Source organism: Roseibium litorale (genome assembly GCF_014842915.1).
Classification (GTDB): domain Bacteria; phylum Pseudomonadota; class Alphaproteobacteria; order Rhizobiales; family Stappiaceae; genus Roseibium; species Roseibium litorale.
In genome coordinates this window covers 230,687-344,861 of the sequence record NZ_JACYXI010000003.1, presented here as the reverse complement: position 1 = coordinate 344,861, position 114,175 = coordinate 230,687, and the positions used below count along the sequence as shown (strand labels likewise).

Below are 114,175 nucleotides of genomic sequence, written 5' to 3'. Positions count from 1 at the left end.
CACCAGGAAGATGACCTGACCGATGCCGGCGGGAAAAATCCCAGTGTTTCAAAGCTTCTCCGACAGACCTTAAGGCAAGCTGAAGAATCTCTGTTCGTCTAATATAAGGTCAACAGAGTGTTAATCATAAGTTTCCTGAAAGCAATTTCCGTTGAAAGTTGTGGACGATACCGTCCCGCAGCAATGCCGCGAAGGGTCAGGGGGCGCAATAATTCAACCCCTGACCGAAGTCACCCACAGCGCAACCAAACCCCAAAGGCGCTTATTCGGCGGTTTTCGGCGCCGCCTTTGCCTTCGTGGCCGGTTTGCTTTCCAGCGCAGCAAGACGTGCTTCAAGCTCTTCAATCCTGTCTAGCGCACGCACAGCCATATCCTTCACAGCTTCGTGTTCTTCCCGGGAAACCAGATCCATATCCGAGAGAAACCGCTCGGCTTGAGCACGGAAAGCAGTCTCGACCTCACGCCGGGCTCCCTGGGCAACGCCGGCAGCATCGGTCATCAGCTTGGCGAAATCGTCGAACAGACGGTTGGGACCTTGGGACATGGCGAACTCCTGAGGTTCATACTAATCTGACCACACACCTAGGAGGCTTTGAGCGGGACTGCAAGCCATGATGCGTTCCCGCACCCAGACTTGACGCCGCAGGGGCGAATAGGTCAGCGTCTGGCCGCGCGCCTCAAGGCTGCCCATCTGTCAGGTCACAAGCGCAAGACACTCTGGAGACTCTAGGCCAATGCCGCTGTTTGTGCTGCCATTTCCGGCAATAGACCCGGTACTTATCGAAATCGGCCCCTTTGCTCTGCGCTGGTACGCCCTTGCCTATATTGCCGGGATCATCCTCGCCTGGCGCTATATGCGCAGGCTGGTCCTGGACGACAAGCTCTGGGGCGGTGCGTCGCGGCCGACACCGCTGGACCTGGATGACTTTGTGGTCTGGGGTACGCTCGGCATCATTCTCGGCGGGCGGATCGGCTACGTGCTGGTCTACAACCCCGCTCAATACCTCGCCCATCCTTTGGAAGCGCTGCAGGTGTGGACAGGCGGCATGTCGTTCCATGGCGGTTTCCTGGGCACGGTCGTGGCCATGTTCCTCTTTGCCCACCGGCGGGGCCTATCAATCCTGCAGCTTTTCGACCTGGCGGGCACAGCCGCACCGATCGGTCTGTTCTTTGGCCGCATTGCCAACTTCATCAATTCCGAACTCTGGGGCCGTCCGGCGGACGTACCCTGGGCCGTTGTCTTCCCCAATGCTGGCCCGGATCCGCGCCACCCGAGCCAGCTCTATGAAGCAGCACTTGAGGGGATCTTACTCTTCCTCGTGCTCCGGCTCCTCTCTCACAAATTCAAAATGCTGCAGCATCCGGGCTTCATCGCCGGGGCCTTTTCCTGCGGCTATGGCATTGCGCGCTGCATCGCAGAATTCTACCGGCTTCCCGATGCCCAGATCGGCTATCTCACCGGCGTGCTGACCATGGGCATGCTGCTGTCTGTCCCCATGATCGCTGCGGGCATTGCCCTGATGGTCTGGGCCGCCCGGCGCCCAGCCGCTGGGAGCGCTGCATGACAGCGGGTAAGCTGAAGGAACGGCTTATCCGCAGGATCGAGGCGCAGGGACCGATGACGGTCGCCGAATATATGACCGCCTGCCTCGCCGATCCCCAAGACGGCTACTACAAGACCCGGGAGCCTTTCGGCACAAAAGGTGATTTCATCACCGCGCCGGAAGTCAGCCAGATGTTCGGCGAACTGATCGGCGCCTTCTGCCTTACCGCCTATGAAAGGCTCGGCAGCCCATCGTCTTTCCGGCTGGTCGAAATCGGCCCTGGGCGAGGCACGCTGATGGCAGACCTTCTGCGCGCGGCTTCCCTGCGCCCGGAGTTTCTCAAGGCTGCAGATCTCTGGCTGGTCGAAACCAGTCCGCGGCTGAGGCAAATTCAAAAGCAAACGCTGAAGAGCTCCGGCCTCACCCCCTCCTTCGCCGACCGGATTGAAGACGTGCCGGAAGGGCCGACGCTGCTCGTCGCCAATGAGTTCTTCGACGCCCTGCCGATCCATCAGTTCATCAAAGCCCCGGAAGGCTGGCTGGAACGTCTGGTCGGCACCGGACCGGACGGCACGCTTCAATTTGGCGCCGGAACCGCAAGACTGGATAAGGCCGGTCTTCCTCCGCATCTCCAGAACGCAGAGCCCGGCACCATCCTGGAGACGCAGCCCGCATCAAATGCGATTGCGGAAACAATAGCGGCGCGGCTTGTCCGCCAAGGGGGAACTGCGCTGTTAATCGACTACGGTTATCTGAAGTCCGCCCATGGCGACACGCTGCAGGCCTTGCGCGATCACCGTTATGACGATGTCCTGTCCCATCCGGGAGAGGCGGATCTGACCGCGCATGTGAACTTCGAGGCTCTGGCGTCCGCGGCCCTGAAAGGCGGGGCAAAAGTCTTCCCTCCCCTCACCCAGGGCGAGTTCCTTTTGCGCCTCGGACTTCTGCAACGGGCAGGCGCACTTGGCGCGGGAAAACCGCACAAGGCACAGGAAGAGATCAGGGATGCGGTAGAGAGACTTGCAGCCCCGCAACAAATGGGCGAGCTTTTCAAGGTTCTGGCGATCAGCGGCAGCAGCGGATCACTCGTGCCTTTCGACGATTGAAAACGGTCCCCACTCAGGGAGTAGTCCTCATGATCGAGGCAAAAGAACTGCAGTTTCCCGGAATAGCACACGGCTTTTTCACCCGTCAGGGCGGCGTTTCGAGCGGAATTTATACCAGTCTCAACACAGGCCTTGGCTCGGATGACGACCGCGGGGATGTTCTGGAAAACCGCCGCCGCATTGCAGAGCAGTTGAAGATCGATCCATCAAAGCTGGTCACGCCCTACCAGATCCATTCACCGGATGTGATCCACCTGGATGCCCCCTGGCAGGAGGGTCAGGACCGCAAGGCCGACGCTCTGGTGACCAGGACCCCCGGTCTTGCCATTGGCGTGTCGACGGCAGATTGCGGCCCGGTTCTCTTCGCAGATCCGGAGGCCAAGGTGATCGGCGCCGCCCATTCGGGCTGGAAGGGCGCAGTCACCGGCGTTCTGGAAAACACGATTGCCGCCATGGAAGACCTCGGAGCCAGGCGCGAACGGATTACCGCCGTGCTGGGGCCGACGATTTCCCGCAAAGCCTATGAGGTCGGGCCTGAGTTCCATCAGCGTTTTCTGGACAGCGATGCGGAGAACGGGATCTATTTCGCCCCCTCCAACCGGGCGGACCACCACCTCTTCGACCTTCCGGCCTTCATCTTGAACCGGCTGACCAGGGCCGGGGTCGGACAATCCGTGAACCTTGACCTGTGCACCTACGCGGATGAGGAGCGCTTCTTCTCCTACCGCAGAACCACTCACCGCAAAGAACCCGACTATGGCCGCCTGCTTCATGTGATCGTTCTAACCGGAGATTGACCATGGCCCTGCACTTCAGTCCGGAAGAATTTACTGCGCGTTTCGAGCGGCTAAAGACGCGGATGGAAGAGGAGAAGCTGGACGCCATGCTGCTCTTTGCCCAGGAGAGCATGTACTGGCTGACCGGCTACGACACATTCGGCTTCTGCTTCTTCCAGTGTCTCGTCGTCACAAAAGAGGGCCGGATCGTACTTCTGACCCGGTCTGCCGACCAGCGGCAGGCACGCCACACCTCGAACATCAAGGAAATCCAGATCTGGATCGACCGTGGGGAAGCAAGTCCCGTCGGCCAGCTGAAAGATCTGCTTTTCGAAATGGATCTCCTCGGTGCCCGTCTTGGGGTGGAGTATGACACCCACGGCATGACGGGCCGCGTTGGAATTGAACTCCAGGAAATTCTGACCAGCTTTGCCGAATTGACCGACGCGTCACAGATTGTCCCGGCTTTGCGGTCGGTGAAAAGCGAAGAAGAAATCGTCTACATCCGGAAGGCCGCAGAACTAGCGGACCGGGCCTACGAGGCCGGGATCCGCGAGATCCGCCCTGGAGCAGACGAAGGCCGGATTCTGGCCGCCATGCAGGGCGCGGTTCTGGAGGGCGGCGGAGACTATCCAGGCAATGAGTTCGTGATCGGCTCAGGCCGTGACGCCCTGCTGGTCCGCCACAAGAGCGGACGGCGCATATTACAGGACAACGACCAGCTCACTCTCGAGTGGGCGGGTGTCTACCGGCACTATCACGCTGCCGCCATGCGCACCGTCATTGTCGGAAGTCCAACCCCACGGCATCATGAGCTTTACAGCGCTGCGCGCGAGGCCCTTGCGGCAGTCGAGGAACGCCTTCGCCCCGGTTCCACTTTCGGAGACCTCTTCGATATCCATGCGGACGTTCTGGACAGCCATGACATGATGCCCCACAGGCTCAACACCTGCGGCTATTCCCTTGGTGCCCGCTTCACGCCCAGCTGGATGGATCCGCCCATGGCCTACAAGGCCAATCCGGCACCGATCCTGCCCGGAATGGTGCTGTTTCAGCATATGGTTCTGATGGATTCCATAGCGGAAACCGCCATGGCACTCGGACAAACCTACCTGATAACCGAGGATGGGCCGCAGTCCCTGTCCTCCCTCCCTCTCGACCTGCCGGTCAAGTCAGGCTAAACCACTAGAAATTCGGCAGCCCTTGTGATTCCAGCAGGCATCGCGGACAGGCAGCCGGCAATGTTGCGAGCCGAAGCCAAGCGAGCCCGAAGCGCCCATGCCAAATGTTCTGTCATTCCGCCGTTTGCCAAATGCATCCGCAGCGGCCCCGTTTCTGTTCCGCGCCCTGGCGATTGGAGCAGCCCTGACCATTGCAGCCTGCCAATCCCAGCCGGAACCCCGTCCGCTATCGGGCAAGCCTTCTCCGGCACTTTCCACAAGGTCAGCAGCTCCGGCAGTGCCTGCAACCGAGGCAACCTTTGCCTTTGAACCCTTCACCGGCGCGCCGGGCAACATTGCAGACGAGCTCTCCAAGTCGATCGGAACCCAGGCCCGTGGCCAGGGCCTCACATTGGTCCGCCGTGTTGGAGCCGAGGCAACCTACCGGGTGAATGGTTATCTGTCCGTCACCGGGGGCGCCTCCGCAGTGACCCTTTTCTACGTTTTCGACATCGTCGACAGTACCGGTCTAAGGCTCAAGCGCATCTCTGGAACCGAGAATCTCTCGGGCACCACGGGCGACCCTTGGGAAGCCGTCGATTCGTCTGCACTTGAGCGCGTTGCTGTTCGCTCCACGGTCGAGATTTCCGCGTGGCTCAACCGAAAGTAACCTCCTTGCTGGCTAATCGCCTGAGGCGCGTTAATTAAAATCCGAAAAGCGCGAAAACAGCGCAAGGACGTGGTTGTCGGAAGCCAAACTGGTTGTTACAACGCCGCCGCCTGCTCCGCGCAGACAAGGGCGCGAAGAGACGCTCGGCTTTATCTTAACAGGGACCTCATCGGAGTGCTTAAAGTCTCGGTCTTAACCGGCAAGCACTCCGGACATTGACGTCACACCAGAAGGACTTGCGGCCTATGAAGATCGTCGCGGGCAATTCCAACCGGGCCCTCGCTGAAGAGATTTCCAAGTACCTGGATGTGCCCCTGGCAAAGTGCCAGGTCCGCCGTTTCGCCGACCAGGAAATCTTTGTCGAAATCCAGGAAAACGTGCGCGGCGAGGACGTCTTTATCGTCCAGTCGACAAGCTACCCGGCCAACGACCACTTGATGGAACTGCTCATCATCATCGATGCGCTTCGCCGTTCCTCAGCCCGCCGCATCACAGCGGTTCTCCCCTACTTCGGCTATGCCCGGCAGGACCGCCGCGCTTCCGGACGCACGCCGATCTCGGCAAAGCTGGTAGCCAACCTGATCACCAATGCCGGTGCGGACCGTGTTCTGACACTGGACCTGCACGCAGGCCAGATCCAGGGCTTCTTTGACATTCCGACGGACAACCTGTTCGCCGCACCCGTCATGACCCGTGACATCAAGGAGCGCTACGCTACCGACAATGTGATGGTCGTCTCTCCGGACGTTGGCGGCGTGGTTCGCGCTCGTGCATTGGCCAAGCGCATCGAAGCCCCCCTATCCATCGTTGACAAGCGCCGTGACAAGCCTGGGGAATCCGAGGTCATGAACATCATCGGTGATGTGAATGGCTTCGACTGCATTCTCGTTGACGACATCGTGGACAGTGGCGGCACGCTTTGCAACGCGGCAGAAGCTCTGCTCAGCAAGGGTGCCAAGTCGGTTACCGCCTATATCACCCATGGCGTTCTGTCTGGCGGCGCTGTTGCCCGTGTATCCTCCTCCAAGCTCAAGGAACTGGTCATCACCAATTCCATTGAACCGACGGCGGCAATTATGGCAGCGCCCAATATCCGGACAATCTCCATCGCACCGCTGATGGGGGAAGCGATCAACCGCACCGCTCTCGAAAAATCGGTTTCCAGCCTCTTCGTTTGAGACTGGAGCAACGAAACGGAAAAAGCCGGTGCCAAGCGCCGGCTTTTTTGTTCTCCTGCCCACACCAATGCCTTTCCAGCACCAAACACAAGGAGCGCGATAAATGCCACTTTCCCTTGAAGCCACCGTTCTGGGCGTTTTTGCAGGGAAACCGGAGCAACGATGGGAAGGCAAAGCCCCCAGCGCCATCGGAAAGCATCGTGTCGAAGGGCAGCAACGTCTGACCTTCACCGGCCTTGAGAACGATCAACAGGCGGATCTCAGCGTCCACGGCGGCCCGGGAAAAGCGCTGCATCATTATGCAGCCGATCACATGAGCCACTGGCAGGCCCTCTTCCCCGACAAGGCGGATCTTTTCCGTCCGGGCTGCTTTGGCGAGAACATCTCGACCCAGGGCCTGCACGAAGATAATCTCTGTCTTGGCGATGTTCTGACCATGGGCACGGCAACGGTGCAGGTCTGCCAGGGGCGTCAGCCGTGCTGGAAGCTCAACCTGCACACTGGCATTCCCGCAATGGCGCCTTCGTTTCAGAAATCCGGCAGAACCGGCTGGTACTACCGGGTGCTTGAAGAGGGGGAAGTCGCAACAGGCGGCAAGGTGAGGCTGATCCAGCGGAATTATCCCGATTGGCCGCTGGCGAAAGTTATTGCGGCCCGCTTCAATCCGGCTCTGCCTGTCGAAACAGCAGCGGAATTGGCAAGTATGGAGCCGCTTGCAGAAAGCTGGCGCACTGCATTCCAGCGCAAGACCGACCGGGACTATCTGGAGAATACGGACAAGCGGCTCAAGGGCGCCTGAAGAATAAGCCTTGATCAGGAGCCGCGGAGGCGCGGTGTCGGCTCGCGAACGACCGGCACCCGCTCAGCCTCAAGGATAGAGGTAGTACTTGTCCCACTGGCTTCTGGGCACCCGTTCGCCGACCTTCCAGTCAAAAGACACCACGGTGCGGTGGTCCTTTTCGGTCTGACAGTGATACTCCAGCCGGTACCACTCCTCATTCTTGCGGAACACTGCGCCGGGCGCATCGATGCGCTGAGAGGAATAGACAGGGTCCGCAAACGTATAGGCTATTACCTTGTCGGCATTCAGCTTGTTCATGGCTGCGACATCACAGCTTTGCTCCAGCTGCTCCGAAGGCGGCACCTCGTCAAAACCGTTTCCGGCCAGAGCCGCCTGCAGGTTCGAGAAAACCCCGGTCATGGCTATGGCTGCTGATACCAGAAACGCCCGGCACCATATTCCCGCCAGCTGTGTCCGGGATCTTGCAATCCGTTTGTTTTGCCCACTCTGCATCGTTAATCTGCCTTGTTTCCAAACAAACCGGAGGCTGCAAGTGCGGGGGAAAAGAGGCGTCAATGGGGCAAGCAGGTGGCCGCAGCACCCCTTCTCCGCATCTGTTTCCAAATGACGCAGGGGCTTTCTAGCCCCAGCTGGAGAGACATTTTCAATGTAAACCTTGCTCTTCTGCGAACCTTCGGCTATTAGCACCCCCGCGCGCCTGCACCCCTGGAGGAGGCGCAACTGGACCGATTCCGGAGCAAGGGCACTTCCGCCCGCGTTACGCCGGTCCATTTTCAAAAAATCCGAAGGAGTTTTGCCATGGCTGCTAGCTATGAGCTGAAGGCATCGGCACGTAACCTGGTGGGCAAGGGGGCCGCTCGGGCACTGCGTCGCGATGGCCTTATCCCTGCTGTTATCTACGGCGACAAGAAGCCGGCCCTGCCGATCACCATTCCGCTGAAGGAAACCACGCTTGCCCTGCACAAGGGCGGCTTCCTGACGCACGTCGCGACCATCGAAGTCGATGGCACCGCTCACAAGGTCATCGCCAAGGACTATCAGCTGCACCCGGTTCGTGACGAACTGATGCACGTCGACTTCCTGCGCGTTGGCAAGGGCACGACCCTGACGGTCGAAGTTCCGGTTCACTTCATCAACGAAGAAACCTGCCCGGGCATCAAGCGCGGCGGCATGCTGAACATCGTTCGTCACACCGTTGAAATGAACGTTCCGGCTGACGCCATCCCGGAAGCTCTGGTCTTCGACCTGGCCAAGGCTGATATCGGCGACACGCTGCACATTTCTGCAACGAAGATCCCGGCCAACTGCCATCCGACGATCACCGACCGCGACTTCACGGTTGCGACGATCGCTTCCCCGGGCGGTGCCCAAGAAGAAGCTGCGGCTGAAGGCGAAGAGTAATCTTCCCTATCACATCGGCGGGAGGCGACCCCTTCGTCTCCCGTTTGTTGAAAGGCGGCCTGTCCGCCTTTCTTGTTTTCCGGACACTCACTGGATCACCAGAAGCGGGGACATGCCATGCGATTGATCGTCGGCCTCGGAAATCCCGGCGCCAAATACGAGCGCAACCGGCATAACATCGGCTTCATGGCCGTGGATGAGATCCACCGCCGCCAATCCGGTTTTTCGCCCTGGCGGCCCCGTTTCCAGGGCCTCGTGTCAGAAGGCCGTCTTGGCAGCGAGAAGGTCTTGCTTCTTAAACCCACTACCTACATGAACGAATCCGGCCGCGCCGTTGGTGAGGCGATGCGTTTCTTCAAGTCCGAGCCCACGGATATCCTCGTGATCTATGACGAGCTGGACCTGCCTCCGGCAAAGTTCCGGATGAAGGCTGGCGGGGGTCATGGGGGCCACAATGGCCTGCGTTCCATTTCCGCGCATATCGGTGACACCTACCGCCGCCTGCGCCTCGGCATCGGCCATCCTGGTGACAAGAAACTCGTCTCCAATTATGTCCTGGGCGACTTCGCCAAGGTCGATGCAGACTGGCTTGAGCCGCTGCTCACCCAGATCGCCGACAATTCGGATATGCTGGCGGAAGGCAAGGATAGCCAGTTTGCCAACAAGCTGACCCTGGCCCTCGAACCGGAAAAAGCCCGCAAGAGCAGCCCGCGCCCGGCAGAGGCATCTTCTGCCTCAACGGCGCTCTCATCGCCAGCCGGTGTTGCGAAACCAAAGGGTCAGAGCCATATCCGTCAGGCCCGCACCCAGAAGCTGCCGCCATTGTCGAAGTCCGGCCCGATGGCAGACATGCTCAAGAAGCTCCTTGGCAAGTCAGAGGAAGACTGATCTCAGGGGGCTTCAAACGACCAAATCCATACCGGAAAAGGAAAGCAGACATGCAGAGGATCTTCGCCGCCGTTCTCGGAACCTTTCTGCTGCTCTCCCCGGCACAAGCCGCCGATGATCAGGTAAAATCCCCCGGCTCCGAACTTCTGATGGAGGCCTGGAACACAGGCGCTGCCGATGCTTCCGCATTCTCAACCGAGTTTCTGCGGGCCGTCCCCCATGACAAGCTGAAAGCCATCATCGAGAAGCTTGAGAAAACCTACGGCAAGGCTGAAGAGATTACCGGCGCGGGCGGTGAAGGCCGCTACCGGATCTCCACCAGCAGTTATACGATCGAGGTCCAGTTGGCCCTCAACACCGCGGGAAAGATCAACTCGCTCCAGGTCAAGCAGATCGCCTCGCGTGACTCGCTGGACGATCTGCTGAGAGACCTTCCGGACCTCGCGGAAAACGCCTCCTATGTGCTGCTGAAAAACGGGGAACAGGTCAGCAATTACCGGGAGGACCGGAAACTTGCGGTCGGTTCCGCGTTCAAACTGTTTGTCCTTCAGGCCCTGAAAGAAAGCATTGAAGCCGGCAAGCTCGACTGGAACACAGTTCTCACCCTGGAACCCGGCCAACTTTCCTTGCCCTCCGGTATCATGCAGGACTGGCCTGCCGGGCAGCAGGTAACCGTCCAGACCGCAGCCGTGCTCATGATGTCCCAGTCGGACAACACGGCCACTGATCTCCTGATGGATCACATTGCCCAGGACCGTCTTGAAGAGACGTCGGGGCAGGTTCCCTTCCTCACAACGCGGCAGTTCTTCCAGCTCAAGGCCTCCACGAGCCTTGCCAGCACCTATGTGACCGCGCCACTGGACAGAAAACGCGAGATCCTGAGTGGCCTTGCCGACCTGCCGCTTCCGGATGGCATACGCGTCATGCCCTCCTACCAGGAAGGTATCGAGTGGTACGCAAGCGCATCAAGCCTCTGCTCCACGATCGACAGAGTGAAAGACCTTCCAGCCATCCAGGTCAATCCAGGCAACCTGAACAAGCAGGACTGGAAGTCCATTGCCTTCAAGGGCGGTAACGAGCCGGGTGTTTTGAACCTTACTTATGCGCTGACGGCCCATGACGGCACCCAGTGGTGTTTCTCCTCCACCTGGAACAGCACCTCCGCCCTGGCACAGGACAAGATCCTGACCGCCGTCAACGGCATTCTCCAGAAGCTTCACGACGCTCAATAGGCCGGGGAACGGGAGGCTACCCTTGACCTTCCCGCTTCCATCCGGCACATAGCGGCAACGTTTCACGCCATTCGAATGAAAGCGATTACCCATGGGTTTCCAGTGCGGCATCGTCGGACTGCCCAATGTCGGCAAGTCCACGCTCTTTAACGCGCTCACCAAGACCGCAGCCGCGCAGGCCGCGAACTATCCGTTCTGCACCATCGAACCGAATACCGGCGAAGTGGCGGTTCCGGATCCGCGCTTGGAAGCCATCCGCAAGGTCGCCGGTTCCAAGGAAATCATTCCGACCCGCATCACCTTCGTGGACATCGCCGGTCTCGTGCGCGGCGCTTCCAAGGGCGAAGGCCTCGGCAACCAGTTCCTCGCCAATATCCGTGAAGTCGACGCCATCGTGCATGTGCTGCGCTGCTTCGAGGATGATGACATCACCCATGTCGAAGGCAAGATCGACCCGATCGCTGATGCCGAAACCGTTGAGACCGAACTCATGGTCTCTGACATGGAAAGCCTTGAACGCCGCATTCCGCCGCTGAAGAAGAAGGCAACCGGCGGCGACAAGGAAGCCAAGACCGTTCTGCCGATCATGGAAGCCGCTCTCGCCCTGCTACAGGACGGCAAGCCGGTGCGCAACCTGAAGCTGGACGATGCGGAAGAACGCAAGATCCTGGAAGGTCTGAACCTCCTGACGTCCAAGCCGGTTCTCTACGTCTGCAACGTGGAGGAAGCCTCCGCCGGCACCGGCAACAGCCTTTCTGAAAAGGTTGCCGCCATGGCCAAGGAACAGGGCGCGGGTGCCGTTGTCATCTCCGCCGCCATCGAAGCAGAGATCTCACAGCTGGACAAGGAAGAGCAGGCAGAGTTCCTGGAAACCATCGGACTGGAAGAGCCGGGCCTCGACCGACTGATCCGCGCGGGTTACGGCCTTCTCGGCCTGATCACCTATTTCACGGCCGGCCCGAAGGAAACCCGCGCCTGGACCATCACCTCTGGCACCAAGGCTCCTGGCGCTGCCGGTGTGATCCACTCGGACTTCGAGCGCGGCTTCATCCGCGCGCAGACCATCGCCTACAACGACTATGTCACCCTGGGCGGTGAAACCGCAGCCAAGGAAGCTGGCAAAGCACGGGACGAAGGCAAGGAATATGTGGTGAAGGACGGCGACGTCCTGCTGTTCAAGTTCAACACCTGAGACCGCATCATCACGGCATCTTGAGAAATATCTGAACGGACCTCAGCCGGGATCTTCCCGGCTGGTTTGATGACAAACCCAGGTCTCCAGGATTTTTCTCCGCGCCGTCCCGGCCTTGAGCCGGGACCTGCCTAAAAACCCTATTTCTTTCAATGGAATAAATAGATGATAGATCCCGGATCTTCGCTTCGCTACGTCCGGGAAAGCGCGGTGGTGGGGTTTGTCAGCAGTCTGAGCCGGGACCTTCCCGGCTGATTGCTTCTCAGCTCTGCATTGGTCTTAGAGACGGCTGAGCTGGAGCTTGATCGCGTCTGTTTGTTCGGTTTTCTTTTGAGCAACCGGCTTTTTCGCAGCATCCCGCTTGCCCATACCCCGCATGCCGTTCCAGTTGAGGATAAGCCCTGCGCTGGTTGGGTTCTTCCACATGACCTGCCCAACGACAGGTGCACCAAAGCTATCCACACAGAGCAGAACGTCCGGAGGCAGGTCCCTGAGGCCCTGGCCATCGACCCTGCATCCGCTCCGGCTCGCATTGGTGATCGTGCAAGGAAAGCTCTGCTTCCTGGAGAGATCCGTCAGGGTCGCCGGCACGGTGACCGGGTAGCGCTTTTCGCGCCGCTTGTCGCGGCTGCCATTCTCCTCCTGATCGAAAACAACCGTCGCATAGTCAGGCTTCCTCCCTGTGACCCTTCCCCTCACGAACTCTTCGTCATCTTCCAGGCGGATGCCAATATTCTTGTTCAGGATCCCCAATTCCGGCCCCAGAAGCTTACAGCCCCAGTCGCTGAAATTGACCGCGAGAGCCTGAACGCATTTGAGGCTCTCCAAATCAACGACAAGTACAGGCAGGGCATTCAGATCTGGCGCATCCCCCTCTTTGCGGGTCTCCACGTTCATTTCATGCTCGCAATCATCTCATCCCAATGGCCGAAGCCTAGCGATGTGAATGTGAACACTTCTTTACAATCAAAAGATATCTTCAGTGATTTCTCACTCTTTTGTTGCTTGACGCAGATAGCTTGACACATCTCGCCTAGATGGACATTGCTCGAAAGTTAGCTGATGGCGCAAATGTATCTGGCGTTCTGACTTACTGGAGTGAAAATGCCTTTCGTGTTTCCCGAGCCCGCCTGCCCAAGCCTTCCGGTAAAGGGGAGCGCCGACCGGTTCCCGGTCCGCCGTGTTTATTGCATCGGCCGGAACTATGCGGCCCATGCGGTCGAGATGGGACACGACCCGGACAGGGAACCGCCCTTCTTCTTCCAGAAAAATCCGGACAATCTGGACAGTTCCGGCACTTTTCCCTACCCGCCGGAAACTTCTGACGTGCACCATGAGGTAGAACTGGCGGTCGCGCTCAAGTCGGGCGGCATCAACATTTCTGAAGAAGATGCTCTTTCTCATATCTACGGCTACGCTGTTTCGCTGGACATGACCCGCCGCGACCTTCAGGCAGAGGCCAAGAAGCTAGGCCGCCCCTGGGACATTGCGAAGGCTTTCGAGAAATCGGCTCCAATCGGAGAGATTGTTCCGGCAAGCGCCATCGGTCACCCTCAGCAAGGCACGATCCGGCTTGTGGTCAACGGCGAGGAGCGCCAGAACGGCGACCTCAACCAGATGATCTGGAAAATTCCGGAGATGATCGCGCATCTATCGCGGTTCATCGAACTGGCTGCCGGTGACGTGATCCTCACCGGAACCCCGGCAGGCGTTGGCGCAGTGATACCCGGTGACCTTATGGAAGCGGAGATTGAAGGTTTCGACCCATTGAAGGTCAAGGTCCGTTAATCCCGTTCACTCCACGGCGAAGAGATCGACAACAACCGAGGACTTCTGCCTGCCGCCCGTTCCCACGAACAGCGTCCGGTTGATCCAGGCATAACGCGGATCGCCGGTCTCCAGCCTGGCCTGGGTGCGCATGTAGTAACTTGAAGGGTCTACGTCCTCACCACGGCCAACCGCGGCGATCACGTCCGCAGGGCCATGCCGGTAGCCGAAATTCTGAATCTCGATAACCGCCCCGTCATCGGTCTCGAAGGCGTATCGAGTGTCCAGTTCAGCAACGCCGTCAGCAAAAATGGTCTGCCAATCCGCCCCGACATTCAAAATCTTCCCGCGGATCTCCGGCCCCTCGACTGTTCCTCCGATGATGGGAATGATCCGGCGCTTGCCTGCCCGGCCCTGCCCCATCTCCCGGATCGGCCCGAGTTCAACAGTAAGCTTGCAGAAAAACGTCAGCTTTGGCTCAATCACGGCCCATCTCCCAATTCACTTTTCAATCCCGGCCAGCCGCTTCAGCATTCCAATCAAGGCCACGCGCTCGTCTTCCGTAAGAGCTTCCGCAAGGCGTGCTTCGCTCAAGGCAATCTTTGGCTTGATGCCCGCGTACCAATCCTGTCCGGCGGGCGATAGCTCATAAGCGAGTTTGCGCGCATCGCCGTTTACATCGCGGCGCCGGACCCTCTCATCCGCCAAAAGCGGCTTCAACGTTGTGGTCACGACAGAGGCCGACGTCTGCATGGCCTTGCAGATTTCCGAATGAGTGATTCCCCGGTTCTCATTGATCAGCTCGACGATCATGAACTGGAGCGGGGTCACTTCGTCCTGATCGAAGACCTCTTGAAACGCTCCGTGGCCGCGGTTCACCGCATAGCGCAGGAGATGCCCCAAAAGGTCATTGAGCTGTCCATAGTTGACGTTCGGCATAAGACGAGAGAGGCCTCGGCGTTTCCAAATTTTCGTTATTACCCGCACCTGACGCTGCGGGAATCTGAATTCTTGTTTCTGACAGGGCAGCAAAACCTTGCGGGAAAGGCAAGGCCGGTCCACCCTCATTCGCCAGGTCCGGACCGGCTGGCAGTTTCAGTCAAGCCATTGGTCTATGCCGGACAGAGAGAACGTTTACAAGATAAACAATATCAAGTATCAGGAAAAGCAGATTAGGACGCAAGGGAGGATAGAATGCGGCCTTTGACTATTGCAAGAAATCTCGCACTGGGCGCAGCTGCGCTCACGCTGGCCACAACGGCTTCGCTCGCTCAGGAGGTGACGCTCCGGCTGCACCAGTTCCTGCCGTCCGTCGCAGTGGTTCCTTCTAAAATTCTAAAACCATGGGCGGAGAACATCGAGAAGGCCTCCAATGGCCGGATCAAGGTCGAGCATTACGACGCTATGGCGCTGGGAGGGCGTCCCCCGGAGCTGTACGACCAGGCACGCGACGGTGTCGTTGACATCATCATGACCGTCACGGGATATACCCCGGGCCGTTTCCTGAAGTCGGAAGTTTTCGAGCTGCCCTTTATGATGCGCGGCTCCATTGCCACGTCCAAGGCATTCTGGGAATTTACTGAAACCGAACTTCAGAACGAAGAGTACAAGGACGTTAAGGTGCTTGGCGCGTGGGTTCATGGCCCTGGTGTCATCCATTCGATTGAGCCGGTCAACAAGCTGGAAGACATGGCAGGCAAGAAGGTGCGCGGCCCGACCCGCGTTATCAACGACCTGCTGAAAGAGGTGGGCGCAGTGCCGGTCGGCATGCCGCTTCCGGCCATTCCGGAATCTCTGTCCAAGGGCGTTATCGAAGGCACTGTCATCCCATGGGAAGTCACCCCCTCGATCAAGCTGGCCGAACTTGTGAAGAACCACACGGAATTCGCGGGGGACGAGGCGCTCTACACGGCCACCATCGTCACGGTGATGAACAAGGACCGCTACAACAGCCTGCCTGACGACCTTAGGGCAATCATCGACGCAGAGTCCGGCATGAAGCTGAGTGAAATGGCCGCCCGGGAAATGCTGGATGGTGACGCACCTGGCAGAGAAATCGCGGTCAAGGCCGGCAACAACATCATCACTCTGGATGAAGCCGAAGTCGCCCGCTGGAAGGAAGCTTCCAGGCCGGTGGTTGACCACTGGGTCGCGAGCGTGAAGGAACGCGGTATCGACGGAAATGCCGTCATCGAGAAGGCCAAGGCCCTCATCGACAAGTATCAGAGCCAGTAACTTCAGACTTTACAGGAGCGGGCCGCGTCAGCGGCCCGCAGCACACTATGACGGTATTAATAGCCGGCGGCGGCATTGCCGGGCTTGCCCTAGGCCTGACCTGCCATCAGATCGGTCTGCCTTTCCGGATCTACGAGACAGTTGGCGAGATCCGCCCACTTGGGGTGGGGATCAATCTACAGCCCAACGCTGTGCGCGAGCTATTTGCCCTCGGCCTGGAGCAGGGCTTGGCCGGCATCGGCGTCGAAACACAGGAATTTGGCCTTTTCTCCAAAAAGGGGCTGGAAATCTGGGCAGAACCCCGTGGCCGCTGGGCAGGGTATAATTGGCCGCAATATTCGGTCCACCGCGGCCATCTGCAGATGCTGCTCTACAGAGCCCTTATCGAAAGGGCAGGAGCAGATTGCATTGTGACAGGCCTGCGGGCCGAGAGATTTGAAAACACTTCAGACGGCGTGACGCTGCACCTGCGCTCCGCCTCCGGCAAGGCCAGCTCCGTTTCAGGCCGCCTGCTGATTGGAGCTGACGGCATTCATTCGGCCATCCGCTCCCATATAGTCCCCGGTGAAGGCGCGCCCAAGTGGGGTGGTGCCGTTTTGTGGCGGGGCACTGCACTTGCCAAACCCTTCCGGACCGGGGCGACCATGGTGATGATTGGCCACAAGACCCAACGCATCGTCGCCTATCCGATTTCGAAGCCCGATCCAGAAACGGGTCTCGCGGTCATCAACTGGATCGCCGAGCTAACCTATGATCCAGGCGCAGGCTGGAACAAGGAAGACTGGAACCGGATCGCGGACATCAACGACTTCATGCCGAAGTTTGAAGGATGGTCTTACGACTGGCTCGACTTCCCTGCACTCGTGCGAGGCGCTGAGCAAGTATTCGAATATCCGATGGTGGACCGGGACCCAATTGACCACTGGACCGAAGGCAATGTTTCGCTGATGGGGGACGCCGCCCACGCCGCCTACCCTGTCGGCTCAAACGGAGCAAGCCAAGCCATCGTCGACGCCCGGAAACTCGGCGCGGCCTTCCTGAAACATGGCGCGACAGCGTCGGCTCTTCACGCTTACGAAGCAGAAATGCGCCCTGCGACAAGCAAGATGGTCTTGACCAACCGTGGCTCCGGCCCTGACGCCGTGCTGCAGGTGGTGGAGGACAGATGCGGCGGCGCGTTCGAGCATATCAACGATGTCATCTCCCAGGAGGAGCTGACCACTCACGCGGACAAGTATAAGTCCATCGCCGGGTTCGCCATTCAGGCATTGAACAGCCAATCATCTCTTATTCCCGAAGGAGCACGCTCATGACGGCACAAAGTCTGCCCGGGCGTCTTGTCAAAGCACTCGCAGGCGGCACCGCATTGGCGGGAGGCGCGGTCCTGATCGCCATCGTGCTCATGACCTGCGCCAGCGTAACAGGCCGCGCCCTGAGCAGTTTCGGCCTTGGACCTATTGAAGGCGACTTCGAGATGGTTGAAATCGGCATCGGTTTCGCCGTTTTTGCATTCCTGCCATGGTGCCATCTTCAGCGTGGTCATGCGACGGTCGAGCTTCTCACAGGACGGTTCAGCACGCGCACCAACAAGTGGATCGATGTCGTCTCCGACCTCCTGTTTCTGCTGATGGCGGCCCTGATCGCCTGGCGGCTCTGGCTCGGCATGCTGGACAAGAAATCCTATTTTGAAACGACCTTCATTCTTCAGATCCAGGTCTGGCAAGCCTATGCCGCCTGTATGGTTGGCGCTGTCGTGCTGACCATCGTCAGCATTTACCAGCTGGCCAACAGCCTGAAACGCGCCGTGGAGTGACCCCCTGATGACCCGTTTGGAAATTGGCCTCTGGTCCTTCCCTGTGCTTCTCATCCTGATCTTCCTCAGGATCCCCATCGGGCTTGCCATGTTCGCCGTCGGCGTTGGCGGCAGCTACCTGATGAATGGCACGACGCTGATGACCTTCGCCCAACTCAAGCATCTGACCTACGGAACGTTCTCCAGCTACTCCCTGTCCATCATCCCCCTGTTCCTGCTGATGGGTCAATTCGCAACTATCGGCGGACTTTCGGCAAGTCTGTTCAAGGCATCGGAGGCCTGGCTCGGCCACAAGCGTGGCGGTGTCGCCATGTCCGCGGTTGCAGCCTGTGCAGGCTTCGGCGCCATCTGCGGGTCTTCTCTGGCAACAGCAGCGACCATGGGCCAGGTGGCGCTTCCAGAGCTGCGGAAATACGGCTACTCGGGCGCCCTTTCCACGGCGACGCTTGCAGCCGGGGGCACCCTAGGCATCCTGATCCCCCCTTCGGTTATTCTGGTGATCTATGCGATCCTGACGGAACAGAACATTGCCAAGCTGTTCACTGCCGCATTCATTCCCGGCCTTCTTGCTGCAGCGTCCTACATGCTCGCGATCTACGTCTACACCCGGATCACAGGAGATGGCGGCAACACGAGGGACCGCATACCCTACGGCGAAAGATTCAAGGTGCTTGTCAGCGTCTGGCCTGTGATCGCGATCTTTACGGCGGTCATCGGCGGCATCTATACTGGCATCTTCACACCGACAGAAGCCGCTGCAATCGGCGCTGCGGGCACCGGGCTGGTGGCAATCGTGAACGGGACTTTGACCGGCAATGCTCTGGTGAAGGCGATCCTCTCCACGGCCAACTCCACCGGCATGATCTTCATCATCGTCCTCGGTGCAGGGCTCTATAACTCCTTCCTGGCCGCGACCCAGTTACCACAGGAGCTATCGACCTTCGTCACCACCCAAGGATACAGCCCCTGGCTGGTGCTCACCATCGTTCTGCTGCTCTACCTCGTCTTCGGCTGCGTGATGGACAGTCTGTCCATGGTTCTGCTGACCGTGCCGATCTTCTTCCCCGTCATGAGCGGACTGGACTTCGGAATGGGGGTCGAGGATTTCGGCCTCTGGTTCGGCATTCTTGTCCTGATTGTGGTGGAGGTCGGGTTGATCACCCCGCCAGTCGGCATGAATCTTTTCATCATCAACGCGCTGGCGCCGCACGTCACCATCGGTGAAACGTTCAAGGGAGTTGTCCCCTTCGTTGCGGCGGACATGCTGCGCGTGATCATTCTGACACTGTTCCCCAGCATCACCCTGGGCGCTGTCTGGCTGCTTTACTGAAGCCTTATTTTCCGGCAGAGGTCTTTTGTGTCCTCTGCCGGAAATAGCGGATGCCTATCGAAGAAATCCGCCCTGATGAGACCGCAACCTCCGGCCTGGAAATCAGGAACTCTTTCAATCCTAAGATGTTTCAACTCTTCTTTTTAAGAATCCGGTTGATTGATTCTTTACCGGAAGAATAGATTGAGAGACCGCATTCCCGGACAGTGTCGCTCCGGAGCGGAGGAGAGCCTAATCAGATGCAGTCTTTTTTCACCGCCGCGGGAGCACTGCTCCTGGGGACCATTTCCATATGCGCCACGGCACAGGCGGAAGGAACTGGATACGAGGGCTATTTCCAGATCTACAACAACACTGACAGCAACACGGTGGTGGGTTTCTATACCAACGACGGTGAAGGCTGGAGCACCAACTGGCTGTCCCGGCGCCTCGCGCCCGGCGAGAATGCGAAGGCAGAGTTCCACGAGGGCAACCAAAACTGCGAGCAGACACTGCAGGTCGGCTGGCTGGGAACGGACGGCAGTGAAGTTCTCGACGAGCCGATCGACATCGATATCTGCGAAGCCAGCAATGTTTATCTGGACGACAACGAAGTCTATTTCGATTGACCTCACGGGCCTTTGCCGCGGCTAACTTTGAAAGCCGCCGCAAAGGCCCGTGAATGGTCACGCGTTGCCGATAAAGACGCCTGCAGCAAAGACGAGCGCTCCGCCAAGCACCACCTGGAACGCGGCCCGAAGGAAGGGCGTGTCCATGTAGCGGTTCTGAATCCACGCAATGGCCCAGAGTTCAACAAAAACAACCGCGGCTGCAACGCTCGTTGCCGTCCAGAATTCAGGGATCAGGTACGGCAGCGCATGCCCGAGACCTCCGATGGCCGTCATGATGCCGGAAGCCAGACCGCGCTTCATGGGTGAGCCGCGGCCAGACAGAACGCCGTCGTCGTGAGCAGCTTCCGTAAACCCCATGGAGATGCCCGCCCCCACAGAAGCAGACAGACCAACGAGGAAAGTCTGCCAGGTGTCCTGTGTCGCAAAGGCTGCCGCGAAGATGGGTGCCAGGGTTGAGACCGACCCGTCCATGAGGCCTGCGAGCCCAGGCTGAACATAGGTCAGAATGAACTGGCGCCGCTCGTCATGGCGCTCCTCATCCTGTATAGCCTCCGGCGTGTGCTCGACACCAAGCCGCCGGGCGAGGCTCTCGTGCCCTTTTTCCGCCTCGGCAAGATCGCCCAGAAGTCTGCGGGTGGAGGCATCGCTGGTCCGCTTGGCCGCTTCCAGGTAGAAACGGTAGGCTTGCGCCTCCATCTGCTCCGCCATGGCCCGGACTTTGTCGAGCCCAAGCGGACGGACCAGCCAGTCGGGTTTGCGCTCATAATAGCCCCGGATATGGGACCGCCAGATCAAGGGTATCTGCTCTCCAAAGCGCTGCTGATGCATCTCGATGAGGCGGCGGCGGTGCTCGTGCTCCTCCTCGGCCATGTCATCGAAGACCTTGGCGGATTGTGGATACTGGTCCCGCAATCCATCCGCATATGCCTTGTAAATACGGCTATCTTCCTCCTCCGAAGAGATTGCCAATGCCAGGACCTCCTGTTCCGAAAGAGACGAGAAGTCGCGGCGTCCAAAGCTGAAAAAGCGGCTGAGCATGGTATTTTCCAAATGTTTCCAGTGGCTCTAGCTAGGATGGATTGCCGGTTCCTGACAATCCGGAAAACTCCCAAAAGACAATGAACCGCACCTGCCAGCGTTGTCCTGACCAGCAGTCGAACATGGATTGCCGGCCGCCCCTTTTTCCAGTCGCAACCGCTGCGCCACTACATTATTGTCGGGGCCATGAGCATCAGCATTTTCTACGAGGATTGCCTGCCCGGTCTGAGTTTCGACCTTGGCTCCACGGTCGTTCCGAAGGAGCAGGTTCTTCGCTTTGCCGCAGCCTTCGATCCCCAACCCTTCCATCTGGATGAGGACGCGGGCAAGGCGTCTATCCTCGGCGGTCTCTCCGCATCCGGCTGGCACACAGCGTCAATGGTCATGAGGCTGCTGGTTGATCAGCTGCTTTCCCGCTCAAGCTGCCAGGGCAGCCCGGGCGTCAAATCCCTGAAGTGGATGAAGCCCGTCTTTCCCGGCGATACGCTACACGCAAAGGCAGACGTTCTGGAAAAGCGAACCCTTCTGACAAAACCTCATCTCGGGATCGTGACGTTTGACCTGACCGCCGCCAAGGCTGATGGCACGCCGGTGATGCATCAGGTGATCCCAATTCTCTTTGGAAAGAGAGACACCAGCGAGGCTCTGAACACCCGATGATCGGCTATTTTGAGGATATCGAGGAAGGCTTTGAACTTCCTCTCGGCAGCCACACATTTCTTGCGGAAGAGATGATCGCATTCGCTAAGGAATTTGATCCGCAGGTCTTCCACCTCAGCGACGGAGGTGCGCAGGGCACACACTTCGGACGGCTATGCGCATCCGGCTGGCACACAGCCTCCATGTATATGAGCAAGCTGGTCCAGACGTTTCAGGAATATGATGAGACATTCCAGCGGGAAGGCAAAGCTGTTGCCAAACGCGGCCCTTCTCCTGGCTTTGAAGATCTGCGCTGGATAAGGCCGGTCTTTGCAGGTGATACGATCACATACAAAAGCGTCGTCTCCGGCAAGACCGAAAGCCGCAGCCGTCCTGAATGGGGCATCATTCATGCGGAGAACCACGGCACCAATCAGAATGGTGAGCCCGTGTTCTTCTTCAAGAGCAACGTCTTCCTTGAACGCCGGCCCGCCCCTCACATCGCAACCTGACCTTTAAATCAAAGGCTGCGGGCAAACAGCACCTCGTCGTGGATCGGAATGCCATAGTCGCCCCGTGTCGGGATTTCCGGCTTCTTACTCCGCTCCCGGTCGATCACACCCTGGGCGATCCGCTCGAACCGGAAGCCGCGCCGCTGGTAAAAACGGAAGGCATCCAGATTGTCGTTTGATGTCCGGACTGTCATCCGCTTGACGCCGGCTCCCCGCGCTTCCTCAACCAGCGCATCCAGCAGCAGGGTGCCCGTCCCCTTCCAGCGGCTCAAGGAATCGAGCGTCAAGATTTCCCACTCGTCCTCGCGCTTGATGACCGTTACGAGACCGGCAACGTCTGCACCGGAATAAGCAATAAATCCGGGCAAGGACGACGCATCGATCATCTCGCCGTCAAGCAGCATTTCAGGACCAGCCCAACGCTCGGTGAGAAGCTTGCGGATCGTATTGCGATCCTCTTCGGATGTACGCCTGATCTCAACGCTCATATAGCCTCCGCTCCTCAAGACGCTGCTCCCGCGGAACCGGACACGCAATGCTTCTGAGCATCGGGCAACCGGACGACCGCACAGCACGTCCTAACACATCAAAAAAGCTAATCTTTTCCGCATTAAACCCAATCAGAACCGGGTTCCTCCAGTCTGGAGCATAGTCAGCCAGACCTAACTTGCAAAAGGAGAAATTCCAGCTTCGAGGTTTTCCATCTTTTGTTAAGGCTCTGTTAACGCCGCCACAAACGTTCGGACAGACTGGTGCGGGCCTGCCATCCTGCGCGTTCCAGCTCAGGATCCTCATGTTCCTCTTCAGGGTATCCAAGGCAAAGATATCCGATAAAGGTCCAGTTTCCGGGGACATCGAGCAGCGCGGCAATAGCCAGAGGATCGAGAATGGAAACCCAGCCAAGCCCTACTCCGCGTGCCCTCGCCGCCAGCCAAAGTGTCTGGATCATGCCGACCACAGAATATGCGAGCGTTTCAGGCATTGTTGCACGCCCCAAGCCATGCCCCTGCTCAGGATCGGTGTCACAGAAAACGGCGATATGAACCGGCGCCTCCCTCAGCCCCGCCAGTTTCAGAGAGGCATAGGTATCCGCCCGGCCGCCCTGATATTGGGCAAGTGCCGCCGCATTCTCGCTTTCATATAAGCGGATAATCTCCGCCCGTCGCTCTTCCTGTTCCACCAGCACAAGACGCCAAGGCTGACTGTTGCCGACGGAGGGCGCGAGATCCGCGACCTCAAGCAAACGCTCAAGCAGGTCTCCGGGAAGCGGGTCGAGGCGGAAACGGCGCACATCGCGCCGCCACCTGACCAGGGTCTCGAAATTCTCGCAAAATGCATCGCGGAAGACCGGCGCATCCCCGGCGCGCGGCCCACTCACGATCAATGCCCCGGGAAGGAGACGAGCGTGCGCACCGGCACGTTGAGAGCTTCCAGCTTGGACCGGCCGCCAAGATCCGGCAGGTCGACGATGAAGCAGGCAGCAACGATATCCGCGCCCATGGACTGAAGCAGCTTGCAGGCAGCCTCCGCTGTGCCGCCGGTCGCAATCAGGTCATCCACGACGATCACCTTGTCGCCCGGCGTGATGGCGTCCTTATGCATTTCCATCTCGTCGAGGCCATATTCAAGGGAATAGGCGATCCGAACGGTCTCATGCGGCAGCTTGCCCTTCTTGCGGATCGGCACGAAACCGGCCGAGAGCTGGTGAGCAACGGCACCGCCCAGAATGAACCCGCGCGCCTCGATCCCAGCGATCTGGTCCACCTTGGAACCTGCCCAAGGCTGAACCAGAGCATCGACGGCACGGCGGAAGGCACGGGCGTTTCCAAGCAATGTGGTGATGTCGCGGAAGATGATACCTTCCTTCGGATAGTCCGGAATGGTCCGGATAGCCGCCATCAGTTCATCCTGGACGCTGGAGTAGCTCATAATTTCACTCTTTCAGATTGCAAACTTATCGGGCACGCTTAGCACAGGCGTGCAAACTCCTGCCGCTTATACCAAGAACTCCGGGAGACACGGTATGGAAGAGCCAAATAAATCGGTCCTTGTCGACATCGACATTCCTTTTGCCCGGCTTGTCATGATCATGATCAAGTTCTCACTGGCTGCCATTCCGGCCATGATCGTGGTCTGGCTGATCATGGCAGTCATCATGCTGCTGTTTGGCGGCCTCTTTGGCGGACTGATGGGCGGCGGCTTCATGCATATGCGGCCAGGCGGCATCAACTAGTGTCGGTCAGCGGCCCAGAACACGGCCGGCAACCGCGTCCAGCTTGGAGACGAGCTCAGGGTCGCGTTTGTCCGGTGCCGTCATGATGGCGTATTCCAGCGCGGTGTCCGACCCATGCGGGCAGGCTTCGTGCTCGCGTGGCAGATCGCGCGCAAGCCGGGCGACAAGACGCTGCGCATTGCCCGCATTTTCGTGCAGCACCTTGATGATCGTCTGAATGTCCACGGCACCATGATCCGGGTGCCAGCTGTCATAGTCTGTAATCATCGCCACGGTCGCGTAACAGATCTCCGCCTCGCGTGCGAGTTTCGCTTCGGGCATGTTCGTCATACCGATCACGTCGCAGCCCCACGCCCGGTACATGTGACTTTCTGCGAGGGATGAGAACTGAGGCCCTTCCATCGCCAGATAGGTCCCGCCACGCCGGTAGGACAAGTCCTCGGCCCGGGCCGCCCTCTCGACACAGTCCACCAGCTTCGGGCTGACCGGAAAAGCCATGGAGACATGCGCCACGCAGCCCTTGCCGAAAAAGCTCTTCTGGCGCGCTATGGTCCGGTCGATAAACTGATCCACCAGCACGAACGTGCCCGGCACCAGCTCTTCCTTGAGCGAGCCACAGGCGGAAACCGACACGAGATCCGTCACCCCGCACCGTTTCATCACGTCGATGTTGGCGCGGTAGTTGATGTCGGAGGGAGCATAAACGTGGCCACGGCCATGACGGGGCAGAAACACCACCTTGAGACCGTCAATCGTTCCGATACGAACCTGGTCGGAGGGCGCACCCCAAGGGCTTGAAACAGACACCCACTGAGCATCTTCCAGTCCCGGCAGATCATAGATGCCCGACCCGCCCACAATACCCAAAACCGATTTCGTCATACCCGCTCCCTCAAAATGCCAGAGGAGTTAGCCCCGCTTCGCTGTGCCCTGTCAATTCCGCCGAGGCAGAAAGGCGCAGTGCGGAACACTCAAAAGAAAAAGGCCGCCGGAAGAACCAGCGGCCTTTTCAATTCTCAATGGGCAACCCGCGCAATCAATGCTCGACGTTCCGCCACAGCTTCTGCTTGGTGAAATACAGCAGGCCAGCGAAGACGATCAGGAAGATCATGACCCGGAAGCCGATCTTCTTGCGATCTTCCAGGTGCGGCTCAGCGGCCCACATCATGAAAGCTGCGACGTCGCGGGCATACTGATCAACCGTCATCGGCGTACCGTCGGTGTATTCGACAGCTTCGTCGGTGATCGGCTGAGCCATGCCGATTGCATTGCCAGCAAGGAAAGCAGGGTTGTAGTGCTTGCCCTCCGGAATGGTCACACCTTCCGGTACTTCCTCACCGTAGCTGGTCAGCAGGGCATGGATGTAGTCCGGGCCCTGCTCCTGATACTGGGTGAAGGCATCGAAGACGAACCACGGGAAACCGCGGTGCGCTGCGCGGGCCTTTGCCAGCAGGGAGAAGTCCGGCGGATAGGCGCCACCGTTGGAGGCACGGGCAGCCTGCTCGTTGGGGAACGGCGACGGGAACTTGTCGGCCAGAACAGCCGGACGCTCGTACATGTCGCCATCATCGTTCGGGCCATCGGTCACGGTGTAGTCTGCCGCGATCGTCTTGGCCTGTTCTTCCGTGTAGCCGAGACCGCCTTCTTGGGCCAGGTTCCGGAAGGACACCTGCTTGAGGCTGTGACATGCGGAGCAGACTTCACGGTAAACCTTGAAGCCGCGCTGCAGCTGAGCCTTGTCGAAGGTGCCAAACGGGCCTGCGAAGGACCACTGCTCCCGCGGGATGTGCGGGCCTTCGCCCGCAGCCAGGGCCGGTGCTGCCACTGCGATTGCCGCGGCAGCAGTCAGGGCACGAACCATCTTGATCATGGTGCTCATCTCATAAAACTCCTGATCCCGTCCGTGTCACTTGATTTCCGGTGCAGAAACCGCACCAGCAGGCGAAGCGGAACCACCCTTGAGCACAGCTTCGGAGATCGAAGCCGGCAGCGGCTTCGGCTTTTCCAGGAAGCCAAGCAGCGGCAGGATGATCAGGAAATGCGCGAAGTAGTAGGCAGTGCAGATGCGAGCCCAGAACACGTATTTCGGCTCCGCCGGCATGGCGCCCAGATAGCCCAGTGCCACACAGACCAACGCGAAGATCCAGAAGAACTGCTTGAACAGCGGCCGGTAGGTGCCGGAGCGGACCTTGGACGTGTCGAGCCAGGGCAGAACGAAGAGGACTGCAATGGCGCCGAACATGGCCAGAACACCACCGAGCTTGTCCGGGATCGCACGCAGGATCGCGTAGAACGGCAGGAAGTACCATTCCGGAACGATGTGCGCCGGGGTCACCAGCGGGTTCGCCTCGATGTAGTTGTCAGGGTGCCCCATGTAGTTCGGCACATAGAATGCGAACCAGGAGAACAGGATCATGAACACCACGATCGCGAACAGGTCCTTGATCGTGTAGTAGGGGTGGAACGGAACCGTGTCCTGCTTGGTCTTCGGCTGCACGCCCGTCGGGTTGTTGTTGCCCGTGGTGTGGAAAGCCCACACGTGCAGGATGACAACGCCGGCGATCATAAACGGCAGCAGGTAGTGCAGGGAGAAGAACCGGTTCAGGGTCGGGTTGTCGACCGCGAAACCGCCCCACAGCCAGGTGCGGATGGCTTCACCAACCAGCGGGATGGCCGAGAACAGGTTCGTGATAACCGTCGCGCCCCAGAAGGACATCTGGCCCCAAGGCAGAACGTAGCCCATGAAAGCGGTGCCCATCATGATCAGGAAGATCACGACGCCGAGGATCCAGGAGATCTCGCGGGGAGCCTTGTAGGAGCCGTAGTACATGCCACGGAAGATATGGATGTAGACGGCGATGAAGAACATCGAAGCGCCGTTCGCGTGCAGATAACGCAGCATCCAGCCGAAGTTCACGTCGCGCATGATGTGCTCGACGCTGTTGAACGCGGCCCCGGTGCTCGGCGTGTAGTGCATGACGAGCACGACGCCGGTGATGATCTGGGCGACCAGCATGACAGCCAGGATGCCGCCGAAGGTCCACCAGTAGTTCAGGTTCTTCGGGGTCGGAAAGTCGACGAAAGAACCACGCACGAGCGAAATGACCGGCAGGCGGCTTTCAAGCCACTTGGCAGCAGCGCTCTGCGGTACGTAATTAGAATGTCCAGCCATGGCTGTCTCCTCAAATCCCTGCCGTTAGCCGATCTTGACCTTCGTGTCAGACACGAACTCATACGGCGGAATGAGCAAATTCTGCGGAGCCGGGCCCTTGCGGATACGTCCGGCGGTATCGTAGTGCGAACCGTGGCACGGGCAGAACCAGCCATCGTAGTCGCCCTGCTGGCCGAGCGGAACGCAACCGAGGTGGGTACAGATACCAACCATGACGAGCCAGGCTTCCTTGCCCTCGGCCGCACGGTTTGCATCCGTTGCCTCAGCAGTGTCGGGAAGATTGGAGTTGCGGGCCAGCGGGTCGGGCAGATCGCCGACGGGAACGCTGTTTGCTTCCTCAACTTCTTTCGCGGTGCGGTTGCGGACAAACACCGGCTTGCCGCGCCACTTAACTGTGATCGACTGTCCCTCTTGAACAGACGACACGTCGACCTCAATTGAAGCCAGAGCCAATGCGGAGGCATCCGGGTTCATCTGATCGATGAACGGCCATGCCAGCGCGCCTGCGCCCACAGCGCCCATGGCGCCGGTCGCTATATAGAGGAAATCGCGGCGAGTAGGTTCCGCCGTATCCGAATGTGCCAAGGTCGCGTCCTCTCGAAACCTGTTCAACCTGTACCGAAAGCCCGCAATGAGCTTGCGCATCCTCCGGCGTATGCCTCGGGATCAGCAGATCATAGCGGGTCTCAACAGTGACCGGATGCGGCAAGATCCCGCACCGGCCCAAGCGGCTTGTCTTTTTGCACCGTTCCAAACTGTTGTCCAGATCGACAAACGGGGCAAAGCGCAAATGTCGCATACAAATGCGCGCCACTTTCCTTTTTTCTGCCCTTTTTTCCTCTCGAAGCGCAAGACGCCGCGCATCAAAAGATGCGCGGCGTCTCCACTTTCCGGGATTTGAGGCGGATTGGTCACGCCGATTGAGCAGTTTCCAGGAAACCGCCCGACTGATGCGACCACAACTGGGCATAAAGCCCATGCCGCAACAGCAGCGTGTCGTGCGTCCCCTCTTCGATGATTCGGCCCTTGTCCATGACGATCAGCCTGTCCATGGCCGCAATGGTCGACAAGCGGTGCGCAATGGCAATGACCGTCTTGCCTTCCATCAGGTCGAACAGACTGTCCTGGATCGCCAGTTCGACTTCCGAGTCGAGGGCCGAGGTTGCTTCGTCAAGGATCAGAATTGGCGCATCCTTGAGAAGGACACGGGCAATCGCGATCCGCTGACGCTGGCCACCGGACAACTTGACGCCTCTCTCGCCGACATGGGCATCCAGACCGGTTCGTCCGGCCTGATCGGATAGGCCCTGAACGAAGTCATAGGCATGCGCCTTGCGGAGCGCGTCTTCCACTTCTGCCCGGCCCGCGTCCGGCCGGCCATAGGCAACGTTCTCAAAGATCGACCGGTGCAACAGGGACGTATCCTGTGTCACCACGCCGATATTGGCCCGCAGATCGTCCTGAAGCACTGTGGAGATATCCTGACCGTCGATCCGGATGGCTCCCTTCTCGACGTCGTAGAACCGCAGCAGCAAGTTGACGAGTGTCGACTTGCCAGCCCCGGAGCGGCCGATCAAGCCGATCTTCTCGCCAGGACGGATCACCAGATCCATGTCATCGATCACGCCGCCCGTCTTGCCATAATGGAAGCTGACGCCGTCAAAACGGATCTCACCTTTGGGAACGGTAAGACTTCTCGCGGCCGGCAGATCCTCCACGTCCCGTTCCCGGGAGATGGTGGTGATGCCGTCCTGAACCGTCCCCACGTTTTCAAACAAGCCCGCCAGTTCCCACATCACCCAATGCGCCATCCCCTGCAAGCGCAGAACGAGGGCAATGGCGATGGTGATATCACCGGTCGTCACTGCTTCCGCCTGCCACAAGAGGATCGACAAGGCGCCTACCGCGAACAGAAGGGCCATATTCATCGTCGTGAGCGCGATGTTGAGCAAGGTGATCAAGCGCATCTGCTTGAAGACAGTGCTGAGGAACCAGGACATGGACTTGCGTCCATACTCCTCCTCACGTGCTGCATGCGAAAACAGCTTCACCGTCGCGATGTTGGTATAGGCGTCCACCACATGCCCCGTCATGACCGAACGGGCGTCGGCCTGCACCTTGGACACGTCCCGCAGGCGCGGAATGAAGTAGCGCAGCACCAGCACATAAGCCACGAACCAGATGAGGAACGGGGCGGCAAGCGACAGATTGGCCTTGCTGACGACAAAGACGCCCGCGGTGAAATACACCAGGACGTAGACCATGATGTCCGCGACCTTGGTGACGACTTCACGCACGCCAAGCGCCGTCTGCATCAGCTTGTTGGCGATCCGGCCAGCGAAGTCGTTCTGGTAGAACGACACGCTTTGGCGCAGCAGATAGCGGTGAACCCGCCATCGCACCGCCATCGGATAGGTTCCGACAAGCCCCTGATGGAACAGCAACTGCCAGGCAGCCTCAAGAAGAGGCCGCAGCAGGAGAAGGACAAGCCCCATTCCAAGAAGTGCGGGCCAGTTGTCCTGGAAGAACGTTTCCCGGCTTTCAGACTCCAGCCAGTTCACCAGATCGCCGAGATAGGTGAAGATCGTGACCTCGCACAAGGCCACGATCGCCCCCAGAAAAGCGATCCCGGCAAGGATCGGCCAAACCGGTTTTGTGTAGTACCAGCAAAAAGCGAGGAACCCTTTCGGTGGCATTTCAAGCGTCGTGTTTTCGAAGGGGTCGATCAGCCTCTCAAAATGCTTAAACATCGAGAACCTCAATCATTCCGGTCCGTTTGGACTGGCTTCCGCCATGCTTGCGCGCAGCCCGCCGGTCACTACGGCTCCATTCGCTTCGTTCACTTGCGCAAATCATTGCGCTCAAAACGAAACTGACAAGTGCGATGGCAACCACCAGAGCACCAAGAAACATATCGATGACACGTGCGGAGTAAGCCGGCAGGGTCATCATCCGGCCATCGAGCACGAGATGATCCACACGGGAGACATCAAGCAGGAGAGCCGGCAGGAAAACAGCCGTAGCCAAACCGATTGTGATCAGAATGACAGTGGCGGCCGTCTTCAACAGCGTTCCAGCCGGAACAGCCCGCCGGCCAGCGTCCCGCGAAGCGGATATGGGAATATCTGGCCGGTTCGGCAACGCGAACGGGTCAAGGGGATATCGAGCCGACATAGATCGTCTCCAGGAATCGAATGCATAGAAACGCCATCGAAACGACCGCAATTGGATACGGCGCAGCCGTCAGCTCCCGCGGAAACGCAGGCATCAGGCTTTACGACTGGCGATGGATCAGTTTGGGAAAAAGAAAAATGCCGCGCTCTTTAGCGTCGAGCAATTCCATCCACAACACAGAGGGAGAGCATATGGCTTGGATTTGTCATTCATACCCTCCTCTTCAAATGGTGGACTGGACCGCAAGGGCTGCGGTTTCAGAAATCTACACGGAGCGCCTGCTAATGCAACTATCAATAATGGCCAGCCTGCGTCAAAACCGCTAATGTTGCCAAAATGCAACACAACGTATTCAGAGAGATGGGGTCAGGCCATCAGGCCGCCCGTATGCTCTGAAGGAACTGACGCACCTGGTCCTGCAGCGAACTTGAGAGAGAGGTAAGTTCTTCGGAAGCCGTTTCCATTTCATGGGTCGCGGTCCGGCTGGCATTCATGGCTTCAGCCAGTGTTCCGATGTTCCGCTCGACACGGTCAGAGCTGGCGTTGGCAACCCGGGCATTTTCACCGATCTTTTGGGTAGCGGTCGTCTGCTCTTCGACCGCAGCTCGAACGGTACCCGAAATTGAACTGATCTGGTCGATCGTCGCCGCAATGGAGCGGATGGCCGTTTCCGCCTGGGTTGCCACATCCTGCACTTCGGCGACCTGGGCCGAGATATCCGCAGTCGCTTTGGTGGTCTGCTCCGCAAGTGTCTTGACCTCATTGGCCACCACCGCAAAACCGGCACCCGCAGCACCAGCGCGGGCGGCCTCGATCGTCGCGTTCAGAGCCAGGAGATTCGTCTGGCTGGCGATTTGTGTAATGAGGTCGACGATCTCACCGATCGCACGGCTTGCCGCGGACAAACGGCCGACCACCACGTCCGTTGACTGCGCCTCGGCAACTGCCTGTCCGGCAATCAGTGCGGCCTGATCCACATCGCGCCCGATGCTTTCAATCGAGCTGGCCAGGCTTTCAGCGGAAACAGACACGCTGTCGACAGAATCGCCCGCCTCCTTGCTGGCCGTTTCGACTTCGCCAACAGCCGCGAGAGACGAGCCGACAGCGTCGCGTAATTCGCAGGAACTGGCGCCGACTGTCCGGGCTGCACGCGACAGGGATTCGACCACATGGATCACGGTCCGTTCGAAGTCAGAAGCAACATCTTCCATCAGCTCGGCACGTTCCGCGTCCATGAGCCGCTGCTGCTCTTCCTTCTCCCGTGCTTCCGCTTCAGCCCGTTCTGCGAGCTTAGCCCGGAATCCGGTCACAGACCGCGCGATAAGCCCAATCTCATCTTTCCGCTCAGTTCCCTTCACCTCGACATCAAGGTCACCCTCGGAGAGGCTCTTGAGACATGTTTCCAGACGGCCCAGAGGCCGGATCAATCCCAGCGCGAGCACAACAGCCAGGACAAGAAAGGCGATGCCAATAGGAGTACACACGAGAGCAATCTGGATCATCTGATCCAGGATCAGGCCATCGATCCTCTCTGAGACATTGGATCCGATGAAAGTAGAAGCGGCTTGCGCATCTCCGAGCTCCGCGACCAGTGCGGTGCGAAAGACATAGAAGGCGTAGCCAGTGCCACCAATCATGATGAGAGCAGCCGCTGCGACCATTGTCACAAAGCGGCCCTGGATTGAAAGCGTCATTTGCTCGCCAACTCTTCTTTTAAAAACGTGCCAGAGCGCCCCGGGAGCGGGCCCCTACAGTCACACTTAAAGTTGAGCCTAGACGTAAAAATTGTGTAACTTCAGCACCTAAAATACCAGAACCTGGTAAATTTACTTAGGCAATTCCCGTTCTGAATTCGTCACGACGCCGTAAACATGCGGGTGAGATAGAATCCTGCCGCAGCCGATACTACACTGATCAATACGCCCCATGAGATGTCGAGCATCACCACTGGCAATGGCCAGCCGCGCAATGTCGCATAGTTGGTCATGTCGTAGGTGGCGTAGGTGAAGAAGCCGAACAGCGCCCCGTAAATCAAAGCGGTGGTCATCCGGCCTGAGCTCAGCGCCGGACTGACCGCGAAGATTACCAAGCCAACCACGTAAACCGCATAAAAAATTGCAGCAGCCATAAGGTTGGGCTTGTCCATCATAAGATGCCCAATCCGGTCAAAATAGAACTTCGTCGCAACCTTGCTCAGCCAAACGAAGTCAATGAGCAGAAACACCACGACTGTAGAGAGATAGGCAACTGCATACTGCACTGGTGTTTCCCCTTCCGGACCATCCGCTCAAAGTGATGCCCCCTTTACGGCTTGCGGGAGCGGACAGATCATCAAATTGAAAGAATGCTGCTCAGGAAGAGAACTCTCCGTCGAAAGTTTCCTCCGCGCGGTCCAGGAACCCGCCCGATTGCCGGTCCCACAGTTGCGCATAGAGACCCGCCTTGTCGCGAAGCAACTCGCTATGAGGTCCATCCTGAACCATCGCACCTTCGTCCATGACCAGCAGACGGTCCATTGCCGCAATCGTGGACAACCGGTGCGCGATGGCGATGACGGTTTTGCCGCTCATCAGTTCTGAGAGGTTCTCCTGAATGGCTGCCTCGACCTCGGAATCGAGGGCCGAGGTTGCCTCGTCAAGCACAAGAATGGGCGCGTTCTTTAGAAGCACCCGGGCAATCGCAATCCGCTGGCGCTGTCCGCCTGAAAGCTTGACACCGCGCTCTCCAACCTGCGCATCGAACCCTTTGCGCCCTTTGGCATCGACCAGACCTTCGATAAAGGACAGCGCATGAGCACGCCGAGCCGCTTCGCGGATCTCGTCTTCACTTGCATCCGGTTTGCCGTAAAGAATGTTTTCCCGGATGGACCGGTGAAGCAGCGAGGTGTCCTGAGCAACCATGCCGATATGGGACCTCAGGGAGGCCTGTGTGACATCCCGGATATCCTGCCCATCAATCAGGATACGCCCCGCCTCGACATCATGGAATCTCAGGAGAAGGCTGACCAGCGTTGACTTGCCCGCGCCGGAAGGCCCCACGAGTCCGACACGTTCACCAGGACGGATAGACAAATCCAGGCGGTCGATCACCCCGCCTGCCTTGCCATAATGGAAACGGACCCCTTCAAACGCCACCGCCCCTTGTCTGACATTAAGAGGCTTTGCATCAGGCCGGTCCGCTACGGCCACAGGGCGTACAAGGGTATCCATGCTGTCCTGGAACGTGCCATAGGACCGGAATAGGCCGTTCAGCTGCCCCTGCATCCGGTTCAGCAGAAGATTAAGGCGAAGCGTGAGGCCGAGCGTGAAAGCCACTTCCCCGGTTGACAGCTGCCCCTGCTGCCAGAAGATCAATGAAAAAGCCGCTATCAGCACAATCATCGCGCCGCTGAGCACTCCGTTGCTGATGCGCACCATCGTCAGCATCCGGGTAAAGACCAGGAGACAGGCAAGAAACCTGTCGTAGGTTTGCCGGACACCCCGGTTCTCCCCCTCCAGCGTGCTGAAGAGCTTTACGGTCTGGATGTTGCTGTAGGTGTCCACCAATCGGCCGCTGACGCCGGAACCCGCGTGTGCGAGATCCTTGGCCCGCTGACGGATACGGGGAACGAAGTACCAGGACATGGCACTGTAGATCACAAGCCACAATGCGATAACCGCTCCGAGAACCCAATCCAGGCGGCCAACCATCACCAGGGTCGTGAGTGCGTAGACCAGAATGTACCAGACGGTCTGAAGCAAGGAGTTCATGAAGTCACCGCTTGCCATGCCTGATTGCCAGACCTTTGCAGCGAGCCTTCCCGAGAATTCATCCTGAAAGTAACTCAGGGACTGGCGCATAACGAGCTGATGGGATTGCCAGCGGACGAGATTGAAGAATCCCGGCACGATTGTTTGCTCTTCGGTCAAGGCCCCAAGCGCCACGACGAGGACCCGGATCACCAGAACCACAAAGGCCATGGCAAGAAGGAGCCAGAGGTGTTCCTGAAAGAAGGTCTCCCGCCCGTTGGTGTCCAGAAGATCCACGATCCAGCCAATGAAGGTATAGAGCGCCGCTTCGAGCCCGGCCATAGCCCCACCGGTCAGCAGCATGAGAACAAACGGCCAGCGGGCCTGCCGGATAAAGAGCAGGAACATGGCAAATGGCGTCTCGGTTCCAGCAACCGGCGGCCCCTCCCGATAGGGATCGATCCAGCGCTCGAAAAGGCGAAAGACGGATTGCACGATTTGTCTCCGGAGATTGGCAGGACGGAAAAAGCGGCGGGAGATCATGGCCGTCCTCCAGTCTTTAAACTAAGGGCTTCGGCAGGGCTTGCAAGAGCGGTGCGAACCTGCCACTTGGCGCAGGCGGACACATGGAGGATTTATACCTTAATGCCCGATCTTGTTCTCTTTCAGCCAGATATTCCCCAGAACACTGGAACCATCCTGCGGACAGCGGCATGCCTGGGTATCGCTGTGCATCTGATTGAGCCAGCCGGTTTCCCGCTGTCGGACAGCGCGTTGAAACGGGCAGGAATGGACTATCTGGAAAGAGCAGCCCTTGTCCGGCACCTGACATTCGAGGCTTTCGACGAGTGGCGGAATGCCGGGCAGCGCCGTCTCGTGCTCCTGACCACAAAGTCAGCCGAACCCTATGCGGATTTTTCTTTCCGGGCCAGCGACCTCTTGCTGCTGGGAAGAGAATCCGCCGGTGTGCCGGACACTGTCCACGAGAGAGCGGACACGCGCCTGACGATCCCCATGGCCAATGGAATGCGGTCACTGAATGTCGCAATTTCGGCTGCTATAGTTCTCGGGGAAGCCTTGCGCCAGACCGGCGGTTTTCCTGCTGCCGGGTGACAGCAGGACCTCTGGCCAACAGGGCCTAAACCCACTAGAAACCGAACCCCACACACTTTGGACATGACAACCGGAGCCAGCTTGCCATGAGCGCCCCTTCCCCAGAACAACGCGGCGGCCCTCTGCCGGACGGGATCGAGACCAAGAAGGAAGCGGCAACCGTGTGGTTTGCCGAACTCCGGGACCGGATCTGCCGCGAGTTTGAAGCGCTTGAGGACGAGATCGGCGAATTGGACGGCCCCATGAGGGACCTGCCGGCCGGCCGTTTCGTGCGCACGCCCTGGGAGCGGACTGACAGCACTGGAGCAAAAGGCGGCGGCGGCGTCATGTCGATGATGCACGGCCGTGTCTTTGAGAAAGTCGGTGTCCACGTCTCGACCGTTCATGGGGAGTTCTCACCCGAATTCCGAGGACAGATCCCCGGCGCCAGCGAAGACCCCCGGTTCTGGGCCTCCGGCATCAGCCTGATCGCTCATCCTCAAAACCCGCATGTTCCGGCCGTGCACATGAACACCCGTATGGTCGTTACGACACGCCAGTGGTTTGGCGGTGGGGCGGACCTGACCCCGGTTCTGGATGCCCGGCGCACCCAGGAAGATCCGGACACGCAGGCTTTCCACGCAGCCATGGAAGCGGCCTGCGCGGGGCATGACGTGGCCGACTATCCCGCATACAAGGCCTGGTGCGACGAGTATTTTTTCCTGAAGCACCGGAACGAGCCGCGCGGCATCGGTGGCATCTTTTACGACTACCTTCACAGCGGCAGCTGGGACGCCGACTTTGCCTTCACACAGGACGTCGGCAAAGCGTTTCACCGCATCTATCCAGAGCTGGTGCGCAAGAACTTCCAGAAGGCCTGGAGTGAGGCAGAACGCGAGGAGCAGCTCATCCGCCGCGGGCGCTATGTGGAATACAATCTGCTGTTCGACAGGGGCACGATCTTCGGTCTGAAGACTGGCGGCAACGTGGCATCGATTCTATCGTCCATGCCGCCTGTGGTGAAATGGCCATAAGGCGGCTTGATAGCCTGTGGCATGTCTTCCATTAAGCTTGCTTCCGGAACGCAAGCCGTTCCGGATCAGCCTCCCGAGGCAACGCGGAGGCTTGCCCCACGGCGCGGCACGTTGACATCTGCCGGAAAGACAACGGGGCGGAACTGTTTCAGCAGCGCCTGATCGATCTTGCCCTTCATTTCCAGCAGAACTGCGAAGGCTTGGCGCGGGCTATAGCTTTCCTTGTAGGACCTGCGCTCCGTCAATGCGGCATAGATATCGCAAATCGTGATGATCCGGACATCCAGACCAATCTGATCAGCGGTCAGCCCCGCAGGATAGCCACTGCCATCCAGATACTCGTGGTGAGAAACCATCATATCGACGATTTTCTTTGGAACGTCTGACCTCTGCTCAACCAGCTCCCGTCCAAAGACCGGATGTTTCTTGATGACCGCCATTTCGCGATCATCAAGCTTTCCTGGCTTGTCCAAAATGGATAGCGGGATTCTCACCTTGCCCAGATCGTGGATTAGAGCGCCTGCACCAATGAAAGCTCTTTCTTCCTCTGGCAGTCCGAGCGCCTCGGCGAAAGCAACGGCATAGACTGTCACGAGCATCGAATGACAAAATGTATGGCTGTGGTGGCTTTGCACCGCTTCCAGAAGGGCGTCCAAGCCATCTGTCTCAAGTGCGTCGCCGATCTTCCGGTGCATCGTGGCCGCAGCACCGATCGGTAGGACGCTGTTCAGAACAGCTGCAACCGACGCATCCTCCAGCACCGCACATCCAGCCATGACCGCCTGAGCCGTGTTCTCTGGCGTGTCAGCTGCCAGGAGGGGCTGCCCGTATGTTCCCAGTTGGTCCCGGATCATGGAAACGAGCTGACGTGTCCCCGTCCTCCGGTCAACCACTTCTGAAACACCGATAGCCTTGGCCTGAACCTGGTCTTTCCGCTTGGAGAAGTCTGCCAGCCCCAAACGCTGGATCCCAGGATGCCGGTCAAACTTTGCCTTGAAGGCATTGAGATCCTTGCCGGATGCCCCATCAATATCCGCGACAACCATGGCAACATCAGCAAGGCAGGCTTCATTCAAATCGGAAAAGCAGAGCGTCTTGCCAGGGAAAAGACACTCCGCAACCCGCAGAGCGTCGGCGCGCGTTTCTAAGTCTGCCGATACGAACAAAATACTCTGCATCAAGTCCCACCTCCGCGTGCTGAAACAGTAGAAAGAAGGTGTAAAGAAAACCTTCAAATCACGTTATCGGACATCTACGTACCTTTTAAGCAGCGGTCACGAATTATGTGGCGGACTCTACATACGATGCGGCAACAAGCAATTGATCCCTGTCCATTTTTAAACCGTCAGCAATCCATATAGTTTCCATTTTCTTTAAATACACACCTATTTCCGGCCCTGGTTGAACTCCCCTTGCAATAAGATCAGAGCCAGAGACCGGAAACACTGGCACCTCAGTGCCGTGGATTTCCGCTAATATCTGTGCCAGTTTACCGGCCGGATACGTTCCAGATGCCGTCTGCAAAAGCAGCCCGGCCGTCAGTGCGTCTTTTCCGTAGAGGAAAATAAACTCCCTCAGTCTTGCAGGAAGTTCCTCTCCGGCCATCACGACTCGCGGCTCCATGGCGAGCCCATGGACCATCCGGTCCCGTTCCGCGTTGGAAAGCCGCAGCGTCCGTGCAAGGCGCTCGCCATCCTCCTCAACAAATCCAGCAAGAGCGGCAAGATTCAGGGCCGGATCCTGAGCTTCTGGCGCGATCTCCTTTAGCGCGCGGAAGGCACGGAACCGGCCAGGCCGGGATACACCGCCCAGAATGATAGGCAGGATGCCTGCTCCTTGCATTGTGAGGAGACTGCCGGCGGCCAGGGGAGCAAGCACCAGACGCTTCATTTCCGCGCCAATCCGTTCCCCGGAGAGCTGCTTTATGCCATGCCGCAGCGCCGTGCAGGCCGCAAGGCCCGCCGGATCGAGATCTCCGTGCCCATAGCTGGCATGAATGCGGAAGAAGCGGAGAATGCGCAGATAATCTTCCCGGATCCGTTGCTCTGCGTCCCCAATGAAGCGCACCTTACGGGCAAGGCAGTCTTTGAGACCGTCTAAGGGATCATGGATCTGGCCGTCCCGTCCGGCATAAAGCGCGTTGAGCGTAAAGTCGCGGCGCAGAGCGTCTTTTGTCCAGTCCCGGCCGAAATGCACCTTCGCCTGCCGGCCGAAGGTTTCGACATCCTCTCTGAGGGTTGTTACCTCATAGGGCCGTCCGCCGCTGACAATGGTGACGGTTCCGTGGTCAATGCCGGTCGGCACAGGCTTTAGTCCTGCTGCCTTGGCCCGCTGCATAACGGTCTGAGGCAAGGCAGTGGTCGCAATGTCGATATCTCCGGCGGGCTCACCAAGGAGGCTGTTGCGCACGGCTCCTCCCACCACACGTGCCTCATCGCCATCCTGCTCGACGGCAGCAAAGACGGCCTGCACTGAAGGGTGATGCAGCCAGTCTGCATTCTCGAGAAACCGGCTCATCTATTGATACCGGCCCGGCACGAACACGCCATTTTCCATATGAGAGGGAATGTATTCCGCTCCATCAGGCGCCTCCCGGTAAGTGGCGAAAATGGCCAGGCTCCCGAGAACCAGCGCGACGCCGGCCAGCGCCAGCCAGCGCAGCGGCCCCTTGCGCCATTCTTCTGAGGTCTGCTCCTTCTTTTGCATCCAGAGCCACAGGGCATAGCCCATGAAGGGCAGCAAAAAGAGGAGAATGTGAGATAGAACGACCCGTAGCATCAGCCATATACCGTTTCATAAAGAGAACGAATGATGCCGGCGGTTACACCCCAGATGTACCTTTCGCCATAAGGCATCGCATAGAAGTAACGGGGCTTTCCTTCCCAGTCCCGGCTTTGCTTCAGGTGGTTGGCCGGGTTCATCAGAAAGGACAGCGGCACCTCGAAAATATCAGCAACCTCACCAGGGTTGGGTTGCAGCGAAAACCCAGGCCGGATACCCGCCACTACCGGCGTGACCTTGTAGCCGGACCCGGTCAGATATGGGGCAAGTTCAGCCACTTTCTCGGCCGCTTGAGGATCAAGGCCGATCTCCTCGTTGGCTTCCCGCAATGCCGCCTGCCAGGGGCCACCGTCAGTGCGGTCGATCTTGCCGCCGGGAAAGGCGATCTGGCCAGCGTGGGAGCTGAGATGAGGCGTGCGCAGGGTCAGAATAACGGTCGGCTCAGCCTCATGGATCACAACCGGGATCAGCACGGCCGCATCCCGCGGTACACCGGTCCAGCGGGCATAAGGTCCAAGATCCGGATTCAGCACATGATCGCCTGTTTCCCGCGCCATCCGGCTTCCGGCCTGACGCAGCAACTGGGCGCGGAAACCGTCATAGCTGGCATGTCCGCCGTCCAGCAGCTGCCCCTCTCCCGCCGCTCTGTCTTCCAAGCCCCTCATTGCCTGACCCACTTCCTCCCTAGATCGCATTTTCTAACTTATGAACTTCATGATCTCGTGTCAGGTCTCTGACACCGCATCTGGAACCGGAAAGAACGCCCCCTTGCTCCAGATGCCACAACGCCCAGCGCCCTCAGGATCCGTATCGGACATATGCTCGGCCAATTCGTAGAGCAAAGGCCTTGCGAACAGGGCTTCAAGCCTGCCTCTCACCAGTACATAGGGCTTCAGCCCGCCATTTGCCGCATCGATCTCAAACCGCAAAGGGTGTTCGGGACCAGCCTCGATCACATCGCCGACATTGGTCCGAAGTGTCAGAACCTGTTCCGGGCCATCAGCCTGAACATCCATCTCCACCGCGAGAAACGGGGCATCCTCGACGGTTATTCCCACCTTTTCCACAGGGGTCACGAGATAGTGACGGCCGTCGTCATCCTGGCGCAGCACCGACGCAAACAGGCGTACCAGGGCCTCACGTCTGATCGGGCTGCCCATATAGTGCCAGCTGCCGTCGCGGGCGATACGGATGTCCAGATCACCGCAAAAGGGCGGATTCCACTTGTCGACCGGAGGCTTGCCCTTGCCGGAAAGACCCGCGCGGCTGATCAGAGCGGCAAGTCCAGCAGGCAGATCCCGGCTTGCGATACCCGTCATCCCTGCTTCTCCTCCAAGAGGGCGGCCGGGCGTGGAGGAATGGATTGTCCTTGCTGCCATTTTGCCCGCATTTTCAAAGGCCCATTCCCCCTGTTGCATTTATCAGGGGTCACTGTCCCGCCTGAATTTGCCGCTTATCTAACCAGCAATATGGTGTCAAACTGCACGAGTCGCGAGACTTGCATGCCCGAAAGCCTCCTTCACCGGCAGTTTTTCTGCCTGCAGGATGGTCAAAACGGCCTGCAGCATGACAAGATTGCCCCATCAGAAGGGCCGTTCCCGACCTCCCTCATCTGGAACGGTGCCCAGTCAGGAAGGTACACGATGAGCGTCATAAGCCAGCCCCCCGCCTCCCCCGGCACCGCCGACATGAACTCGATTGCTGAGACGGCGGAAGCAGCACTGGCGACGATCACCGGCGCGAAGGCGGAAATCGGACGCATCATCTTCGGTCAGGAAAACGTAGTTGAGCAGACCCTGGTCACTATCCTGTCGGGCGGACACGGACTGCTTGTCGGCGTGCCTGGCCTTGCCAAGACCAAGCTGGTTGAAACCCTCGGCACGGTGCTTGGTCTCGATGCCCGCCGCATTCAGTTCACTCCGGACCTGATGCCCTCTGACATTCTGGGGTCCGAAGTCATGGAGCAGGCAGCCGACGGCAGCCGGGCCTTCCGCTTCATCAAGGGCCCGGTGTTCTCCCAGCTTCTGATGGCTGACGAAATCAACCGTGCCAGCCCGCGCACACAGTCCGCGCTTTTGCAGGCCATGCAGGAATACCACGTCACGGTGGCAGGCCAGTCCCACGACCTTCCCCGCCCCTTCCACGTGCTGGCCACCCAGAACCCGTTGGAGCAGGAAGGCACCTATCCGCTGCCTGAAGCCCAGCTCGACCGCTTCCTGATGCAAGTCGACGTGCATTACCCGGATCTTGCCTCCGAACGGCAGATCCTTCTGGCGACCACAGGCGCAGAACAGACACAGGCTCAGCCTGCTATGACCAGCAACGAACTGGCGGGTTTCCAGCAGCTGGTCCGCCGCATGCCCGTTGGCGAATCCGTTGTCGAGGCGATCCTGACCCTCGTCCGCTCGGCCCGTCCGGCAGAAGACGGCAACTCGAGCGACCTGCAGAAGCTGATTGCCTGGGGGCCCGGCCCACGCGCCAGTCAGGCCTTGATGCTGACCGTGCGTGCCAGAGCGCTGGTGGACGGACGCCTCGCTCCTTCGGTGGACGACGTTCTGGCACTTGCCGAGCCGATCCTGCAGCACCGCATGGCGCTGACCTTTGCGGCACGGGCAGACGGACACAATGTGCGCAGTGTCATTTCCCAGCTGAAAGCCAAGCTGGGCTGAGACAATCCCGCGGAAAGGGGGCTCCGGCCATGGCGGAACGCCAGCAGGACGGCATCACGGATCAGGATTCCTGGTCTTCGGTCATCGGGGAAGCCCGTTCGCTCGCCGACGCCCTGCCCGACCTTTTCGTCGAGGCAAGCCAGGTTGCCAGCGCCATGATCGCGGGCTGGCACGGGCGCAGGCGCTCCGGGCCGGGTGAAAGCTTCTGGCAGTTCCGCCCCTTCAACATGGGCGAACCCGCAAGACGCATCGACTGGCGCCGTTCCGCCAAGGACGACAGTCTTTATGTGCGCGAGCGTGAGTGGGAACAGGCCCATACGGTCTGGCTCTGGCCGGATCTGTCCGTCTCCATGAATTTCCAGTCACGGCTCTCGCCCGTCCTCAAGCGCGACCGGGCTGTTGTGCTGATGCTCGCTCTGGCGGAAATGCTCGCGACCTCCGGCGAACGGGTCGGCCTGCCCGGTCTCAGCCGGTCTCTCTCTGGACGCAATTCCGCAGAAACACTGGCCCAGATCCTGTTGCACGCTCCGGCCCCTGAGGCTCTTCCCGAGACCGCAGGCATCAAGCGCTTCTCTGATATCGTGCTCATCTCCGACTTTCTCGATCCCGTGACCGAAATCACGGCCTGGATGTCCCACGCTGCTGGTCTTGGGGCGCGGGGCCACATCGTTCAGGTTCTTGACCCAATCGAGGAAACCTTTCCCTTTGATGGCCGGGTGGAGTTTCACGATCAGGAACGGGGCACGCGTTTGACCACCGGACGGGCTGAAAGCTGGCGGGAGGCCTATCAGGAGCGGCTTGAGCGGCACCGGGCAGAGCTGAAGGATGCAGCCCGAAGGGCAGGCTGGACTTTCATTCTGCATCACACGGACCGGTCTGCCGCCGAACCTCTGCTCGCCTTGCACGCGGCGCTTTCGGGTGGCGGATCGCCCGCTCATGGAGGATTTTGACCGACATGGGGTTTCTGCCGATCGCCTTTTCCTCTCCCTGGATCCTGACTGCTCTGGCGCTGCTGCCGGTCATCTGGTGGCTGCTGCGGCTGACGCCCCCGCGCCCGAGACAGGTGCAGTTTCCACCGACCCGGCTTCTGCTCGACATCGAGGAGCGTGAGGAAACCCCGCAGCGCAGTCCCTGGTGGCTGACGCTTCTCAGACTGCTGCTCGCCGCCATTCTCATCATTGCCCTTGCCGGTCCGGTCTGGCGTCCCGCCAAGGACATCGCCATGAACGAGGGGCCGCTTTGGATCCTGCTCGACAATGGCTGGACTGCCGCCAGCAGCTGGACCGAACGCTCCGCTGCAGCTGACCGTATACTGTCCGACGCGTCCCGGTCCGGCCGCCCTGTCCTGCTGACCGCCACCGCTGATGGTCCGGCGCAGTCCTTCGAGCCTGGCAGCGCGGTTGCCGCACAAGAACGGCTGCGGGCACTGGAACCCCGCCCCTGGACCGCCAATCGCGGTGAGCTGACAACCGGTCTGCGCAAGAGCGCCGGCAACGTTGCTCCTGGCGCCATCGTCTGGCTATCCGACCGTACCCAGCCCGACAGCGGCACCACCTTCCAGCAGGATCTCGCCCGCATAGCAGGCGGCACGCCGGTCATTGTTTATCAAGGCCTTGGCATTCCGATGGGACTGAAGGCCCTCGACAACACGGCACAGGCGCTGAACGTTACCGTTCTGCGGCACCCGGAAGACGGAAGATCGGCTGCAACCCTGCGGGCTCTTGATCTGAAAGGCGTTCCACTGGCAGAGACCTCCGTCCAGTTTGACGCTGACGCCCCTGAAACCGTTGCCGAGTTCGATCTGCCGAGCGAGCTGCGCAATGACATTGCCCGCGTTGAGATTGCCGGAACCCAGGCCGCAGGGGCCGTTCAGCTTCTGGACGACAGCTGGCGCCGCCGTGTGGTCGGGCTTATCTCCGGCGAAGCGGGAGATCTCGCCCAACCGCTACTCTCCCCGCTCTATTATCTGCAGCGGGCGCTCAGCCCCTTCTCCGATCTCAGACTTCCCGAGCAAACGGATATTGCGGATGCGGTGCCGGAGCTGATCGGCCAGGGCATTTCGGTCCTGATACTTGCAGATGTGGGCCGGCTGCCCGAAGACACGCTCGCCACGCTCTCAAAATGGGTGGAAGACGGCGGCATGCTTATCCGTTTCGCCGGACCGCGCACCGCAGGCGGAACAGATGACCTCATCCCCGTCACCTTGCGCGCCGGGGACCGCACACTTGGCGGCAGCCTGTCCTGGAAGCAGCCGCAAAAGCTCGCTGCCTTTGCCGACACGTCCCCCTTCGCGGGGCTGGAAGTGCCCGATGAAGTGACCGTCAGCCGGCAGGTTCTGGCCGAGCCCACCTCTGATCTCCCGGACCGCACCTGGGCGACACTCGAGGATGGTACGCCGCTCGTGACCGCCCACCAGACCGGCAAGGGCATGCTGGTGCTCTTCCATGTCACCGCCGACACAAGCTGGTCCAATCTTCCGCTCTCCGGCACCTTCATTGACCTCCTGCGCCGCACACTTGCGCTTGCGAGCTCAGGCGCTGCAACGGCCAACAGCTCTTCAGGCGCAGACCAGAGCGTGCTGCCGCCCCTGCGTCTGCTTGACGGTTTTGGCCGGTTCACTTCTCCCCCGGCAGATGTGACGCCGATAACCGTTGCCGACTTCCAGCACGCCTCGGCCAGCAGAAAGACACCGGCTGGTCTTTATGGCTCCGAAGATGGCTTCCAGGCCCTCAATCTTCTGGCACCAGATGCGGCGCTTCTGCCACTGGACCTCAGCGCCTTCGGCGGCGCGGCGGATGTCAGAACCTATCCTTCAAACGACACCATGGATCTCAGAGCCATCCTGTTCTCACTGGCCTTCCTGCTGCTGCTGCTGGACGCTGCCGTCGTTATCCTGCTGATGGGCGGAATGAGCTGGCTGCGTCTGCGGCCCGTTACCGCCCGTGCCTTGCTGCCCTTGGCCCTTGGTCTGTCGCTCGGGCTGGCCGCTCTTCCGGGTGAAAGCCGGGCGCAAAGCTCATCAGATGATGTGCGCGCGCTTGAAGCAACGCTGGAAACCCGTCTCGCCTATGTCATCACCGGTGTGCCGGAAATCGATGAGGCGAGCGCTGCGGGCCTTTCCGGTCTGAGCATGTTCCTGGCGGACAGAACCGCTCTGGAGCCGGGATCGCCGCTTGGCGTCGATATCTCCCGCGATGAGCTGGCCTTCTATTCCCTGCTCTACTGGCCAATCGATCCGGATGCGGAAAAACCGGATGCGCGGACGATCTCCCGCATCGACACCTTCATGCGCAACGGCGGCACGATCCTCTTTGATACCCGAGATCATTTGACCTCGACCACCACCGGCTTTGGCAGCACTCCCGCAACATTAAAGCTGCGGGAAATTCTCGACGGTCTTGATATTCCGCCGCTGGAGCCGGTGCCGCCGGATCATGTCCTGACCAAGACCTTTTATCTTCTCGACACCTTCCCTGGGCGCTATGCCACCAGCCCCCTATGGGTCGAAAGCCTGGAGCAGGCCGTGACCAATGGCGAGCGGCCCGTGCGCGCCGGGGATGGCGTGTCCCCAATCATGATCACTGGTAACGACTTTGCGGCCGCATGGGCCGTCGACGACAGCGGATCGTTCCTATATCCCACCGTGCCGGATGATCCGGTCCAGCGGGACTATGCCTTCCGCGCCGGGGTCAACATCGTCATGTACACCCTGACCGGCAACTACAAGGCCGATCAGGTTCACATTCCGGCGCTTCTGGAGCGCCTGGGCCAATGAGGAGAACGGACGGAAGATGATCTGGTCGCTTTCCTTTGACCCCTTGATGCCGGTCTGGCTGCTGATCGCTGGCGGCGCCGCTGCTCTGGCAGTAACGGGTCTTCTCGCCTTCATGCGCCTGCGCGGCTGGCCGCTGCGCGCGGCCATCATGTCCTTACTGCTGCTTGCCCTTGCCAATCCAGCCCTGGAGCGGGAGGACCGCCAGCCTCTGTCTAGCGTCGTCGCACTTGTGGCAGATCACAGCCAGAGTCAGGGTCTGGAAGACCGCACCAGTGTCACCGATGAAACCGTGAAGGCCCTGAGCGCGGAAATCTCTGCCCTGCCCGGCTTCGAACTGCGGGTCCTGGAAAACCGGGGCAACTCGGGAACGGGCACCGAACTGTTTCAGACGCTTGCAAACGGCTTGTCCGACGTGCCGCCCGACCGTGTTGGCGGTGCGATCATGGTGACGGATGGTGAGGTTCACGACATTCCTGCCAACGCGGGCGCTCTTGGCTTCAACGCTCCGCTTCATGGCCTGATCACCGGCCGCCCGAACGAGCGGGACCGCCGCCTGGTGCTGGAAAAGGCACCACGCTTCGGGCTGGTCGGGTCGGAGCAGGTCATCTCTCTCAAAGTGGAAGATCAGAATGCCCCGGCCTCCGCAGCAGGACTGGCACGGCTCACCATCAAGCGCGATGGCTCGATCATCAGCGAAGCACGGGTCAATACCGGCGAGACTGTCGAAATTCCGGTCGAGGTCGCCCATGGCGGCAACAACATTTTCGAGATCGAAGCCGGACTTCTCGACGGCGAGCTGACCCCGGTCAACAACAAGGCCGTGGTCACCATTGACGGTATCCGCGAAAATCTGCGGGTGCTGCTGGTCTCCGGCTCTCCGCACGCGGGCGAGCGCACCTGGCGCAACCTTCTAAAGTCGGATTCCTCCGTCGATCTGGTGCATTTCACCATTCTACGCCCGCCGGAAAAGCAGGACGGCACGCCGATCCATGAGCTGTCTCTGATCGCCTTCCCGACCCGAGAGCTGTTCTCTCTCAAGATCGACGAATTCGACCTGATCATCTTCGACCGCTATGAGCGGCGCGGCGTGCTGCCGATGCTCTATTTCGACAACATCGCGCGCTATGTGCGCAACGGCGGCGCGGTGCTTCTGGCGGGCGGCCCGGACTATGCTGGCAGCGGCAGCCTGTACCGGACGCCTCTTGCCCCCATCCTGCCCGCAGAGCCGACCGGGGCCATTCTGGAAGAGCCCTTCCATGCCCATCTGGCAGACATGGGCAAGCGCCATCCGGTCACCCGTGGTCTGCCGGGCGCAAGTCAGGATCCGCCCGCCTGGAGCCGCTGGTTCCGGCTGGTCGACACCAATGTGGCCAACGGCGAAGTGCTTATGTCCGGGCCGCAGGACAAGCCTCTGCTCGTGCTCAACCGGGAGGGAGAAGGCCGCGTTGCCATGCTCCTGTCCGACCATGTCTGGCTGTGGGCCCGCGGCTTCGAAGGCGGTGGCCCCCATGTGCAGCTTCTGCGCCGTCTAGGCCATTGGCTGATGAAGGAGCCCGATCTTGAAGAAGAAGCTCTCCGTCTGAGCCTCCGTGGCGCGGATCTGATCGTTGAGCGGCAGACGCTCGGCGTTTCCATCGGCCCTGTCGAACTTACGGCGCCCTCGGGCGAACGCTCCGAACTGATCTTGTCAGAAGATGAGCCGGGGCTCTGGCGTGCGGCTCTTCCGGCCAGCGAAACGGGCCTCTACACCGTAACCGAGGGGGATCGGTCGGCGCTGGTTCACGTCGGTCCGCAGAACCCGAAGGAATACAGCAACGTGCTGTCGACCACAGGCCTATTGGCGCCGGTGGCGGAAACAACCGGCGGTGTCAGTGCAAGGCTCGCCGATATTGGCGGCAACGTAACCGTTCCCAGGATCGTCGCTCTCAAGCAGGCCGCGCAGTATTATGGCAATGGCTGGATTGGCCTGAAGACAAGCCAGGCGAGCATCCTTAAGGGTGTGGACCGCTATCCGCTGTTCCTTGGCCTTATGGGCCTTGCCTTGCTGCTAGGCGTTCTGACCATGACATGGTACCGCGAGGGCCGCTGACCGGCGGCCCTTCATAGACAGAATGCTGCACAAGCAGCACTCGATCATCCAAAGGACTTAAGGACGTCCGCCGCGCACCATGCCGGATGGCATCTCCGCACCGTTCAGGAGGGCGATGAGCAGGCGGTCGGGGTCGACCGGCCCGGGCAATGTGATCTTGCCGAAAGGCACCTTGCCGAAACCGGACGGGCCGTAATAAGGCGCATCGCCAACGAGAAGCACAGCGGTTTCGCCCTGAACAGCGGCAACATCAAGAACGGTCCTCAACAGCAGCTTGCCAAGACCCCGGTTCTTGTAGACCGGCGCGACGGTCAGCGGCCCCAGCAGCATGGCGGGCGTGCTGCCGATCCGGATCGGCGTCAGGCGAACGGAACCGGCAAGCTCTGCGCCACTCAAGCCGACAAAACACAGACTATCCGCCTGCGGCACGCCTTCGCGGATCTTGAATGCGGTCCGCGCATAGCGGCCTGGGCCAAAAGCTTCGGCTTGAAGGGCTTCGATCTGCTCAGCGTCAGCAGCTTCTTCGAGACGGACGAACCAGTTTTCGGGCTTCATGGAAAGGGCACCTGTCGAGCGAGTTTCTTCTCGCGTCTGACCAGGGGGGTCTTTCGTCATGGAAAGAGGGTTGACCGGTCAGGCGCGCGCGAACAGACGAGACGTGTCTCGTCGGGTGGTTCGTCGTCGCAGGCTCAGACCAGAGGTCATAAGGTTCCGTCTTTCACTTGATCATCGGTTTGATCACCCGGCCCATTGCGGATCGGAATTTGCCGATAGCATGGTCGCATCGGATTGGTCCAGCGGAAATTGAAAGTCGAATAAAATACGCGCGGCTGTCCAAGAATATTGAACGGTCAATTCATTCCGCTTGCGGAAGACGCGCCCTGCTCCAGTTCTTATCTTAGGTTCGAAACACAGGAGATAAAGAAATGGGATTGCTCGTAGACGGCGTCTGGAAAGACAAATGGTACGACACAGACGCCACCGGTGGCCGTTTCGAGCGCTCGGAATCAGCTTTCCGGAACTGGCTGACCAAGGACGGAAGTCCTGGCCCGAGCGGCAAGGGCGGCTTTGCCGCGGAAGCAGACCGCTATCATCTCTATGTCTCCTACGCCTGCCCCTGGGCGCACAGAACCTTGATTTTCCGCCGCCTGAAGAAGCTGGAGGAACTCATCCCGGTTACAGCCGTGGAACCGTTGATGCTCGAAAACGGCTGGACCTTCGGCGAACCGGATCCCCTGCACAAAGCCGATTTCCTCTGGCAGATCTACAAGGCGGCCAATCCGGATTACAGCGGCCGGGTGACCGTGCCCGTGCTCTGGGACAAGAAGACCGGCACAATTGTCAGCAACGAGTCCTCCGAAATCATCCGCATGTTCAACAGCGCTTTCGACGGTCTCACCGGCTCCACACTGGATCTGTGCCCGGAAGATCTGCTTTCCGGGATCGACGAGATTAACGCGTTTGTCTACGATAATGTGAACAATGGCGTCTACAAGGCTGGCTTTGCGACCAAACCTGAGCCCTACCAGAAGGCCGTGACGGCTCTGTTTGATGCCCTCGACGAACTGGAATCACGGCTCGGCAAGCAGAAATACCTGACCGGGGACCGCCTGACCGAGGCGGATTGGCGGCTCTTCACCACCTTGATCCGCTTCGATGCGGTCTATGTTGGCCACTTCAAATGCAACATCCGCCGGATCGAGGACTATCCGAACCTGTCAAATTACCTTCGTGCTCTTTATCAGGTGCCGGGCATTGCCGGGACCGTGCAACTGGACACGATCAAGGCGCATTATTACGGCTCTCACAAGACCATCAATCCGACCGGCATTATTCCGCTCGGACCAGAACTGGACTTCATGAGCCCCCACGACAGGGGCGCGGTCGAGCTCTGAGGGCTACCAATAGCCCTCACTCAAGGAGGCCATAGCCTCGCCTCTATCGATCCAGTCCTGCAGACGCCTTGCCGTCGCAGGACTGAGATCCGCAGGAAGCGCATTCATGGGAAAGAATGCCGCCTCAACGATTTCCGCATTCGGCTTGAGAAACCCTGCCTCCGGGTCCCAATCGCGCAACAGGAACAGGCCGACGTGATCCCGGCCCAACCCCTGCCGGTTAAGATAGGCGCCCAACAGAGTCAACGGCCCCTGAGCCACGATCCCGGTTTCCTCGCTCAGCTCCCGCCTGGCGGCAGCCTGCATGGTCTCGCCCCGGTCAACTCCCCCACCAGGCAGATACCAGCCAGGCAGATAGCTGTGGCGCACGAGCAGCACGGATTCGCAGGGCTCTTCAGGGATGCCGGCAGTGGATTCAGCCGATGGTTCAGGCGCTTTTCCCAGTACCAGAACCCTCACACCAACGCAGTAGGGGTTCCTGAGCAGGGCTGCGGCATGCACCAGCCGCTTCGTCATGCTGCTGGGCAGGAAGGACAAGAGTTTGATCATACAGAGATTTTACCTGAACAACCGATGGGTGGCATCAAGAATTAAGGGATTGCTTACCTTGCTGGCCTGACCTATGCGCCATTTGCAGGGCAGCCCCACCTGAAATTGCACTCCTCATATTCAATTGAATGTCTATTTTATAGTCACCCTGATGAAGAGACAGGCAGTCCTTCACAGGCCCCAAACAAGAGATCCATCATGTTCAGCGTGTTCTTCAACAACCTCCGCCGCGCCCGCGCCTACCAGTGGAAGCCGGCTGTGGACCTCAGCAATCCACGTATTGCTGCTGCTCTGTCGACCTTCGCGGCCAACTAAGCAAAATCCGTCCGGCGGACTTGTTCGCCGGTTCCGGGGACCGGATGCCAATATGGCTGGGCAACGCGCATTTTTCCTTGACGCGACCCGCTCAGCTCCGATGATGCCGGCATGTTCAAGCTTGCCCATCTATCTGATCCGCATCTGGGTCCCCTGCCGGATCCCAAACTGATCCAGCTCTTCTCCAAGCGTATCCTAGGATATCTCAACTGGCGCCGGAACCGCTCGGGCTCCATGACCGGTAATTGTCTGGAACAGCTTGTCGAGGATATGAAGGCCCAGGCGCCTGACCACATCGCCGTCACCGGCGATCTCGTCAACATCGCCTTGCCTCTCGAAATCATTGGTGCCCGGAACTGGCTGGAAGACGTGGGCGACCCCCACGATGTTTCCGTCATCCCCGGCAACCACGATGCCTATGTGCCAGGTGCACTCAGGCGTGCGCGGACAGCCTGGCTTCCCTACATGAGCGGCGATGACGCCGACGCCTCCCCCCCCCTTCCAGACAGCGATGCCGTGTTTCCCTATGTGCGCAAGCGCGGCAATCTGGCCATAGTCGGTGTCTCGACCGCCCGCGCCTCCGGTCCCTGGTTCGCGACCGGCCGAGTCGGTATCAAGCAGACCAGGCGGCTGAGAGCAATTCTGGAGGAGCTAGGCGAAGAAGGCCTATTCCGTGTGGTCCTGATCCATCACCCCCCGTTCCACAACGCCACTCATTGGCACAAGCGCCTGTCGGATGCCTCCCGCGTGCGCGCGGTCATCAAGCGCGCCGGCGCTGAACTAATCCTCCACGGTCATACGCATATCGTCAGCCGCTCGTCGATCGACGGGCCCGATGGGCCAGTGCCGGTGGTTGGCGTGCCGTCGGCCAGCAATGCGCCTGGCGGCAAGAAGCCGGGCGCTCGCTACAATCTCTTCTCGATTTCCTTAGAAAATGGCCGCTGGCACTGCCAGATGGAAGAGCGCGGCTTCACAGTGACGGGCGAACCGGTCAGCTCGATTGTCACCGACAGCATCGAGATCCCAGCCAAACCCGATTTGCTTCCACCCGCTGAGGGCCAAAGCCTTCGCGCGCCATCAACTTGATCAGACAACCGGGGCGAAGGCTCATTACCAGAGCCCGCCCCGGACAAAGCCTGTCAGACAGGCATCGGGTGAGCAAACCACGCATAGGCCACAAGAGTGGCAATGCCGGCACACAAGCCGAAGGCAAAGGTGGCAGCGACGGTCAGCCAGTGCAGACTGCGCTTCGACTTGGCTTCCTCTTTGGTCTTGGCCACGGAGTTCTCGAGCGCCACTTCTCTTAGGCGCCGGTTCAGCCAGTCGCCCTCAAGCGCCTTTTCCCGTTCCAGAATGCGCTCGGCGATATATTCCGTCAGGCAATCCGCCATGTCGTCGATTTCCGGCGTTTCCAGAATGACAACCCGGCCAAGCCGCGTGTCCTTCAAGAACCGGTAGGTCCGGCGGTCGCCACCAACGACAACGTGACTGGTCACATCGATCCAAAGGCGCGGCATGGAACCCGCCGCGATCTGGAGCGAGAACTGATCATCGTCCTCAGGGATCTCCTTGAAGACGTCCTTCATTTCTTCCGCGAGCATTTCCAGCCGCGCACGCTCGGTGTCCTGCAGCTCGATGACCACATCCGAGCGCTCGACCTCGCCGATCTGCACCTTCCGGATCGCCTCACGCAGAGACCGGACCCTGGAATGGGGTACAACGTTATCCTTCACTACGGGCATGGACTGTCCGTCTCCATTTTGGCGGGGCATTCCCGATCTGGCCAAATCAGGCCCAGTTGGGAACAATCTTAATCAATTCTTACCGGCTGGAAATGGCGGCACGCGCCTATGAAGGCCTCATCCACTGTCATTCAAGCCGGAATGGTTAACAGATGTTAAGATATTTCCGCCCCCAACGCCAGAACGGTCAGTGCCCCAGCGTTTGCAGCTGCGCTCTCCTTGGGATATGCAGATTAGGGTGTGGACTCATAAATTTGCAGGTAATGGCGCGTCAACTGGCACCGAAAGGCAAGGCGAGTGGCGAAAAGCGGGCTTTATGCCCGGTTGAGACGCTCAACGCCGCATTTCACAGCCAGTTGCGCGTCCTGTAAGGATTTGGCGAATTCGTCCGGCTACAGCGTTGCAAGACTTTGAAAGCCATAAGGCTTCCTGCAGCCTTGCGCCTTGTATCCAAACAAATTCGCTCAAACCATTGCCTTCAAATTTATGAGTCCACACCCTAGGGTGTTCCAAAACTGAAGTGGGGCCGCCGATGAACGTGAATGGACGCAAGTATCGCACGATCTGGCTCGCGGAAGATGGTTGGGGCGTCGAAATCATCGACCAGACACGTTTCCCCCACGCGTTCGAGACGATTCGGCTGGAAACCCTGGAAGAGGCAGCCCATGCCATCCGCATCATGCAGGTGCGCGGCGCTCCGCTGATCGGCGCAACGGCCGCCTACGGCATGTGCCTTGCCCTGCGCGCCGATGCCACCGACTTAGGTCTGATGAATGCCTGCAGCACCTTGTTGGACACGCGGCCGACAGCGGTCAATCTCCGCTGGGCCTTGGACGTGGTACGCAAGACCCTGCTGCCGGTCCCGCCGGAACAGCGCGTTGCCCGCGCCTATAGCCTGGCGGAACGCATCTGCGACGAGGATGTGGCCATCAACATGTCCATCGGCACCCATGGCGCCAAGCTGATATCGGACATCGCAGCAAGCAAGCGTCCCGGAGATCCGGTCAACATCCTCACCCATTGCAACGCCGGTTGGCTCGCGACCGTCGACTGGGGTACAGCAACGGCTCCTATCTATATGTCACACGATGCCGGTACGCCGGTTCATGTCTGGGTGGACGAAACCCGTCCGCGAAACCAGGGCGCCTTTCTGACCGCCTGGGAGCTCGGTCAGCATGGCGTCCCCCACACGGTCGTGGCGGACAATGCTGGCGGCCATCTCATGCAGCACGGGGAGGTGGACATGGTGATCGTCGGAACCGACAGAACCACCGCCGAGGGCGATGTCTGCAACAAGATCGGCACCTATTTGAAGGCTCTGGCCGCGAAGGATTGCGGTGTGCCCTTTTACGTCGCCCTGCCCTCGCCGACCATCGATTTCACCCTGTCGAATGGATTGCGGGAAATTCCGATCGAAGAGCGCATCGGTGAGGAAGTCAGCCACATCACAGGACTGACGGCCAGCGGCAAGATCGAGACAATCGAAATTGTGGCGCCCGGCTCCGAAGTTGCCAACCCTGCCTTTGATGTAACTCCCGCACGCCTGGTCACTGGCCTCATCACCGAGCGCGGTGTCCTGACCGCCGACCGGCAGTCGATTGCAGCGGCCTTCCCCGAGCGGGTTGCAGGATAATCATTCAATGATCGGCACGTGAGGCGCAGCACTGCGCGGCAGCAGACCGCTAAGCCTCGGGTCCTCATCGACCTCAATCGCCAGCTTGTATGGTGTGAAGCCGCTTCGCTTATAGAAGTCGAGCGCCTTCTGACTGTCGGCCGTGCACGTGTGCACCCAGAGTCGCTTGGTCTGCGGACGGCTCCAGACCAGTTCCAGAGCCTTCGCCATCAGCCAGCGCCCTGCCCCACCCCCAATGGCTTCCGGCACAAGCCCGAAGTAGGCAAGCTCCGGCGTTTCCGGATCTGAAAAATCCAGCTCCAGCATCCCTGCGGGTTTGCCGTTCAGGTAGGGAACAAAATGCGCTCTCGCCGGATCGTCAAGAACGGACCGCAGCTCGTCGTCTGACAACTTCAAGCGCGCGAACCAGAGCCAGTCCTGCCCAACGGACCGGAACAATGCTCTGTAGGCATCGAGCTCTGGCCTAGTCCAGGGCTCCAATGTCAAATCAGTGCGGGAGGGGAGGGAAATCTCCGGACGGCTGAGCATTTCCAGATAGGTCACGGTAACGGCCACCTTGCCTTTGGGCAGATGTGTGTAGCCGTCCAAGGCAAGCGGCAAGGTGTCAGACATTAATTTTCCAAGATGTTTGAAAGACCAACACCACCTAGCGCACCCGAACGCGACAGGTCAATCAGCCACTTGACTGGCCGCTGAATGAGTGCCGCTTACCACGACATGTTAATCCGTCGTTAACCATAGTGACCGAAGGTGATGCCATGGCAGCAATCGGAAACAATTACGCAAAGCGGCAAGAGAAGCCCAGCCTCGCTGACTTCAACAAGGCTTGGTCGAACACGCGCAAAAAAGCGATCCAGCAGGGTCAGCAGTTACGCGCGAACCTGACCTCTGTCTTTGCCACTTCGGTTACGATCAGCCAGCAGCAGACGGTCAATGCCATACAAGGCAGTTACTCCTCGACCGCCAGCGCAATGGCCCGCGTCAACATCCTCGTCTGACGGGCCTCTGCTGACCCGGCCTTAAGCCCACGGATCAGATCGCGCCGATCGTCTTCAGCTTTACCCGCGGGTGCACTTCCGACTGGCTCATGACCGTCGTATGTGCCCGGAACCGCTCGACAATCGAACGGACGAAGGGCCGTGTCTGGGGTGATGTGAGCAGAACAGGAACTTCACCCTGCTGGGCGGCAGTCTCGAATGCATCGCGGACCTTTACCACGAACTCCTGCAGCTTGCTCGGCTGCATGGCGAGCTGGCGGTCGTCCCCCTCGCCAACAATCGCTTCCAGGAACGCCTGCTCCCATTTCGGTGACATGGAAATCAAAGGCAAATATCCACCGGGCGCAAGATTGGCGGCGCAGATCTGCCGTCCAAGGCGGCTGCGGACATGCTCCGCAATCATGCTCGTGTTGCGCGTCATGCCCGTCGCTTCGGACACGCCTTCCAGAATGGTGCCCAGATCGCGGATCGACACACGCTCGCTAAGCAGCGTTTGCAGGACGCGCTGCAAGCCGGAGACGGTAATCTGTCCTGGAATAAGGTCATCGACCAGCTTCGCCTGATCACCCTTCATTTCCTTGAGCAGCTTCTGAACGTCCCCATAGGTCAGGATTTCACTGACATTGTTCTTGATCGTCTCGGTGAGATGAGTCGACAGAACTGTGGCCGGATCAACCACCGTATAGCCGCGCAGCGACGCATCCTCGCGGTACTGCCCTTCCACCCAAGTTGCCGGGAGACCGAAGGTCGGCTCCGTCGTATGCGTGCCGGGCAGCTTCACCTGACCACCAGCTGGATCCATGACCATGAAATGGTTCGGATAGAGGACGCCGCGCCCGGCTTCCACTTCTTTGACCTTGATGACGTATTCGTTCGCACCAAGCTGAATATTATCGAGAATGCGCACGGGCGGCATGATAACACCCATGTCAGTCGCGACCTGACGGCGCAGGGCCTTGATCTGCTCGGTCAGCTGATCCGCACCGCCCGGCTCCTTGCCGTTGATCAACGGCAGCAGGGCATAGCCCAGCTCAATGCGAAGCTCATCCATCTTGAGAGCATCGGTAATCGGTGGCTCCGGGGGAGGCTTGGGCGCAGACTCGATTGCTTTCTTGACCTCTGCAGCCGTTGCGACCTGCTTCTTCTTGTCTCCAACCTTGAAGGCCAGATAACCAGCGCCACCGGCAAGGCCCAGGAACGGAATCATCGGAATGCCCGGCAGAAGCGACAGGATCGCCATGACCGCAGCCGACATGCCAAGTGCCTTGGGATAGCCGGTGAACTGGGTGGCCAGCGCCTTGTCGGCTGCGCCCTGAACCCCGGCCTTGGACACAAGAATACCGGCTGCCGTGGAAACGATCAGCGCTGGGATCTGGGACACAAGACCATCGCCGATGGTCAGCAGCGTATAATTGTTTGCTGCTTCCGAGAACGAAAGCTCCATCTGAGCGACGCCGATGAAGATGCCACCCAGAATGTTGATGAACGTGATCAGCAAGCCCGCAATGGCGTCGCCGCGCACGAACTTGGACGCACCGTCCATGGCCCCGAAAAAGGCGCTTTCCGCTTCGAGGTCCCGGCGGCGGGTCCGCGCCTCGTTCTCGTCGATCAGGCCAGATGACAGGTCAGCGTCGATCGCCATCTGCTTGCCAGGCATCGCGTCCAGGGTAAAGCGGGCCGCGACTTCCGCGATACGCCCGGAACCCTTGGTGATAACGATGAAGTTCACAATCACCAGGATCGCGAAAACAATCACCCCAATGACAAAGTTCCCGCCCATGACGAGGTTGCCGAAGGACTGGATCACTTGTCCCGCAGCAGCTGTCCCTTCATGTCCGTTGGACAGGATCAAGCGCGTGGAAGAAATGTTCAGACCCAGCCGGAGCATGGTCGAGATCAGCAGAACCGTCGGGAAGGAGGAGAACTCCAGAGGCTTTTGAATGAAAAGCCCTGTCATCAGAACCAGCACGGAGAAGATGATCGACACCGCCAGGAACATGTCCAGCAGCACGGACGGCATGGGCAGGATCATCATGGTCAGGATGACCATGACGCCGACGGCAAGCCCCGTGTCGCCACGCTTCAGGGTCGCCGCAATCTCACCGAAACTGGCCATGGAAAAGCCGCCGGCTGGAACAACCGGCTGGTCCGGTACCACAGGTACCTTTCCTTCATTTCCAGACGTCGTGTCCGTCATGCTCTATTCCTGATGGCGGAGGGCCATGCGCCCTTCGCAAGCTGCCTGCCGGTTGATGATGCCAGATTCGGTATCAGTAGGCAGAGCGGACTTCGCCCGGCCCTGGCACCTGAAGCCCCTCATCTGTGTATTGGTTCAACTTGTTCCGGAGCGTGCGGATGGAGATGCCGAGGATCTTTGCCGCATGCGTCCGGTTGCCAAGGCAGTGATCCAGAGTGTCGAGGATCAAGTCCCGTTCCACATCCGCAACGGTACGTCCGACGAAGGACCGGGAAACCGCCTCGGCCGCCTGTGCCGCACGCTCCGCAGGGCCGCGGGAGCTCTGAATCGGGCTGCCGTCCGGCATGAGGATCGCTTCAGTTCCAATCTCATCCCCATGGGCGAGAAGAACGGCGCGGTGCATGGTGTTTTCCAGCTCGCGCACGTTGCCCTGCCACGGGTTTACCGCCAGGGCCTGACGGGCTTCGACAGACAGGGGCAATGCCGGAACGCCGTTGATCTTCGCGTAATGTTCGACAAAGAAACGTGCAAGCTCCAGCACATCGGCAGGGCGCTCCCGCAGCGGCGGCAGCTTCAGATTGACCACATTGAGACGGAAAAGAAGGTCTTCACGGAAAGAGCCTTCGCGCACCGCTTCGCCGAGATCCCGGTTGGATGTCGCAAGGATACGGATGTTGACCGGAACAGGGCGGGTGCCGCCGACGCGGTCAATAACCCGTTCCTGGATCGCACGCAGCAGCTTGGCCTGAAGGCGCACGTCCATCTCTGAAATTTCGTCCAGCAGAAGCGTGCCGCCATCAGCTTCCTCGAACTTACCGATACGCCGGGCTACGGCTCCGGTGAACGCTCCCTTCTCATGCCCGAACAGTTCGGACTCCAGAAGATGTTCCGGGATCGCTGCACAGTTGATGGAGATGAATGGCTTGTTGGACCGGTTGGAGCAGCGGTGAACATGACGGGCGATCACTTCCTTACCGGTACCGGACTCGCCTGTGATCAGCACAGACGCATCAGAAGGTGCGATCTGCTCGGCCAGCCGCACGACCGATGCCATCGCCTCATCCCTGTAGATAAGATCGCCCTGATCCTGCGACACAGCGGCCAGAACGGCTGCGATCAGCTCGGGATCCGGGGGCAGCGGGATATATTCCTTGGCGCCTGCGCGGATTGCCGAAACGGCTGCCTGAGCGTCCGTTTCCACTCCGCAGGCAACAACGGGCACATGTACCCGCTCAGCCTGAAGCTTGTTCAACAGGCTCGCGATATCCAGCCCGACATCCACCATAAGCAGATCGGCACCGCGCCCGGAGCGCAGAACCTTGAGCGCTCCTTCGATGTCGTCCGATTGGGTGACTTGTGCTCCGCGCTGCATGGCGATCTTGGTCGCCGTTGTGAGCTGGCCGCCCAGTGTACCAACTATGAGAAGTCGCATGACCGGCTCCTGACCCCTTATCGATCTGCCTTGATGATTTCCGTCATGGTCACGCCGAGCTTGTCCTCCACCAGGACCACTTCGCCGCGAGCTACCAGCCGGTCATTCACATAAATATCAATAGCTTCCCCGACCTTCCGGTCGAGTTCCAGCACTGTGCCCGACGCCAGCTTCAGCAGCTCGGAAACATGCATCCGGGAGTGGCCCAGCACCGCCGAAATCCGGACGGGCACGTCGAAGACCGCCTCCAGATCCGCAGCGGATTGAGGACCATGGCTCTCGGAGCCATCCCGGGCTTCGCGGCCCGGCACCTCAAGTTCGTCAAGCGGAATGCCGCCGTCGTTGTCTTTGCTCATTGGCCGGTATCCTTAGGCTCTGCCGCAGGCGCTGTCTTGGATGCAGCCTTGGCCGCCCGCGCTGCCAGATAGGCCCTTATGCTTGTGTCGATCTGCTTGTCGAGTTCCTTGCGGTCGCGCAAGATCCCGCCATCGGCCCATTCGATATGGCAGTCCCCCGGACCGATGTCATCTTCCCCGAGGATCACCAGACGGCCATCAAAGCCTTTCTCGCGAATGATCGGGTCCAGCCTTTTTTTGAGGTTCTCGACATCACGCAGTGCAACCCGGATGACGAGATGGGGAGCCCTGCGGAGCGGACCAAGGCACTCTGAAACCAGCGCCACCACTTCGGCCAGAGGCTGGCGCGCGATGAGATGGGCACACAGACGCCTCGCAACCAGAAACGCCAGGCCGACGGCGTCCCGCTCTTGCGCGTTCACCGCATCGTCGATGGTCTGCAGAACCTGGACGACGGCTCCCGACAAACGCCCCACCTCATCGGTCAGGATCTTCTCCTGAGTTTCCTGCAAATCCTTAAGCGCTTCCGCCCGGCCCTGTTCAAAGCCTTTTTTACGGGCCGCTTCCACAAGTGCCTGATGCTCGGACACCGGGATCATGGGTATCTGCGGCTCCGGAGCAGCCTCAACCTCAGGCTCCACAGGTTCCGAGAAATCCATATCGAACAGGAATTTTGACGGATTGGTCATTCTGCCCATTATCTTGTTTCGATCGCTGCCCTGTTATCAGTAAATGATCTCGTCATCGCTCTTGGACTTGGAAATCATGATCTCGCCCTTTGCGGCCAGATCCTTGGCTGTATTCACCATGCCCGTCTGCGCATCATCCACATCACGCAGGCGAACCGGTCCAAGCGCCTCCATATCGTCCTTGAGCAGCTTGGCTGCACGCGACGACATGTTGCCGAAGAAGAACTCGCGTGCCTGATCTGTAGACCCCTTCAGAGCGATCGCAAGGCGGTCCTTTTCCACGCTCCGCAACAGGGTCTGGCAGCTCGCTGCGTCCAGCTTGATCAAGTCGTCGAAGGTGAACATCAGCGTCTTGATGCGGTCGGCTGCTTCCCGGTTTTCTTCTTCCAGAGCGGCCAGGAACCGGGCTTCCGTCTGACGGTCGAAATTATTGAAGATCTCGGCCATCATTTCATGGCTGTCGCGCCGGGATGTGTTGGTAAGGTTGGACATGAACTCGACCCTCAGGGTCTGTTCAACCTTCTCCAGAACTTCCTTCTGGACCGCATCCATACGCAGCATCCGGCTCACGACTTCCAGAGCCAGCTCTTCTGGCAGAATGCCCAGCACACGGGCGGCATGATCGGACTTGATCTTCGACAAGACCACCGCGACGGTTTGAGGATATTCGTTCTTCAGATAGTTCGCCAGAACGTTTTCCTGAACGTTCGACAACTTCTCCCACATGTTCCGCCCGGCCGGACCACGGATTTCCTCCATGATGATGCTGACGCGGTCACCCGGGAGAAAGTTGGCCAGCAGCCGCTCGGTCGCGTCCACGTTGCCTGTCAGGGCGCCTCTGGAAGCAATCTTGCGGACGAAATCCTTGAACAGAGACTCCAGCATAGTTGGCGTGACCGGACCGAGGTTGGCCATTGCAGCGGACACCTGCCGCACCTCGATTTCATCAAGGCGTTCCCAGATGGGCTTTCCGTGCAATTCTCCAAGCGCAAGCAGAAGAACGGCTGCCCGTTCTGCGCCACGCAGCTCACGCTCACTCTCATCGCTGCTGACCGTCAGCTGTTTCTGAAGTGCGTCCCCTCCGGCCATGGTCAGGCAGCCTCTTCAAGCCAGCCGCGCACAATGCTGACGGCTTCGGTCGGATGATCCTCGATCATCGCCCCTACCTTGGAAATCGAGCTGGCCTGCAGGGCACCCTCCTGCTTGGCTTCCTCAATCCACTCAATGCGGAACTCGTCCTCTTCATCCTTCACTTCGGCAGGCAGGGCACTTTCGGCGACCAGCATACCGTCAGGCCCGATAACGAGTTCCTGCGGCATCCGCTCTTCCGGGGTTACGATGCGCCGCAGCAGCGGACGGACGACGAAGAGCAGCAGCAGCAGCGAAATCAGCAGCAGTACACCCAGCTCTGCAAAGCGCATGATGTCTTCGCGGGTGAAGTCGAAGAGGTCGGAGGTTACGACGTCGTCAACTTGCGGCGGCTGAGCGAACTGGAGGTTCACAACCTCAACCACATCACCGCGGGCCGCATCGAAGCCCACAGCGGAGCGCACGAGCACTGCAATCCGGTCCAGGGCCTCCTGGGAACGTGGAGAATAGGCGATCTGGCCGTCTGCGCCCGGCGCATAAACCCCGTCGATCAGAACGGCAACGGAAAGGCGCTTGATCTGACCAGCTTCGACAATCTGCGTCTTGGTAGACTTTGAAACCTCGTAGTTGACGATTTCCTCGGTCGAGCTGGATTGATCGACCTTGCCCTGCCCCTGCGTGTTGTTTCCGCCGTTTGGCAGCTGATTACCAACCGTCACCTCATTTTGAGGATCGGTGCTGGACGATGCTTCTTCCTTTGATTGGGTCGAGCGGACAACCTGCCCTTCCGGATCAAAGCTTTCCGTGGTCTCAGTGGTGCGGTTGAAGTCCACATCCGCAGCAACCCGGACACGGGCACGTCCAGGTCCGACAACACTGTTCAGAATCTCCTCAATCTGATTGCGCAGGCGGGACTCGATCTCAACCACCCGCTCCTGAAGCGACCCCGAGATAATCCCTTCCTGATCTGCGTCAGTTCCTGAGGCAAGCAGGCGCCCGGTCTCATCGACAATCGAGACATGCTCCGGATCGAGCCCTTCGACAGCCGTTGCAACAAGATGCTGAACAGCCCTGATTTCACCAGGCCCGAGCGAGCCGCGCACATTCAGAACAATGGAAGCGGACGGAGGGCGGCGGTCACGCTGGAACAGCTGGCGCTCCGGGATAACGAGATGGACACGGGCTGCGTTGATACGGTCAATCGAGGAAATACTGCGCGACAGCTCACCCTCGATAGCCCGGAGATGATTGATGTTCTGAACGAAACTCGTGGCGCCGAGCGTGTCGGACCGGTCGAAGATTTCATATCCGATACTGCCCCCGGTCGGGAGACCGTCTTCAGCAAGACGCATGCGCAGGCGGGCGACCTGCTCCGAAGGGACGAGAATCTGGCTGCCATCGCGCTTGATCTCGAACTGAACCCCGAGAGATTCGAGCTGATTGACGATGGCGCTGGAGTCTTCCAGCGTCAGATCGGAATAGAGCTGGGTCATCTGGGGAGCCGTGACCCGGAAGATAATGAACGCAAAGACCCCAACCAGAATCGCCGCGACCGCCCCCATGGCCGCGACACGGGTCGGTCCCAGTGTTTTAATGAATTCGATCAATCCGTTCACGATTGCCCGCTCACGCTCTAATTGCCCCGCTGCCGGATTCCTATGGAACCCTTTGGTCACACACGCGTTAACCAATAGGCAAAATTTGCCGTCCAGAAGGTTAACAAGTGGTTAACGCCGCATTCTAGGCATGCCTGATTTGGCCATTTTCTGCCATTCTCAGTTATGCATTTTGCAAGAGAGGTGGGGAAAAGCTGCCTACCGCGTTAACTATTGAGAAATAATCTCAATTCACGGGCAACCTACAGGTGTTCGGCACAGGTGCCGAGACCCTGCTTTGGCTAATCCACTGAAAGCACGGGAGCTTTGGCGCCCGCTCGAAAGTGACGTCGGGAAAACAAAAAAGGGCAGCCAGCGGCCACCCTGTTTCAGCATCCCGTTTCCGGAATTAACGTGTTCTTTCGCCTTGTCAGACCAGAACGGAAATCAGTTCCGGTACTGCTGGATTCGCGTCGCCCGAAGACCCGCAAGCCCATGCTTTTCTATGGAACTCTGCCAAGAGAGGAATTCCTCAACCGTCAGAGTATACCGCTGACAGGCCTCTTCCAGGGAAAGGAGACCACCGCGCACTGCGGCAACCACCTCTGCCTTCCGCCGTATCACCCACCGCTTCGTTGAAGTCGGCGGAAGATCCGCGATTGTTAGAGGACTCCCATCGGGCCCGATGACATATTTTACACGCGAACGAATTTGTTCGGTCATTGTACTCTCACACAAACCATGACCAAGGTTGATTTTGAGAGTACAGCCAGCTGTTTAAAATTTACCTAAGCACCCGTAGACGGATTATTAACTATAAAATCTCGAATCTCTAAATGATATTTAAGAAAAACCACTTCAACTTGCCTAAATTTGTAACTATTGAACTGACTTCTGTTAACTATGTGCAGACTGGCTGGCAAAATGCAAAACGGCACCCCAGTTGCCCGTGGATGCCGCTTAAATCCGAACTACTAATTTTTACAAACGCTTGGATTCTTTCCCGAACGCAAACTGTTAAGTTGCCCGGCTAACCGTAAGAACGGAGCTGACCGGAACCCGGAGAGTGCCGATCTTCAGAATTGCATCCCCTGAGGAAAGATCTACTTCGTCCACCACTCCGGAGATCTCAGTAGAGACCGGCTCGCTCTGCCCCTGCTTGTCTTTCATTTTAAAGGTGATTGTATAGGCGCCATCATCGGAATTCGTTCCGCTGTTGGAAATGCCATCCCAGTAGTAGGTGTTGCTTCCCTTCGCAAGATTCAGATCATCGCTGAATATCAATGCTCCAGACGCATTCCGGATTTCCACGGTGCCTTCGGCATCGTCCTGGATGGAGTAATCCCAGCTCGCAACACTGTCCTCAAGCATGGTGGTGCTTCCGGATGCAGTGACCTCCGCACCAAGATAGCTTACATAGCTTGAGGCGCGGCTGGATTCCATCGCTGATACCAGCGTCTCCAGATACTGGTTGGTCTGAATGGATTGCTCGACGGAAGAGTATTGCACCAACTGGTTCGTGTACTCTGCGGAATCCAGGGGATCCAGCGGATCTTGATTCTGGATCTGTGTCGTCAGCAATGTCAAAAACAGCTCGTAATTCCCGCTCAAAGCGTTCGAAGCAACGCTGCTCTTTGAGCCCGAAGACGCTGAAGTACCTGATACGGTGCTCATGAGGTCAACTCCTTGACTAGGCCAAAGCCTGCCTTAAACCCGGACGTCGAGACCGGACTGGTTACGTCGTGCATAGTTTCCGGCCAGTGGCTCACTGACTGCATCATCCGATTCCTGCGAAGATGAAGACCGGTCTGAGTGGCCACCACCGGATCCATTGTCCTGCGAAGAGGCAAACCCCTGGCCGCCATCATCACGAAGTGAGAACTGAAGACTGCTGGAATCCGTGTTCAGCCCGGCATTTGCCAATGCCCGCTCAAGGCCGCGCTGATCCCGCATGAACATGTCCAGGGTTTCAGGGCTATCAACAATCATATGGGCTTGAACACTACCGTCCTTGGCAACCTTCATATGCACTTCGACACGGCCAAGCTCCGGCGGATCCAGCCGCATCTGGAACTTGGTGTCACCATTGCTGAGCGTGCGCGCCATGGCAGAGGCAATCTGGGAGGCGGCCTGCCCCGTTTGGGAATGGGCCTGCGTCTGGGCCTGTGCCGTTGCAGCATCCATCCGGGCAAGATGCTGGTTCGTGGTGCGCAGCTGGGTGGCGAACTCGCCATCCATTGTCAAACCGTCCGTGCCGGACGTGCTGTCGTCCTCTGTTAGAACGGCAGCTCCAGCTGCAGCCATGGCGGCCGGACCCGCTGCATCAGACTTGGCCGCTGCGTCGCTCTTCTGCGTGCCTGCTGTCACCGGCGCACCGGGAACCGCAGCGTCCTGACCAGCCACCTGCGGCTTGGGGGAAAGCGCTGATGGCAAATCACCACCATCAGCAAGCGCATCGGTGGCCGAAACAGGAAGGGCACCCTCATCTGCCGTAGCGGCTGAATTGCCCAAAACGGGCTGCGCTGTTGCGGCAAGGTTCTCACCTGCCTTTGCAGCCCCTTGCCCCGGTTTGGAACCCTGCGCACCTGCTGCGGCCTGAGCCAACGAGGCGGTAGATGCCGTCTGAGGCGAGGTCTTCACAAAGGAGAGAACTGTTTCCCCTGCATCAGGGACACTCTGGCCGACTGCCGTCCGCAACGTTTCACCTGTCTTCAAGCTTTCGCCGCCATCCAGATCGGCCAAAAGGACAGGGTCGGGCTGAGCGGCAGGCTGAGGCGCGGCCACCTGAGGCGTGGCGGGAGCTTGAGATCGAACGGACTGTGCGGAACGGGCGAGTTCAGGCAACTCCGACAGCCAGCGCTTCCCCGGCGCCTTGACCGGCGTCACGACTACACCCTCATCTTCTGTCAGGACAGGTGCTCCGGACGCCCCCTCGTTCAAGGCAGTCTGAACATTCCCCTTGCCAGCTTCCGCGGCAGGAACAACACCGGTCATCCGGTCACGCACCCCGGCAGCAACGGCCTGATCCGCATCAAGCCCTGCGGCAACCGGAGTATTCGTGTTCACCGCAGCGTTCGAATTTGCAACCGCCACAGCCGGCAGATCACGAAAACCAACGGCCTGCGCCTGAGCAGGAAACGCGTCAGCCTTGCCGATAGCTGGGGTCCTGACGTCAGCTTGCTCATCCTCCGTCATGGGAGCTGCGGCAATAGCATTCCCGCCCTCGACAGGTATAGAACGAGCAGGCGGCTCAGAAGAGGGTGATGAGACAGGAGCGCTGGACGGCACCTGTACCGCGACCTGCGCCTTCGCTGTTCCCGCCAGCGCTTCGACATCAGCATCAGCCGGAAGGACATCTGCAGCAAGATCAATCAGTTGCGCTGCCCCCATCGAAGCAGTTGCGGAAAGACTTGGAGCCTCAACCGTGGCGAATTGCTGCTCCAGCGCTGACGAGATCGATGCTTGCGGCACACCAGGCTGCGGCACCGGAGCAGAAGGCATGGACAGCTGCGGCGCGCCCGGCACTTCAGCCTGCGGCTGAACCGGCATGCCAGCCTGAGGCGTCAGGGCAGAGATCTCCTCCCCCGCCCCGGACTGCGGCCCCGCACCTTGCGCTGGAGCATCGGAGGCAAGCTCCGCGCCAGCATCAACCGCACCCGCGGTCAAACCAGCTTCCGCATCAACCGCCACTTCTGCAAAGGCAGAAACTGGCGCAGGCGGAACGGGAACCGGCTGAATCATTGCCAGCGCATCCGGCATGCCGGGATCATCGGCCGCCTCATCCGCATCATCAGCCGGCAACTCAAACTCAGCAGGACCTTCGGCGTCCAACCCACCGGTCAAGCCAGCCACTGGCGCATCAGCATCAAGCTGCAATTCATCCGGCCCAGCGCCGTTCAGAACTGGCAGCTGGATCTGTGCGCCTGAATCTAACCCATCCAAAGAAGAAAGGTCCGGCAAAGCGGCATTGGCCATCTGAGGGCCAGTAACTTTTACCTTTGCCGCCAAGGACGACGGAGGAACCGTCGCAGTCCCCAGATCCTCACCGGCGGCCTCACCATCACCGGAGAGATTGGCGAGCACCTGCGAAAACGCGTCAAGCGCACTTGCAGGCGAACTTGCTGCTGCACCCTGCCCAGCAGACAGGGCATTCGAGGAGACTTCAGTGTAGAGACCAACTGGCAGCAAGGGTGCCCCCATTTCCGCATTTTCCAGCCCGGCAGACCCGGACAGACCAACTCGGACAATCAGATGCAAGCAGTACGCCAGAGCAAATAATAATCTAAACTCATATTTTTCAGACACTTATTCAGATCAAAGGGATCGCCCTCCCCGCCCGGACCGGCAGCGTTTTCCCACCCCCGGCAAAGCTTGCCGGGTATGCAGCTGGCGCAATTGGCTTGCCGCACCCATTTCTGTATAGTGCGCCCCAACTGAAACCCTTCTGCCGCCGGACCGGACTGGCCGGGACTGCAAATAAGGCGATCGCCGCGGCCAACGCGCATCCCTGCGGCCCGAATACCTTGGTGAAATGTAATGCTGAACAGCCTGGATCTTCCCGGCCGCCCTGAAGACACACGTGTTGTCGTCGCCATGTCCGGCGGCGTTGACAGTTCCGTCGTTGCCGCGCTGATGAAACAGCAAGGCTACGATGTGATCGGCGTCACCCTTCAGCTCTATGACCATGGCGCCATGGTCAGCAAGGCGAAGGCCTGCTGCGCGGGACAGGATATTCATGACGCCCGCCGGGCCGCCGAAAAGATAGGCATTCCTCATTATGTCCTGGACTATGAAAGCCGCTTCAAGGAAGCGGTGATGGACCGGTTTGCCGACAGCTACATCGCCGGTGAAACCCCGGTTCCCTGTGTATCCTGCAATCAGACGGTCAAGTTCCAGGACCTCTTGAAGACCGCCAAGGATCTGGGAGCGGATGTGCTCGCCACCGGCCACTATGTCCGCACCGCCATTCAGGGCAACAAGCGCGCCATGTTCCGCCCGTCCGATCTGGACAGGGACCAGAGCTACTTCCTCTTTGCAACCACCCAGGAACAGCTGGACTTCATCCGCTTCCCTCTCGGCGGCATGCCCAAGGCAGAAGTGCGGGAGCTCGCGCGGGAGTTCGGCCTTTCAATTGCCGATAAGCCCGACAGTCAGGACATCTGCTTCGTCCCGGACGGCAATTATGCCGAGGTGATCAAGAAGCTCCGGCCCAATGCGGCGGAGCCAGGAGAGATTATCCACATCGACGGCCGCGTGCTCGGCCACCATGACGGCATCATCCATTTCACTATTGGCCAGCGCCGGGGCATTGGCGTTGCCACCGGCGAACCGCTTTACGTTGTGCGGCTTGATGCGGATACCCGACGGGTTCTCGTTGGCCCGCGCGAGGCGCTGGCAACCCGCCGAATCTATCTGCGCGAACTGAACTGGATCGGTGACATGCCTCTGGATGAAGGATGTGATCTAGACATTTTTGCCAAGGTGCGCTCCACTCGCCCGCCCGCACCGGCCCGCCTGCGCGTTGAAAACGGCAAGGTCAGCGTCGATCTGGTGTCAGGCGAAACCGGCGTTGCGCCAGGCCAGGCCTGCGTGTTCTTCGACAGCGATGGAGACGAGGCACGGGTTCTGGGCGGCGGCTGGATTGCCAGGGCAGAAAGAGCTGGCACCTGGACCATAGACACGCAACCTGAAAAGGCAGCAACTGCATGACTTCGAGTGAGACCCTTCCGGACCGCCTGCGCAAACTGAAACTGTGGCTGCAACGGCGCTGGAACAGGATCTCACGGGAAGCCAGGCATCTGGATGAGACGGCTGTCCAGACGGCCTATGCCCGCTGGGCACCCTACTACGACATGGTCTTCCGGGCCCCGCTCTATTGGGGCCGCCATGCGGCGGTCAAGCGTATCAACGCCCTTGAAGGACATGTGCTGGAGGCCGGGATCGGCACCGGCATGTCCCTGCCTCACTATGGCAAACACCTGACAGTTACCGGCATCGACCTCAGCGAAGCTATGCTGGAGAGGGCTAGAATCCGGTCAGCGGATCTTGGCAACATCGCCGGCCTCATCTGCATGGACGCCGGCAACCTCTCCTTTCCGGACGATCATTTCGACATCACTGTTGCCATGTATGTGATGCCTGTCGTGCCGGACCCTGCCAGGGTTCTGCGAGAGCTGGAACGCGTCACGAAGCCGGGCGGGACAGTTATTCTGGTCAATCACTTCTCGGCCGCCCACGGACCTCGCGCCATGGTCGAGCGCGGGTTGAAGCGCTACGCGGACCGTCTGGGCTGGAATCCGGAATTCCCGAAGTCACGCGTCCTGCGACACACGTCCATGGTGCTGGAGGATGAGGAAACGCTCTCTCCCTTCGGCCTGTTCACCCTGATGAGCTTCCGCAAGGCGGGTGGGACGCCGGGGGACTGAAGCGCCTCCTGCGTCGCCCGCCTCCATTTGCGCATATTGCCTAAGCGATCCGCTATGTTTAGGACACGGGCTCAAGTGTCCGATGCGGGCATGGCCTATTTTTTTGGTCTGCGCATGCTGGCGAGGCGGCCCATTTGGACCTTCACGATTTCTGGCTCGATATCCTGCGCATCGAACGGCTTTCCGTACCAGTCGAAAAGATCATCATGGTCCTCATGCTTCGGATCGGCCATCGCCTCTAGAAACATTTCGAAACCTGGAACGCCACCCACATCCTCGGGAGGCCGCCTCCATTTTCCGTCGATGAACGCAGGCAAACGGGCGCCTGCCGGCATATCGAACAAGTCCAGGACCTCGACGTGGTGCTCCCAGTTGTCCCCCATATCGTAGATGTACAGGAACTCGGAAATGCCGCTGTCCCGCAGCTTGGTCAGACGTGCCGTGCTGGCATTATAGGTCCTTTCAAGACCCTGATCGCCGTCAAGCGGAAGGCTGTAGCACCGGTCGGCAACATCAAACTCCCAGAGATGGCAATCGAACCACAAGAACGCTGCCTGAATGGCCTCATGCAGCCCCTTGAACGTCATGGACAGCGGAACCTCGATAATCCGCCACGGAGCCGGGTCGAGATCAAGCAGTGTAACGCGAAGACGGGCTGCGTCGGAAATCTGTTTGCGCATCGGGGGTTTCTTTCGGCGGCTAGGATCTCTGGGTTTCATGTCTGAGGGAGGCATTCTTTGCCTTCCGCAGACAAAAAACCACCCCAATTCCAGGCAACCCCAGGCACAATTTCCACAGGCCGCCGCTGTTTTCAAACACTTGCCGCAATTGTTGAAAACCATATCCACCGCCGCTTGACAGCGTGCCCATTCCCTCACTATAAGCACCCCACATTCGCAGCGGCGCCCGCCGCAAACGGCGACGGATGGCGGAGTAGCTCAGCCGGTTAGAGCAGCGGAATCATAATCCGCGTGTCGGGGGTTCGAGTCCCTCCTCCGCTACCAAATTTTCCTGTCCGGTCCGGAGACATAGGTAACTGTTTGTGCCGGAGACATAGGTTACAACCTCGTATACGGCATCGGCACCTCCCAAAAAACGGAAAGTGTTACACAACTCTCCGCAACAGTCTGCCGCCAAGGTCTCTGATCAGGCACTTGCCCTGCCCGCTGCCATGAACGGAATGCCGATCATGGAGCGCTTGTTCCAAGGCATCGAAAGCAAAGGTGGCATGCCCTGTACGGCGTGCCCGCAAGCTGGCAATACGCCGGGCAAATGCGTCGATGAGCGGGTCATCGAAGGCGTTATTGGTTAGAGCCCAATCTCGAGCGGTAACATAGACTAGCCCCTGCCAGGCAGCCACTTAGGTGAAATCCGGAACCCAGGCCTGTTCAGCGCCGGTGCCTTGAAATGCCGGTTATCACGGTCGACTGAACCGAATGCTGACTCGTCCGGGGATGTCGTTTTGGCCGGTTTGCCGCGAATGACGCACCGCAACCCCATCGACCTCGTAAACCGGGCGACGGCGCAGCGGGCAATCTCAAAGCCTTCCCGCTCCAATGACGCAAGACTTTCCGCATGCCGCAGACCTGGAAGTTCTCTTTGAATACCCGGGTGTATCTCGATCTTCAGAGCAGCATCGCGGCAAGCGCGGATCGGCAGACGATCCCTATCCACCCGCTTGGCTATGTTCTCATAATAAGCCGATTGGGCAATCGGCAGCGGCCTGCAGATCAGCTCGGGACCGAGCACGGAGCGGTGCTCATAAATGAAGGATATTATCGCTTCAGCAGGCGCCAAACTTTCAGGCTCGCTCCACCTGGACAAAATCAGCAGACGCCTTGCGCAAGATCCCGTTCGCCTGACGAAGCTCACGGTTCTCCTGCTCCGATGCGTCCGTCCTCCCGGCGGCATCACTCGGCAGACCCGCGCGTTTGCCGCTGCCGGCCCCGGCCCTCTTTAGCAACTCATGAAACGTTCTCACCAAGCCGCCGGTCTTGTCGGCAATCGAAGATATTGCCCCCCACGGGACAGGATGTTCCGCTTCATTCTCCGTCACGATTTAACCACGCGGACAGGAGCATCAGGAAGGGATTTGCTCGTCGTTTTGGTTGCCATATAGAACCGGCTTCACACAAGGTGGGGTCTCTGGCAGCAGGCCACGTTTCACCCGGCCTATCTGAGATAGTCGAGCACGCTGAGGCTTGTCATCGTGCCAAGCGCCGAGTAGCTGGCCTCAAGCTGGGTCTTGTAGTTTGCAGCTTCGACGGCAACGACGGCGATATCGACCGAGGCCAGAGTGGTGGCCAGGTCGGTCACGGTTGCCAGATAGTCCTCCTGGTCGCTGATATAAGTTTCAAGGGTCGAAGCCTTGATGCCGGTGATACTCTGCAGAGCCAGGATCTGATCCTGTGCATCCACCAGCATCTCTGAAGCAGCCGAAAGATCTTCGGAGGTCAGATCCGTTGCGGTTGCCAGATAGGACAGGGTCCGGATGGCTGTCTCGAAGGCGGTGTTGTCGGCCGTAATGCCGTAATCGAGGGATCGGTCGCTGCTGAGGCGGACCGACTGCACATAATCGTCGCCCTGATAGTAGCTCGTGTCTTCCGTGGTCAGATCAGTTGTGGAGAGGCCCGAGATATCGACAGGTTTGGTTTCTGTCTCTGCGCCCGCAAAAAGGTAACGGCCTTCATACTGGGTGTTGAGCAGGGAGGTCAGTTCTTCAAGCATTGCTTCGGCAGTCGCCTGAAGCGTAGTGTCGGTGTTGACGGAAGCCGCCGAAAGCTGAGAGCGAAGATCGGTCATGAGGTCACTCATGGAACCGAGGGCGTCGTAGATCATCTCGATCCGGGAGAGAGCCTGCTCCGCCGTCGAGATGGAGGCTTCTGTGCGTGCTGCGGAGACTTCCAGGCTGGCGACCACGCCAGCAGAACTGCCCAGCCCGCCATAGTCGGTCGAAATCAGACCGGTGGACTCCTGCACCTGCTTTTCCGCAAGCCGCGCCTGGGTCTTCATTGCATTTTGAAGAACGGTGGAGGTCTGGCCGAAAGTTGCAACGCGCATGCTCATGGTCAACGCTCCTTACTGTACTGCGGCCAGCAGGTCCTCGAACATCTCCTTCAGGATGCTCAGGATCTGGGAAGACACGGAATAGAGTTGCTCGAGCTCGGTCAACCGGACCGTCTCTTCATCAACGTTGACGCCATAGGTGGAGGAGATGGTGTCGGTGACCGTTGTCAGCTCTGTCTGGGCCAGTTCCAGGGCCTTGTCGGCCGCGTTCGACTGGGAGACGATAAGTGACAGGATATCGGTCGCATAGGAGGCAAAGTCCTCCTGTCTGGCGCTCAGTGATCCGGCCTTATCAAAGGATGTTTCGCCCTGAAGCGCATCAAGCAAGGCTTCCGCAGTCTCCGCTGCTGTGCCGCTGCTGCCGCTGAGGAGCGTGGAAGGGTCCGATAGCATGTCCTGATTGACAGCGATATCACTTGCCGAGGTTCCTGTCAGGAGATCCGGAATGACCGCATTCAAGGTCGTGATCAGTGCCTCCGACAGTTCGTCGAGCATGTCCTGGGCAGCGGGCAGGGTTTCATCGCGAAGCTCCAAAAGACTGCCGATCGTACCCGTGCTGATGCTGTCGGTGATGTCGTTGCCGTCGACCGTAATGCCCGAAAGTCCGGAAGACGTGCCGTCATAGCTTTGGCTGGCGGTGATTGTCGTTGTCTCGTCGAAAGACAGGCTATGGGCCGTGGAGTCCACCAGTACCTGGCCGGAGGTGGTGTAGACCTTTATACTCCCGTCGCTTCCAAGGAAACTGGTCACGCCGAGATACTGGGACAGCTCCGCAAGGGCGGTATTGCGCTGATCCTCTAGATCTCCCGTGCTTGCGCCGCTGGCCTTAGCCGCCACGATCTGGTCGTTCAAGGCGTCGATGGCCTCGATGGCAGCATTCGCTGCATCGACACTGGTGGCGATGTCGGAATCCGCGTTGGAACGCAGGTCCTGAATGGTCGACGACAGGTCGTTGAGTTCGTTCCTCAGCGTTTCCAGCGCGCTGAGCGTTGAATAGGCCAAGCTGGTGCTTTCCGGGGTTCCGGCGAGGTCTGAGACGGCGGTTTCGACATTTGCCAGCATATTTGCAAGCGACGTGCCGGTATCGTCCGAGCTCGTTGTCGACCCCATCGCGGACTGAAGCTGGTCCAGATAATCGGCGGTCTTCTCCGCAGCCGCAGTCTCCGAGGTGGCCGACGTCAGCTGCTTCATCAGCAAAGTGCTGACACCTGAGCTGATGTCGCCGACGGAAACACCACTGCCGGTCCCGGCACTGGTGAGCGCCGAGGTCGTGGCGCTTTTCTTGGTGTAGCCTTCCGTGTCCGCGTTCGCGATGTTGGACGCGGTGACAGACATCTGCACCTGCGTCGCGGCAAGCGAGCTGGAGGCGATTTTCGCAGCTGCAGACAAGGACGTCATGGTAGAAACCTTCTGGTCTAGGGGTTAAAGGCAGGGTGCTAGGCCTCTCGTACAGGCCGCAGGGAGACAGGAGCCGCAGGGCGGTCCTTGTATTGTCCGTTGCCACCATAGACCGCAGGCGGCTTCCGCTCTTCGCGGATGACCTCCATGATCGTTTCCACACGCCTGCGGTTGCTGGTCATGGCCTTTTCAAGATGCTTGTTGTTTTCTGCCAGGCAGACGGAAAGCTCGCGGTTACGCTCCAAAAGCTCCTCAAACAGCATCGGCGATGCCTGGAGCAGAACGTTCTTCTGGGTGCGGAACAGCTTGATCCAGTTCTCATAGTCGTGGATCAGCTCGCGTTTGCGGGCCAGAAGATCGTCGATAGCGGGCTGAGCCTCTTCCTGAAGGCGCCGGGATTCCTCGCTGGTCACCGAAATCAGCTCGTCCGCGACGCTGATCATGTGCAGGATGGAGCTATCGATCTTGGCGATCATGGCCGAAGACAGAGAGATCTGCATGGGAGGAAGGCCTCTTCTTGTGAAAGTCAGGGTGTCTTGGTCTTGATGCGTTGGGCCTGAACCGCGTAGGCGCCGGCGACCCGGCTTGCGGAATGAGCGCGGGACTGGGTGCTGGACACCTCGGTTTTCCCGGCGCGCATCTCCCGCAAGAGGTCCTGCAGGTCACGCTTCAGCAGCAGAAGGTTCAGCCGGGCAGCCGGATTGCCCTGATCCCGCGCCAGCCGCCGGATTTCCGACGAAAGCCGCCGAAGCTGAGCCAGATTTTCCTCAAGCTTGCCCGGGAGAACTGTCATCTGACGGCATCAAGCAGTGTGTCGAACATGTCACTTGCGGTGGACATGATCTGGGACGAGGCGGAATAGGCCTGTTGAGCGCTCAGCATGCTGGAGAATTCCTCACTGGTGTCCGTCGTACTGGCTTCCAGCCATCCGCCATTGATGGTGCCCGCACCGCCTTCCCCTGCCTCATGCAGTGTGCTGTTGCCGGAGGCAGAGCTTCTCGCATAGACGCCGTCGCTGAGTTCGGTTAGGCCGTTAGCATTGGCAAAGGTCGCGACGGGGATCTTGTAGATGACGCGCTCTTCGCCATTGTCGAAGAAGGCCGTCACGGAGCCATCGTCAGAGATCTCGATGGAGGTCAGCGAGCCATAGGCCAGGCCGTCCTGGGTGATCTGCTGGATCTCGATGTCGGGATCGGTGTCGTCGGAAGCATATTGGGACAGGCCGTCAGCGCTGCCGACCGTGCCAAGATCGAGAGAGATGGTGCTGTCTGCCGCGCCGGTGGTCCAGCCGGTGATGGAAAACTCTGCGGGGCTTGGGTCGGTCGAAGCCAGAGTGCCATCATCATTGAACACAATTTCAATGATGTCAGTCGAAGAGGTGCCGATGGTCTCACCGGAGCTGGAAAGTTCCGGGTCTCCGACTTCCATCGACCAGGTATTTTCCGCCGTCTTTGTCCAGGTTACGGAAACGGTACTGCTCGTGCCAAGGGAATCATAGACTTCGAACGTGGTCTCGAAACTGTCTCCGACGGCAGCATCTGCGGGCAGGTTCGCCTGGAAACTGACTTCGGACGTAGCGTCCACCGAACTTTTCACGCTGTCGATGTCGATGGCCACAAGCGAGCTTTCGCTCGTTCCGCCAATCACATCCCCTTCCGAGTCGGTTGCCCAGCCCATGAGGTAATAGCCGTCATTGACGAGATAGCCGTCTTCGTCGACTTCAAACTCACCGTTTCGGGTGTAATAGGTCTGACCGCCGTCCGTATCGTTGGAAACAACGAAAAAGCCGTCGCCTTCGATCGCCAGGTCGGTTGAACTGCTTGACGCGACCAGCAAGCCCTGCTCGGTGATGTTCGAACTGGTGGTTGCTGTCACACCGCCGCTGCTAGAACTGCCACTGCCGGCAACGAGGCTGGAAAAGCTGGTGTCGGTCGACTTGTAAGCCGTAGTTTCGGAGTTCGCGAGGTTGTCCGAAATATTGGAGAGGGCCTGGCTCTGAGCGTAAAGCGCAGAGATTGCGGAATTAATGGCGCCCATCAAGCTCATATCGGGAACTCCTTAGCTTGCCAGGATCTGAAGGACGTTCTCAACCGAGAACGACGCGTCGCCAATCTTCAGGAGACTGTCGTCGTCGGAGACGTCTATGCCTGTGACCTTGCCGATCACGGTGGTCGAACCGTCGACGGAGTCCCCATCGGAATCGGTTGCTTCGACGCTGATGGTGTAGGTACCGCCATCCTCGAGCTGTGTGCCGTCCGTGGTCGTGCCGTCCCAGGTGAAGGAATAAGTGCCCGCGTCGGTCTCGCCACTGCCGGTCCAGACCACGTCACCATCTTCGTTCAGTATGTTGATCGTGGTGTCGGAGGCATTTGAGTCGAGGGTGTAGGTCCACTCTGCCGAACCGTCTTCAAGGCTGGTCGTACTGCCCGTGACCTCAACTGTCTGGCCGATGTAGCCAAGACCGCTGGACGAAAGCGTGCTCGACAACGTCGAAGTGATGCTTTCCAGACTGTCCGCTATCGCTGTCTCGGTGTCGTAACTGGCATAGGAGACCAGCTTGTCCAGATAGGAATCCGTATCAGCAGGGTCCAGCGGGCTTTGGTTCTGAAGCTGTTCGACCATCAGCTGCAAGAAGTCGGAGCTCGTGATCCCCAGTGAAGAAGATGAGGAGCTACTCGTTGTCGTCGAGGTGCTGGTCGTCGTCGAGTAATTGACGGATGAAATGCTCAACTTCTTGTCTCCGTGCAATTCGAATTGGCTGCAAGGGACACGAGGCCGTTATCTTTTTCCTCAGCTGATAGTCCCTTTGTTATTGAAACGGGACTGAGCGAAAGATCAGGCGCAAAAAATTCAATATTAATACAGGAAAAGAATGCCTATTAAAATTTCGCTCTTGGGAAATACTTGCCTAGTATTCATGAAGAGCGTTCTGGGGAGGATTTTTACTGACACCTGGCGGATTTCAGCTGTTTTCATGCCACATGAAACGCTTGCTGCGTAGCCTTGCCGAATGCGCACAGCGCGATGACGGCAAGAAATGCCGGGGCGAGGGGCAAGATGCGATCAGCTGCATCTCCGCAATGCCTTGCCTGATACAGAACAAAAATAAAAAACCCGGCTCTTTGGCCGGGCTCTTTGGGCTGCGTCCGGACGGACCGGGCGGCGATCTTAAACTGTGATGTCGGTGGTCAAACCGGTACCTGGAGCTGTTTCCGCGCCGGACGTTGCGTCCTGCGAGGAGAAGCTCTCACTGATTTGCTCTGCCAGGCCGTAGGCCGGGTGAGACGGATGCAGTTCGGTCTGCTTCTGCTGAAATGCGCGGGCCGCGATGCGGTCCGCAAGTCCAGCCGGCGCTCGAAGCTGCACGGCACGGGAGAGATATGTTTCCATTGTTGTGACCTCGGCGAGAAGCGCACGCGCTTCCTCGGACATACTCAGGAGTGTTTCTGCGTGTTTACGGTCACCCGCAGGCCACGAAGCGAGAGAACCGCCAAACTGGTCAAGGCGGTCCTCAAATGCCTCAAGGGACATGCAGGCTTCTTTGGCAGTCATTCCGAATCCGACGTAAGGTCAACTACCTTAAACGTACATGTCCGAAATGTTTCTGTCTATTCCTAGGCATTTCTGACAAGGGAAAACTCGGTTTCAAACTCCTTTAGAAGGGGGTCTAGCGGACGTTGAGATAGGCTTGTCATCTCTGCCCAGGCGTTGCGGAGCTCTAGCAAGCCAGTCGACAATTTCACGAGCCTCTGAGTGGCATCTGGCTTGCCGCAAACCGCGTTGATAGCTGAAATATTGCGGGTGTAGGTATCCAGAAGCTGCTTTGCCAACGCACCGCCAGTTTCCAGATTCAGGTTCTGCCTCAGCCCCTGAAGAATGCCGACTGCACGCTGTGTCCGCAGGTAGGCCTGCTCGAACTCGCGGGCGGCCAGATGCCTCGAGGTGAGGATCAGGGCGTTGAGCACTTCATCATACAGCAACACGACGGCTGAAAGAGGTGGAACGGCGACGGCGGCTTGGCGGTACGCGCCAATGGCCCGGTTCATGGCATAGGACATGATCAGTCACTTCCTGAGTTAAGCAGGGCTTCAAGGTAATCGAGTGTGGATTCCGCTTCCTCAATGGCCACTTGGTAGGCCGCATAGCGGGCTGCAAGCGTGTCCCGATAGGTTTCCGCACGGCTGCGGATATCATCGGCATCTTCTTGCAGATCTTCGTTGGTTTCGGTGAGACTGGTCATCATGTCTTCCAGGATGCCGTCGTCAGAGTTGGAGTATGACTCGATGGTGGAGTAGAGCTTCTCTACAATCCCGCTAGAGAAGCTGAGGTCGACCGACTGGCTCTCGTCGCCGGTGAAGACGAAGGTGATACCCTCGTAGATCGAGCCTTCCGCACCGTTGATACGAGAGCCGCTGATGGTGAAAAGGCTGCTGTCGCCGTCAACTGAAACGCTTGTAATATTGCCCTCGTCATCGACCTCAATATCGAGGCTCAGGCTTTCCGGCATGTTGGACGACCGGTTCAGCAGAGCAATGTCAGTGGATGTGGAGGTCATCTGAAAGGCCAGAAGATCCTCAATCGCCTCCACGTCTTCAAGCAGGGCTTCGTTCAGGGTCGTCTCGTCGAGAACGAGATAGTTGCTCTCGTCATAAGTCAAGCCGAGCAAGGCCATGGAATCTGTGTCGATAACGGTCGACAACGCGTCCGCAATTGCCGTGTTCACCGCCCGAAGTGTACTGTCGCCGAAGAGAACCGCATCGTCGGAGGCCCCGCCTGCGGATGAAGTCGCCTGCTGGGTGACCGCCCATTCGCGATAGGCATTATAGGCATCGACCAGGGCGGTGATCGCGGACTTGATGGATGTCAGGTCGTTCGAGATCTCGACGGAGATCGAATTGTCCTCACCCGTCTCCTGGTAAAGATTGAAGGTCACGCCATCAATGAGGTCATCGATGGTGTTGGTCGTGCGGGTGATCTCAATCCCGTCGAGAGTAATAATCGCCGACTGGGCTTCCTGCAGCTCGCTGGTGAAGCTGCCGTCCTCGTCGGTCAGGCCAAGCGAGCCAGTAACATCATCTCCTGAAACGTCAGTCAGAACAATTTCCTGACCGGTTTCGTCGGCACTCAGGATCAGGCGGAAACTTCCCTCGGAAACTTCAAGCACCGTCGCAGAGACACCCGATGTGTCCGACTGGAGGTTGATGGCTTCCGCGATTTCCGCGAGCGTCATGTCTTCGGAAATCTCGATGTCTACGGCTTCGGCATTCTCCAGCTGGATGCTGAACGTTCCGCTCAAGCCAAGCTCAGCGGTTTTGTCTTCGACGGCCGTACCGGCAACTTTCTGTGCCGACGCTAGCTGAAGGATCTGCAGATCATATGTGGTGATCGTTGCATCGGCCTCGGCGGTGACAACGACGGCGCTCTCTGCGTCCACATCACCCACAGCGGTCAGATAGGCTGCGCGGGTGGAAAAGATATCGTCATTGGCGGTCAGGCTGTCTGCGGTGCCGCGAATGGTTTCCGCTGCGCTGACGATGTCCTGCAACAAGGACTGCATTTCCTCATAGGCCGCGATTGTCGCTTCATTGTCCTCGATCTTGAGATCGATGGAATCTGCCCGCGTTTCCTTAGCGGCGACAGCAACTTCGATGAGGGCATCCCAGTCGGTGTCGGAAGAGCTGGTGGAATAGCTGTAACTGGTGGATGTGGTCGTCGTTGATGACGTCGTCGATGTCGTTGTTGTCATGGAGGACGATCCTGTCAGTCCGGTGCGTGTCAGGCGCAGTCAGGTTCCGGGCCGCGGATAGGGAAAGGCGGATGCCTCATTGCGGGGTTAACCCGCGGCCCGGAATTCCGCTTCGGATTACTGCAGCAGCTTGAGCAGGTTTTCCGGCATTTCGTTTGCCTGCGAGGCAGCGGCCACAGCAGCCTGAACCTTCACGCTGGCTGCGGAGAGCTTCGCCTGTTCCGTTGCAATGTCCACGTCAGCAATTGCGGACTCAGCGGCTTCCAGGTTTTCAATGCTGGTTTCCAGCTGGGTCGAGCGGAACTCGAAGCGCGACATGGTCGCACCCATCTCGGCGCGTGCCTTGGAAACATCGTCGATCGCCATATCGAGGACAGCGAGGGCTTCAGCTGCACCTTCCTGGGTGGATACATCCAGTTCGTCGATGCCGAGAGACTCGGTTGTCAACGTTGTCAGTGTCAGGGTGATGGTATCGGTGTAATCCGAACCGACAACGACATCTGCGCCCGTCGAGGCGGCTTCGGTGGTTGTGCCGGTTGCTGCCACAACGCCCGTGGAGGTCTCCGTCAGTCCGAGATCGCTTGCTTCGATGCCGGTGAAGTCGCTGAGGGTCAGAGAGGCGTCGCTGCCTTCCTCACGGGTAGAGATTGCCAGGTTGCCATCGCTATCGACCGAAGCGGTAACAGTGTAGTCGTCTGCATCAACCAGCGCATCATTGATGGCGTCCGCAAGATCCTGAGCGGTGAAGCTCTGCGCGGTGGTGCTGTCCTCATCGCCGAGTTCTACTTCCACATCGCCGATCTTGAAGGAAACGGTAGAGCCAGACGCAATCGTCAAAGCGTCTTCAACGCTGCCGAGATCAGTCGTGGTGGTCAGGCCGAGGGACGAAGCGTCAAACGAGGAAGATCCGGTGGCCGAGAAGTCGGAGACCGTTACTTCCAGAGCATCGGTGCCGGTCAGAACCAGGTTGCCGCTGTCGAGCGAAGCGTTGGTTGCTCCGGTTGCTGTGTTGATCGCAGTGACGATGCTTGCGGCGGTGATTGTCTGCGCCGCAGTTGAGTCGGCGTCACCAAGGGTGATGGTTGTCTCAGCACCATCAATCGTCAGTGTGAAGCTTGCGGTTTCACCAGCTGCGAGTGACAGGTCAGCCAGAGCGGTGGTGGCGTTCAGAGATGCGACTTCTCCTTCGATGGACGAAATAGAAGCCGTTGTGGTCGCTGCTGTTTCAACGGTGTCGTCGGCGAAGTCGCTGGTGCCATCCAGAAGGCTCTGACCGTTATAACGGGTCGAGGTCGAGATGGCGTCAATTTCGTCCTGCAGCTCTTCGAATTCTGCCTGGATGTATGCACGTTCCGTGTCGGTCACCGTTCCGGACGCGGACTGGGACGCCAGGGTCTTCATGCGCTCCAGGATATCGCTTACGTTCGCGGCTCCGCCGTCTGCCGTCTGCAGGATCGAAATGCCGTGGGAGGCGTTCGTCGAAGCCTGTTCGAGGGCTGTGACGTCCGAAGAGATCTTGGTCGAAATTGCGAGACCAGCAGCATCATCGGACGCGCGGGTGATGCGTGAGCCACTGGCCAGTTTGGCGAGGGAGTCCGACTGGCTCTCCGAGTTGGCGTTCAAGTAGCGAACTGCAGTGTTCGCGGCAGTGTTGGTCGAGATAACGGGCATCTTCAACTCCTGATGACATTGGGGCCACGCCCCTTCTCTCAGGCGCGGTCTCGGCGCCGGAAACCCGCGCCTGGACCTTCAACGCAAGAAGAGCCCCAAATCAGGCGAACAAAATTCAACTGGCCGTGCGCAAATAGTTAATACTTTGTAAATATCGACAAGATCTCGCCACCCGTGTTGCGCAGCAAATGGCGGAGTTTCTGGCGTCCACGCTTCAAAAGAGCTTCAACAGCCGAAACTGACGTCTCCATTATTTCTGCGATCTCACCGTTGCTCAGGTTCTCTGTATAGGAAAACACGAGCGCAATTCGTTGCTGATCTGGCAGTTTCGCCATGGCCTTCTGAAGCATCTCGCTGGCTTCCTGACGCGCAAGGGACTGCATCTGATCGCCGCGATCATCTTCGAGTTCCGGCAGTGTCTCCATCGTCTCGACCTTGGGGCGGCGTAGGAGATCAATACAACGGTTTGAGATCACCCGGTAAAGCCACGTCGAAAACCTGGCACGCCCGGCTTGCCAGACGGCACGTTTCGTCCAGACCTGCAAAAACGCATCCTGAACGACGTCTTCTGCATCGGACGCATTGCGGAGAATCCGATAGGCAACCGCGTAGCCGCGGTCGACGTGCCGGTCGATAAGCGTGCGAAAGGCCACCTCACTATCCCGGCGGATGAGCTCCAGAAGCTCTTCGTCGGACACGGCCAGAAGGTTCAAGCTGCGCGCACCCGCAGACCCACCGGCACCGGCCTTGAGCTCGTCTTCCAAACCGAGTTCGTTTTTCACTGATGGCAAGCCCATCTTCTGTGCCCCCGTAGTCCCGGCCGAATGGAGCTCCACTGATCCATCCATGTCTATTGAACGGCGGCCGACGAAATTTCAGGCGCAAAAAAAACACTTAAATTATTGTTTTTTATAGGAAAAAAGTTCCCACCACCCGGCAGAACTTGCCTAGGAGAGATCAGCATAGGGGAGACCGGAGGCATAGAAGCCGCGCGAACAGCAAGCAGAGCTGGGGTCATAGAGCTGCAAAATTCCGATTTGACGGGTGAATGACTCATAATTAACTAAATACAAAATCAGCATAAATCTAATATTTTATTCAAGAAACAATATATTTAAGCTGTTATTTTCAAAAAATACTCTCGAAGTATGTCAAATATCTTCGTTTATTTTCCTATAAATTCTTAGTTATTCTAATTTTTTCTTTTATTTTCTAAACGTATCTACCCAGAGAATTTTTGGTTGCACTCTTCTGTTTTGGGCCGCAGGGAAAAAGCTCTGTTGCAAGAATTATGATTGGCTATGACAGGTCCGTCACAGTCATCTTAGCTTGGAATCGAGCTCCAGTTGAAGCATCGCACAGAACCCAGCAAGGCCGCCCGGTCCAAGGCCGAAAGCGCATTCCAAGACGCCGGACCTCGACGAAGGCGTTTGACCTGATGCTGTGGGCGGTCCGCGAACCGGCGCAGTGTGCGGATTTGGCCTTTGAGCCCCCACCGGACCGGCCGATGACATGAAAATCCTGAAGCAGGTTAGCGGACTTTTATGCCCCGGGGACGGATGTTCATCGAATTGATTGATCAGGACGGATTTGAGCCAGGCCGACACCTGATGTTTGAAACAACTCTCGGGACCGGGCCTATACCGAGGAGATCCAAATCTCCCAAGATCGCCGCATGTATGAGCTGACCGTCACGGAGCAGGCCATTCCAGGGATCGTCTATCGTGCCAGGCACAGACTGTTTTCGCGATCTGACATGATGGATCTGCTCCAGAGCACTGGCTTTGACGTGACCTGGCCGGACCCCGAAGCGCTGACTGCCTACACGGTCGGCTCCAGAAAATGCTGTGTCCTCGCAGAAAAGGCCAGAGGCCGATTACCGGTAAGACCCTCAGATGGAACGGGTTTTTGTTCTTCAAAACGGCAGTCTCTCCTGACAAACAGCCCCTGCCCTGCCACCAGAAACCGCAAAAACTTCGGGGTACCGCAGAAACCGCGGCACCCCGAAGGACAAGGCTCCGCTTCCGGCGGAAATAGGCGCCCTTTTCGCCAGGTCTTATTCTGCCGCCTCCTGATGGAACTGAGCTTGCCGGGCAACACTGACCTGGCGGCGCATCTGATTGAAGATGTTGATCTTCTGGATATCGCTTGTGCCGCCTGCGATCCGCATACCCACTGCATCACGCAGCTGCCGGCTCAGATCGTTGTTCATGAAGCCAAGATGCCCATGGAGCTGGACCATGTGCTCGGCAGCCTCCAGAAGCTTTTCACCCGCAAGAAACTTGCCCACGGAACAGGTGATGGACGCGTCCTCTGTTTCCTTTCCAAGCTGCTCAAGACCGGCATAGGTCATCAGGCGGCAAACCACGGACGCGATCTTCATGTCGGTGATACGCCCCTGCACATATTGATAGTCAGCCAGCGGGCGGTTGAAGGCCTTTCTGCTTTCCACGCGCTCCATGCTCTTGCCCAGCATGTTTTCAATAAGGCCTGACGCCATAATGCCGTAGAGCGCGCGTTCGAAGGAAATGATCCGGTAGAGGATGCGCAAACCATCTCCAGGAGCACCGATGATGTTGATGGGATCGATCCGCGCGTTGGTAAAGCGGATGTTCGCGGTTGGACTGGTGCGAATTCCCAGATTGTCCTCCGTTTCGCCAAGCGCGATTCCATCCTGATCCAGGTCGAGGAAAAAGAGTGTAATATCCCGCTTCTCGCCAAGGGAGGGGATCCGCCCCGCGATCATGCCAAGAGATGCGATCGGGGCATTCGTGATATGCACCTTCTCGCCATTCAGCCTCCATCCCGTCTCCTCCGAATGCGCTGCAACCTGCATCCGGGCAAGATCGGAGCCACCGGTCTTCTCGGTCATGGCAGTCACGCCGACATCGCCGCGCATGACCGGCTCAAGCCAACGCTCCTTCTGCTCCGGCGTTCCTTCTTCCAGGATGATCCGCAACGAGCCGATATGTCCGAGCATGGTCACAAGGAAGCCGAGATCTTCCGCGGTGGTAGCGACGCCTTCCATTGCAGCGGCACAATCAGACCAGGTCCCTCCGAGACCTCCAAGGGACTTCGGAACGGGAATTCGCCACAAACCGGCCTCCGCAAGCAACATCCACGTTTCCCGATCGAATGTGCCCTCTGCGTCGTGTCGCGCGGCGTTCCGTGCCGCATGGCGTCCGAGTTCGGCAAAGCGGTGAAAGAGTTCACTTTGGTATTTGCTGAATTCAAGCTGCATGACATTGCCCTCTTCTGATCATAATTGCGAAGCCGCCAGTTCAGAAATGGCCGTTGTTTGCTCCGGTGATCGAGACAATCCCTGCTTTGCTCAGAAAACTGAAACGAGTTCTTCTTTTGATGAAAATAAGCAATACTCATTGAGGATGCCGGCACAGGGAAAGAACCTGGCCGCCGCTCATCAATAGCGAATGTCCCAATGAAGGCTCAGGCGTGTAATTGGGGACGCTCCGTATCATTGAAGCCGTGCCCGGAACCAGGATCCAGGTCCACCTCGAACGCACGCAGAAGCTGGGACGTGATCCTGATCAGTTCTGCAGATGCCTGAGGCGCCACCCGGACCAGAAGCTCAGAACTCTTCAACACCGGCAATCCTTCCTTGGAGCCGAGTTCAACCATGCTCGCGGGGACAGCCCTTGATGGCAGGACCCCGATTGCCTGTTTTTCCAGGATAGCGGTCCGCAGGGTTGAGAAATTCGAGGAACAATAGGCCATTCGCCAGCGCCTTCCAGCAGCGTCCAATGCTGCCAGCGCGTTACGGCGAACCCCGCATCCTTCGGGAAAAAGAGCAAGTGGCAGAGGCGTTTCGTTTACGACCTGGGCCCCCTCGGCGCTAACCCAGCTAAGCTTTTCATTCAGCAGGCCAAAGCCGGTGACGCCTTCATCGCGGGTCACAAAGGCAACATCCAGCTGCCGGTTATCGACCATTTCGCCAAGCCGCGTCGACAGATCGCTGATGATCTGCATTTCCACCATTTCATTGCGTTTGGACATTTCGCGAATGATTTTGGGCAAAAGCAGTTCAGCATAGTCGTCCGGTAAACCGATCCTCAGTTTGCTGACAGCCGGGCTAGTTTTGACCTCCGCAACCAGAGCGTCGTTGAGCTTGAGAATTTGATGAGCATAGGCCCGGACAACCTCTCCGGTCTTCGTCAACTCGATGGACTTGCCGCTTCCGCGGTCCAGGATTTTCTCTCCGACGATCTGCTCCAGCCGTTTGATTTGCAAGCTGATCGCAGATTGCGTCCGGCACAACGCCTCTCCAGCGGCGGTGAAACTCCTCACTTCAGCCACCACAAGCAGCGTTCGAAGCAAGTCTACATCTACATTGACGAGCGCCATTTTGATTCCTCATCCATCCGATTGCGCAAACTCGTTTCCGTCAAATTCCAACCTATCGCATGCTGGCTCTACCCAAGAAGATGCTTACCAAAAAATGCATCTTTTGGTTGATTTTTTCAAGCGGCAAGTTCTGTCGCCAGAGGTATGGGAGAACGTTGAGATGGCCTCACTGCGCTTCATTTCGACCGGTGTATGCCGACCGAACAAGGCGATTACGAACGAAGATATCGCCTGTAACATCAATACCAGGATCGACCCGGATTGGGTCGAACGGACACTCGGCATCCGGCAACGGTATGTCGCTGAAAATCACGTTCAAACTTCCGACCTTGCGGCTGCGGCAATCGCAGACCTGCTCGATCGGGCGAAAGTGGATGCGGGGACCGTGGATCTCCTGCTTCTGGCGACTTGCAGCCCCGACAAGAGAGCGCCCGCAACGGCCTGTCTTGTGCAGCACAAAGCAGGCCTTGCCAATGCAGTCGCATTTGACATCTCTGCGGTCTGCTCCGGCTTTCTTTACGCCCTGAGCGTAGCAGCTGCCATGCTGCACACCGGATCGTACCGCCGGGCGATTGTGGTCGGCGCCGATATGTTCTCCCGTGTGACGGATTGGCAAAGACGGGATTGCGTATTCTTTGGCGATGGCGCAGGGGCCGTGTTGCTTGAGGCAGGCGGGCTTGGCACGAATGCCCTGTTCGATGCCGAACTCTACACCGATAGCTGCGGCCGGGACGCATTCTCGATCGATGGAAGCGATAGCCCATTCAACATGGATGGGGCAGCCGTATTCCAAGCCGCCAGCAATGCCGTTCCCGCTTGCATCGATCAGCTTCTCAAACGCAACAGCTTGTCCGCCGACTCCGTGGACATCGTGATACCGCATCAACCTTCGCACAACCTTCTGCGGGAGATCGCCCGCCGGGCCGGTATCGGCTTCGAAAAGTTCCAGCTTTCGATGGGACGTCATGCAAACACGGTTGGCGCAACCATTCCGATTGCCCTTCATGACGCGCTTGAGGCGGGCCGCTTGTCCCACGGGGACTGTGTGCTGTTCGCCGCCGCGGGTGCCGGCTTCACCGCCGGTGCTGCCATTCACTACTGGAACTGAGGAGGTAGCCATGACTTTGATGATGCCAAGATTAGGTCACGTCTATCCCACCGCGGTTTCCGCCATTGGCTCGGTTGTGCAGGACGCTGCGGGACGGGAATGGATTGACGGATCATCGGGCGCGATAGCCTGCTCGATTGGTCATGGCCATCCGCATGTGCTTGAGGGCATTCACGACCAATTGCAGAAAGCGAGCTTTCTCTATCGGACCCAGTTCGCAAGTGAACCAGCACTCCGTCTCGCCGAGCGTCTGTGTGTCAAACTTGGATATGACGCGGCATTCTTTGTAAACAGCGGTTCCGAGGCCGTCGAGACGGCGGTGCGGCTGGCCCAGCAGTTCTGGCGTGAAGCCGGAAAACCCTCAAAAACCCAGGTTCTCAGCCGCACCATCAGCTACCATGGGTCCACCGCTGCGGCCCTATCTCTGTCCGGGCATTGGCCACGGCGGCGTACAGCGGCAGCTTTGACCGGGACGCCAACTCTTCCCACGCCAAATTGTCAGCGCTGTCCCCTCAGACAAAAGCGTGACGAATGCCAATTGGCCTGCGCCAACGCCGTCGAACAGGAAATCGAACGCCGCGGAGCGGACAATATCGCTGCTCTTCTTGTCGAACCGATTGTGGGCGCTTCGGCAGCCGGTCTGGTACCTCCGGAAGGCTATATCAAGAGACTGCGGGAGATCTGCGACCGCCACGATATTCTGCTGATCGCCGATGAAGTGCTGACCGGCCTGGGCCGGACCGGGCGCTGGCTTGCAATGGACCACGAAGGGGTCAAAGCCGACATCGTCATTCTCGGGAAAGGACTGAACGCCGGATATTTTCCAATTTCTGGAATTCTCGCCTCCGAGAGAATTAACGGCCTACTAACTCGCAACCAGGCGTCCTTCGCTCTGGGACACACACATTCCAACCATCCCGTGGCCGCCGCTGCCGCGAATGCGGTTCTCGACATTCTGGAGCAAGACAGTCTCGTCGAGCGGGCAGCCACGATGGGGGCTTATCTGGGCGACCGCCTCCGGGCCATGATCGACGACATGCCCTTTGCAACCCATTTGCGCGGCAAAGGCATGCTCTGGGGTGTGGAGCTTGTGCAAGACGACATTTCGTATAGCCCCTGGCCATCCGAGTTGAACGCCGCAGACACAGTTGTCCGGCACGCCTTCGATCTTGGCCTGATTGTCTATCCGAGTTCCGGCTTTATCAACGGAACGAGCGGTGACGCTGTCATCGTCGCGCCTCCCTTCAACACGCCCCAAGCTGTTCTGGACACGCTTGTCGATCGCCTGACGACCGCGCTGGAACTTGCGTCCAGGGAACTCCACCGCAAATTGAAAGGCTAAAACCATGATGCCCCCACCGCTCAAGCTCAAGTCCAAAGGTGTCGTGATCCATCAGGTTCAGGAAGGGGATCTCGCAACGAACTGGCGGAACGACGTGCCTGTTCTGGCAACCCCCGTGCTGTTGTGGCTGGCCGAACTTGCCTGCATGCGGGCAATCGGAGAGTCGCTGGAGCCGGGAAAAATGACCCTCGGCTACGCTCACGATATGCGCCACATGTCGCCGACACCGGTTGGCTGGAAGATTTCGATCGAAGCCGAACTCGTTAAGAACGAAGGCGGCAAGCTGCTCACCTTTGAAGTCGAAGCGCGCGACGGCGAGGACGTGATCCTTTCCGGCAGCCACACCCGCGCCATTGTCGACCGCACCCGGTTCCTGGACCGGTTCGAAAGCAAGAGAAACCGTCATGAAAAACTATGCTGATTGCGCCGGGCCGTTGCCCGCCCCCGCCCCTGCACCCACCAACGAAGTTCAGCTCACCTCACCGGTGGCCAAGGCCTATCTCTTGCTCATCACTGGCGGCATTTGCCTCGGCATTTCGCCGCTGATCGTGAAAGCGCTCCCCCTCTCAGCCGACGTTTCGGCTTTTTACCGGGTGGCATTTTCTGCACCGCTATTTCTGGCCTTCTCTCTCTGGCAGTCCCGGCGGACGGATAACAAGGGCGCAGCTGATGGTGGACGCCGCCCCCCGCTTTGGCTTTACGGCCTGTCGGCGGTCCTGTTCGTGGCGGACCTTTTGACCATGCATATTTCAATTCGTCTGACCAATGCGTCGGTCGCCACCCTTTTCACCAATTGCGCGCCATTCTTCGTAGGTATCTTCGGGATTCTCGGCTTATCTGACCGTCCGACGAAGCCATTCTGGTCCGCGCTGCCGCTTGCCTTATGCGGCGTCGTGCTGATTGTCGGCCTGTCCGCCTTCGGCGATGGCAGCGACCTTCTTGGCAACATGATCGCTCTTCTCGCTGGGCTCTTCTACGGCGGATATCTGGTTGTGGTCCGCCGGTTAAAGCAGAACGGAGCTCAGTCGAGCCACATCATGGTCTGGGTAACGGCGGGCAGCACGCTCATTCTCGCGCCGCTTCTCCTTTTCCAGCAGCAGATCCTGCCGCAGACCCTGCAGACCGTCGTGTTGCTGGCCGGGCTTGTTCTGATCGGCCAGGTGGCCGGGCAGGGACTGGTCACCGCCGCCCTGCGAACCCTGCATGTCACCTCCAGCTCCATCGTGCTGCTAATCCAGCCGGTAGTTGCCGCGCCGCTCGCATGGCTGTTTTTGGGCGAAACGCTATCACCGATGCAAATCCTCGGCATGAGCCTGGTCCTCGTCTCCATCGCGCTGGCCACTCGGCCCATGCGCCCGGCCGCACCAGCCCAAACCCACCTGTGACACCATCGGCAGGCGGATCAATCGCCGCCTTCATAAAAACCAACTATATGAAAGGTCGAGGAAATGCCTAAGCTTCTTATAGGAAACGTCGACAATGAGCATCAGGTGCGGGATGTTTCCGGCTACACCCGGGAAGAACGCTCTGAGATCATTCTCTGCAATCAGCGTATGATGTGGCTGGCCGAACCCGGTGACATGCTGGTCGTGCCGACACCGCCAGACCCGGAAATTGTCGCCTATTGGGCGGAGCTCAATTCGTGTTCGCCGAATGACTTGGAAATCCTTGCGCCCGCGGGAAACGGCAACGGTCCGGTCGCCTTTCTGCGACAGGACGTCATGTTCGACCAGGCCTTTCTGGAAACCTGCCGGCTCGCGATCGAGAACCGCCCGCCGAACTGGCGGCCAGAGGCGTTTCTGGCCTATTTTGCCGACAATTATGCCGCCGAATTCGCATCACGCATCGGCGTGCCGGTGCGCGACCCGTTCCTGTATGAGGGGCGCGCAACCCTCCTGAACCAGAAAACAGTGTTCCGCAAGCTCGCTGCGGGAATCGGCAGCGCCCTGCCGGAAGGCCGTGTTTGCGACAACGCTGCCGACTTGCGCCGGGCCATCAAGCACTTTGTCGGCCAGGGCGCGGATTTCATCGTCAAGATGGACCGGCAGGCTGGCGGTTTCGGCAATTTCATCGTTCACGGGCCGCGCAGCACTGGCAAGCAGCTCGGTTCCTCGACCGTTTTTTCCTATCGTGATGCCAGCGATGCGGACCAGCTCTGTGCCGAGGTGATCCGCCGTATCGATGAGCCTGCGGTGGTCGAACGCTATGTGGACACGCAACACGTCCTTTACAGCGAATATCTCATCGAGGGGCCCGGGCGCTACCGGCTGATGAACGATGGCACCATGGACATGAAGCCCCTTTGGGTCGGGTTCGAAATCCCCGGCACCTATCCCACAGCGCATCGGATGCGGTTTCTCGATGAAAGCGCCCGTATCGTTAGTGTCGTCTCCCAAATGGGATACCGCGGCTACATCAACATCGACGGTCTGGTTGCCGAAAACCAGGTGTTTCTGAATGAAATCAACGGCAGGTGCGGCGGCTGCAGCCACGTCTTTGAAACGGCACGCCGGTTGTTCGGATCTGACGTTCTGACAGGAAAGCATATCAAAACCTACAATCACGGGTATTTCACGCGCCGTGGAGACCTTGTGGCCGCATTGGAAAAAGCGGGGTTGCTGCTTCGGAAAGGAGATCAGGCGGGGATTGTGCCATTCAACGTCGATTACGAACTCACCGGGACCTTCGAGTTCATGGCAGTCGCCAGCACAGTCGAAGAAGCACGAGCCTTGTGCGACTTGGCCCTAAGCGCAACGACGGCTGATAAGGCCGCCTGATCTGCTGGAGCCACAGACTACGATCCTCATTCTCACCGTCTCTGCTTTGGCCGGCGGATTCCAGCCGGCCAACCACTTGGTACAAAAGGGGCTTTCCATGAGCAACATGCCAAACATCTCAGCTGCAGCCGAAGGCAGCCAGGCACCGGAAAAACCTGCCTCTCTCTCCCCCGCTCTCTGGCGGCTGTTGAGCCTGCAAGGGATGATGAACGCCTCTCATTTCATGGCTATGCCACTTCTTGCGGTCTATTGCACGACTGCCCTGTCCATGTCCGCGAGCTCGACCGGTTTCATGCTCGCAGTCTATTTCCTTGCCGCGCGCGTTACGCCGATTGCCGTCGCGCCGTTCGCGGATCGATATGGCCTATGGCCCGCTGTCGTTCTCGGCCTCCTGCTGCGCGGGGCCGGTTTTCTGGGGCTAACCTATGGAGCGGATGAGACGTTCACGTATCTTCTTGCTGCCGCCCTTGGGTTGGGAACGTCAATCTATGAAGCAGGCGCCTATGGTGTCATTGGGGTTCAGGAACAAAAGATCCGCGAACGCCTCATCGTCCTGAACGCCCAGAGTTTGAACATCGGGTGTGTCGCAGGCCCACTTGCCGGAGCAGGTCTCGCCGTTTTCGATCTGGCTTTGCCGATGCTTCTCAGCGGAATCTTGTTTCTTGCCCTGGGACTTTGGGCAATCTTGGAACGCGCACCGGAACTGCGCACCCATGTCAAACAATCGGTGGCGGCAAGCTACGGGAGCTTGCTGGCCGACAAACCTTATTTGCTTCTGTGTTTGGCTCTGGTTCCCTGGTGGGCGCTTTTCGCACAGCTCTTCGCCGCTTTCCCTCTGGAGGCAGCCACCCGCGGAGGCAATGGCAGTTGGGCCAGTTCCGTGCTGATAGTGAACGGCGTGGTGGGTTTTCTGGTGCTGTTTCTCGTTCCAGCCATGATCCGCGCCATCGGACCGTTGAAGCTGATATTCGCGGCCCTCGCCACCGGCGGGATATCGGTTGCCGGGGTGGGGCCGGCATCTGGCCTCCTGGAGCTGCTTGTACTGGTTGCGCTGTTTTCCTGCGCGGAAATTGCAGTTCTGACCAGTTCGGAAATTCTGGTCGGACGCCACGCGGGTGGGCAAGCCGTTGCGACCTATTTTGCCGTCTTCAACATGAGCTGGGGTCTGGGGGGCGCTCTTGGTGGAGCCGTCGGCCCGCTTGTCGCGGAAGCTGGCGGAACCAGCAGCTGGCTGTGGCTTGGAAGCATTGCACTGGTGAGCATGGCCGGGCTTGCGCTGTACAGAATGATGGTACCATCAAAGATACTGCAGGACGTTTGACCCTCCGACACCTGTGTCTCCAATCAGCATACGGGCACCACAGATGGCCTGCATTGGCTGAAGAGAGTTGAGATTATTCCCGCATAAGCGGTAAATCTACGAAGTCACCCCGACTTGGCGGGGGCCTGCTCCCCGCAGAAACTAACGGGAGACTTGGACGCCACCGCGGACCCCGGAACCGGGAGCTGGAATGCGAGACACCCTGCGGAACAGCTCCGCCGACACGGGGCAAGCCTACACCCTGGATGCCGCGGCAGTGGCCGGAGGGCTGGAGACGATGGCGGAAACCGGATTGTCCGGGGTAGAGGCAGCCAGGCGGCTTCAGATCCACGGGCCGAACCGGCTAAAGGCGCACAAACCCCAGAGCCTGACGGCTCTTCTGGTTCATCAGTTCAAAAGCATCATCGTCTGGCTTCTGGTTGCCGCCGCTGTCTTATCCCTGGCGCTCGGGGACAGGGCCGACGCCATTGCCATCTGCGTGGTGCTGCTGATCAACGGCATTATCGGCTTTGTAACGGAACTGCGCGCCGCCCGCTCCATGGAAGCGCTGCTGCGCATCACCGATGTCAGCGCCCGGGTCCGCCGGGACGGGCAGGTCCGGGAAATCAGCGCCGTGGAGATCGTGCCCGGTGACATTGTCCTCTTGGAGGCGGGTGACGTTGTCAGCGCCGACCTCAGGCTCTTTTCCGTCTCGGGACTTCTGTGCGACGAGTCCTTGCTCTCAGGGGAATCCGCGCCCGTTGCCAAGGACATCCACCCGCTCAAGCCGGACACCAGTCCCGCCGAACGCAGCAACATGGCCTTCAGCGGCACTGCCGTCACGCAAGGACTGGGCGAAGGCATCGCGGTTGCCACGGGCATGGCGAGCGAGCTTGGCCGCATCGGTGCCTTGGCACAGGAAGCAGACGGGCAGGCCTCGCCTCTGGAACAGCGGCTGGACCGTCTCGGTCACCGGCTGCTGTGGCTGACGCTTGTGCTGGCCGCCGTCACCAGCCTTGCCGGCGTCCTCTGGGGCCACCCGCTGGCGGACATGCTGAAGACCGGCGTTGCCCTTGCGGTGGCCGCCATTCCCGAGGGCCTGCCGGTGGTAGCGACGCTGTGCCTTGCCCGCGGCATGTGGCGCATGGCCACCCATCATGCCCTTGTCACCCGCCTGTCGGCGGTGGAAACCCTCGGTTCCACCACGATCATCCTCACCGACAAGACCGGCACCCTGACAGAGAACCGTATGTCGGTTGTCCGCTACCTTCTGGCTGATACGGACATCACCGTCACTCAAACCGGTACCGGCAATGGCCCCGGCTTCCTGCGCGGGGGACTGGACCTCAACCCTGCGGAAACTGCGCTGCTGATCCAGGCGCTGGAGACCGGAGCGCTCTGCAACACGGCGGATCTGGGCAGCACGGAAAATCCCGGCACCATTGGTGATCCAATGGAGATCTCTCTGCTTCAGGCCGCGAAAGCCGCAGGCGTTGCCCATCCGGAACTGGGCCTGCGGCTGCCCCAGGCCGCCCGCCATGCCTTTGATCCAGGCTGCAAGATGATGGCCACCGTGCATGAGCATGAGGGCCGCTATCTTTATGCGGTCAAAGGCGCGCCGGAGGCGGTGCTCGCAGTGGCAACACGGGTGATGACAGAAGCAGGCGAAAAACCGCTGACCAGCGACCACCGGGCCATCTGGAGGGCCCGGCAGGCAGAGGCTGCCAGCTCCGGCCTGCGGCTCCTGGCGCTGGCGTCGAAAGTGGAAAGCAGCGCCTCCGCTGCCCCTTATGCGGATCTGACCCTGATCGCCTTCGTCTGTTTCCTCGATCCTTTGCGCGCCGGAATTCCGCAGGCAGTCCACGAAGCGCAAAGGGCGGGCGTCCGGGTCGTGATGATCACTGGCGATCACCCCCAGACCGGCGCCCGCATTGCCCGCGATGCAGGCATAGGCGCTGGCGAGCTCAAGGTTATGACCGGCCGCGAGGTCGAGGCCATGGGCAGCGGTTCAGCGCAAGGCGGGACAGGCGATCAGGCCCTCCTGACCCGGACCGACGTCTTTGCCCGGGTCGCGCCGGAAACCAAATATGCCCTTGTCTCCGCGTTCCAGAACGCGGGCCATGTGGTGGCCATGACCGGCGACGGCGTCAATGATGCACCCGCCCTGAAGAAGGCCGATATCGGCATCGCCATGGGGCAGCGGGGCACCCAGGTCGCGCGCGAGGCCGCCAGCATCGTGCTTCAGGACGACAATTTCGCCACCATCCTGATGGCCATGCGCCAGGGCCGCATCATCTTCGAGAACATCCGCAAGTTTGTGGTCTATCTCATGTCCTGCAATGTCAGCGAAGTGCTGATCGTTGGCCTTGCCGTAGGCATTGGCCTGCCGGTGCCTCTGCTGCCGCTGCAGATCCTGTTTCTCAATCTGGTGACCGATGTGTTCCCGGCTTTCGCGCTGGGGCTCGGGCGCGGCAGTGCGGATGTGATGCAGCGGCCACCGCGCGATCCGAAGGAACCGATCATCGACCGGCCGCGCTGGATCCTGATCGGCATACTCGGCAGCGCCATCACGCTCGCAGTCCTTGCCGCTTTCACGCTTGCCCTATTCTGGCTGGAACTACCCGCAGGCCCTTCGGTGACAGTGACCTTCCTCACCCTGGCCCTGGCCCAGCTCTGGAACGTCTTCAACATGTGCAGCCCTTGCGGCAGGCTATCCGGCAATGATGTGCTGACGAATACCTATGTCTGGGGTGCACTGGCCCTGTGCCTGGGCCTGATCGCAGCTGCCCTCTGGCATCCGGGCCTTAGCCAGATCCTTGGTCTGGAATGGCCGGGCCTCAACGGTCTTTTGCTGTCAGGAACCTTGAGTTTTGTGCCGCTGGTTATGGGGCAAGTCTTCCTGATGTTAATGCCCGACCCCGCCAGATTGCCGCCTTCAGCGTCCCTGTAAGCCCCCTCACCCGGCCCCGCGGTCCGGCCTGCCCTTCTCCCTTCAGGAAGAAGATTGGGCTGAGGGGCTTGACAGTCTCAGCCGTGACCGGCAGCAGGGTCCACCATCGTGCCGTCCGCTTCCACCTGCAAGGGGGCGTCCGGCGTGGTCAAGGCGACTTCGCGCACCCATTCGCGCCAGATCGACACTAGGATGGCCATCAGCACGGGGCCGATAAACAGCCCCAGGAAACCGAGGGTCTTCACGCCGCCGACCAGACCGAAGAACGTCGGCAGGAATGGCAGCTTGATCGGACCACCGACGAGGCGCGGGCGGATGGTCTTGTCGACAATGAAGAGCTCGATCGTGCCCCAGGCGAATAGGGCGCCGCCCTGGATATAGGAGCCGCTGGCAGCCAGATAGATCGAGACCAAAGTGAAAGACAAGGGCGCCCCACCGGGGATCAACGCCATCATACCGGTCAGAACGCCGAGCGTGACCGGGGACGGGACCCCCGCAAGCCAATAGGCGACGCCCAGAACGATGCCTTCACCGATGGCGATGAGAGTCATGCCAGTGACCGTCGAGCTGATGGTTGCGGGCACCACACGGGAAATCCGCTCCCAGCGGGCCGGCAGGATGCGCTCGCCCAGAAGGTCGAGCTGGCGGACAAATTTCTCCCCGTCCCGGTAGACGAAGAACAACGCGATCAGCATGAACAGCAGGGTCAGAACAAGATGAAAGGCCCCGTCCCCGGCTGCAATCAGCGCCCTATAGATGTTGCCGATATTGGCCCCGCTGACGATTCGTACCAGTTCGGCAATGTCGCCCGGAGAGCCAATATGCTCGCGCCACTTGGTCGCCAGCCAGTCGCCTGCGCCCGGGAGCCGGGCGATCCACTCGGGCGCCGGCGCACCGATCCTGTTGACCTCTATGGCCCAGCCAATCCATTGCCGCAACTCGTCCACCGTATAGGCGATGGCGATCGAGATCGGGATAATGAGAAATCCGATAATCGCCAGCAGAGCTATGGTCGCCCCAAGCGTGGTGTTGTGCCCGGCCTGGTCCAGAAGCCTGCGGTAGAGCGGCCAGCTGGCAAAGCCGATCACCAGCGCCGCCAGAACCGGAACGATGAAGCCGTGAAAGAAGTAGATCGCCGCGATCACCACCAGAAGCAGCAGCCACCGGGCCGCAGAAACGGGTGCAATCAGCGCTGAACGGTTGGCGTGTGTCGGTCCGAGCCAGCGGGCCGCTTTGGGAGCATCGCCCTGGGTCATATCATTCCGGTTCATAACATCGCTTCAATAATGACCGGCCCTCAGCAGATGGACCGTGTGATCCGGACCGGGGCTAGAAAAGGCTCTGATAGGACCGTTAGGCAAGCATGTCCAGCATCCTTCAGGAACCGGGGCCGACTGTCGCACCAAGGTCAAGACAGATCAATGTCAGAAACCGTTATTTTGTCTCTCTGATGAATGAATTCAGTTGCCCCTGCAGACATATGCAGGGGCTGTGCAGCCGGGCGGTGTCCGCCCGGCTGCATTCCTTCAGGTCAGGAGGGATCAATCCTCATCCGGAATATCCGACATCTTCAAAGGCTTGCGCAGGGTCCGCTTCTCTTGCTTCATCCGCATGGCGTGGACAATCGCCTCGGCCAGATAGCGGCCATTCTTGATCTTGACCTTGGCCTTGGCATTGCGGCGGGCCAAGATTTCCTTGCAGGCCATCTTGGCCTGATCCGTGTCCTTCACAGCCTTGCGGGCAACCTTCTTGATTTCCTCGATCTCTTCCGGGTCGATCTCATAGACATCGCAGAAATTGCCCCAGTTCACGACCTTGATCAGCTGGGCCGTAACCTCCTCTGTGTCGCTGTCACCCTTCGCGGCTTTGCCGTTTTCCCCATTCCCGCCGGCGGCCGTCTTCGGCTTGGCCTTGCCATAGGCAAGCCGCAGGATCTCGTCCCTCGACATGGGAGGAGCTTCCCCGTTTGAGGACTGAAGCTTCTTCGACAAGGCCTCTGCCCTCTGCTGGGCTGCCTGCATCTGGCTGGCGATGATCAGCTGGGTGATCGCCTTGATTTCAGAGGCCGCATAGGTTGCGACGTCCTCATTCCCGCGCCGCTCCTCCTGGGAGCGCTCGCGCATCTGACGCTCCATCCGGTCCATGGTGGTCCGGTCATAGCCGGTGACCGGAGGCTGCTGTGCCCCGCCATTCAGGCCACCATTGCCACCGCTGCCATTGGCAGCGCCTGCCCCCGGGTTGCCGCCGTCCGGGCCGCGGCGCGGACCGTTGCGCGGATCCGGCTCGTCATCGCCCTTTGCGCCCTTCTTCGGCTTCTTTTCGTCTTCCGACAAAGCGCCATTGATTTCCTTGAGGATCGTGACTGTCACCTCACGCACTTCCTGCTGGAACATGGCCTGGAGATGCGGTTCCGCACGCGGGCCGCCCAGAAGTGCAGAGGCAAGCTCACGGGCCGCTTCCCGGGCCGCATTCACATCCCGCTGGATCAAGGCGTTCCGAACGGCCACCATTCCCTCGTTCACCACCCGTGTGCCTTGCAGATGCCGGGCATCGCGGATCAGCTGCAGCAAGGGCGTGTTGCCCACCGGCGTTGTGCGGGCGACGGTTGGGCGGGGCGGAAGGGGCGGAGGATTGCCGTTCTCAGCTTGAGCTTGAGCTTGAGCTTGAGCCTGACCGCCAGCCTGGGCGCGGCGGATCTCCTCCGGGTCATTGTTGAGGAAATCATCGGCATCCATGGACAGGGTCCGTTCGGCCTCGCGGAAGCTTGGCGCATTGCCGCCGCTGCCACCGCCATCGCTGCTTTCATCATCGCCATCGCCGCCGCCACCACCCGGAGAAGTACCCGGACCGGAGCTGCCATCCTTGGAAGCCAGCATGTTGCGGGCAATCTGGATGATATAGGCCTGCAATTCACGGGCGTCGACCTGCTCAATGGCACCCGGAGCGGACTGCTCGAGCATGTAATCCATCAGCTCCCGGACATTGCTGGTCACAAGCGCGTTGTTGTCCTGGCCGATCAGCCAGCTGATGTCCTCCATCCGGGCCTGGATGTGGCCATCGGCGCTGGCAGGCAGGCGGCGGATGAATTCGCTGAGGCTAAGAGGGCCGTCGCCAGCGTCTGTGGCGTCGTCGCCCGCTTCCCTCGCATCCTCGCCGCCCTGGCCTGCCTGCTGGTTCTGTCGCCGACCCAGATCAAGAATGTAGCCGACGAGCGCGTAGATATCGAAGGTCTCGTCTTCTCCGATGCCCGCCATGTCGCACAGGTCGGCGGCCAGATCCCGCGCAAGGCCGGTGGCTCCGTCCTCGTCGTCTGCGGCCAGAGCCTCGCGGATCCCGCCCATGTTGGGCCGGGTCAACACCTCGATGTCGTTCGGCAGGCGCAGCATGAAATCCGTCAGGCTCAGCGCGCCAGGATCCCCGGCACCCGTTTCCCTATTGGTCTCGGTGTTGGCATTCTGATTGCCTGCCCGGTTGTTGGCGATCCGCCGGATATAGGCCTCCAGCTCTGCCCGGCTCACCTGACGGGCGTCTTCCGGGTCCGCGTTTTGAAGGATGTCTTCCATCAGTTCGGCGATATTGGAGGTGATCAGGGCGGTGTTGCCCTCGCCAATCGCCCAGCTGATGTCGCCCATCCGGGCTTCGATATGGGCATCGACATGGGACGGCAGGCGGCGGATGAACTCGGCCAGACTCAGGCGACCGTTGCCACCATTGCCGCCGCCCGGTCCATCACTTCCGCCATCGCTGCTGTCACCGTCACTGCTGCCACCGTCGCTGCGGTCGTCATCCCCGCCCTCAGTACCATCAGCCTGCGCACCTGGCCGCTTGTCGCGGATGAAGCCGTTCTGGATCAGCATGTCGAGAAAGGCTTCCGGCGTGCCGGCGATACCCAGGACACTCATGCAGTTCTGGGCAAGATCCAGAACCAGATCCCAATCCAGCTCGTTGTAGCCATATTGCTCCATGAATTTCTGAAGGGGAGCAGCATCCTCAACGCCGAGCATCCGCGCTGCTGCCTGGGGGTTGTAGATCACCTTTTCCTGAATGCGGCCTTCCTGCTCCAGACGCTCCACCAGCTGCTTGGGAGTAAGCTTCCTGCCCTCCCTTGCAAGCAAAGTCTTGGCCTCCGCAAGCGTTTCTGCGGTCCAGCGGTCTCTGGAGAAATTCTGGATAAAGCTATCAAGCTGGTCTGGATAGCGGAAATCATTCGCACCGCCGTTGGCCTGGTGAAAGGCCCAGAACTCATCGCTTTTCCAAAACTCTGACAACTGGTAGGAATTGTCGAGCATCAACTCAACTTCCCTAACGGCCTCACGAAGCCGCGTGTTCCATTCGCCTTGATCAAATGGGGTGGCATCATTGGCCGCCGTCAGCTTATCGCGCAACGGGCCGCCAATGTTGATGTAAGTCTCAGAGTTTAAACTAATATATTGATCGTAGATGTGTTGCCGCGTCGCCCCTGAATATACAGCCCGGAGAAAAGGGAAGTTTTCATCCAGATAGCCGGCAGTAAAATACCGCGCGAAAAGATCGAAAAGCGCGCGATTGTTCTGGTACATATCGGCGACATTGTCGGGATAACTAATATTACCGAATGTTTTCATAATCTTTCACCTCAATCTGCCTGGCGTGCCGGGGGGCTGCCTTTTCGTGCACCTGTCCGTAAGTGGCAGGCAGCAGCCGGGAAGTTCAACGGCTCCGAAAAAATTGCTCTCAGGTTCGGACCCTGGGCCGGCAACCCCGGCGCTCCGGCAGAGCTTCTCCGGCAAGGCACTGCCAGGCACTGGGAAGGCTCCGGCTCCCCGGCCCGGTCAGGGTTTTGCACCCAGCGGCAACAGATCTGCACAAACTGGCGATGATCGAGTCCCCCCGGTTTTCCTGGGGCTGATAAATTCCAAGCAGGTCCGCCAGACACCGGCGGGCATGAAGAAATCACGATCCAGACCAAACTCGGCCAAACAGGGCCAGAGCGGGAAAGCCGCTAGCCATCCCGCAGCAGAGCAGAAGACCGCCCGCCTGCATCCGCCGCAGGCAGGCACAAGACGCATGGGTGGAAAAGAAAAGCGGCCGGACAGAGCCCAGCCGTTCTTGCAGCTTCCGCCTCACCGGAGTCCGGATCGCGTTTTCTCGATATCAGCCAGGACAGGCGTGTGCCCGTCCCGTGATGATCCACGAGAGGAACAAAAATGTACCAGGCCTTTGCCCTGACAGATGGCTTACCGCGGCCAAAGTGCCGCTGCACACCTGTCTTGCAGAAAAATTTCCACCCTGACGTGAACCTTTTGCGGTTTGCGGAAGAACCAACGTACCGAACACAGTCAAGCGGCCTCGAAGAATGAGCTTACTCAGATCCATTCGGACCACGTTTACAGGCAGACAAGCTCCGGCAGACGAGTCCTTGCTGGCGGCCATCGCTGAAGGCGAGCTGCCGGCATTTGAAGAGCTGCACCGCCGTTATTTGCCGAAACTGATGCATTTCGCGCGGCGCATCACGGAAAGTTATGAGGCGGCTGAAGAGGTCGCCAATGACACGCTGATGGTCGTCTGGCGGTCCGCCGGGCGCTTTGAAGGACGGTCCAAGCCATCTTCCTGGATTTTCGGCATTGCCTACCGGCTGGCGATGAAGAAGCGCCAGAGCATGGGACGTTACAAGGATGACGTCGTGCTGGAAGATGATCTTCTGGACGACAACAGCGACACGGCGGAAGCGGTGATCCGGCAAAAGGACATTGCCAGCGCCCTGCAGCAACTTACGCCCGAACTCAGGGCAGTTGTTGAACTGACCTACTTCAACGGTTATCTCTATACGGAGATAGCAGAGATCCTTGGTTGCCCTGTCGGCACCGTGAAAACCCGCATGATGACGGCACGGCGTAGGCTGAGGCACATAATGAGCGACGATGAGCGCGCCGTCTCGGAGAACGCAGTTGCTTGATTCTTCCCCACCGATTTCTGCCGAACCGCACGACGCTGTCTGGGAACTCATTCCCTGGTTTGTCAACGGCACCCTGCCCGCATCGGAACAGGCGAAGGTGAAACAGCATATCCAGAGCTGCCCGCAATGCGCAGCAGAAGTCGCGCGGCAGTTCAAGCTTGCAAAGCGGGTCGCGACCGAAGACCCTTTTGATGTTCCCCTGTCGCGGAGCTGGAGCCATCTGCGTGACCAGATCGAGGCGGAAGCACGGGCCGGGGGAAAGCAAGTTGCCTCTGCCGCAGGCGGAGGGATTGGCGCAGCAGGCCGCTCCACGGCGCGCCGCCGCTCGGGTTCGCAGCGCGGGAGAAGCACATTCGGCAGCTACCGGGGCTTTGGCGGAGCCGCTCTTGTGGCAGGTGCGGGCATTGCCGCGTGCCTGGTCGCCGCGATTGTCATTCTGCCGGACTATTACGGGCCGCAAAACCGTGAAGGCTATCAAACCCTGACCAACGGGGCTTCACCGGACAGCAACAACATCAAGTTCCAGACCAAGTCGGCCCTTTCACAGGAAGCCCTATCGGCGCTTCTGGACCGCCACGGCATGAAGCTTGAAAGCGGGCCTTCGGAATCCGGCGTCTACACCGCCAGCTTCAACCGCACGGGAGCGCAATCCGGTGACCGGAAAACGGCCGCCGAAGAACTGATGTCTGATCCTGAAATCCTCTTTGCCTCACCGGAGTGACCGCCATGACCCTCGGCAGGACCCGGGCCGGGCTGCTTCTTGTGCTGATGCTCGCTTGCAGCCTGGTACTATCCTGCCTTGGCCAACCGGCGCTGGCCCAGAGCTCTGGTCAGAGTTCTGGTCAGACTTCCGAAGCTAGGCCTGCTGTCCCAACTGCAAAGCCTCTTGCCGACGGAACGTCAGACACAGCGCCCGGCAGAACGGCTGCAGCTCCGGCTCCCGCCGCGAGTGTGCCCCAGTTCCGGCTCGTTCCCGCAGATACGCTGTCCCCGAATGTGCATCTGCTGCTGACGGTGCCGCTTGCCGATCCCGCGTCGCTGCCCCAGGTTGCCGCCGGCATCGAAAGCCGGTTCGGTGTGACCCTTGCCGCCGAATGGCCGCTGCAGTCGATCTCGGTTCACTGCTTTATCATGAGCGTTGCGGCCAATGCGGATCTCGACGGGCTGATTGCGCGCATGCAAGCCGATCCGGCCATCCGCACGGTCCAGAAAATCCAGACCTACAATGTGCTGGAGCACAGCTATTCCGATCCGCTGCTTCCGGCCCAAAGTGCCCTTTCGCGAATCAATGCCCTCAGGGCCCATGCCCTGTCGAAAGGCCGCGGCGTATCTGTCGGCGTCGTGGATTCCGGCATAGATGCCACCCATCCGGACCTCAAGGACCGGATCGTCAGCCAGCATGATTTCGTCGCGGGCAACACGGGGGTGATTGAAAAATCAGAGAGCGGCGAAGCTCACGGAACCGCCATTGCCGGGATCATTGCCGCGGACGCCGACAATGCCCTTGGAATCGTCGGTGTGGCGCCCGAAGCCGGGATCATCGAGCTTCGGGCCTGCTGGCAAGGGTCAGCCGCCACAGGCCAGTGCAACAGTTTCTCGCTTGCCCGCGCGCTCAACTTCGCCATTATCAACAAGATCAAGGTGATCAACATGAGCCTTGGCGGGCCCTTCGACGCCTTGCTGGAAGAGCTGGTGCGGGCAGCCATCAGCCATGGCCTTCTGGTGGTCGCCGCCCGCGGCGAAGGAACCGATGTGGCTTTTCCTGCCTCCGTTCCCGGTGTGCTGTCCGCAGGAGCTTCCGGCCACGAACCCGCGATCCCTGCTCCGGCGGTAGACATTTTGAGCACCGCGCCGGGCAATGCTTTCCGCTACGTGGCGGGATCGTCCGCGTCAGCCGCCCTGGTCAGCGGCGTTGCCGCCCTGCTCCTGTCCGCGCGCCCGTCTATTTCCTCCACCGATCTGGCCACCATCCTGCGCACCTCCCTGACCGACCATGACGGCTCACCCCTGCTTGATGCCTGTAAGGCGCTTCAAACGGCCCTCTCCGAGGAGATGAGCTGCACGCAGTAGGGTAGAAGAGGGAGAAGATTCCACTTCGCGCCATGACGGCGGATGTCCGAGGCAGAGCGCGCTACAGCACGTTTCCACCTCTCGTCCGGGACGCAAACGACCCGCTAATTACCCTCCCCGATATTTTTTCCTCTCCCCATGAACCTCTCCGGCTCCTGAAGGCACCTAAGGCGTGATGGAGCTTTTTGGCGGGCCTTACGGTCCCTTGGCTCCCCTGAACGCCAATGGAGCCGAGAGACCGGATATGTTCGCGCGCCTTTTGTATCTGACCTTCGCTCTTGCCCTTCCCATGATCCTTGGTCTGGCCTCTCTGCCGGTCGCCGCCCAAAGCAATGGCCAGGGAGGCCGTGTGGTGGCCCTGGTCGTCACTGTTGGTGACGACGGCAAGCGGGCGGACGCCATTCAGTCCGAGTTGCAAGCTATCGGCGTTGAAACCCTGCGCAGCACGGATCCGAACAACGCGGAGCTGCGGTCCATACTGACCCGCTTTGCCCGGGAAGCGGCCAATTCGCGCGCCACCTTCGTTTATCTCGACGCGCCGGTGGTCACCTTCCAGGGCCGCGCCTTCGTTCTGCCTGCAGGGACGGTTCTGGACCGGGGGACCGATCTCTTCACCAGAGCTCTTCCGCTCCAGGCCTTCTCACGTTCTGCGGCGCAAGCCGCACAGGGCGGCGCAACAGTAGCAACCCTGACCACGACCGGTGTGACCCTGCCGAAAGGCGTGATCCCGGCGACAGAATCACCCGCTCAGGACCCCGCATCCTCGCCTGTGCTCACAGCGCCGGTCACCGCCTTTCCCGGCGTGCTGGAGGCTCTCTCCAGCGCGGTGAAAAAGAATGAGGAAGTGGAAATCAGCACGGTCCTGCGCCGGATGAGCGTGCAGGATGGCGCGTCCATCTCCGGCTTTCCCTCACGGCCAATCTTTCTGAAGGAACCGGCGAAGGCGGCAGCACCTGAGGCGGCGTCCCAGCCGGCCCCCGTTGCAGCTCCGGTCGCGTTGCCTCCCGCGGAAGAACCGGCAGCTGCGGCACAAGAGGCCGCAGAGGCGGACGTTCCGGCTTCTGCTCCGGCGGAAACCCTGGAGGAGCTGAGCCTTCTGGAACAGTCCCTGTCGCGGGCGGCCAAGCGGGCCGTTCAGACCCGGCTCAGGGACCTCGATTTCTACAAGGGGCTGGTTGACGGCATTTTCGGCCCGCAGACCCGCGCCGCGATCAAGGCCTTTCAGGACAGCCGCACTGAAGAGCAGACCGGCATCCTGACCCGCCGCCAGCTGATTGACCTGAGCGCCTGAGAGGACCGGCAGCCGCCGCCACCAGGCCAGACCTGACCGAATTGACCGCGCAGATGCGCAAAATCGAGGATCCGGACCCATGGGCCTGCGCTTCAAATACAACATCGCCCTGTTGCTGACCTGCCTTGTCGGCATCGCCGCAACCTCAGGCATTTCCTATGTCATTGTCCAGAAGTCAGCCGTCCGGGAGATCCATCACTCCATCGACCTGATCCGGGCCAATGCCATCGCCGTGCGGTCCTATACAGTCAGCAACATCACCCCGGCCCTGTCCGATGACAGCGACATTCTCTTCTTCCCCGAAACCGTCGCCGCCTTCTCGGCAACCACTGTGTTTCAGGGCTTCAAGAAGATGTTCCCGGAGTTCAGCTACAAGGAAGCGGCCCTCAATCCGACCAATCCGGACAATCTGGCCAACGAGTTGGAAACCGCGCTGATCGAAAAGCTGCGCGCGGACCCGAAGCTCGATCAGATCTCGACCGTGGTCGAGAATGACGGCAACCGCTATCTGACCGTTGCCTTTCCGCTGACCATCAAGCAGGAAGGCTGCCTGATCTGCCATTCAACCCCTGAGGCAGCGCCCCCTGCGATGGTGGACCTTTATGGCCCGGACCACGGTTTCGGCTGGCAGCTTGGTGAGACCATCGGTGCCCAGATCATTTCCGCCCCGATGGCCATCGCCGACAGGCGCGCCGAGGAAACCGGCCTGATCCTGATCGCCGGTTTCACCCTTCTGTTCTTTCTCATCTTCATTGTCAGCAACGTGCTTCTGGGCCGCATCGTGCTGCGTCCGGTGCGCCGCATGTCAGATGTCGCGGAAAAGGTCAGCATGGGCGACTTCTCCGTGCCCGAGTACCGCAAGCCCGGCAAGGACGAGATCAGCTCCCTGTCCAATTCCTTCAACCGCCTGCGCCGCAGCCTTGAGCGGGCCATGAGCATGATCGATGTCTGATCCAACAGTCATAGGACCCTCAGGCATCCGGAGGTCCATCGGTAAATACCGGATCGAGGGCATTTTGGGCGAAGGCGCCATGGGCATGGTCTATGCCGGACTGGACCCGGATATCGAGCGCCCGGTCGCGATCAAGACCATCCACCAGCACCTGATCAATGCCGCTGGCAGTCAGGACTGGCTCGACCGCTTTGCCCGGGAGGCCCGCGCCGCGGGCCGGGTGCTGCATCCCAATCTGGTGACGATCTTCGATTTTCTGCAGGAAGATGGCGTGCCCTTCATCGTCATGGAGCGGGTGCGGTCGATCACTCTGGAAGACCGGAAGCTTGGCCCCGGCGGCATGGCGCTGGAGGAAATTCACGCGATCATGTCGCAGATCCTCGCAGGGCTTGCCTGCATTCACGGCGTCGGCATCGTCCACCGGGACATGAAACCCGCCAATGTCATGCTGGCGGAAGACGGCACCGTGAAGCTGACGGATTTCGGCATTGCACGACTCACCTCCATGGAGGCGACCGGCGCGGGCATGATCGGTACACCCGCCTATATGGCACCCGAGCAGCTGATGGGCGGCGACGTCGACGCCAGGGCGGATATCTATGCCTGCGGCGTGCTCCTCTATGAGCTTCTCACCGGCCGCAAACCCTACAAGGGCGGCGGCATCGAAGCCCTGTTCGAGGCGCTGCGCCAGGGTCAGATCACCCCTCCGAGCGAACTGGTCGCCGCCATCGCGCCAGCCATGGACCAGATTGTGCTCAAGGCCATGAGTGTCGAACCGGCCGGGCGGTTCGAAAGCGCCGCCGAGATGAGAGCGGCTCTGGCTGAGGTTCTGCCCGACGCGGACCGGACCGGCATCATCAACATGGCGCCCCCGCCCCGCCCTGTGCAGCGCGTGGAGCAGGTCTCGTCCTCCATGCTGCAGCGCATGAGTTCGCAGACCCTTCTGGAAGTGGAGCGGCAACTGACCTCCAGCCTCGGTCCCATGGGCAGGATCATCGTCCGCCGGGCCGCGGAACGCGCCAGCAGTCCAGAAGAGATGATCGAGACGGTGCTCGGGGAATTCTCCGATGCCCGGGAGCGCGAAGAGCTGCGCACCGTGATGGGAAAGGTGCTGGCCGGCACCACCATGGTCGGCACCTCCTCTTCAACAGGGGCTATTGCGGAAGAAACCGTGCAGCAGATTGCCGGGCTGCTGAAACCCCATCTTGGCCCGATTGCTCAGGTGCTGACCGCAAAGGCCGCCCGCCAGGCGGCAAGCGCTGAACTCCTTGCGGAAGCCGTCGCCACGCACATTCAGGACAAGAACGAACAGGCACAATTCCTGAGCGCAGTCAGACACGCGCTCGGCGGAGCGGGCTGACCGCCCCCCATCAGATATTTGAGAGGAAGCATCATGCTCAATCTGGACGATCTCCTGCACAGTTTCGGCGATGACGCCCCAAGCGGTGAGGACCTCACCTATGAAGCGGCCTTCACGATGCTGGAACTGGCCAACCAGCCCGGCGAAGAACGTGTTGTCGGCGACAGTGTGATCAAGGCCGAGGATCCGGATTATCAGGAGGTCATCCGGCAGGCCCGCGAGCTTCTGTCCGCTACCAAGGACCTTCGCATCGCCGTCATGCTGGCCAATGCTGCTTTGCGATGCGAAGGGCTGCAGGGCCTCAGCGAGGTTCTGGCCTATATCCGCGGCTGCCTGGAGGACTATTGGGACAGCGTTCACCCGCAGCTGGATGAGGACGACGACAACGATCCGACCATGCGCGTCAACGCGATCCTGGGCCTCACCGACCGGGAAACGGTTCTGACCTCCCTGCGCCTGGCGCCCCTGACCGACAGCCGGGCCTTTGGCCGGTTTTCCCTGCGCGATCTGCTGATTGCCGAGGGCGAGGCTCCTGTTCCGGCGGGCATGGACACCCCGCCGACCTCCCAGACCATTTCCGCCGCCTTCCAGGACACGGACCCTTCAGCGCTTTCAGACCTTGCCGCTGCGGCTTCCAGCTGTATCGGCCATGCGAAAGCCATCGCGGCGGTGTTCGACGAGCAGGCCGGGGCCTTCAGTCCGGATCTCTCCCCTTTGCAGAAGATGCTGTTCGAGATCGGCAAGCGCCTCTCCGACTATGCGGAGGCAGAGGCGACCGGGCAAGAAACCGCCGGAGACCTGCAATCGGACGCAGTTCCGCCTGCCGTTGGTGAAGGGCAAACCTTCGCTCCGACTCAGGTCAAAGCCGTTCCCGTTGGGGCCATCAATTCCCCGGAAGACGTGAAAAAGGCCATCGACCGGATCCTCGACTATTACGCCCGCTCCGAGCCCTCCAGCCCCCTGCCGATCCTGCTGCAACGGGCGCGCCGCCTGATCAACGCAGACTTCCTCACCATCATGCGGGACATGGCGCCGCTCGGGGTCGAGAACGTCGCCCTGATCGGTGGAATTGACGAAAGCGAAAATGATTGAGCCTGCCGTGAACCTTTGACGCAAGCAGCGGCACACACGTTCAGACAAACACGGGAACCATGACCATGGCCAGCAGTCAGAAATTCATTGCCCGGAACCGGGCACCGCGCGTTCAGATTGAATATGACGTGGAGCTCTACGGCGCTGAAAAGTCCGTCCAGCTTCCCTTTGTGATGGGCGTTCTGTCGGATCTTTCCGGCAAGCCGGAAGATCCGCTGCCGGCGGTCGCGGACCGCAAGTTCCTGGAAATCGACGTCGACAATTTCGACGAGCGGATGAAGTCGATGAAGCCGCGCGCGGCCTTTACCGTGGCGAACACGCTCACAGGCGAAGGCAACCTGGCGGTCGACATCACCTTCGAAAGCCTGGACGATTTTTCTCCGGCGGCCATCGCCAAGAAGGTCGAGCCCTTGAGAAAACTGCTCGAAGCGCGAACCCAGCTCGCAAATCTGACCACCTACATGGACGGAAAGACCGGCGCGGAAAACCTGATGGCGCAGATCATCCAGGACCCGGCTCTCCTGAAGGCTCTTGCGGCCTCTCCCGCCCCGTCCTCCGAAACCTCCGGCACTGAGGAATAAGCCATGGACCAGACCTCCAAGACTTCGGCCGGTGCGGCCACGCAGACGGAAACAGCTTTCGGCTCAAGCGAATTCGCGTCCCTGCTCCAGAAAGAATTCCGGCCCAAGTCCGACCAGGCCAGAACCGCCGTGGAAGAAGCGGTGCGCACCCTGGCGGAACAGGTTCTGCAGAACCAGGCGCTTGTTTCGGATGACGCGCTCCGTTCGATCGAAAGCATCATCGCCGAGATCGACAAGAAGCTGACGGAACAGATCAACCTGATCCTGCATCACGAGGATCTGCAGAAGCTGGAAAGCGCCTGGCGCGGCCTGCATTTCCTGGTCAACAACACCGAAACCGACGAGATGCTGAAGATCCGGGTCCTGAACATTTCCAAGAAGGATCTGTCCAAGACCATGCGCAAGTTCAAGGGCACCGCCTGGGACCAGTCCCCGGTCTTCAAGAAGCTCTATGAAGAGGAATACGGCCAGTTCGGTGGCGAGCCCTATGGCTGCCTCGTCGGCGACTATCATTTCGACCACAGCCCGCGCGATGTGGAGCTTCTGGGCGAAATGTCGAAAGTGGCGGCTGCCGCCCATGCGCCGTTCCTCACCGGTGCGGATCCGGCGCTGTTCCAGATGGACAGCTGGGCGGAACTGGCCAACCCGCGTGACCTGACCAAGATCTTCCAGACCCCGGAATATGCGGCCTGGCGCTCGCTGCGCGAAAGCGAGGACAGCCGTTATCTCGGTCTGGCCATGCCCCGCTTCCTTGGCCGCCATCCCTATGGCGAAAAGACCGATCCGGTTGAGGAATTCGCCTTCGAGGAAGACACGGAAGGTGCGTCCTCGGAGAAATACTGCTGGGTCAACGCTGCCTATGGCATGGCCCGCAACATCACCCGGTCGTTCAAGGAATACGGCTGGTGCACCCGCATCCGCGGCGTCGAGTCCGGCGGGGTGGTCGACGAGCTGCCGACCCACACCTTCCCGACGGACGATGGCGGCGTGGACATGAAGTGCCCGACGGAAATCGCGATTTCCGACCGGCGCGAGGCGGAATTGGCCAAGAACGGCATGATGCCGCTGATCCATCGCAAGAACAGCAACATGGCCGCTTTCATCGGCGCCCAGTCCCTGCAGAAACCGGCGGAATATGACGATCCGGATGCGACAGCCAACGCCAATCTGGCGGCCCGGCTGCCCTATCTCTTCGCCACCTGCCGCTTCGCCCATTACCTGAAATGCATCGTCCGGGACAAGATCGGCTCCTTCCGCGAGCGCGACGACATGCAGGAATGGCTGCAGAACTGGATCAACAAATACGTCGATTACAACGCCGATACCTCACCCGAGGATGTCAAGGCCCGCCATCCGCTGGCAGCCGCAGAGGTCGTGGTCGAAGAGGTCGAGGGGAACCCTGGCTACTACACGTCCAAGTTCTTCCTGCGGCCTCATTACCAGCTCGAAGGGCTCTCTGTATCCCTCCGCCTGGTCTCCAAACTGCCATCACAGAAGGGCGAGTAAGTCCTGAAAGCCGGAGAAAAGCGCCGGAGGCCCCCCCCCGGTGTTTCCCAGGACAAAAGACATCTGATTTTTGAAAGGAACTCATCATGGCATTTGACGCATTTCTCTACTTCCCCGGACAGAACCTCGTCGTCGGAGAAACAACCGACAGCGAAATGTCCAAGAACAATGCCTTTGAACTGCGCCATTTCGATTTCGGCGCAGAGACCAATGTGAACATCGGATCGGACACCAGCGGCGCAGGCGCTGCCGGCAAGACCACCTTCAAGGATTTCACGATCAAGAAGCGCACGGACACGGCTTCCTGCGGCCTGTTCCACACCCTGTGCACGGGCAATCACTTCAAGGAAGCGATCATCGAACTGCGCCGCTCCGGCGGGGCAAGCGACAAGTCCGGCAAGACCTTCATGAAGTTCCACTTCAAGATGGTCATGGTGAAAGACATGAGCTGGAGCGGCGATGAAGGCGATGACATTCTGGAAGAAGACATCATCTTCGAATACGGCGCGATCAAGGTCGAGTATCACAAGCAGTCCCCGGACGGAAAGCTGACCAAGGCTTCCGGCGGCCAGGGCGAAGCCAAGTGGAGCCGCGTGCTCAACTCCGCGTCCTACGAAGTGAACCGCTAAGCCGTGCACCACGTCCGGGCCGCTGCCTCCTTGCGGCCCGGCACCCTTTTTCCTCATCAGACTGACCGGGGCATGGCCATGGAAGCCGAGCATCTTCTGAAACAGGGCGACCTTGAAGGCGCGCTGGCCGCGCTTCAAAATGCCATCCGGAAAGCGCCGGAAGACCCGCGCCTGCGGATCTTCCTGTTCCAATTGCTCGCGATTGAGGGCAGCTGGCAGCGGGCCGTGGCCCAGCTCAAGACTTCTGCGACCCTCGACCCTGCCGTCGAATCCATGGCCCAGACCTACAGGGCCGCGATCCTGTGCGAAGGGGTGCGTGAGAAGGTCTTTGCCGGACAAACCGCTCCAATTGTTCTGGGTGAGCCGGAAGCCTGGACCGCCGGCCTGATCGAGGCGCTGGCCTTGCAGGCACGGGGCGAGTTCCAGGCCGCCGAAGATCTGCGTGCGCAAGCCTTCGAGGCAGCCCCCGCCATCCCCGGCGTTCTGGACGGGGTTCCCTTTTCGTGGATCGCGGACGCGGACCCGCGCCTTGGACCTGTTCTGGAGGTGATCCTCAACGGCCGCTATGTCTGGGTGCCGTTTTCAAGACTGTCCCGGCTGACGATGGAGGCCCCGGCGGACCTGCGTGACAGCGTATGGATGCCTGCAAGCCTGACATTGTCCAACGGCGGCAGCTCCGTCGCCCTGATCCCCGCCCGCTATCCCGGCACCCACAAGCAGCCCGACGCCAGGCTCCGCCTTGCCCATTCTACCTCCTTCGTGATGGAGGACGGACTGGCCGTGGCCGGGCTTGGCCAGAGGCTTCTGGCAACGGAGACCCAGGAATGCGGTCTAATGAACATCCGGAGCCTTGTAATGGACAGGGAGCCCGGAGCTGAAGACCTTAACGCGCCTGACGCGGTCTCCACCGATGGTTGACCGGCTTCTCTCCGAACGGCTGCAGCCCTCGCTTCTGGACCGGCTGACCGACGATGCGCCGGAAGAAACGCGTGAGGCGGGATCCAGCCGCTTCATCGATCTGGCGCGCCTGCGCCAAATCATCCAGCGGGACCTGTCCTGGCTGCTCAACACCTCGAACATCGAGGCTGTCCATGACCTGGAGCTGAGGCCGCAGACGGCGTGCTCGGTGCTCAACTACGGCATTCCAGATCTCTCCGGCACCGTGCGCACCAGCCGGCGGGCGGTCGAGATCTGTCAGGCGATCCGCCGCGCCATCGAAACCTTCGAGCCGCGCATCCTGCCCCAGACCCTCGATGTAGCGATCCGCCGGGATGAAAAGTCCTCGGGCGCGGTCCTGTCTTTCGACATCCGCGGCGAAATGTGGGCCGAACCGGTTCCCGTCGACATCTACCTGCGCACCGCGCTCGACGTCACCACCGGCGAAATCGTTCTCAAACGGCAGGGCTAGCTTCATGGATACACGGTTGCTCAGGCGCTATGAGGAGGAGCTGGTTTTCATCCGCGAGATGGGAGCCGAATTCGCCGAAAGCTATCCCAAGATCGCCTCGCGCCTTGGCATGTCCCAGCTTGAGGTGCATGACCCCTATGTGGAGCGGCTTCTGGAAGGCTTTGCCTTCATGGCCGCGCGCGTCCAGCTGGAACTGGATCTGCAATATCCCGTCTTCACCCAGAACCTGCTCGAAATCGTCTACCCTCATTTCCTCGCCCCCACCCCGTCCATGACCATCGTCCGTCTGGTGCCGGACATGAGCCAGGGCGGCATGGAGGACGGCTACACCCTGCCCCGCGGCACCTCCCTGCGCGGACGGCTGCTGGAGGGCGGTCAGACCGCCTGCCAGTTCAACACTTCCCAGGATGCGACCTTGTGGCCGGTCGAGCTGGTGGAGGCTGAATATATTGAGGGCCGTGGCGAGCTTGTGGCTGCTGGTCTTGCGCGCAACAACAGCGCCAAGGCAGCGCTCAGGCTGCGCATCCGCCGCAAGGGCGGCGAGGATCTGAACGAGCTGCCGCTCGACCGGCTGACGCTGTATTTGTCAGGCACGGGCGCGGAACCCTGGCGGCTCTATGAGGCCATCCTCGGAAAAAGCGTTGGCCTCGCGGGACGGTCCACCGACCGGCGCGAAGACTGGAGCCTTCCACTCGGCAAGGACATCCGGCCGCGCGGTTTTGATCCGGAAGAGGCTCTGCTGCCGGTGCCCGGCCAGTCCTTCGAGGGCTACCGGCTGCTGCAGGAATATTTCGCGATGCCGCAGCGCTTCTTCTTCATTGACCTTTGCGGCCTGTCTCCTGCAGTGCGCAAGGCCAAGGGCGGGGATCTGGACCTCTATATTCTGCTGTCCGAGGACTATCCGGCGCTGAAATCCGTCGGTCCCGGCAGTTTCGAGCTGAACGCCGTGCCTGCGGTCAATCTCTTTTCCAAACGCTGCGACCGGGTCGCCGTGGCTGGAACCGAGGTGGATCATCACCTCACCGCCGATCGCATGGCGCCGCTGGACTACGAAATCTACCAGCTGGAGGAAGTCACCGGCATCGGCAGCGAAGGCACGGATGATGTGCCCTTCCGGCCCTTCTACAGCGCGCAGGATTTTACCCCCTTCGGCGAGACCCATTCGGCTTATTACAACGTGCGCCGGCGGCTGCGGCAGCGTTCGGAAAAACAGCGCCTGAAGGGCGGCCGGACCTCCTATCTCGGCACCGAATTCTATCTTTCGCTCAGCGACCGCAATCAGGCGCCCTATTCCGGTAACGTCAAGCAGCTGGCGGTCAAGGCGCTGTGCACCAACCGGGATCTGCCGCTTCTGACCCCCATCGGCGGACCGGACACGGATTTCGTTCTGCCAGAAGGCGGGCCGGTGTCGGAAGTGCGGGCCATTGTGCCACCGACCCGCCCGCGCCACAGTCTGGCCGAAGGCGGACGGGCCTGGCAGATGATCAGCCATCTCAGCCTGAACTACCTCTCCATCGCAGACGGTGACCGGGGATCAGGCGGCGCGGCCCTGCGCGAGCTCATCGGGCTCTACACCCCACTTGGCGAGGTGGCGATTGCCAAGCAGGTGGAAGGACTGACCTCCGTCAGTTCCCGTCCGATTGTCCGCCGCATGGCCGAAGGGGTTTTGTCGACCGCCGTGCGGGGTCTCGAAATCCGGGTCGGCTTCGACGAGAGCTTCTTCGAGGGCACCGGCTGCTATCTGCTCGGCGCGGTTCTGGAATCCTTCTTCGCCAAATACGTGACGCTGAACAGCTTCACCGAGACCGTCATTCATTCACACAAACGGGGGGACATCGCGAGATGGCCGGCCAAGAGCGGGAAGCGGATGCTGATCTGAGCCGCCTCAAGGCTCTGGAACAGCACCCGGAAAAGCATCACATCTTTCAGGCGATGCGGCTGATTGAGGCCGCCCACGCCGGACAGCCGAGACTGGGCCGCTCGCGCCGTCCGGCGGAAGATGCCGTGCGCCTCGGGCAGGCCGTGGAACTTGCCTTCCCGACCTCCACCATTTCCGCCTTTGAAACCGATCCGGAAACAGGCAGACACCGGCTGACCCAGCATGCCTTTGGCCTCTTCGGTCCCCATGGCGCCCTGCCGCTGCATCTGACCGACTATGCCCGCGACCGGGTGCGCAACCACCGGGATACGGCGTTTTCCGCCTTCGCGGATCTCTTCCACCACCGGATGATCTCGCTGTTCTACCGTGCTTGGACCACGGGGGAGCCCGCGCCCTCCTTCGACCGTGCCGATGATGATCCCTTCGGTGAAAAGCTGGACGCCATCGCCGGGATCGCCGGGGAGAGCTTTCAGGACCGGGACGCCATGCCGGATCTGGCGAAGCGCCACTTTGCCGGCCTTCTGGCCAGCACCCCGCGCAGCGAAGCGGGGCTCAAGTCGATCCTGCAGAAGTTCTTCCGGGCAGAGATTTCGATCGAAAGCTTTGCGGGCAGCTGGCTGCATCTGGAGCCCCACGACCGGGGGCAGCTGGGCCAGGCCACGCTCGGTGGCCAGGCGAGCCTTGGCGAGAAAGTCTGGTCGCGGGAGGCAAAGTTCCGCATCCGCATCGGCCCGCTGTCGCTGGAGGATTACCGCCGCCTGCTGCCCGGTGGCCAGAGCCTGAAGCGGCTGGCGGCGATCCTGCGCAATTTCACCGGCGACACGCTGGAATGGGAAGCGAACCTGGTGCTGCGGCAGGACGAGGTGCCGCCGACCGTGCTGGGCCAGTCCGGCGATCTGGGACTGACAAGCTGGATCGGCCAGCGCCCGGCAACCGATGCGGACGACCTTTACCTGACAGCACCTCAGCGCCCTGCGATTTGGCCTTGACCGGATAGGAAAATAATCATGACCGAAATCAGCCGTGTTGCCCTGTTCGGCAAACTCAACCGGTTGGGATTCCAGACCGTGGAAAGCGCTACCGTCTTCTGCAAGATGCGCGGCAATCCTTACGTCGAGCTGGCCCACTGGATCCATCAGATCCTGCAAGGGCAGGACAGCGACCTGCACCGGCTGATCCGTCACTATGAGCTGGAT

108 protein-coding genes and 1 tRNA gene (1 of these 109 only partly in view) are annotated in these 114,175 nt (G+C 59.6%); 57 read left to right on the top strand and 52 right to left on the bottom strand.

Annotated features, from left to right (window positions below):
- Positions 1-262 precede the first annotated feature (262 nt).
- On the bottom strand, positions 263-544 hold the full coding sequence (locus IG616_RS07570) for an accessory factor UbiK family protein (RefSeq protein WP_192147527.1): 282 nt from the start codon (positions 542-544) through the stop codon (positions 263-265).
- 190 nt (positions 545-734) lie between these two features.
- On the opposite strand from IG616_RS07570, the gene lgt reads away from it, so the two are divergent.
- The 7 genes from lgt to IG616_RS07535 all read left to right on the top strand — a co-directional run bounded on the left by lgt (position 735) and on the right by IG616_RS07535 (position 7,233).
- Positions 735-1,565, top strand: a complete 831-nt coding sequence (lgt, locus tag IG616_RS07565) for a prolipoprotein diacylglyceryl transferase (RefSeq protein WP_192147526.1) — start codon at positions 735-737, stop codon at positions 1,563-1,565.
- The gene (locus tag IG616_RS07560) at positions 1,562-2,650 is read left to right on the top strand and encodes a class I SAM-dependent methyltransferase (RefSeq protein ID WP_192147525.1); all 1,089 of its coding nucleotides are present in this window, start codon (positions 1,562-1,564) and stop codon (positions 2,648-2,650) included. The genes lgt and IG616_RS07560 overlap by 4 nt, the downstream gene beginning before the upstream one ends.
- A 29-nt stretch (positions 2,651-2,679) precedes the next feature.
- Positions 2,680-3,447: a peptidoglycan editing factor PgeF gene (gene pgeF, locus IG616_RS07555; RefSeq protein WP_192147524.1), complete on the top strand. Its 768-nt coding sequence runs from the start codon at positions 2,680-2,682 to the stop codon at positions 3,445-3,447.
- Between the two features lie 2 nt (positions 3,448-3,449).
- On the top strand, positions 3,450-4,607 hold the full coding sequence (locus IG616_RS07550) for a M24 family metallopeptidase (RefSeq protein ID WP_192147523.1): 1,158 nt from the start codon (positions 3,450-3,452) through the stop codon (positions 4,605-4,607).
- A gap of 97 nt (positions 4,608-4,704) precedes the next feature.
- The gene (locus IG616_RS07545) at positions 4,705-5,256 is read left to right on the top strand and encodes a hypothetical protein (RefSeq protein ID WP_192147522.1); all 552 of its coding nucleotides are present in this window, start codon (positions 4,705-4,707) and stop codon (positions 5,254-5,256) included.
- Between the two features lie 245 nt (positions 5,257-5,501).
- Positions 5,502-6,434, top strand: a complete 933-nt coding sequence (locus tag IG616_RS07540) for a ribose-phosphate pyrophosphokinase (RefSeq protein WP_192147521.1) — start codon at positions 5,502-5,504, stop codon at positions 6,432-6,434.
- A gap of 103 nt (positions 6,435-6,537) precedes the next feature.
- The gene (locus tag IG616_RS07535) at positions 6,538-7,233 is read left to right on the top strand and encodes an MOSC domain-containing protein (protein WP_192147520.1); all 696 of its coding nucleotides are present in this window, start codon (positions 6,538-6,540) and stop codon (positions 7,231-7,233) included.
- A gap of 69 nt (positions 7,234-7,302) precedes the next feature.
- On the opposite strand, the gene IG616_RS07530 is transcribed toward IG616_RS07535, so the two are convergent.
- Positions 7,303-7,635 (bottom strand): DUF930 domain-containing protein, encoded by a 333-nt coding sequence (locus IG616_RS07530; RefSeq protein WP_192147519.1) that lies wholly within the window; start codon positions 7,633-7,635, stop codon positions 7,303-7,305.
- A 399-nt stretch (positions 7,636-8,034) separates the two neighbouring features.
- On the opposite strand from IG616_RS07530, the gene IG616_RS07525 reads away from it, so the two are divergent.
- From IG616_RS07525 to ychF, 4 genes are all read left to right on the top strand, one after another.
- Positions 8,035-8,637 (top strand): 50S ribosomal protein L25/general stress protein Ctc, encoded by a 603-nt coding sequence (locus IG616_RS07525; RefSeq protein ID WP_192147518.1) that lies wholly within the window; start codon positions 8,035-8,037, stop codon positions 8,635-8,637.
- 117 nt (positions 8,638-8,754) lie between these two features.
- Positions 8,755-9,525, top strand: a complete 771-nt coding sequence (pth, locus tag IG616_RS07520) for an aminoacyl-tRNA hydrolase (protein WP_192147517.1) — start codon at positions 8,755-8,757, stop codon at positions 9,523-9,525.
- Between the two features lie 50 nt (positions 9,526-9,575).
- Positions 9,576-10,757: a serine hydrolase gene (locus IG616_RS07515; RefSeq protein ID WP_192147516.1), complete on the top strand. Its 1,182-nt coding sequence runs from the start codon at positions 9,576-9,578 to the stop codon at positions 10,755-10,757.
- Positions 10,758-10,848: 91 nt separating this feature from the next.
- Positions 10,849-11,949 (top strand): redox-regulated ATPase YchF, encoded by a 1,101-nt coding sequence (gene ychF / locus IG616_RS07510; RefSeq protein WP_192147515.1) that lies wholly within the window; start codon positions 10,849-10,851, stop codon positions 11,947-11,949.
- A 279-nt stretch (positions 11,950-12,228) separates the two neighbouring features.
- On the opposite strand, the gene IG616_RS07505 is transcribed toward ychF, so the two are convergent.
- Positions 12,229-12,846: a PilZ domain-containing protein gene (locus IG616_RS07505; RefSeq protein ID WP_192147514.1), complete on the bottom strand. Its 618-nt coding sequence runs from the start codon at positions 12,844-12,846 to the stop codon at positions 12,229-12,231.
- Between the two features lie 207 nt (positions 12,847-13,053).
- Between IG616_RS07505 and IG616_RS07500 the strand changes: the two genes are divergently transcribed.
- Positions 13,054-13,737 carry a fumarylacetoacetate hydrolase family protein gene (locus IG616_RS07500; protein WP_192147513.1) on the top strand — a complete coding sequence of 228 codons (684 nt, stop codon included), beginning with the start codon at positions 13,054-13,056 and terminating at the stop codon, positions 13,735-13,737.
- Between the two features lie 6 nt (positions 13,738-13,743).
- Here IG616_RS07500 and IG616_RS07495 read toward each other — a convergent pair whose 3' ends face one another.
- Positions 13,744-14,202 carry a DUF3237 family protein gene (locus IG616_RS07495; RefSeq protein WP_192147512.1) on the bottom strand — a complete coding sequence of 153 codons (459 nt, stop codon included), beginning with the start codon at positions 14,200-14,202 and terminating at the stop codon, positions 13,744-13,746.
- 15 nt (positions 14,203-14,217) lie between these two features.
- Entirely contained in the window at positions 14,218-14,655 is a 438-nt protein-coding gene (locus IG616_RS07490) for a MarR family winged helix-turn-helix transcriptional regulator (RefSeq protein ID WP_192147511.1), read from the bottom strand.
- A 255-nt stretch (positions 14,656-14,910) separates the two neighbouring features.
- On the opposite strand from IG616_RS07490, the gene IG616_RS07485 reads away from it, so the two are divergent.
- The 5 genes from IG616_RS07485 (at position 14,911) to IG616_RS07465 (ending at position 19,702) form a co-directional block, all read left to right on the top strand.
- Positions 14,911-15,951 carry a TRAP transporter substrate-binding protein gene (locus IG616_RS07485; RefSeq protein ID WP_192147510.1) on the top strand — a complete coding sequence of 347 codons (1,041 nt, stop codon included), beginning with the start codon at positions 14,911-14,913 and terminating at the stop codon, positions 15,949-15,951.
- Between the two features lie 47 nt (positions 15,952-15,998).
- Positions 15,999-17,264, top strand: coding sequence for a flavin-dependent oxidoreductase (locus IG616_RS07480; RefSeq protein ID WP_192147509.1), 1,266 nt, complete (start codon positions 15,999-16,001; stop codon positions 17,262-17,264).
- The gene (locus tag IG616_RS07475) at positions 17,261-17,764 is read left to right on the top strand and encodes a TRAP transporter small permease (protein ID WP_192147508.1); all 504 of its coding nucleotides are present in this window, start codon (positions 17,261-17,263) and stop codon (positions 17,762-17,764) included. The genes IG616_RS07480 and IG616_RS07475 overlap by 4 nt, the downstream gene beginning before the upstream one ends.
- A 7-nt stretch (positions 17,765-17,771) precedes the next feature.
- The gene (locus IG616_RS07470; protein WP_192147507.1) at positions 17,772-19,094 is read left to right on the top strand and encodes a TRAP transporter large permease; all 1,323 of its coding nucleotides are present in this window, start codon (positions 17,772-17,774) and stop codon (positions 19,092-19,094) included.
- Between the two features lie 239 nt (positions 19,095-19,333).
- Positions 19,334-19,702 carry a hypothetical protein gene (locus tag IG616_RS07465; RefSeq protein WP_209007338.1) on the top strand — a complete coding sequence of 123 codons (369 nt, stop codon included), beginning with the start codon at positions 19,334-19,336 and terminating at the stop codon, positions 19,700-19,702.
- Positions 19,703-19,759: 57 nt separating this feature from the next.
- Here IG616_RS07465 and mbfA read toward each other — a convergent pair whose 3' ends face one another.
- A complete protein-coding gene (gene mbfA / locus IG616_RS07460) occupies positions 19,760-20,743 on the bottom strand; it encodes an iron exporter MbfA (RefSeq protein ID WP_192147506.1) in 984 nt (327 codons plus the stop codon).
- Between the two features lie 186 nt (positions 20,744-20,929).
- Here mbfA and IG616_RS07455 point away from each other — a divergent pair, with 186 nt between their 5' ends.
- Entirely contained in the window at positions 20,930-21,403 is a 474-nt protein-coding gene (locus IG616_RS07455; protein WP_192147505.1) for a MaoC family dehydratase, read from the top strand.
- Positions 21,400-21,894 (top strand): MaoC family dehydratase, encoded by a 495-nt coding sequence (locus tag IG616_RS07450; RefSeq protein WP_192147504.1) that lies wholly within the window; start codon positions 21,400-21,402, stop codon positions 21,892-21,894. Before IG616_RS07455 ends, IG616_RS07450 begins: the two co-directional genes overlap by 4 nt.
- An 8-nt stretch (positions 21,895-21,902) precedes the next feature.
- Here IG616_RS07450 and IG616_RS07445 read toward each other — a convergent pair whose 3' ends face one another.
- From IG616_RS07445 to IG616_RS07435, 3 genes are all read right to left on the bottom strand, one after another.
- Complete coding sequence (locus IG616_RS07445; RefSeq protein ID WP_192147503.1) at positions 21,903-22,382, bottom strand: GNAT family N-acetyltransferase; 480 nt, start codon at positions 22,380-22,382, stop codon at positions 21,903-21,905.
- Positions 22,383-22,615: 233 nt separating this feature from the next.
- Entirely contained in the window at positions 22,616-23,272 is a 657-nt protein-coding gene (bluB, locus tag IG616_RS07440) for a 5,6-dimethylbenzimidazole synthase (RefSeq protein ID WP_192147502.1), read from the bottom strand.
- A gap of 2 nt (positions 23,273-23,274) precedes the next feature.
- Positions 23,275-23,823: an adenine phosphoribosyltransferase gene (locus IG616_RS07435; protein ID WP_192147501.1), complete on the bottom strand. Its 549-nt coding sequence runs from the start codon at positions 23,821-23,823 to the stop codon at positions 23,275-23,277.
- 94 nt (positions 23,824-23,917) lie between these two features.
- Between IG616_RS07435 and IG616_RS07430 the strand changes: the two genes are divergently transcribed.
- A complete protein-coding gene (locus tag IG616_RS07430; RefSeq protein ID WP_192147500.1) occupies positions 23,918-24,127 on the top strand; it encodes a hypothetical protein in 210 nt (69 codons plus the stop codon).
- Between the two features lie 6 nt (positions 24,128-24,133).
- Here IG616_RS07430 and IG616_RS07425 read toward each other — a convergent pair whose 3' ends face one another.
- The 9 genes from IG616_RS07425 to IG616_RS07385 all read right to left on the bottom strand — a co-directional run bounded on the left by IG616_RS07425 (position 24,134) and on the right by IG616_RS07385 (position 34,744).
- Positions 24,134-25,009, bottom strand: a complete 876-nt coding sequence (locus IG616_RS07425; protein WP_192147499.1) for an S-methyl-5'-thioadenosine phosphorylase — start codon at positions 25,007-25,009, stop codon at positions 24,134-24,136.
- Between the two features lie 154 nt (positions 25,010-25,163).
- Positions 25,164-26,006 carry a cytochrome c1 gene (locus IG616_RS07420; protein ID WP_192147498.1) on the bottom strand — a complete coding sequence of 281 codons (843 nt, stop codon included), beginning with the start codon at positions 26,004-26,006 and terminating at the stop codon, positions 25,164-25,166.
- A 27-nt stretch (positions 26,007-26,033) separates the two neighbouring features.
- A complete protein-coding gene (locus IG616_RS07415) occupies positions 26,034-27,299 on the bottom strand; it encodes a cytochrome b (protein WP_192147497.1) in 1,266 nt (421 codons plus the stop codon).
- A gap of 24 nt (positions 27,300-27,323) precedes the next feature.
- Positions 27,324-27,884 (bottom strand): ubiquinol-cytochrome c reductase iron-sulfur subunit, encoded by a 561-nt coding sequence (gene petA / locus IG616_RS07410; RefSeq protein ID WP_209007336.1) that lies wholly within the window; start codon positions 27,882-27,884, stop codon positions 27,324-27,326.
- A 326-nt stretch (positions 27,885-28,210) separates the two neighbouring features.
- Positions 28,211-30,049 (bottom strand): ABC transporter ATP-binding protein, encoded by a 1,839-nt coding sequence (locus tag IG616_RS07405; RefSeq protein ID WP_192147495.1) that lies wholly within the window; start codon positions 30,047-30,049, stop codon positions 28,211-28,213.
- Positions 30,042-30,473: a hypothetical protein gene (locus tag IG616_RS07400; RefSeq protein WP_192147494.1), complete on the bottom strand. Its 432-nt coding sequence runs from the start codon at positions 30,471-30,473 to the stop codon at positions 30,042-30,044. Before IG616_RS07400 ends, IG616_RS07405 begins: the two co-directional genes overlap by 8 nt.
- Positions 30,474-30,847: 374 nt before the next feature.
- On the bottom strand, positions 30,848-32,167 hold the full coding sequence (locus IG616_RS07395; RefSeq protein ID WP_192147493.1) for a methyl-accepting chemotaxis protein: 1,320 nt from the start codon (positions 32,165-32,167) through the stop codon (positions 30,848-30,850).
- 161 nt (positions 32,168-32,328) lie between these two features.
- Positions 32,329-32,733, bottom strand: coding sequence for a DUF2177 family protein (locus IG616_RS07390; RefSeq protein WP_192147492.1), 405 nt, complete (start codon positions 32,731-32,733; stop codon positions 32,329-32,331).
- A gap of 91 nt (positions 32,734-32,824) precedes the next feature.
- The gene (locus tag IG616_RS07385; RefSeq protein ID WP_192147491.1) at positions 32,825-34,744 is read right to left on the bottom strand and encodes an ABC transporter ATP-binding protein; all 1,920 of its coding nucleotides are present in this window, start codon (positions 34,742-34,744) and stop codon (positions 32,825-32,827) included.
- A gap of 102 nt (positions 34,745-34,846) precedes the next feature.
- On the opposite strand from IG616_RS07385, the gene IG616_RS07380 reads away from it, so the two are divergent.
- A complete protein-coding gene (locus tag IG616_RS07380) occupies positions 34,847-35,314 on the top strand; it encodes a tRNA (cytidine(34)-2'-O)-methyltransferase (protein ID WP_192147490.1) in 468 nt (155 codons plus the stop codon).
- 86 nt (positions 35,315-35,400) lie between these two features.
- Entirely contained in the window at positions 35,401-36,327 is a 927-nt protein-coding gene (gene hemF, locus IG616_RS07375; protein WP_192147489.1) for an oxygen-dependent coproporphyrinogen oxidase, read from the top strand.
- A 65-nt stretch (positions 36,328-36,392) separates the two neighbouring features.
- On the opposite strand, the gene IG616_RS07370 is transcribed toward hemF, so the two are convergent.
- The 5 genes from IG616_RS07370 to IG616_RS07350 form a co-directional block, all read right to left on the bottom strand.
- Entirely contained in the window at positions 36,393-37,505 is a 1,113-nt protein-coding gene (locus tag IG616_RS07370; RefSeq protein ID WP_192147488.1) for an HD-GYP domain-containing protein, read from the bottom strand.
- A gap of 103 nt (positions 37,506-37,608) precedes the next feature.
- Complete coding sequence (locus IG616_RS07365; RefSeq protein WP_192147487.1) at positions 37,609-38,844, bottom strand: CCA tRNA nucleotidyltransferase; 1,236 nt, start codon at positions 38,842-38,844, stop codon at positions 37,609-37,611.
- Entirely contained in the window at positions 38,845-39,105 is a 261-nt protein-coding gene (locus IG616_RS07360; RefSeq protein WP_192147486.1) for a DUF6111 family protein, read from the bottom strand.
- Positions 39,105-39,731 (bottom strand): CoA pyrophosphatase, encoded by a 627-nt coding sequence (locus IG616_RS07355; protein WP_425504163.1) that lies wholly within the window; start codon positions 39,729-39,731, stop codon positions 39,105-39,107. Before IG616_RS07355 ends, IG616_RS07360 begins: the two co-directional genes overlap by 1 nt.
- A 102-nt stretch (positions 39,732-39,833) precedes the next feature.
- Entirely contained in the window at positions 39,834-40,472 is a 639-nt protein-coding gene (locus IG616_RS07350; protein ID WP_425504162.1) for a DUF1285 domain-containing protein, read from the bottom strand.
- A 279-nt stretch (positions 40,473-40,751) separates the two neighbouring features.
- Between IG616_RS07350 and IG616_RS07345 the strand changes: the two genes are divergently transcribed.
- From IG616_RS07345 to IG616_RS07330, 4 genes are read left to right on the top strand one after another with little or no spacing between them, the layout of a single operon-like run.
- Entirely contained in the window at positions 40,752-41,777 is a 1,026-nt protein-coding gene (locus IG616_RS07345; RefSeq protein WP_192147484.1) for an AAA family ATPase, read from the top strand.
- A 29-nt stretch (positions 41,778-41,806) separates the two neighbouring features.
- Positions 41,807-42,727 (top strand): DUF58 domain-containing protein, encoded by a 921-nt coding sequence (locus IG616_RS07340; protein ID WP_192147483.1) that lies wholly within the window; start codon positions 41,807-41,809, stop codon positions 42,725-42,727.
- A gap of 5 nt (positions 42,728-42,732) precedes the next feature.
- Positions 42,733-45,552 (top strand): DUF4159 domain-containing protein, encoded by a 2,820-nt coding sequence (locus tag IG616_RS07335; RefSeq protein WP_192147482.1) that lies wholly within the window; start codon positions 42,733-42,735, stop codon positions 45,550-45,552.
- A gap of 16 nt (positions 45,553-45,568) precedes the next feature.
- Positions 45,569-47,641 carry a hypothetical protein gene (locus IG616_RS07330; protein ID WP_192147481.1) on the top strand — a complete coding sequence of 691 codons (2,073 nt, stop codon included), beginning with the start codon at positions 45,569-45,571 and terminating at the stop codon, positions 47,639-47,641.
- A gap of 57 nt (positions 47,642-47,698) precedes the next feature.
- Here the strand turns inward: IG616_RS07330 and IG616_RS07325 are convergent, their stop codons facing one another.
- Positions 47,699-48,196, bottom strand: a complete 498-nt coding sequence (locus IG616_RS07325) for a GNAT family N-acetyltransferase (protein WP_192147480.1) — start codon at positions 48,194-48,196, stop codon at positions 47,699-47,701.
- Positions 48,197-48,567: 371 nt separating this feature from the next.
- Here IG616_RS07325 and IG616_RS07320 point away from each other — a divergent pair, with 371 nt between their 5' ends.
- On the top strand, positions 48,568-49,536 hold the full coding sequence (locus IG616_RS07320) for a glutathione S-transferase family protein (protein ID WP_192147479.1): 969 nt from the start codon (positions 48,568-48,570) through the stop codon (positions 49,534-49,536).
- Between the two features lie 3 nt (positions 49,537-49,539).
- On the opposite strand, the gene IG616_RS07315 is transcribed toward IG616_RS07320, so the two are convergent.
- The gene (locus IG616_RS07315; protein WP_192147478.1) at positions 49,540-50,085 is read right to left on the bottom strand and encodes an NUDIX domain-containing protein; all 546 of its coding nucleotides are present in this window, start codon (positions 50,083-50,085) and stop codon (positions 49,540-49,542) included.
- Positions 50,086-50,511: 426 nt separating this feature from the next.
- Between IG616_RS07315 and IG616_RS07310 the strand changes: the two genes are divergently transcribed.
- Entirely contained in the window at positions 50,512-51,486 is a 975-nt protein-coding gene (locus tag IG616_RS07310) for a metallophosphoesterase family protein (protein WP_192147477.1), read from the top strand.
- Positions 51,487-51,539: 53 nt separating this feature from the next.
- Here IG616_RS07310 and IG616_RS07305 read toward each other — a convergent pair whose 3' ends face one another.
- Positions 51,540-52,142: a hypothetical protein gene (locus IG616_RS07305; RefSeq protein WP_192147476.1), complete on the bottom strand. Its 603-nt coding sequence runs from the start codon at positions 52,140-52,142 to the stop codon at positions 51,540-51,542.
- A 532-nt stretch (positions 52,143-52,674) separates the two neighbouring features.
- Between IG616_RS07305 and mtnA the strand changes: the two genes are divergently transcribed.
- Positions 52,675-53,775, top strand: a complete 1,101-nt coding sequence (mtnA, locus tag IG616_RS07300; protein ID WP_192147475.1) for an S-methyl-5-thioribose-1-phosphate isomerase — start codon at positions 52,675-52,677, stop codon at positions 53,773-53,775.
- Here the strand turns inward: mtnA and IG616_RS07295 are convergent, their stop codons facing one another.
- Positions 53,776-54,387, bottom strand: coding sequence for a GNAT family N-acetyltransferase (locus IG616_RS07295; protein WP_192147474.1), 612 nt, complete (start codon positions 54,385-54,387; stop codon positions 53,776-53,778).
- A gap of 146 nt (positions 54,388-54,533) precedes the next feature.
- Here IG616_RS07295 and IG616_RS07290 point away from each other — a divergent pair, with 146 nt between their 5' ends.
- Positions 54,534-54,773, top strand: coding sequence for a hypothetical protein (locus tag IG616_RS07290; protein ID WP_192147473.1), 240 nt, complete (start codon positions 54,534-54,536; stop codon positions 54,771-54,773).
- A gap of 34 nt (positions 54,774-54,807) precedes the next feature.
- On the opposite strand, the gene flhA is transcribed toward IG616_RS07290, so the two are convergent.
- The 9 genes from flhA to IG616_RS07245 all read right to left on the bottom strand — a co-directional run bounded on the left by flhA (position 54,808) and on the right by IG616_RS07245 (position 66,331).
- Entirely contained in the window at positions 54,808-56,970 is a 2,163-nt protein-coding gene (gene flhA / locus IG616_RS07285; protein WP_192147472.1) for a flagellar biosynthesis protein FlhA, read from the bottom strand.
- A gap of 73 nt (positions 56,971-57,043) precedes the next feature.
- Positions 57,044-58,402 (bottom strand): sigma-54-dependent transcriptional regulator FlbD, encoded by a 1,359-nt coding sequence (gene flbD / locus IG616_RS07280; protein WP_192147471.1) that lies wholly within the window; start codon positions 58,400-58,402, stop codon positions 57,044-57,046.
- 17 nt (positions 58,403-58,419) lie between these two features.
- On the bottom strand, positions 58,420-58,758 hold the full coding sequence (gene fliN / locus IG616_RS07275; protein ID WP_192147470.1) for a flagellar motor switch protein FliN: 339 nt from the start codon (positions 58,756-58,758) through the stop codon (positions 58,420-58,422).
- Positions 58,755-59,447 (bottom strand): FliH/SctL family protein, encoded by a 693-nt coding sequence (locus tag IG616_RS07270; protein ID WP_209007334.1) that lies wholly within the window; start codon positions 59,445-59,447, stop codon positions 58,755-58,757. The genes fliN and IG616_RS07270 overlap by 4 nt, the downstream gene beginning before the upstream one ends.
- Before the next feature lie 36 nt (positions 59,448-59,483).
- Positions 59,484-60,536: a flagellar motor switch protein FliG gene (fliG, locus tag IG616_RS07265; protein WP_192147468.1), complete on the bottom strand. Its 1,053-nt coding sequence runs from the start codon at positions 60,534-60,536 to the stop codon at positions 59,484-59,486.
- A 2-nt stretch (positions 60,537-60,538) separates the two neighbouring features.
- Positions 60,539-62,152 carry a flagellar basal-body MS-ring/collar protein FliF gene (fliF, locus tag IG616_RS07260; protein ID WP_192147467.1) on the bottom strand — a complete coding sequence of 538 codons (1,614 nt, stop codon included), beginning with the start codon at positions 62,150-62,152 and terminating at the stop codon, positions 60,539-60,541.
- 426 nt (positions 62,153-62,578) lie between these two features.
- Positions 62,579-62,854 (bottom strand): CtrA inhibitor SciP, encoded by a 276-nt coding sequence (gene sciP / locus IG616_RS07255; protein WP_008194991.1) that lies wholly within the window; start codon positions 62,852-62,854, stop codon positions 62,579-62,581.
- Between the two features lie 294 nt (positions 62,855-63,148).
- Positions 63,149-63,805, bottom strand: a complete 657-nt coding sequence (locus IG616_RS07250) for a flagellar hook assembly protein FlgD (RefSeq protein ID WP_192147466.1) — start codon at positions 63,803-63,805, stop codon at positions 63,149-63,151.
- 33 nt (positions 63,806-63,838) lie between these two features.
- Positions 63,839-66,331: a flagellar hook-length control protein FliK gene (locus IG616_RS07245; RefSeq protein ID WP_192147465.1), complete on the bottom strand. Its 2,493-nt coding sequence runs from the start codon at positions 66,329-66,331 to the stop codon at positions 63,839-63,841.
- 336 nt (positions 66,332-66,667) lie between these two features.
- Here IG616_RS07245 and mnmA point away from each other — a divergent pair, with 336 nt between their 5' ends.
- Positions 66,668-67,840 (top strand): tRNA 2-thiouridine(34) synthase MnmA, encoded by a 1,173-nt coding sequence (gene mnmA / locus IG616_RS07240; protein WP_192147464.1) that lies wholly within the window; start codon positions 66,668-66,670, stop codon positions 67,838-67,840.
- Positions 67,837-68,556, top strand: coding sequence for a class I SAM-dependent methyltransferase (locus tag IG616_RS07235; protein ID WP_192147463.1), 720 nt, complete (start codon positions 67,837-67,839; stop codon positions 68,554-68,556). The genes mnmA and IG616_RS07235 overlap by 4 nt, the downstream gene beginning before the upstream one ends.
- Before the next feature lie 95 nt (positions 68,557-68,651).
- On the opposite strand, the gene IG616_RS07230 is transcribed toward IG616_RS07235, so the two are convergent.
- Positions 68,652-69,236, bottom strand: a complete 585-nt coding sequence (locus IG616_RS07230) for a plasmid pRiA4b ORF-3 family protein (protein WP_192147462.1) — start codon at positions 69,234-69,236, stop codon at positions 68,652-68,654.
- A gap of 247 nt (positions 69,237-69,483) precedes the next feature.
- Between IG616_RS07230 and IG616_RS07225 the strand changes: the two genes are divergently transcribed.
- Together IG616_RS07225 and IG616_RS23425 are read left to right on the top strand one after the other, a co-directional pair.
- Positions 69,484-69,560: transfer RNA gene (locus IG616_RS07225), tRNA-Met, on the top strand.
- A gap of 98 nt (positions 69,561-69,658) precedes the next feature.
- Positions 69,659-69,868, top strand: coding sequence for a hypothetical protein (locus IG616_RS23425; protein ID WP_192147461.1), 210 nt, complete (start codon positions 69,659-69,661; stop codon positions 69,866-69,868).
- A gap of 860 nt (positions 69,869-70,728) precedes the next feature.
- On the opposite strand, the gene IG616_RS07215 is transcribed toward IG616_RS23425, so the two are convergent.
- From IG616_RS07215 to IG616_RS07190, 6 genes are read right to left on the bottom strand one after another with little or no spacing between them, the layout of a single operon-like run.
- Positions 70,729-71,622, bottom strand: a complete 894-nt coding sequence (locus IG616_RS07215; protein ID WP_192147460.1) for a flagellin — start codon at positions 71,620-71,622, stop codon at positions 70,729-70,731.
- Between the two features lie 12 nt (positions 71,623-71,634).
- A complete protein-coding gene (gene flgK / locus IG616_RS07210; RefSeq protein ID WP_192147459.1) occupies positions 71,635-73,020 on the bottom strand; it encodes a flagellar hook-associated protein FlgK in 1,386 nt (461 codons plus the stop codon).
- Between the two features lie 38 nt (positions 73,021-73,058).
- Positions 73,059-73,520 carry a hypothetical protein gene (locus IG616_RS07205; protein ID WP_192147458.1) on the bottom strand — a complete coding sequence of 154 codons (462 nt, stop codon included), beginning with the start codon at positions 73,518-73,520 and terminating at the stop codon, positions 73,059-73,061.
- A 26-nt stretch (positions 73,521-73,546) separates the two neighbouring features.
- Positions 73,547-73,813 carry a hypothetical protein gene (locus tag IG616_RS07200; RefSeq protein ID WP_192147457.1) on the bottom strand — a complete coding sequence of 89 codons (267 nt, stop codon included), beginning with the start codon at positions 73,811-73,813 and terminating at the stop codon, positions 73,547-73,549.
- Complete coding sequence (flgE, locus tag IG616_RS07195) at positions 73,810-75,066, bottom strand: flagellar hook protein FlgE (protein ID WP_192147456.1); 1,257 nt, start codon at positions 75,064-75,066, stop codon at positions 73,810-73,812. Before flgE ends, IG616_RS07200 begins: the two co-directional genes overlap by 4 nt.
- 12 nt (positions 75,067-75,078) lie before the next feature.
- On the bottom strand, positions 75,079-75,750 hold the full coding sequence (locus IG616_RS07190; protein ID WP_192147455.1) for a flagellar hook assembly protein FlgD: 672 nt from the start codon (positions 75,748-75,750) through the stop codon (positions 75,079-75,081).
- Between the two features lie 251 nt (positions 75,751-76,001).
- On the opposite strand from IG616_RS07190, the gene IG616_RS07185 reads away from it, so the two are divergent.
- Positions 76,002-76,199, top strand: coding sequence for a hypothetical protein (locus tag IG616_RS07185; protein WP_192147454.1), 198 nt, complete (start codon positions 76,002-76,004; stop codon positions 76,197-76,199).
- Here the strand turns inward: IG616_RS07185 and IG616_RS07180 are convergent.
- The 7 genes from IG616_RS07180 to IG616_RS07145 all read right to left on the bottom strand — a co-directional run bounded on the left by IG616_RS07180 (position 76,189) and on the right by IG616_RS07145 (position 84,799).
- A complete protein-coding gene (locus IG616_RS07180) occupies positions 76,189-76,572 on the bottom strand; it encodes a hypothetical protein (protein ID WP_192147453.1) in 384 nt (127 codons plus the stop codon). The two genes, IG616_RS07185 and IG616_RS07180, sit on opposite strands and share 11 nt — an antisense overlap.
- A gap of 62 nt (positions 76,573-76,634) precedes the next feature.
- Positions 76,635-77,078 carry a flagellar export chaperone FliS gene (locus IG616_RS07175; RefSeq protein WP_192147452.1) on the bottom strand — a complete coding sequence of 148 codons (444 nt, stop codon included), beginning with the start codon at positions 77,076-77,078 and terminating at the stop codon, positions 76,635-76,637.
- Between the two features lie 2 nt (positions 77,079-77,080).
- On the bottom strand, positions 77,081-78,766 hold the full coding sequence (gene fliD, locus IG616_RS07170; RefSeq protein ID WP_192147451.1) for a flagellar filament capping protein FliD: 1,686 nt from the start codon (positions 78,764-78,766) through the stop codon (positions 77,081-77,083).
- A 117-nt stretch (positions 78,767-78,883) separates the two neighbouring features.
- Complete coding sequence (locus tag IG616_RS22830) at positions 78,884-80,437, bottom strand: flagellin N-terminal helical domain-containing protein (RefSeq protein WP_209007332.1); 1,554 nt, start codon at positions 80,435-80,437, stop codon at positions 78,884-78,886.
- 137 nt (positions 80,438-80,574) lie between these two features.
- A complete protein-coding gene (locus tag IG616_RS07155; protein WP_343072350.1) occupies positions 80,575-81,273 on the bottom strand; it encodes a sigma-70 family RNA polymerase sigma factor in 699 nt (232 codons plus the stop codon).
- Between the two features lie 1,220 nt (positions 81,274-82,493).
- The gene (locus IG616_RS07150; protein ID WP_192147450.1) at positions 82,494-83,678 is read right to left on the bottom strand and encodes an acyl-CoA dehydrogenase family protein; all 1,185 of its coding nucleotides are present in this window, start codon (positions 83,676-83,678) and stop codon (positions 82,494-82,496) included.
- Positions 83,679-83,884: 206 nt separating this feature from the next.
- Positions 83,885-84,799, bottom strand: coding sequence for a LysR substrate-binding domain-containing protein (locus IG616_RS07145; protein ID WP_192147449.1), 915 nt, complete (start codon positions 84,797-84,799; stop codon positions 83,885-83,887).
- Positions 84,800-84,959: 160 nt separating this feature from the next.
- Here IG616_RS07145 and IG616_RS07140 point away from each other — a divergent pair, with 160 nt between their 5' ends.
- From IG616_RS07140 to IG616_RS07110, 7 genes are all read left to right on the top strand, one after another.
- Complete coding sequence (locus tag IG616_RS07140) at positions 84,960-85,907, top strand: 3-oxoacyl-ACP synthase III family protein (protein WP_192147448.1); 948 nt, start codon at positions 84,960-84,962, stop codon at positions 85,905-85,907.
- A 10-nt stretch (positions 85,908-85,917) separates the two neighbouring features.
- A complete protein-coding gene (locus tag IG616_RS07135; RefSeq protein WP_192147447.1) occupies positions 85,918-87,249 on the top strand; it encodes an aminotransferase class III-fold pyridoxal phosphate-dependent enzyme in 1,332 nt (443 codons plus the stop codon).
- Positions 87,250-87,253: 4 nt separating this feature from the next.
- Positions 87,254-87,670 (top strand): thioesterase family protein, encoded by a 417-nt coding sequence (locus IG616_RS07130; protein ID WP_209007331.1) that lies wholly within the window; start codon positions 87,254-87,256, stop codon positions 87,668-87,670.
- On the top strand, positions 87,654-88,634 hold the full coding sequence (locus IG616_RS07125; protein WP_192147446.1) for a DMT family transporter: 981 nt from the start codon (positions 87,654-87,656) through the stop codon (positions 88,632-88,634). Before IG616_RS07130 ends, IG616_RS07125 begins: the two co-directional genes overlap by 17 nt.
- 63 nt (positions 88,635-88,697) lie before the next feature.
- On the top strand, positions 88,698-90,026 hold the full coding sequence (locus IG616_RS07120; protein WP_192147445.1) for a preATP grasp domain-containing protein: 1,329 nt from the start codon (positions 88,698-88,700) through the stop codon (positions 90,024-90,026).
- 97 nt (positions 90,027-90,123) lie between these two features.
- Positions 90,124-91,347 carry an MFS transporter gene (locus IG616_RS07115; protein ID WP_192147444.1) on the top strand — a complete coding sequence of 408 codons (1,224 nt, stop codon included), beginning with the start codon at positions 90,124-90,126 and terminating at the stop codon, positions 91,345-91,347.
- A gap of 190 nt (positions 91,348-91,537) precedes the next feature.
- Complete coding sequence (locus IG616_RS07110; RefSeq protein ID WP_192147443.1) at positions 91,538-94,276, top strand: cation-translocating P-type ATPase; 2,739 nt, start codon at positions 91,538-91,540, stop codon at positions 94,274-94,276.
- A gap of 77 nt (positions 94,277-94,353) precedes the next feature.
- Here IG616_RS07110 and IG616_RS07105 read toward each other — a convergent pair whose 3' ends face one another.
- Both IG616_RS07105 and IG616_RS07100 read right to left on the bottom strand, forming a co-directional pair.
- On the bottom strand, positions 94,354-95,547 hold the full coding sequence (locus IG616_RS07105; protein WP_425504159.1) for an AI-2E family transporter: 1,194 nt from the start codon (positions 95,545-95,547) through the stop codon (positions 94,354-94,356).
- Between the two features lie 270 nt (positions 95,548-95,817).
- Positions 95,818-98,880, bottom strand: coding sequence for a regulator of G-protein signaling domain-containing protein (locus IG616_RS07100; protein WP_192147442.1), 3,063 nt, complete (start codon positions 98,878-98,880; stop codon positions 95,818-95,820).
- Between the two features lie 731 nt (positions 98,881-99,611).
- On the opposite strand from IG616_RS07100, the gene IG616_RS07095 reads away from it, so the two are divergent.
- From IG616_RS07095 to tssH, 15 genes are all read left to right on the top strand, one after another.
- Positions 99,612-100,211 (top strand): RNA polymerase sigma factor, encoded by a 600-nt coding sequence (locus IG616_RS07095; protein ID WP_192147441.1) that lies wholly within the window; start codon positions 99,612-99,614, stop codon positions 100,209-100,211.
- Positions 100,204-100,932: an anti-sigma factor family protein gene (locus IG616_RS07090; protein ID WP_192147440.1), complete on the top strand. Its 729-nt coding sequence runs from the start codon at positions 100,204-100,206 to the stop codon at positions 100,930-100,932. Before IG616_RS07095 ends, IG616_RS07090 begins: the two co-directional genes overlap by 8 nt.
- A 5-nt stretch (positions 100,933-100,937) precedes the next feature.
- On the top strand, positions 100,938-102,281 hold the full coding sequence (locus tag IG616_RS07085; protein WP_192147439.1) for a S8 family peptidase: 1,344 nt from the start codon (positions 100,938-100,940) through the stop codon (positions 102,279-102,281).
- A gap of 244 nt (positions 102,282-102,525) precedes the next feature.
- A complete protein-coding gene (locus tag IG616_RS07080; protein WP_192147438.1) occupies positions 102,526-103,572 on the top strand; it encodes a peptidoglycan-binding domain-containing protein in 1,047 nt (348 codons plus the stop codon).
- 79 nt (positions 103,573-103,651) lie between these two features.
- Positions 103,652-104,524, top strand: coding sequence for a Tll0287-like domain-containing protein (locus IG616_RS07075; RefSeq protein ID WP_192147437.1), 873 nt, complete (start codon positions 103,652-103,654; stop codon positions 104,522-104,524).
- A complete protein-coding gene (locus tag IG616_RS07070) occupies positions 104,517-105,884 on the top strand; it encodes a serine/threonine-protein kinase (RefSeq protein ID WP_192147436.1) in 1,368 nt (455 codons plus the stop codon). Before IG616_RS07075 ends, IG616_RS07070 begins: the two co-directional genes overlap by 8 nt.
- A gap of 33 nt (positions 105,885-105,917) precedes the next feature.
- On the top strand, positions 105,918-106,976 hold the full coding sequence (tssA, locus tag IG616_RS07065; protein WP_192147435.1) for a type VI secretion system protein TssA: 1,059 nt from the start codon (positions 105,918-105,920) through the stop codon (positions 106,974-106,976).
- A gap of 59 nt (positions 106,977-107,035) precedes the next feature.
- Positions 107,036-107,557: a type VI secretion system contractile sheath small subunit gene (gene tssB, locus IG616_RS07060; protein WP_209007330.1), complete on the top strand. Its 522-nt coding sequence runs from the start codon at positions 107,036-107,038 to the stop codon at positions 107,555-107,557.
- A gap of 3 nt (positions 107,558-107,560) precedes the next feature.
- Positions 107,561-109,063, top strand: a complete 1,503-nt coding sequence (gene tssC / locus IG616_RS07055) for a type VI secretion system contractile sheath large subunit (RefSeq protein WP_192147433.1) — start codon at positions 107,561-107,563, stop codon at positions 109,061-109,063.
- Between the two features lie 86 nt (positions 109,064-109,149).
- Positions 109,150-109,692, top strand: a complete 543-nt coding sequence (locus IG616_RS07050) for an Hcp family type VI secretion system effector (protein ID WP_192147432.1) — start codon at positions 109,150-109,152, stop codon at positions 109,690-109,692.
- A gap of 72 nt (positions 109,693-109,764) precedes the next feature.
- A complete protein-coding gene (locus IG616_RS07045) occupies positions 109,765-110,610 on the top strand; it encodes a type VI secretion system accessory protein TagJ (RefSeq protein ID WP_209007329.1) in 846 nt (281 codons plus the stop codon).
- Entirely contained in the window at positions 110,603-111,100 is a 498-nt protein-coding gene (tssE, locus tag IG616_RS07040; RefSeq protein WP_192147431.1) for a type VI secretion system baseplate subunit TssE, read from the top strand. The genes IG616_RS07045 and tssE overlap by 8 nt, the downstream gene beginning before the upstream one ends.
- A gap of 4 nt (positions 111,101-111,104) precedes the next feature.
- Positions 111,105-112,979: a type VI secretion system baseplate subunit TssF gene (gene tssF, locus IG616_RS07035; RefSeq protein ID WP_192147430.1), complete on the top strand. Its 1,875-nt coding sequence runs from the start codon at positions 111,105-111,107 to the stop codon at positions 112,977-112,979.
- Positions 112,943-113,968 (top strand): type VI secretion system baseplate subunit TssG, encoded by a 1,026-nt coding sequence (gene tssG / locus IG616_RS07030; protein WP_192147429.1) that lies wholly within the window; start codon positions 112,943-112,945, stop codon positions 113,966-113,968. The genes tssF and tssG overlap by 37 nt, the downstream gene beginning before the upstream one ends.
- A gap of 18 nt (positions 113,969-113,986) precedes the next feature.
- Positions 113,987-114,175 carry the beginning of a type VI secretion system ATPase TssH gene (gene tssH, locus IG616_RS07025; protein WP_192147428.1) on the top strand. Its footprint extends 2,556 nt past the window's final position, so the window shows 189 of its 2,745 coding nt (coding positions 1-189); it begins with the start codon at positions 113,987-113,989; its stop codon lies off the right edge, out of view.

Coding starts and splice junctions, on each gene's coding strand:
- IG616_RS07070 (WP_192147436.1), top strand. CDS start 104,517: ATGTCTGATCCAACAGTCATAGGACCCTCAGGCATCCGGAGGTCCATC.
- IG616_RS07430 (WP_192147500.1), top strand. CDS start 23,918: ATGGAAGAGCCAAATAAATCGGTCCTTGTCGACATCGACATTCCTTTT.
- IG616_RS07135 (WP_192147447.1), top strand. CDS start 85,918: ATGACTTTGATGATGCCAAGATTAGGTCACGTCTATCCCACCGCGGTT.
- IG616_RS07245 (WP_192147465.1), bottom strand. CDS start 66,331: ATGGGGGCACCCTTGCTGCCAGTTGGTCTCTACACTGAAGTCTCCTCG.
- IG616_RS07345 (WP_192147484.1), top strand. CDS start 40,752: ATGAGCGTCATAAGCCAGCCCCCCGCCTCCCCCGGCACCGCCGACATG.
- tssG (WP_192147429.1), top strand. CDS start 112,943: ATGGCCGGCCAAGAGCGGGAAGCGGATGCTGATCTGAGCCGCCTCAAG.
- IG616_RS07075 (WP_192147437.1), top strand. CDS start 103,652: ATGGGCCTGCGCTTCAAATACAACATCGCCCTGTTGCTGACCTGCCTT.
- IG616_RS07320 (WP_192147479.1), top strand. CDS start 48,568: ATGGGATTGCTCGTAGACGGCGTCTGGAAAGACAAATGGTACGACACA.
- IG616_RS07405 (WP_192147495.1), bottom strand. CDS start 30,049: ATGTTTAAGCATTTTGAGAGGCTGATCGACCCCTTCGAAAACACGACG.
- IG616_RS07235 (WP_192147463.1), top strand. CDS start 67,837: ATGACTTCGAGTGAGACCCTTCCGGACCGCCTGCGCAAACTGAAACTG.
- IG616_RS07130 (WP_209007331.1), top strand. CDS start 87,254: ATGATGCCCCCACCGCTCAAGCTCAAGTCCAAAGGTGTCGTGATCCAT.
- IG616_RS07145 (WP_192147449.1), bottom strand. CDS start 84,799: ATGGCGCTCGTCAATGTAGATGTAGACTTGCTTCGAACGCTGCTTGTG.
- IG616_RS07400 (WP_192147494.1), bottom strand. CDS start 30,473: ATGTCGGCTCGATATCCCCTTGACCCGTTCGCGTTGCCGAACCGGCCA.
- hemF (WP_192147489.1), top strand. CDS start 35,401: ATGAGCGCCCCTTCCCCAGAACAACGCGGCGGCCCTCTGCCGGACGGG.
- IG616_RS07505 (WP_192147514.1), bottom strand. CDS start 12,846: ATGAACGTGGAGACCCGCAAAGAGGGGGATGCGCCAGATCTGAATGCC.
- fliN (WP_192147470.1), bottom strand. CDS start 58,758: ATGAGCAAAGACAACGACGGCGGCATTCCGCTTGACGAACTTGAGGTG.
- IG616_RS07185 (WP_192147454.1), top strand. CDS start 76,002: ATGAAACGCTTGCTGCGTAGCCTTGCCGAATGCGCACAGCGCGATGAC.
- IG616_RS22830 (WP_209007332.1), bottom strand. CDS start 80,437: ATGCCCGTTATCTCGACCAACACTGCCGCGAACACTGCAGTTCGCTAC.
- IG616_RS07200 (WP_192147457.1), bottom strand. CDS start 73,813: ATGACAGTTCTCCCGGGCAAGCTTGAGGAAAATCTGGCTCAGCTTCGG.
- IG616_RS07540 (WP_192147521.1), top strand. CDS start 5,502: ATGAAGATCGTCGCGGGCAATTCCAACCGGGCCCTCGCTGAAGAGATT.
- IG616_RS07525 (WP_192147518.1), top strand. CDS start 8,035: ATGGCTGCTAGCTATGAGCTGAAGGCATCGGCACGTAACCTGGTGGGC.
- IG616_RS07360 (WP_192147486.1), bottom strand. CDS start 39,105: ATGCTACGGGTCGTTCTATCTCACATTCTCCTCTTTTTGCTGCCCTTC.
- IG616_RS07050 (WP_192147432.1), top strand. CDS start 109,150: ATGGCATTTGACGCATTTCTCTACTTCCCCGGACAGAACCTCGTCGTC.
- flgK (WP_192147459.1), bottom strand. CDS start 73,020: ATGACGTCCTTGTCTGCAGCTGCGAAAATCGCCTCCAGCTCGCTTGCC.
- IG616_RS07045 (WP_209007329.1), top strand. CDS start 109,765: ATGGCCATGGAAGCCGAGCATCTTCTGAAACAGGGCGACCTTGAAGGC.
- IG616_RS07480 (WP_192147509.1), top strand. CDS start 15,999: ATGACGGTATTAATAGCCGGCGGCGGCATTGCCGGGCTTGCCCTAGGC.
- IG616_RS07095 (WP_192147441.1), top strand. CDS start 99,612: ATGAGCTTACTCAGATCCATTCGGACCACGTTTACAGGCAGACAAGCT.
- IG616_RS07295 (WP_192147474.1), bottom strand. CDS start 54,387: ATGTCTGACACCTTGCCGCTTGCCTTGGACGGCTACACACATCTGCCC.
- IG616_RS07315 (WP_192147478.1), bottom strand. CDS start 50,085: ATGATCAAACTCTTGTCCTTCCTGCCCAGCAGCATGACGAAGCGGCTG.
- IG616_RS07570 (WP_192147527.1), bottom strand. CDS start 544: ATGTCCCAAGGTCCCAACCGTCTGTTCGACGATTTCGCCAAGCTGATG.
- IG616_RS07560 (WP_192147525.1), top strand. CDS start 1,562: ATGACAGCGGGTAAGCTGAAGGAACGGCTTATCCGCAGGATCGAGGCG.
- IG616_RS07545 (WP_192147522.1), top strand. CDS start 4,705: ATGCCAAATGTTCTGTCATTCCGCCGTTTGCCAAATGCATCCGCAGCG.
- IG616_RS07100 (WP_192147442.1), bottom strand. CDS start 98,880: ATGAAAACATTCGGTAATATTAGTTATCCCGACAATGTCGCCGATATG.
- mbfA (WP_192147506.1), bottom strand. CDS start 20,743: ATGCTCAGCCGCTTTTTCAGCTTTGGACGCCGCGACTTCTCGTCTCTT.
- IG616_RS07490 (WP_192147511.1), bottom strand. CDS start 14,655: ATGCCGAACGTCAACTATGGACAGCTCAATGACCTTTTGGGGCATCTC.
- IG616_RS07205 (WP_192147458.1), bottom strand. CDS start 73,520: ATGCAGATCTCTCTGTCTTCGGCCATGATCGCCAAGATCGATAGCTCC.
- IG616_RS07105 (WP_425504159.1), bottom strand. CDS start 95,547: ATGAACCGGAATGATATGACCCAGGGCGATGCTCCCAAAGCGGCCCGC.
- IG616_RS07340 (WP_192147483.1), top strand. CDS start 41,807: ATGGCGGAACGCCAGCAGGACGGCATCACGGATCAGGATTCCTGGTCT.
- IG616_RS07120 (WP_192147445.1), top strand. CDS start 88,698: ATGCCTAAGCTTCTTATAGGAAACGTCGACAATGAGCATCAGGTGCGG.
- IG616_RS07475 (WP_192147508.1), top strand. CDS start 17,261: ATGACGGCACAAAGTCTGCCCGGGCGTCTTGTCAAAGCACTCGCAGGC.
- mnmA (WP_192147464.1), top strand. CDS start 66,668: ATGCTGAACAGCCTGGATCTTCCCGGCCGCCCTGAAGACACACGTGTT.
- IG616_RS07455 (WP_192147505.1), top strand. CDS start 20,930: ATGAGCATCAGCATTTTCTACGAGGATTGCCTGCCCGGTCTGAGTTTC.
- IG616_RS07215 (WP_192147460.1), bottom strand. CDS start 71,622: ATGAGCATGCGCGTTGCAACTTTCGGCCAGACCTCCACCGTTCTTCAA.
- IG616_RS07385 (WP_192147491.1), bottom strand. CDS start 34,744: ATGATCTCCCGCCGCTTTTTCCGTCCTGCCAATCTCCGGAGACAAATC.
- IG616_RS07515 (WP_192147516.1), top strand. CDS start 9,576: ATGCAGAGGATCTTCGCCGCCGTTCTCGGAACCTTTCTGCTGCTCTCC.
- IG616_RS07530 (WP_192147519.1), bottom strand. CDS start 7,635: ATGACCGGGGTTTTCTCGAACCTGCAGGCGGCTCTGGCCGGAAACGGT.
- IG616_RS07485 (WP_192147510.1), top strand. CDS start 14,911: ATGCGGCCTTTGACTATTGCAAGAAATCTCGCACTGGGCGCAGCTGCG.
- flgE (WP_192147456.1), bottom strand. CDS start 75,066: ATGAGCTTGATGGGCGCCATTAATTCCGCAATCTCTGCGCTTTACGCT.
- IG616_RS07270 (WP_209007334.1), bottom strand. CDS start 59,447: ATGACCAATCCGTCAAAATTCCTGTTCGATATGGATTTCTCGGAACCT.
- IG616_RS07310 (WP_192147477.1), top strand. CDS start 50,512: ATGTTCAAGCTTGCCCATCTATCTGATCCGCATCTGGGTCCCCTGCCG.
- IG616_RS07115 (WP_192147444.1), top strand. CDS start 90,124: ATGAGCAACATGCCAAACATCTCAGCTGCAGCCGAAGGCAGCCAGGCA.
- tssC (WP_192147433.1), top strand. CDS start 107,561: ATGGACCAGACCTCCAAGACTTCGGCCGGTGCGGCCACGCAGACGGAA.
- IG616_RS07125 (WP_192147446.1), top strand. CDS start 87,654: ATGAAAAACTATGCTGATTGCGCCGGGCCGTTGCCCGCCCCCGCCCCT.
- IG616_RS07080 (WP_192147438.1), top strand. CDS start 102,526: ATGTTCGCGCGCCTTTTGTATCTGACCTTCGCTCTTGCCCTTCCCATG.
- flhA (WP_192147472.1), bottom strand. CDS start 56,970: ATGACGGACACGACGTCTGGAAATGAAGGAAAGGTACCTGTGGTACCG.
- IG616_RS07435 (WP_192147501.1), bottom strand. CDS start 23,823: ATGAGCTACTCCAGCGTCCAGGATGAACTGATGGCGGCTATCCGGACC.
- lgt (WP_192147526.1), top strand. CDS start 735: ATGCCGCTGTTTGTGCTGCCATTTCCGGCAATAGACCCGGTACTTATC.
- IG616_RS07250 (WP_192147466.1), bottom strand. CDS start 63,805: ATGAGCACCGTATCAGGTACTTCAGCGTCTTCGGGCTCAAAGAGCAGC.
- IG616_RS07110 (WP_192147443.1), top strand. CDS start 91,538: ATGCGAGACACCCTGCGGAACAGCTCCGCCGACACGGGGCAAGCCTAC.
- IG616_RS07425 (WP_192147499.1), bottom strand. CDS start 25,009: ATGACGAAATCGGTTTTGGGTATTGTGGGCGGGTCGGGCATCTATGAT.
- IG616_RS07365 (WP_192147487.1), bottom strand. CDS start 38,844: ATGAGCCGGTTTCTCGAGAATGCAGACTGGCTGCATCACCCTTCAGTG.
- IG616_RS07140 (WP_192147448.1), top strand. CDS start 84,960: ATGGCCTCACTGCGCTTCATTTCGACCGGTGTATGCCGACCGAACAAG.
- IG616_RS07380 (WP_192147490.1), top strand. CDS start 34,847: ATGCCCGATCTTGTTCTCTTTCAGCCAGATATTCCCCAGAACACTGGA.
- IG616_RS07535 (WP_192147520.1), top strand. CDS start 6,538: ATGCCACTTTCCCTTGAAGCCACCGTTCTGGGCGTTTTTGCAGGGAAA.
- IG616_RS07550 (WP_192147523.1), top strand. CDS start 3,450: ATGGCCCTGCACTTCAGTCCGGAAGAATTTACTGCGCGTTTCGAGCGG.
- IG616_RS07175 (WP_192147452.1), bottom strand. CDS start 77,078: ATGTCCTATGCCATGAACCGGGCCATTGGCGCGTACCGCCAAGCCGCC.
- IG616_RS07325 (WP_192147480.1), bottom strand. CDS start 48,196: ATGAAGCCCGAAAACTGGTTCGTCCGTCTCGAAGAAGCTGCTGACGCT.
- IG616_RS07335 (WP_192147482.1), top strand. CDS start 42,733: ATGGGGTTTCTGCCGATCGCCTTTTCCTCTCCCTGGATCCTGACTGCT.
- IG616_RS07420 (WP_192147498.1), bottom strand. CDS start 26,006: ATGAGCACCATGATCAAGATGGTTCGTGCCCTGACTGCTGCCGCGGCA.
- IG616_RS07330 (WP_192147481.1), top strand. CDS start 45,569: ATGATCTGGTCGCTTTCCTTTGACCCCTTGATGCCGGTCTGGCTGCTG.
- IG616_RS07500 (WP_192147513.1), top strand. CDS start 13,054: ATGCCTTTCGTGTTTCCCGAGCCCGCCTGCCCAAGCCTTCCGGTAAAG.
- IG616_RS07150 (WP_192147450.1), bottom strand. CDS start 83,678: ATGCAGCTTGAATTCAGCAAATACCAAAGTGAACTCTTTCACCGCTTT.
- tssB (WP_209007330.1), top strand. CDS start 107,036: ATGACCATGGCCAGCAGTCAGAAATTCATTGCCCGGAACCGGGCACCG.
- IG616_RS07415 (WP_192147497.1), bottom strand. CDS start 27,299: ATGGCTGGACATTCTAATTACGTACCGCAGAGCGCTGCTGCCAAGTGG.
- IG616_RS07465 (WP_209007338.1), top strand. CDS start 19,334: ATGCAGTCTTTTTTCACCGCCGCGGGAGCACTGCTCCTGGGGACCATT.
- pgeF (WP_192147524.1), top strand. CDS start 2,680: ATGATCGAGGCAAAAGAACTGCAGTTTCCCGGAATAGCACACGGCTTT.
- sciP (WP_008194991.1), bottom strand. CDS start 62,854: ATGACCGAACAAATTCGTTCGCGTGTAAAATATGTCATCGGGCCCGAT.
- IG616_RS07305 (WP_192147476.1), bottom strand. CDS start 52,142: ATGCCCGTAGTGAAGGATAACGTTGTACCCCATTCCAGGGTCCGGTCT.
- mtnA (WP_192147475.1), top strand. CDS start 52,675: ATGAACGTGAATGGACGCAAGTATCGCACGATCTGGCTCGCGGAAGAT.
- tssA (WP_192147435.1), top strand. CDS start 105,918: ATGCTCAATCTGGACGATCTCCTGCACAGTTTCGGCGATGACGCCCCA.
- ychF (WP_192147515.1), top strand. CDS start 10,849: ATGGGTTTCCAGTGCGGCATCGTCGGACTGCCCAATGTCGGCAAGTCC.
- IG616_RS07370 (WP_192147488.1), bottom strand. CDS start 37,505: ATGCAGAGTATTTTGTTCGTATCGGCAGACTTAGAAACGCGCGCCGAC.
- IG616_RS07470 (WP_192147507.1), top strand. CDS start 17,772: ATGACCCGTTTGGAAATTGGCCTCTGGTCCTTCCCTGTGCTTCTCATC.
- IG616_RS07085 (WP_192147439.1), top strand. CDS start 100,938: ATGACCCTCGGCAGGACCCGGGCCGGGCTGCTTCTTGTGCTGATGCTC.
- tssE (WP_192147431.1), top strand. CDS start 110,603: ATGGTTGACCGGCTTCTCTCCGAACGGCTGCAGCCCTCGCTTCTGGAC.
- IG616_RS07395 (WP_192147493.1), bottom strand. CDS start 32,167: ATGACGCTTTCAATCCAGGGCCGCTTTGTGACAATGGTCGCAGCGGCT.
- pth (WP_192147517.1), top strand. CDS start 8,755: ATGCGATTGATCGTCGGCCTCGGAAATCCCGGCGCCAAATACGAGCGC.
- fliD (WP_192147451.1), bottom strand. CDS start 78,766: ATGACAACAACGACATCGACGACGTCATCAACGACGACCACATCCACC.
- IG616_RS07180 (WP_192147453.1), bottom strand. CDS start 76,572: ATGACTGCCAAAGAAGCCTGCATGTCCCTTGAGGCATTTGAGGACCGC.
- IG616_RS07230 (WP_192147462.1), bottom strand. CDS start 69,236: ATGCGCAAACAGATTTCCGACGCAGCCCGTCTTCGCGTTACACTGCTT.
- flbD (WP_192147471.1), bottom strand. CDS start 58,402: ATGCGACTTCTCATAGTTGGTACACTGGGCGGCCAGCTCACAACGGCG.
- IG616_RS07450 (WP_192147504.1), top strand. CDS start 21,400: ATGATCGGCTATTTTGAGGATATCGAGGAAGGCTTTGAACTTCCTCTC.
- IG616_RS07290 (WP_192147473.1), top strand. CDS start 54,534: ATGGCAGCAATCGGAAACAATTACGCAAAGCGGCAAGAGAAGCCCAGC.
- IG616_RS07445 (WP_192147503.1), bottom strand. CDS start 22,382: ATGAGCGTTGAGATCAGGCGTACATCCGAAGAGGATCGCAATACGATC.
- tssF (WP_192147430.1), top strand. CDS start 111,105: ATGGATACACGGTTGCTCAGGCGCTATGAGGAGGAGCTGGTTTTCATC.
- fliG (WP_192147468.1), bottom strand. CDS start 60,536: ATGGCCGGAGGGGACGCACTTCAGAAACAGCTGACGGTCAGCAGCGAT.